A 110,373-nucleotide genomic window follows, 5' to 3' on the forward strand; every position below is an offset into this window, starting at 1 on the left:
CACTGGCGTTCGCGGCGACGCTGGCGGTGGTGCCGATGCTCGGCGCCGACCTGATCCCGCAATTGGCCCAGGACCGCTTCGAGATGACGGTGAAACTACCGGCCGGCACGCCGTTGCGGCAGACCGATGCGCTGGTGCGCGAACTGCAGGAAACCCACGGCAAGGACGCCGGCGTTCAGGCGCTGTACGGCGTCAGCGGCAGCGGCACGCGGCTCGATGCCAGCCCCACCGAAAGCGGCGAGAACATCGGCAAGCTGACCATCGCCATGGCCGGCGGCGGCAGCGCGCAGTTCGAGGCGCAGCAGAGCGACCGCATGCGCGCGACGATGCGCAGGCATCCGGGCGTGCAGGTCGGTTTCAGCCGCCCGGAGCTGTTCAGTTTCTCCACACCGCTGGAAATCGAGCTGCGCGGGCAGGACCTGGAGACGATCCAGCACGCCGGGCAGAAGCTGACCGCGATGTTGCGCGGCAATGGCCACTACGCCGACGTGAAATCGACGGTGGAAGAGGGCTTCCCGGAAATCCAGATCCGCTTCGACCAGGAACGTGCCGGTGCGCTGGGCCTGACCACGCGGCAGATCGCCGACGTGGTGGTGAAGAAGGTGCGCGGCGACGTCGCCACCCGCTACAGCTTCCGCGACCGCAAGATCGACGTGCTGGTGCGCGCGCAGCAGAGCGACCGCGCCAGCGTCGACAGCATCCGCCGGCTGATCGTCAATCCCGGCAGCAGCAAGCCGGTGACGCTGGATGCGGTCGCCGACGTGGTCGCCACCACCGGTCCCAGCGAGATCCACCGCGCCGACCAGATCCGCGTGGCGATCGTGTCGGCCAACCTGCGCGACATCGATCTGGGCGGCGCGGTGCGCGAGGTGCAGGACATGGTCGCGCGCGAGCCGCTCGGCGCCGGCGTCGGCATGCACATCGGCGGACAGGGCGAGGAACTGGCGCAGTCGGCCAAGTCGCTGCTGTTCGCGTTCGGCCTGGCGATCTTCCTGGTGTACCTGGTGATGGCCTCGCAGTTCGAATCGCTGCTGCACCCGTTCGTGATCCTGTTCACCATCCCGCTGGCGATGGTCGGCGCGGTGCTGGCTTTGCTGCTGAGCGGCAAGCCGGTGTCGGTGGTGGTGTTCATCGGCCTGATCCTGCTGGTCGGGCTGGTGACCAAGAACGCGATCATCCTGATCGACAAGGTCAACCAGCTGCGCGAGGAAGGCGTGGCCAAGCGCGAGGCGCTGATCGAAGGCGCACGCTCGCGCCTGCGCCCGATCATCATGACCACGCTGTGCACGCTGTTCGGCTTCCTGCCGCTGGCGGTGGCGTCGGGCGAGGGCGCCGAAGTGCGCGCGCCGATGGCGATCACCGTGATCGGCGGCCTGCTGGTGTCCACGCTGCTCACGCTGGTGGTGATCCCGGTGGTCTACGACCGCCTGGATCGCCGCGCCGACGGCTATTACGCCGAGCGCGGGCAGCGCGCGCGGCGGCGTCTTGAAGGGCTCGGCCGCGACACCGGCGCGGGTGAGCCGGCATGAGCGTCGCCGAGTTCAGCATCCGCCGTCCGATCACCACCATCATGTGCTTCGTGTCGCTGGTGGTGGTCGGCTTGATCGCGGCGTTCCGGCTGCCGCTGGAGGCGTTGCCGGACATCTCCGCGCCGTTCCTGTTCGTGCAGTTGCCGTACAGCGGCTCGACCCCCGACGAGGTCGAGCGCAACCTGGTGCGGCCGACCGAGGAAGCGCTGGCGACGATGACCGGGATCAAGCGCATGCGCTCGACCGCAACCGCCGACGGCGCCAACATCTTCATCGAGTTCTCCGATTGGGACCGCGACATCGCCATCGCCGCCTCCGACGCGCGCGAGCGCATCGACGCGATCCGCGCCGACCTGCCCGACGACCTGCAGCGCTACCACGTGTTCAAGTGGTCCAGCAGCGACGAGCCGGTGCTGAAGGTGCGCCTGGCCGGCGCGGCCGACCTGACCGGCGCTTACGACATGCTCGACCGCGAGTTCAAGCGGCGCCTGGAACGCATCCCCGGCGTGGCCAAGGTGGAGGTGTCCGGCGCGCCGCCGAACGAGGTCGAGATCGCGATCGCGCCGGACCGGCTCAGCGCGCACAACCTCAGCCTCAACGATCTCAGCGAGCGCCTGGGCAAGCTCAATTTCTCGCTGTCGGCCGGGCAGATCGACGACCACGGCCAGCGCCTGCGGGTGCAGCCGGTCGGCGAGCTGCGCGACCTGCAGGAACTGCGCGATCTTGTCATCGACGCCAAGGGCCTGCGCCTGGGTGACATCGCCGACATCCGCCTGAAGCCGACCCGGATGAACTACGGCCGGCGCCTGGACGGGCGTCCGGCGGTGGGCCTGGACGTGTACAAGGAACGCAGCGCCAATCTGGTCGAGGTGTCGCGCGCGGTCCTGGCCGAGGTGAAGCAGATCCGCACCCAGCCGGCGCTCAGCGACGTGCAGGTCAAGGTCATCGACAATCAGGGCAAGGCGGTGACCTCGTCGCTGACCGAACTGGCCGAAGCCGGCGGGGTCGGCCTGCTGCTGTCGGTGACGGTGCTGTTCTTCTTCCTGCGCCACTGGCCGTCGACGCTGATGGTGACCCTGGCGATCCCGATCTGCTTCACCATCACCCTGGGTTTCATGTACTTCGCCGGGGTCACCCTCAACATCCTGACCATGATGGGCTTGCTGCTGGCGGTGGGCATGCTGGTGGACAACGCGGTGGTGGTGGTGGAGAGCATCTACCAGGAACGCGAACGCATGCCGGACCAGCCACAGCTGGCGTCGATCATCGGCACCCGCAACGTGGCCATCGCGCTGTCGGCCGGCACCCTGTGCCACTGCATCGTGTTCGTGCCGAACCTGTTCGGCGAAACCAACAACATCAGCATCTTCATGGCGCAGATCGCGATCACCATCTCGGTGTCGCTGCTGGCCTCGTGGCTGGTGGCGGTGAGCCTGATTCCGATGCTGTCCGCGCGCATGCGCACGCCGGCGCTGGTCCGCTCCGAGCGCGGCCTGATCCCGCGCCTGCAGCGCCGCTACGCGCGCGTGCTGCGCTGGTCGCTGGCCCATCGCGGCTGGAGCGTCGCCGCGATCGCGCTGATCACCGCGCTCAGCGTGGTGCCGATGCTGCAGACCAAGAAGGACATGTTCGGCGGCGACGGCGGCGAACAGATCTTCATCGGCTACCAGTGGAAGGGCTCGTATACGCGCGAGCAGCTGTCCACCGAGGTCGCCAAGCTCGAACGCTTCATCGACGCGCGCCGCCAGCGCTACCACGTCACCCAGGTGTATTCGTGGTTCAGCGAAGTGGAAGGCAGCAGCACCACGCTGACCGTGGACCTCAAGCAGGTGCGCGACATGCAGGCGCTGATCGAACAGATCCGCAAGGAGCTGCCGCGTTCGGCTCTGGCCGACTACAGCGTCGGCAGCAATGGCAACGGCAACGGGCAGGGCAGCGGTGCGCAGAGCGTGCAGGTGCAACTGGTCGGCGATTCCACCCAGACCCTGCGCGCGATCGCCGACGACGTGGTGCCGCTGCTGGCGCGGCGCAAGGAATTGCGCGACGTGCGCGTGGACACCGGCGACCGCACCACCGAGTTGGCGGTGCGGGTGGATCGCGAGCGCGCATCGGCGTTCGGCTTCAATGCCGAGCAGGTCGCCAGCTTCGTCGGCCTGGCGCTGCGTGGCGCCTCGCTGCGCGAGTTCCGTCGCGGCGACAACGAGGTACCGGTGTGGGTCCGCTTCGCCGGCGCCGAGGAAACCACGCCCGAAGACCTGGACAGCTTCAACGTGCGCACCAAGGACGGGCGCAGCGTGCCGTTGCTGAGCTTGGTCGACGTGCAGACGCGGCCGGCGGCGACCCAGATCGGGCGCACCAACCGCCAGACCACGCTGACCATCACCGCAAACCTCGGGGTCAAGGTCACCCCGGCCGAGGCCAAGCAGGCAATGGAGGACACGCTGAAGGGCGTCAGCTTCCCGGCCGGCTATCACTACAGTTTCGACGGTGCCGATGGCCAGGACGACGACAAGGCCGGCCAGCAGATGATGTTCAACCTGCTGATCGCGCTGCTGATGATCTACGTGGTGATGGCCGCGGTATTCGAATCGCTGCTGTTCCCCGCGGCGATCATGAGCGGCGTGCTGTTCTCGATCTTCGGCGTGTTCTGGCTGTTCTGGATCACCGGCACCAACTTCGGGATCATGGCCTTCATCGGCATCCTGGTGCTGATGGGCGTGGTGGTGAACAACGGCATCGTGATGATCGAGCACATCAACAACCTGCGCCGGCGCGGCCTGGGCCGGACCGAAGCGTTGGTGGAAGGGTCGCGCGAGCGCTTGCGGCCGATCATGATGACCATGGGCACCGCGATCCTGGCGATGGTGCCGATTTCGCTGACCACCACGCAGATGTTCGGCGACGGCCCGGCCTACTACCCGATGGCGCGCGCGATCGCCGGCGGCCTGGCGTTCTCCACCGTGGTCAGCCTGCTGTTCCTGCCGACCATCTACGCGATCCTCGACGATCTCAGCGGCGGCGTGGCGCAGCTGGTGCGCCGCGCTCGCGGCGGCCGCGGTGTGCCGGCGCCGCAGGTGTCCTGACCAGGGGCGCGGTGTCGCGCGCCGAATGGCTGGCGCGCTTGTCGCTTGCTGCGTCGCGCGAAAACAGTTGTGGGAGGGGCTTCAGCCTCGACGCCTTACCGCGTCAGGGCTGAAGCCCCTCCCACACTGTTTAACGACACGGTGGTCATGCGATGGGGCAGGGCGCATGTGGCCCTGCCGCCGCGTTGCGCTCAACCGGCCAGCTTGCCGAAGATGCGGAATCCCGCCAGCCACACGCCGATCATGCTGCCGAGGTTGGTCAGCAGGAAGGTCAGCACCACCCGCGAGACGCGGTTGCGGTACCAGCCGCGCAGGTTCTGCGCGTCGTCGCGCAGCGCCAGGAAGTCGCCGTAGGCCGGCTTGCGCATGTGCACCTCGACCAGTGCGCTGAACGCACCGGCCGGCACGCCGGGCCGGAACGGCTTCAGCGGCGCGGCGATGGCGCCGGCGATGATGCTCAGCGGATGGCCGCCGGCCAGCAGGCAGCCCAACCCGGCCAGGCCGCCGGTGAACAGCACCCACTGCAGCAGCAGGTCGGTGCCCAGCGCGAAGCCGCCGCGCCAGTAGCCCCAGGCGACGCCGCCGAGCACCAGCGCGGTCAGGGTCAGGGTGATCCACGGCACCTTTTTCTTGGTCGGCACGTCTTCCAGCGTCTTGCGCAACGTGGCCGGATCGTCCTGATCGTCCTGCAGGTGCCTGGCCAGGCCGGCCAGATGGCCGGCACCGACCACCGCCAGCACGTCGCGGATGCCCTCGGCGCGTGCGCTATCCAGATAGTCCGGGGTCGCGATCGGGGTCTGGCTGGGCGCGGTCCGCTGCGCGTGTTCCTCGCGCAGGCGGGTGGCCATGTAGCGGTCGCGCTCGGCGATGATGGTGTCGTACAGCGCCGGGCTTTCGCTGGCGAAGTCGCCGAAGCTGGCCTCGAGCATGTCGCCCTGCTTGAGCTTCTCGATCTCCGCCTCGCCGACCTCGTCGGAGGCGAACAGCCCGCCGAGCAGGCCGCTGCCGAGTTTGAGCTTGCCGAAGAAGCCGAGCCGGCCGGAAGCGCGCTTGAAGGTCAGCCCGACCTCGCGGTCGATCAGGTACACCGGCAGCTGCCGCTCGCGCGCCAGCAGCACCGCGCGCTTGAGTTCGGCGCCGGGTTCGATGCCCAGTTGCTCGGCCAGGCGCCGCTGGTAGGCGGCCAGCGCCAGGTTCGCTGCGAACAACGCCACCCGGCCCTTGCGGATCACCTGCACCAGGTCCAGCTTGGTCAGCGCGTCCGGGTCGGTCAGCGCCTGCAGCCGTTGCGGGTCCAGCTCCACCGCGACCGCATCGAAGCGGCCGCTGTCGATCGCCCGTTCCACGGCGGCGACGCTGGCCAGCGACACATGCGCGGTGCCGAGCAGGGTGTAGCGCACGCCATCGCGCTCGACGATGCGGTACGGCTGGCCGGCGAACAGGGCGTCGTCGCCGGCCTGGGAAAGTTCGTTCATTCCATCACTCATCGAAGGGCGCCTGGTCGGCGCCGGGGTGCGGCAGGTCTTGGGCTTGCAGCTGCCGCAGGTGCGGCGCGTCAGTCGATATAGCGCTTCAGCAGATCGCCATAGGCATCGATGCGGCGGTCGCGCAGGAACGGCCAGATCCGCCGCACGTGCTCGCTGCGCTGCAGGTCCACGTCGCAGACCAGCACGGTCGGTTCGGCGCCGGCTTCGGCGACGAACTCGCCCTGCGGGCCGAGCACGTGGCTGTTGCCCCAGAACTGGATGCCGGCCGCGCCCACCACGCCATCGGCGGCCAGCGGCGAGGCTTCGTGGCCGACCCGGTTGCAGCTGAGCACCGGCACGCCGTTGGCCACGGCATGGCCGCGATGGCTGAGGATCCAGGCGTCGCGCTGGCGCTCCTGCTCGGCCTGCTCGTCGCTGGGATCCCAGCCGATCGCGGTCGGATACAGCAGCAGTTCGGCGCCGGCCAGCGCCATCAGCCGCGCCGCTTCCGGATACCACTGGTCCCAGCACACCAACACGCCGAGGCGGCCGACCGAGGTCTGGATCGGGGTGAAGCCGAGATCGCCCGGGGTGAAGTAGAACTTCTCGTAGAAGCCCGGATCGTCCGGAATATGCATCTTGCGGTACTTGCCGAGCAGGCTGCCGTCCTTCTCGAACACCACCGCGGTGTTGTGGTACAGGCCGGCGGCGCGGCGCTCGAACAGCGACGCGACCAGCACCACGCCGTGGCGCTTGGCCAGCGCGCCGAGGCGCTCGGTGCTGGGGCCGGGAATCGGCTCGGCCAGGTCGAATTCGTCAACCGACTCGTGCTGGCAGAAGTAGGCGCCGTTGTGCAATTCCTGCAGCAGCACCAGCTGCGCGCCCTGCGCCGCGGCCTCGGCCACGCGCGATTCGATGACCGCCAGATTCGCCGCGGCATCGCCATGGTTGCGCTCTTGGATCAGCGCGACGGAAAGAGTGTTTCGGCTCATTGCGGAAGGATGGTCGGCGAAAGCGCGCATGGTAACGCGGATGGCGCCGCGGCAGGTTCCCGGCAGATGAATGCCGCCCGGCGCGGCGTGGGCATGTTCCGGTGGCTCGGTGTTGAAGGCGCCAGCGCCGCGCGACGCCGAATGCGGTGCGCTGCCCGAGTTCCACAGAGGGATCGGAATCCCGGCGTTCTGCCGCCATCGCCGCCTCGGGAGCGGAGTTCTCCGGCGGCGCGTATGGCGATTCCTGCGGGGCGGTGCGACCCGGCGAAAGCCTGCAGTCGATCCTATGCTTATGCGCCTTCGATCAGCGAACGCGGATCAGGCGGCCAGTACGCCCTCGGGCAACTGCATGGTGATGCAGTGCAGGCTGCCGTTCTGCCAGATCAGCGCGCGGCACGGAATCGGCACGATTTCGTGCTGCGGGAACGCCTGCGCCATCACCGCCTGCGCCTGCATATCGGCCGCATCGCCATAGGCCGGCATCAGCACTGCGCCGTTGACGATCAGGAAGTTGGCATAGGACGCGGCCAGGCGCCGGCCGTGGTCGAGCACCGGCTGCGCCCACGGCAGCGGGAACAGCCGGTACGGGCGACCGTCGGCGGTGCGTAACGCGGCCAGTTCGGCGCCCATCGCCTGCAGCTCGGCGTAATGCGAATCGCCGGCGTCGTCGCAGGCCTGATAGACGATCGCGTCTTCGCTGGCGAAGCGGGCGAGGGTGTCGATATGCGCGTCGGTGTCGTCGCCTTCCAGGTAGCCGTGGTCCAGCCACAGCACGCGCTGTTGCGCCAGCCAGTCGGCCAGGTCATGGCTCAGCGATTCGCGCGAGCGCTGCGGATGGCGTTCGTGCAGGCACTGCCAGGTGGTCAGCAGGGTGCCGGCGCCATCGCTGTCGATCGCGCCACCTTCCAGCGCGAAATCGATGCTGCGCACGTCGCTGCCGGCGAACAGCTGCTGCGCCGCAAGCGCGCTCACCAACTGGTCGTCGCGGCTCGCCTGGAACTTGCCGCCCCAGCCGGTGAAGCGGAAGTCCAGCAACTGGAAACCGCCGCCGTCCCGGGCCAGGGTGATCGGACCGGAGTCGCGCAGCCAGGTGTCGTCGTACTCGGCCTCGACGAACCGCACGCGCTGCATGTCGACCCGCGCCGAGCGCAGCCGCGCCTCGGCGTAGATCTGCAGGTCGGCATCGGCGACGCAGATCAGCACGCGCTGGTAGCGCACGATCGCCGCGACCAGCGCGATATAGGTCTCCTCGACCTCGGCCAGGCGCTCGGCCCAGTCGATACCGGCATGCGGCCAGGCGATCAGGATGGCGGACTGGGGCTCCCATTCCGCGGGAAGGCGAAGGCGATCAGTCATTGCGACCACTACTCACGTCGTGCCCAAGCCGAAGCTCAGGCTTTTCATTTGATCCCCGCACATGGATGTGCGGGCTCTTGCGAAGGGACTCGCATAAAAACTCTTGCGAGGGACTCGCATACCAACTCGCATCACCGAATCGCAGGCTTGGGTCCAACCTCGTTGGCATCGGCCTTGTTGGCGACCACGTCCACCACCTTGTGCTTCTCGAAGTACACAGTGAAGGCCGGATACACCCAGCGGTTGATCGTCGGCCACTGCCGCTTCTGTCCGCCGCGCGGTTCCAGCTTCGACTGCGGGGCGCCGTAGCGCGCCTCGACCTCGCCCATGCTCAGCCCGCGCGCCGGCATCGCCGCCACGGGTTCCTGCTTGACCCGCTCGACCAGCAGGGTCTCGGCGTGGGCGCCCCCGGCCAGGCCCAGGACGACCAGCAGCGGCAGTACGGACAGACGGTGCTTCATCACGGTGTGCTCTCCAGAGGACGAACGGCGATTACAGCAAATTTCGGCAACAAAAAACCGCCCGAAGGCGGCTTTCGTCGATGACCCGCAACCGTGCGCGCGGTGCCGCAGGGCGGGCCGTCGTCGGATCAGCGCTGGCGAGCCTTGAAACGCGGGTTCGACTTGCAGATCACGAAAACCTTGCCGCGGCGGCGGACCACCTTGCAGTCGCGGTGACGGGTCTTCGCCGACTTCAGGGAGGACAGGACTTTCATGGCACACCTCGGCGTAAACTTGTGGATTAGAGAAGGGTACGGCGTGGCGAAACCACGTCGCTGGATCAGTAAGCCGGCGAGTATAGCCTGGTTTTCTTCATGGTTTCAACTGCTTGCGCCAGCCCGGCCGGCGCCGGGGCTACAATGCGCCGCCCCCCGTCCGAGGAACCGCATGAACGACCCCGCTCCCGTCCTGACCATCGATGGCCCTTCCGGGGCCGGCAAAGGCACCGTCAGCCGCATCGTCGCCGGCAAGCTGGGCTGGCATTACCTGGATTCGGGCGCACTGTACCGGGCGGTCGGCGTGGCCGCTAGCTGGGCCAACCTGGACATTTCCGACGCCGCGGCGCTGGTGCGCTGCACCTTCGATACCCATGTCACCTTCGAGGACGTGGCCGGCGGCGGCCTGCGGGTCAGGATCAACGAGGTCGACGCCACCGACGAGCTGCGGCTGGAAACCACCGGCGCGGTGGCCTCGGCGATCGCCGCGATTCCGGAGGTGCGCGCGGCGCTGAAGCAGCGCCAGCGCGCCTTCCGGCGCCTGCCGGGGCTGGTCGCCGACGGCCGCGACATGGGTACGGTGATTTTCCCGGATGCCCCGTACAAGGTGTTCCTGACCGCCAGTGCCGAGGAGCGCGCCATGCGCCGGCATAACCAGTTGAAGGAAAAAGGAGTTTCCGTTATATTCGACGACCTGCTGCGCGAGATCATGGCCCGCGACGCACGCGATGCCCAACGTTCGGTGGCGCCCCTGAAGCCGGCAGACGATGCCGTCCTCCTGGATACCACGGGCATGGACATCGAACAGGTGGTCGGCCGCGTCCTGGAATTGCTGCGCACCTGAGGGCCGCGCCGGGAGTAGGGCAGCAGCATGGCGCCGCTTCGGTGGCATCCAGGCGATGTATCCGCAATCCGCTTCACACGTAACGCCGCACTACCGTTGTTCCACGCTCCGCCGCGCAATGTCGCGCTGCGGTTTTTCCCATTTCACACCCGGCCGCGGTTTGGGCCGACTAACCAGGTGGGCAGTTCGCCGTTTCCAGAAGAAACGCACTGTCCGTGTGTCCACGAGAGTAATTTCAATGACCGAATCATTTGCCGAACTGTTCGAAGCCAGTCAAACCAATCTGGCCAAGCTGAAGCCGGGCTCCATCGTCACCGGTATCGTCGTGGAAGTCCGCGGCGACGTGGTGGTGATCAACGCCGGCCTGAAGTCCGAAGGCATCGTGCCGATCGAACAGTTCCGTAACGACGCTGGCGAGATCGACGTCGCCGAAGGCGACCTGGTCAAGGTCGCCCTCGACTCGCTCGAGAACGGCTTCGGCGAAACCGTGTTGTCGCGCGAGAAGGCCAAGCGCGCGATGGTGTGGGACGAGCTGGAAGAAGCGTTGGAAAAGAACGAGACCATCACCGGCCGCATCAGCGGCAAGGTCAAGGGTGGTTTCACCGTGGACATCAAGGATGTCCGCGCGTTCCTGCCGGGTTCGCTGGTCGATGTGCGCCCCGTGCGCGACCCGGCCTACCTGGAAGGCAAGGAGCTGGAGTTCAAGCTCATCAAGCTGGACCGCAAGCGCAACAACGTGGTGGTCTCGCGTCGTGCCGTGGTCGAGAGCGAGCACTCGGAAGAGCGCGAGCAGCTGATGGACAAGCTGCAGGAAGGCGCGATCCTGAAGGGCGTGGTCAAGAACCTGACCGATTACGGCGCGTTCGTGGACCTGGGCGGCATCGACGGCCTGCTGCACATCACCGACATGGCCTGGAAGCGGGTGCGCCATCCGTCCGAAGTCGTGAACGTCGGCGACGAGCTGGACGTGCGCGTGCTGAAGTTCGACCGCGAGCGCAACCGCGTTTCGCTGGGTCTGAAGCAGCTGGGCGAGGATCCGTGGGACAACATCGCGCGTCGTTACCCGGCCAACAGCCGCGTGTACGGCAAGGTCTCCAACGTCACCGATTACGGCGCGTTCGTCGAGATCGAGCCGGGCGTGGAAGGCCTGGTGCACGTGTCGGAAATGGATTGGACCAACAAGAACGTCAACCCGTCCAAGGTCGTGCAGGTCGGCGACGAGGTCGAGGTCATGGTCCTGGACGTGGACGAGGAGCGTCGCCGCATCTCGCTGGGCATGAAGCAGGTCGCCGCCAATCCGTGGGAAACCTTCGCGGCCACCCACAAGAAGAACGACAAGGTGTCCGGCCAGATCAAGTCGATCACCGACTTCGGCATCTTCATCGGCCTGGACGGCGGCATCGACGGCCTGGTGCACCTGTCGGACATCAGCTGGAACACCACCGGCGAAGACATCGTGCGCAACTTCAAGAAGGGCGACACGCTGGAAGCCGTGGTGTTGGCGGTGGATCCGGAGCGCGAGCGCATCAGCCTGGGCGTCAAGCAGCTGGAGCAGGATCCGTTCGGCCAGTACATGGCGGCCAATCCGAAGGGTTCGAAGGTCGAGGGCGTGGTGCGTGAAGTGGACGCCAAGGGCGCCACCATCGACCTGGCCGACGGCATCGAGGGCTACGTCGCCGCGCGCGACATCGCCAACGAGCGCGTCGACGATGCGACCCAGCACCTGAAGGTCGGCGACAAGATCGAAGCCAAGTTCGTGGGCATGGACCGCAAGGGCCGCACCCTGCAGCTGTCGATCAAGGCCAAGGACGATGCCGAAATGCGCGAAGTGCTGGAGGAATACCAGTCCGCGTCGGGCGGCACCACCCAGCTGGGCGCGCTGCTGCGTGCGCAGTTGAACGGCAACAAGTCCGAGTAATCCGCCACACGCAGCGTTTCTGGCACGGCCCGGTTGATCCGGGCCGTGCCGGGTTGCGACCCCACCGCACGAATCCGAATGACCAAGTCCGAACTGATCGAAATCCTGGCGCGCAAGCAGGCGCATCTGAAGGCGGACGACGTCGATCTGGCGGTGAAATCGCTGTTGGAAATGATGGGCAGCGCGCTGTCCGGCGGAGACCGCATCGAGATCCGCGGTTTCGGCAGTTTTTCCCTGCATTACCGGCCGCCGCGCCTGGGACGCAATCCCAAGACCGGCGAGTCCGTCGCGCTTCCCGGCAAGCACGTGCCGCATTTCAAGCCTGGCAAGGAATTGCGCGAACGCGTCAGCGGCGTCGTTCCGGTCGAGTCCGACACGCCCTGATCCGCTCCGAGCCTGCGCTTTCGCGACCCGGACTTTCCCGGAACCCGCGCCTGTTCGGCTAATCTAGTGTCTCCCGACGCTGGAGAGCTTCATGAAAATTGCCCGTCTGCTGATATTGCTGGTGTTCCTGCTGGCCGGTCTGGTCATCGGATCGCTGAATTCGCAGCAGATCGTCATCAATTTCGGTGTCGCCGGCATCAACACCACCTCCGGCATCGCCATCATCGTTTCGCTGTTCGCCGGCGTGGTGATCGGCGCGGCGCTGGTACTGGCCACGTTGGTGATCCCGCTGTACGCCAAGCTGCGCCGCGCCAACAAGGCCGCGATCGCCGCTGCCGCGCCGGTCGTCGCACCGGTACCGACCTATACCCCGCCTGTGGACGGACGCTGATCTTCGATGGACTTCCTGACCGAGTGGTTCTGGTTCTTCCTGTTCCTGCCGCTGGCGGCGCTGAGCGGATGGGTGATCGGCCGCCGCGGTGGCCAGCGCCACGGCGACACGCAGGTCAGCCGGCTTTCCAGCACGTATTTCCGCGGCCTGAACTACCTGCTCAACGAAGAGCCGGACAAGGCGATCGAGCTGTTCCTGCACATCGCCGAACTGGACAAGGAAACCTTCGAGACCCAGGTCGCGCTCGGTCACCTGTTCCGCCGCCGCGGTGAAGTCGACCGCGCGATCCGCCTGCACCAGGGCCTGGTGCAACGCGCCGATCTCAGCGATCCGCAGCGCGTGCAGGCCTTGCTGGCGCTGGGCGAGGACTACATGAAATCCGGCCTGCTGGACCGCGCCGAGACCGTGTTCACCGAGCTGGCGCAGATCGACCAGCGCGCGCCGCAGGCCCTCAAGCACCTGATCGGCATCTACCAGGCCGAGCGCGACTGGGAAAAAGCGATCGACAACGCCACCCGCTACGAAGACGTGACCGGCGAGCCGATGGGCAAGCTGATCGCGCAGTTCGAATGCGAACTGGCCGACCGCTACCGCGCATCCGGCAAGCCCGAGCTGGCGCGCTCGGCGATCGCGCGCGCCTACCAGGCCGACGCCACCTCGGTGCGCGCCGGCATCCTGGAAGGGCGCATCGATGTGGACGACGGCAACGACGAGGCCGCGATCCGTGCCTTCGAACGCGCCGCGCGCCACGACCCGGACTACCTGCCGGAGATCATGCCGGCGCTGATGGATTGCTATCGCCGCCGCGGCAACGATCTCAGCGGCGCGCGCGCCTTCCTGTCGGAAATGACCGAGCACTATCGCGGCATCGCCCCGGTGCTGGCGCTGACCCGGCTGATGGAGTCGCAGGAAGGCGTGTCTGCGGCGCGCGCCTACCTCGGGCGGCAGCTGAAGGATCGGCCGTCGGTGCGCGGCGAGTCGGCGTTGATCGACCTGACCCTGGCCGAGGGCGCCGATTCCACCGCGACCCTGCAGGACCTGAAGCACATCACCGACCAGTTGCTGGTGCGCAATCCCAGCTACCGCTGCACGCGCTGCGGCTTCGGCGCGCGCACCCATCACTGGCAATGCCCGAGTTGCAAGGAGTGGGGCACGGTCAAGCCCTTGCTCAACTACGCGGTGGTGTAGATGCAGGTGGCAGGGTGGGTGCTGCTCGCCGCGCTGGCGACGTTCAGCGCGGTCGGGACCTGGTTGTCGCGCCGCTATGCCCTCAAGCGCAAGCTGATGGACGCGCCCGGCGAGCGGCGCAGCCATGCGGTGGCGACGCCGCGCGGCGGCGGTGTGGCGATCGTCGCCGCGGTGCTGGCGGCCTGCGCGTATTCGGCGACGCTGTGGCCGCAGCAGGGCATGGCCATCGCGGCGTTCGCTGGCGGACTGGTGCTGGTCGCCGGCATCGGCTGGTGGGACGATCACCGCCCGCTGTCGGCCGCGCTGCGGCTGCTGGTGCATGCGCTGGCCGCCACGCTGCTGGCCGGGCTTGTCTACCGATTGCACCAGAATCCCTGGCTGGCCGCGCTGACCTGGCTGGCGACGATCTCGCTGATCAACATCTGGAACTTCATGGACGGCATCAACGGCTTGGCGACCAGCCAGGCGATGCTGGTGGCGCTGGGTTTCGCCGTCTTGCTGCCCGCGCCGCTGCGCTGGCCGTGTTGGGTGCTGATCGTGGCCTGCGCCGGCTTCCTGCCGTTCAACTATCCGCGGGCGCGCATCTTTCTCGGCGACGTCGGCAGTGGCGCGTTGGGGTATCTGGTCGCCGCGCTGTTCGCGCTGGGCAATGTTGCGACCGAGCTCACGCCATGGTTGCTGTTGATACCAATATCCGCGTTCGTCATCGACGCAGGCTTCACGCTGCTGTCGCGCATGCTCGCCGGCGAACGCTGGTGGCAACCGCATGCGCAACATTTTTACCAGCGTTGGGTACATACAGGCAGGAGCCACACGGTTGTGACCTTCGCCTATGCCCTGTTCAGCATTGTCGCGATTACAATCGCCTGGTTCGGTGGAACGTTGCGCACCGGGGGGCAGGTTGGGTTGGCGTTTGCCTGGTACCTATCGGCGAGCGCACTTTGGCTGACTTTGCGCAAGGGACTGCGCTGAACTCTCATGGATAACTGATGCTTTCGATCCGCGACCGCTTTACTGAGCTGTTCCCCAAGGCCTCCGTGGTCGTGCACGATCTGGTGATCGTCTGGATCTGCTGGCAGCTGCTGCATGCGGCGCGCTACACAATGCTGCCCGGCGAGCATCCGTTGCCGTTGTGGAATCTCAATACCGCCATCGTGCTGTTGGCCCAGGGCCTGGTGTTCTGGAAGGTTGGGTTGTATCGCGGACTATGGCGCTTCGCCAGCGTTCCGGACTTGTTGAACATCTTCAAGGCCAGCTTCTACGGGCTGGTCGCGATCGTTCTGGGGCTGGCGTACAGCCGTTTCGATTCCATCCCGCTGTCGGTGCTGATGGTGTATCCGTTCGCGCTGTCGGCGCTGCTCGGCGCGCCGCGGCTGCTGTACCGCGCATGGAAGGACTATCAGATCGCGCATTCGGATGAGACCGCGCGACGCGTGCTGATCGTCGGTGCCGGCCGTGCGGCCGAGGCGCTGGTACGCGACCTGCGCCGTTCCGGCGCTTACAACCCGGTCGGCTACCTCGACGACGCCGGCCATCTGCATGGCGCCAAGCTGCAGGGCCTGCCGATTCTGGGCCGGATCGACGAAGCCGGCGCGATCGCCAAGGAAACCGCGGCCAAGCTGCTGGTCATCGCGATCCCGTCGCTGGATGCGGCCGGCATGCAGCGGGTGGTGGCGATCTGCGAAAGCACCGGGTTGCCGTTCCGCACCGTGCCGCGCCTGCTCGACGTGCTCGAAGGCCACTTTCTGCCGGGCGAACTGAAGGAGGTCGCGATCGAGGACCTGCTCGGACGCAAGCCGGTGACCCCGGACTGGAAGCTGATCAAGGGCTGGTTGTCCGGGCGTACGGTGATGGTGACCGGTGCCGGCGGGTCGATCGGTTCGGAGTTGTGCCGGCAGTGCGCGCGCCATGGCGCGCGCAAGGTAGTGCTGCTGGAGATCGACGAACTGGCGCTGATCACCATCCATGCCGATCTGCATCGCACCTTCCCCGATCTGGAGATCGAGTGCGTGCTCGGCGACTGCGGCGATCCGGCGGTGACCCGCCATGCGATGCGCATCGCCGAGCCGGATGCGGTGTTCCACGCCGCAGCCTACAAGCAGGTGCCGCTATTGGAGCGCCAGTTCCGCGAGGCGGTGCGCAACAACGTGCTGGCCACCGAGAACGTGGCCCGCGCCTGCGTCGCCGCCAAGGTCTCGACCTTCGTGTTCATCTCCACCGACAAGGCGGTGAATCCGGTCAACGTGCTCGGCGCCTCCAAGCGCTATGCGGAGATGGTGTGCCAATCGCTGGACGACCAGACGGTGGGCACGCGCTTCGTCACCGTGCGCTTCGGCAATGTGCTGGATTCGGCCGGCAGCGTGGTGCCGTTGTTCCGCGAGCAGATCCGCCAGGGCGGCCCGGTCACCGTGACCGATCCGCAGGTGACCCGCTATTTCATGACCATCCCCGAGGCCTGCCAGTTGATCGTGCAGGCCGCCGCGTCGGCCTCGCACGGCGCGATCTACACGCTGGACATGGGCGAGCCGGTGCCGATCCGGCTGCTCGCCGAGCAGATGATCCGCCTGGCCGGCAAGCAGCCAGGGCGCGACATCGCGATCGTCTACACCGGGCTGCGCCCGGGCGAGAAGCTGCACGAGACCTTGTTCTATTCCGACGAGAACTATCGCCCCACCTCGCATCCGAAGATCCTGGAAGCCGGTGCGCGCAGTTTCTCGCGCGAGAACGTGTTGCAGGGTCTGCAGCAGCTGCGCGCGGCGGTGGCCGAATACGACAGCGACGCGATCGAGAAAGTGCTGCGCACCACCATGCCCGAATTCGCGCCGCTGCGACAACAAGCCGGTCAGGATAGCTCCGCTACAATCGTCCCATTCCCCGCACGCGAGGCCAGAAGGCTCTGATGAGCAAGAGAATCCGCAAAGCAGTTTTTCCGGTTGCAGGTCTGGGTACCCGCTTCCTTCCCGCCACCAAGACGGTGCCCAAGGAAATGCTGCCGATCATCGATCGGCCGTTGATCCAGTACGCCGTGGACGAGGCGATCGAGGCCGGTTGCGACACCCTGATCTTCGTCACCAACCGCTACAAGCACGCGGTTGCGGATTACTTCGACAAGGCCTACGAGCTGGAGCAGAAGCTCGAGCGCGCCGGCAAGCTGGAGCAACTGGAACTGGTGCGCCATGTGCTGCCCAACGGCGTGCGCGCGATTTTCGTGACCCAGGCCGAAGCGCTCGGCCTCGGCCATGCGGTGCTGTGCGCCAAGCCGATCATCGGTGACGAGCCGTTCGCGGTGCTGCTGCCCGACGATCTGATCTGGAACCGCGGTCCGGGCGCGCTGGCGCAGATGGCCGACGTGGCCGAGCGTTCCGGCGCCAGCGTGATCGCGGTGCAGGACGTGCCGCACGAGAGCACCGGCAGCTACGGCATCGTCGCGACCGAGGCGTTCGACGGCAGCGAAGGCAAGATCACCGCGATCGTCGAGAAGCCCAAGCCGGCCGATGCGCCGAGCGACCTGGCCGTGGTCGGCCGCTATGTGCTCAGCTCCAAGATCTTCGATCTGCTGGAAAAGACAGTGCCGGGCGCCGGCGGCGAGATCCAGCTGACCGATGCGATCGCCGCGCTGATCGAGAGCGATCCGGTGCATGCGTACCGTTTCGAGGGGACCCGCTTCGACTGCGGTACTCATATCGGCCTGATCGAGGCGACCATCCGCTATGCGCTGGACCACGAGAAGCTGAGCAAGCCGGCCCAGGACATGATGCGTCGCGCCTTGGCCGACGTGGACGCCGGCAGCAAGTAAAAACGCGGCAACGCTGCCGGAGCGCGCGGGTCCGCCGCGTCGCGTACGGGGTTCGGCAGCGCAAACCGCCGCGCACGAAAAAGGGCAGCCTAGGCTGCCCTTTTTCGTGGTCGAGGCTCGGTATTCAGAGCGCTTCGATGATGCCCGCCGCACCCATGCCGGTGCCGATGCACATGGTGACCATGCCGTACTTCTGCTGGCGGCGGCGCAGGCCGTGCACCAACGTGGCGGTGCGGATCGCGCCGGTGGCGCCGAGCGGATGGCCGAGCGCGATCGCGCCGCCGAGCGGATTGACCTTGGACGGATCCAGTCCGCTGTCGCGGATCACCGCCAGCGACTGCGCGGCGAAGGCTTCGTTGAGCTCGATCCAGTCGATCTGGTCCTTGCTCAGCCCGGCCTGCTTGAGCGCCTTCGGGATCGCCGCGATCGGGCCGATGCCCATCACTTCCGGGCGTACGCCGGCGACCGAGAAGCTGACGAAGCGGGCGAGGGGAGTCAACCCGTAGTCCTTGATCGCCTGCTCGGAGGCCAGCAGCACCGCGCCGGCGCCGTCGCTCATCTGCGAGGAGTTGCCGGCGGTGACGCTGCCGCCGAACTGGCCGTTGCGGAACACCGGGCGCAGCTTGGCCAGGCCTTCGATCGAGCTGTCCGGGCGCGGACCTTCGTCGGTGTCGACCAGGCGCTTGCGCAGCGCGATGACGTTGCCGGCCAGGTCGGGCTGGTGCGACAGGATCTCGTACGGGGTGATCTCGTCGCGGAACTCGCCGGCGGCGATCGCGGCGATGGCCTTCTGGTGCGAGGCGAGCGCGAACGCGTCCTGGTCCTCGCGCGACACCTTCCACTCTTCGGCCACTTTCTCGGCGGTGATGCCCATGCCGTAGGCGATGGCGACGTGGTCGTCGGCGAACACGCTCGGCGACAGCGCGACCTTGTTGCCCATCATCGGCACCATCGACATCGACTCGGTGCCGCCGGCCAGCATCAGGTCGGCGTTGCCCAGGCGGATCTGGTCCGCGGCCAATGCCACGGCCTGGATGCCGGAAGAGCAGAAGCGGTTGATGGTCTGCCCGGCGACCGAATTCGGCAACCCGGCCAGCAGCACGCCGATGCGCGCCACGTTCATGCCTTGCTCGCCCTCGGGCATCGCGCAACCGATGATCGCATCGTCGATGCGCGAGAGATCGATGCCCGGCGCCTGCGCGACCACCGCGCGCAGCACGTGCGCCAGCATGTCGTCCGGACGGGTATTGCGGAACACGCCCTTGGGCGCCTTGCCGACCGGGGTACGGGTGGCGGCGACGATGTAGGCTTCCTGGATCTGTTTGCTCATGGCTTTCTCCGAAAGCCGGGATTGGGGATTCGGGATTGGGGATTCGTCAAAGCGAATCCCGGTGCCCCGAATGTACTTATGCCCGGCGGATGAATTGTTGGAGGGAATCGTTGGAGGATGGGGAGCCGCGGTTGCGAATCCCCAATCCCCAATCCCGAATCTCAGTTCCTCAACGGCTTACCCGTCTTGAGCATGTGCCCAATCCGCGCCTGGGTCTTTTCCTGCTGGGCCAGTTCGACGAAGTGCTTGCGCTCGAGCTTGAGCAGCCATTCCTCGTCCACCAGCGCGCCGCGGTCGACTTCGCCGCCGCACAGCACGGTGGCGATGCGGGTGGCGATCTCGTAGTCGTACTCGCTGATGAAGCGGCCTTCCAGCATGTTGACCAGCAGCATCTTGAAGGTGGCGATGCCGACGTCGCCGGCGACCTGGATGCGGCGTGCCGGCAGCGGCGGGCGGTAGCCGCTCTCGGCCAGCGCGCGCGCTTCGGCCTTGGCGATGTAAAGCGCCTCGTAGCTGTTGAACACGACCTTGTCGGTGCCGCGCAGCAGGCCCAGTTCCTTGGCGTTGACCGCCGAGGTGGACACCTTGGCCATCGCCACGGTCTCGAAGGTCTTCTTCAGTTCGGCGAACACGTCGCCGCCGGGGCCGGCCGCCTGCGAGGCGCGCACCGCGATCTCCTTCAGGCCGCCGCCGGCCGGCAGCAGACCGACGCCGGCCTCGACCAGACCGATGTAGCTCTCAAGTGCCGCCACGGTCTTGGCGCTGTGCATCTGGAATTCGCAGCCGCCGCCCAGAGCCAGGCCGCGTACCGCCGCGACCACCGGCACCAGCGAGTACTTGATGCGCTGGCTGGTGGCCTGGAAATTGGCGACCATCGCTTCGAACGCATCGACCTTGCCGGCCTGCAGCAGGCCCAGCGCGCCGGCCAGGTCGGCGCCGGCGGAGAAGGGTTCCTTGTGCTGCCACAGCACCAGGCCCTTGAAGTCCTTCTCGGCGCGGCCGACCGCTTCCTGCAGGCCGTCCAGCACCTGGTCGGATACGGTGTTCATCTTGGTCTTGAAGCTGACCACGGCGATGTCGTCGCCGTCGTGCCACAGGCGCAGGCCGTCGTTCTCGAACACGGTCTCGCCCGGCGCGAACTTCTCGCCCAGCAGCGGATCGGGGAAGCGCTGGCGCTGGTACACCGGCAGCGCCGAGCGCGGCAGCTTGGCGTTGCGCGCCGGGCTGTAGCTGCCCTCGGCGGCATGCACGCCGTCGCGGCCGTCGAACACCCAGTCCGGCAGCGGCGCGCTGGACATGGCCTTGCCGGCCACGATGTCGTCGGCGATCCACTGCGCCACCTGCTTCCAGCCGGCGGCCTGCCAGGTCTCGAACGGACCCAGCGACCAGCCGTAGCCCCAGCGGATCGCCAGGTCCACGTCGCGCGCGGTCTCGGCGATATCGGCCAGGTGGTAGGCGCTGTAGTGGAACAGGTCGCGGAACGTCGCCCACAGGAACTGCGCCTGCGGGTGCTGGCTCTCGCGCAGCTTGGCGAACTTCTCCGCCGGGTTCTTGATCTTCAGGATCTCCACCACTTCCGGCGCCGCGCTGCGGTCGGCCGGGCGGTAATCCTGCTTCTGCAGGTCCAGCACCACGATGTCCTTGCCGACCTTGCGGAAGATGCCGGCGCCGACCTTCTGGCCGAGCGCGCCCTTGGCGATCAGCGCGTCCAGCCACTTCGGCGAGGCGAAGTACTGGTGCCACGGATCGTCGGGCAGGGTATCGGCCATGGTCTTGATGACGTGGGCCATGGTGTCAAGGCCGACCACGTCGGAGGTGCGGTAGGTCGCCGACTTCGGCCGCCCGACCAGCGGGCCGGTCAGCGCGTCCACTTCGTCGAAGCCCAGGCCGGACTGCGCGGTGTGGTGGATGGTGGACAGGATCGAGAACACGCCGATGCGGTTGCCGATGAAGTTCGGGGTGTCCTTGGCGTAGACCACGCCCTTGCCCAGGGTGGTGACCAGGAACGCTTCCAGGCCTTCCAGCACCGCCGCATCGGTGCCCTTGGCCGGGATCAGCTCGGCCAGGTGCATGTAGCGCGGCGGGTTGAAGAAATGCACGCCGCAGAAGCGGTGGCGCAGCTGCTCGGGCAGCACGTCGGACAGCGCATTGATGCCCAGCCCGGAGGTGTTGGAGGCCAGCACCGCGTGATCGGCCACGAACGGAGCGATCTTCTTGTACAGGTCCTGTTTCCAGTCCATGCGCTCGGCGATGGCTTCGATGATCAGGTCGCAGCCGCGCAGCTGCTCCAGGCCCGATTCGTAGTTGGCCGGGGTGATCGCCTCGGCCAGCGTGGCGCTGGCGAGCGGGGCGGGGCTCAGCTTGGTCAGGTTGGCGATGGCCTTGAGCACGATGCCGTCGGGATGGCCGTCCTTGGCGGGAAGGTCGAACAGGACGGTGTCGACGCCGGCGTTGGTCAGGTGCGCAGCGATCTGCGCGCCCATCACACCCGCGCCCAGGACGGCGGCACGGCGGACTAGCAGGGGGTTGGACATAGCGATCAGCCTCTGTGGGTCAACGATTGCGGGATATGGACAGAACGGTTCTTGCGCAATTACGGCGCGGAGCGGGCCAGGAAGCCCGCCTCGGCGAAACGGATGAGCTCGCGCGCGGCGTGGGCGCGATGCGCGCCTTCGCTGACGCCGGCGGGGCGCTTGATCAGGCCGAAGTCGGCCATGGCATAGGTCAGGGCGCCGGCCAGGAAGTCCAGGCGCCAATACAGTTCTTCCTTGCTCAGTTCGGGCACGCACACGGCGATGGCCTTGCCGAACTCGCGCAGCACATGGCCGTAGTGGTCGGACAGGAACTGGCGCAGGCTGTCGTTCTTCTCGGCGTAGGCGCGGGCGATCACGCGCACGAAGGCGCCGCCGCTCTGGCGGTCCTGGGCCATCGCCAGCGCCGGCTCCACGAACGCGGCCAGCACCGGGCCGAGCTGGCCGGGATGCAGGCGCTGCGCGGCTTCCAGCTGCGCCAGGCGCGCGGCGGTCATCTCGTCCATGCGCCGCCGGAACACCTCGTTGACCAGGTTTTCCTTGGAGCCGAAGTGGTAGTTCACCGCGGCGATGTTGACGTCGGCCTGGCTGGTGACCTGGCGCAGCGACGTGCCGGAAAAGCCATGCTGGGCGAACAGTTCCTCGGCCGCACTGAGGATGCGGTCCTTGGTCGAGAAGTGCGCTTGCTTTGCCATGCGGCCGCCAGAATCAATCAAACGATTGTTTGAGTCTAGGCCTGGCGCCCGGTCGCGTCATGTTGCGATGCAGCATGATTCAGCCGGCGGCCGTGCAAAGCCCGCTGCGATTGGATAGAATTGTCCATCGCAATTCTGGCTAAGCCCGCGTTTTGACGCGGGTTTTTTTCATGCTAACCTCGGGCCATCTAAGTCTAGTGGCCCGCCCAACGGAGAAATTCCCATGGCGCTGGAGCGCACCCTGTCCATCATCAAGCCCGATGCCGTCGCCAAGAACGTCATCGGCGAGATCTATTCGCGTTTCGAGAAGGCCGGCCTGAAGGTCGTGGCCGCCAAGTACAAGCAGCTGTCGCGCCGCGAGGCCGAGGGCTTCTACGCCGTGCACCGCGAGCGTCCGTTCTTCAACGCGCTGGTCGAGTTCATGATCTCCGGCCCGGTGATGATCCAGGCGCTGGAAGGCGAGAACGCCGTGGCCGCGCACCGCGACCTGCTCGGCGCCACCAACCCGAAGGACGCCGCGCCGGGCACCATCCGCGCCGATTTCGCCGACTCGATCGATGCCAACGCCGCGCACGGTTCCGACTCGGTCGAGAACGCCGCCAACGAAGTGGCGTATTTCTTCGCCGCCACCGAAGTGGTTTCGCGCTAAGAGGTCATCGTGAACGAGGTCGTCCACACTCCGTTGGCGCTCGCCGATCCGATCCGGACCGGCGGCGCGACCAAGCAGAATCTGCTCGACCTCGATCGCGAGGGCCTGGAGCGTTTCTTCGCCGACACGCTCGGCGAAGCGCGCTACCGCGCCCACCAGGTGATGAAGTGGATTCACCATCGCTACGTCACCGACTTCGACCTGATGACCGACCTCGGCAAGGCGCTGCGCGCCAAGCTGCAGCAGCATGCCGAGGTCGTCGTCCCCAACATCGTGTTCGACAAGCCTTCCACCGACGGCACCCACAAGTGGCTGCTGGCCATGGGCAGCGACGGCAAGAACGCGATCGAGACCGTGTACATCCCCGACAAGGGCCGCGGCACGCTGTGCGTGTCCTCGCAGGTCGGCTGCGCGCTCAATTGCACGTTCTGTTCCACTGCCACCCAGGGCTTCAACCGCAACCTGTCCACCGCCGAGATCATCGGCCAGGTGTGGGTGGCGGCGCGGCACCTGGGCAACGTGCCGCACCAGCAGCGCCGTCTCACCAACGTGGTGATGATGGGCATGGGCGAGCCGCTGATGAATTTCGACAACGTCGTGCGCGCGATGAGCGTGATGCGCGACGATCTGGGCTACGGCCTGGCCAACAAGCGGGTCACGCTGTCGACCTCCGGCCTGGTGCCGATGATCGATCGCCTGTCCACCGAGAGCGACGTATCGCTGGCGGTTTCGCTGCATGCGGCCGACGACGCGCTGCGCGAGACGCTGGTGCCGCTGAACAAGAAATACCCGGTCGCCGAGCTGATGGCCGCGTGCGCGCGCTACCTGCGCGCCAACAAGCGCCGCGAATCGGTGACCTTCGAATACACGCTGATGAAGGGCATCAACGACCAGCCCGAGCACGCGCGGCAGCTGGCGCGGCTGATGCGCCAGTTCGACAACGCGGTGCAGGCTTCGAACGCGGGCAAGGTCAACCTGATTCCGTTCAATCCGTTCCCGGGCACGCGCTACGAGCGTTCCGGCGAAACGGAAATCCGCGCGTTCCAGAAGATCCTGCTCGATGCGCAAGTGCTGACCATGGTGCGGCGCACGCGCGGCGACGACATCGACGCGGCCTGCGGCCAGCTCAAGGGCCAGGTGCTAGATCGCACCCGGCGCCAGGCCGACTTCCAGCGCCAGTTGCAGACCCAGGCGGACCGGGATGCGGCCGCCTAAGCATTTTCTGGCCATCGTTGCATTGGCCGCGGCGCTGCTGGTGTTGTCGGCGTGCGCCGGGCACGGCACCACGCCGGGCAAGCTGCGTAATGTCGAGCAGGTGGCACCGGAATACGACTTCCGCGACAGCGGCGAGGTCAAGGCGCGCTACGCGCTGCAGGAACAACTCGGCCTGGCCGGCAACCGGCTCAGCGGCGGCGATCTGGCCGGCGCCGAGGAGCATGCGCGCAAGGCGCTGGCGCTTGCTCCGGATTCGGTACAGGCGCACACGCTGCTGGCAGTAGCCGCTGGCCGCCGCGGCGATACGGCCACGGCCGGCGAGCATTACCGCAAGGCCGCCGAACTGGCGCCGAACCGCGGCGAGTCCTTGAACAACTACGGCGCCTGGCTGTGCGCGAACGGTGCCGCCGCCGACGCGCTGCAGTGGTTCGATCGCGCGCTGCAGGCGCCCGGCTACGCCACGCCGGCGTCGGCCCTGGCCAATGCCGGCGGTTGCGCGTTGCAGATCGGCCAGCGCGAGCGCGGCGTACGCGACCTGCGCAAGGCGCTGGCGCTGGAGCCGGGCAATGCCTACGCGCTGGAAGCGATGGCGCGCGACGAAGCGGCGCAGGCGCGCTTTTTCGAGGCGCGGGCCTTCTCGGAGCGGCGTCTGGCGGCTGCGCCGGCCACGGTATCCGTGTTACAACTTGCTATTCAGATTGAACAAGGGCTGGGCGACATGGCTGCTGCCGGCCGTTACCAACAGCGGTTGCGCAAGGAGTTTCCCGATGCCGCGACCACGACTCCCGGGGCTAGTGCATTGTGATCAGTGATTCCAATCCGAACGCTTTCGACGGCGCCAAAGGTTGCGGGCAACAGCTCCGCGAAGCGCGCGAAGCGGCGGGCCTGAGCATCGACGAGGTCGGTGGCCGCTTGCGCATGCCGGTGCGCGTGATCAGCGCGCTGGAAGCGGAACAGTGGCATAGCCTCGGCGCGCCGGTGTTCGTGCGCGGCCAGCTGCGCAGCTACGCGCGCCTGCTCGGGGTGGACCTGGGGCCGCTGCTGGAGAGCGCGCAGATCGCGCCGGTGCAGCCGGTGGAGCTGATCAGCCATACGCATACCCCGCCGCTGCGGCGCATGCTCGAGAGCGCGACCCGGCGCATGGTGTACGTGGTGATCACTGCCGGACTGGCAGTGCCGGTCTGGTACGCGACCCGCACCCATTTCGCCGACGACGGCCCGAGCACCGCGTCGCTGGACGTGGTGCCGGCGACTCCGGGCGATGCCGCGCAGCCCGCGACGGCCGGCGCCGGCGGCAACCCGGCCCCGGCCGCCGCGTCGGGCAATCGCCCCGCGCCGCCTGCGGCGCCGTACATCGCCTCGCTGACGCCGCTGCCGCGCGCCTCCAGCGAGGCGGAAAAGCCTGGCCTGAGCCTGTCGTTCCAGGGCGACAGCTGGGTGCAGATCATCGCCCCGGACGGCACGCCGCTGGAAAAGGCGCTGCTGAAAGCCGGCGAAAAGCGCGACTACGCGCCGGGTCAAGTGGGCCGCATCGTGCTTGGCAATGCGTCGGCGGTCCAGGTTCAGCAATCCGGTAGTACCGTGGATCTGACTCCGTACAAGCGCGCGAACGTGGCCCGCTTTGCGGTATCCTCTGACGGTTCCGTGGTGCCAGCGTCCGAGTGACGGCGGCGCGGTTCCTCAATCTCAACATTCCATGTCCCGTCGTTGCGGCGGGGCGAGAGTACGCATGGCGATCGACGACCTGCTCGACGAGCACGAACAAAGCGAACGCGTCCGCACTTGGCTCAGGAAAAACGGCGCCGGCCTGATCGGCGGCATTGCCCTGGGCATCGGCGCGATCATTGGCTGGCAGTGGTGGACCAAGCAGCATTCCAACGATCTGGCGCTGGCCAATTCCCACTACGACGCCGTGCTCAAGAGCATCCAGGCCAAGCAACTGGACAAGGCCAGCAAGGACATGGCGGCGCTGCAGCAGGGTCCGGCCAACATCTATGCCGAACTGGCCGCGCTGCGCCTGGCCAAGGCGCAAGCCGATGACGACAAGTACGACCAGGCCCTGGCGACGCTGCGCGGCCTCAAGGCCGAGGGCGAGCTGAAACTGCTGATCGACCAGCGCGTGGCGCGGTTGCTGATCCAGACCGGCAAGAGCGACGAAGCGCTGAAGCTGCTGGCCTCGGCCGACGACAACCAGAGCCTGGAGATCCGTGGCGATGCGCTGATCGCGCAGGGCAAGCGCGATGCGGCACGCGAAGCGTATGCCAAGTCGTTGACCACCCTGGACGTGGCGGCGCCGCAACGGCGACTGCTGGAAACGAAGTTGATGGATGCGGGCGGCACCGTGCCGAATCCTGCGGAGCCGATCTGATGAAGGTAGTCATGTTCAAGCGCATCGCGACCATCGCGCTGCTGGGTCTGGCGCTGTCCGGTTGCAGCACGGTCAAGGGCTGGTTCGCGGGCAAGGACGCGGCCGCCAAGAAGGCCGCCGAGCCGGCCGAGCTGGTCGATTTCAAGCCGTCGGTGAAGATCGTCAAGCTGTGGTCCACCGATGCCGGCAAGGGCGAGAAGCGGATCGGCGTGCGCCAGCATCCGGCCGTGGCCGACGGCAAGGTGTACCTGGCCGCGGCCTCCGGTTCGGTCTATGCGCTGGACCTGCAGACCGGCAAGACGCTGTGGGAATACGACGCCAAGAAGGCGCGCAAGGAGCGCCTGTCGCAGGTGCAGGAGCAGCCGGAGAGCCAGGTCGAGGGCGAGTCCAGCAAAGGCCTGTCCAAGGACGAGCGCGCCGCCTACAAGCAGCGCCTGCGCAACGAGAAGCAGCAGGCGAAGGAGCGCAAGCGGCTGGAGAAGAACCGTCCGTTGCCGCGCTTCGCCGGTGGTCCTGGCGTAGGCGAAGGCTTGGTCGTCGTCGGTGGCCTCAATGGCGAAGTGATCGCGCTCGATGCCGTCAGCGGCACCGAGAAGTGGCGTGCCAAGGTGCCCAACGAAGTGATCGCCGCGCCGGTGGTCTCGCAGAACATGGTGTTCGTGCGCAGCAACGACGGCCACGTCACCGCATTCGATGCGAGCACCGGGCAGCAGCGTTGGTTCCATGTGCAGGAACTGCCGACGCTGACCGTGCGCGGCAACGCGCCGGTGGTGGCCGGCCCGGGCGTGCTGTTCATCGGCAACGACGACGGCACCCTGGCGGCGCTGGCGATGCAGGACGGGCGCGTGCTGTGGGAGCAGACCATCGGCGTGCCGGAAGGCCGCACCGAACTGGAGCGCATGTCCGACGTGGACGGCGCACCGGTGCTCGACGGCACCACCGTGTACGCGACCAGCTTCAAGAATCAGACTGTGGCGCTGGAAGGCCCGAGCGGGCGTCCGCTGTGGACCCGCGATCATGGCGGCGCCGGCGGTGTCGCGGTCAATTCCGGCAGCGTGGTGGTGGCCGACAATGCCGGCTCGGTGTGGGCGCTGGACAAGGCCTCCGGCTCGGCGACCTGGTCGCAGCCGGCGCTGGCGCGGCGTTCGCTGACCGGCGTGGCGATCCAGGGCGACTACGCCGTGGTCGGCGACTACAAGGGTTATCTGCATTGGTTGAAGCTCGACAACGGCGAGATCGCCGCACGCGAGCGAGTGGGACGCAAGGCGCTGGTAGCGCAGCCGGTGGTAGCCGATGGCATCCTGCTGGTCCAGAACACGAAAGGCGACCTGACCGCGTTCCGGTTGGGTCAATAAAGGAAGGGAATTCGCGATGCTGCCGCTGGTCGCCCTGGTTGGACGGCCGAATGTCGGCAAGTCCACGCTATTCAACGCGCTCACGCGCAGCCGCGACGCGCTGGTCCATGACCAGCCCGGCGTCACCCGCGATCGCAACTACGGAGTCTGCCGGCTGGAGCCGGACACCCCGTTCGTGATCGTCGACACCGGCGGCATTTCCGGCGAGGAAGAAGGCCTGGCCGGCGCGACCGCCGACCAGGCGCGCTCCGCTGCCGGCGAAGCCGACCTGGTGCTGTTCGTGGTCGATGGCCGCGAGGGGTCCTCGTCGCTCGACGACGAGATCCTGGCCTGGCTGCGCAAGCTGGCGCGGCCGACGCTGCTGCTGATCAACAAGATCGACGGTACCGACGAAGACCAGGTGCGCGCCGAGTTCGCGCGCTATGGCCTGGGCGAGGCCATCGCGGTGTCCGCGGCGCATCGCCATGGCATCGACGATCTGCTCGAGGAAGTGCTGTCGCGCTTGCCGGAAGAGGGCGCCGGCGAGACGCTGGACACCGATCCCAAGCGCATGCGCATCGCCTTCGTCGGCCGGCCCAACGTCGGCAAGTCGACGCTGGTCAACCGCTTGCTCGGCGAGGAGCGGATGATCGCCTCCGAAGTGCCGGGCACCACCCGCGATTCGATCGCGGTCGATCTGCAGCGCGAAGACCGCCTGTACCGGCTGATCGACACTGCCGGCCTGCGCCGTCGCGGCCGGGTCGAGGAGGCGGTGGAGAAGTTCAGCGTGTTCAAGACGCTGCAGGCGATCGAGCAATGCGAGGTCGCGGTGCTGCTGCTCGACGCCACCGAAGGCGTCACCGACCAGGACGCCAGCGTGCTCGGCGCGATCCTGGACGCCGGCCGCGCGCTGGTGGTGGCGGTCAACAAGTGGGACGGGCTGACCGACTACCAGCGCGAGCAGGCCGAGGCGCTGCTGTCGCGCAAGCTCGGCTTCGTGCCCTGGGCCGAAGCGGTGCGGATCTCGGCCAAGCATGGCTCCGGCCTGCGCGAACTGTTCCGCTCGATCCACAGCGCGCATGCCTCGGCGATCCGCGAATTCAGTACCAGCGAAGTCAACCAGGCGCTGGAAGTGGCCTACGAGACCAATCCGCCGCCGAGCATCCGCGGCCATGTCTCCAAGCTGCGCTACGTGCATCCGGGCGGCAGCAATCCGCCGACCTTCATCGTCCACGGCACGCGCCTGAAGGTGCTGCCGGAATCGTACAAGCGCTATCTGGAGAACTTCTTCCGCAAGCGCTTCAAGCTGGTCGGCACGCCGGTGCGCTTCATGTTCCGCGAAGGCGCCAATCCGTACGAAGGCAAGAAGAACGTGCTGACCGAGCGCCAGATCGCCAAGAAGCGGCGCTTGATGAAGCACGTCCGCGGCAAGTAGCCGATGGATGCGCAGCGCGAGGTCACGCTGGGCATCCTCGCCGGCGGCCGCGCGCAACGCCTGGGCGGTTGCGACAAGGCCTGGCTGCAACGCGACGGGCAAGCGCTGGTGCAGCGCCTGGCGCAGGCCTTGGCGCCCGCGGTCGCGGCGGTGCTGGTCAGCGCCAACCGCGACCTGCCGCGCTACGCCGCCGCCGGACTGCGCGCGCTGCCCGACCGGATCGCCGCGCCGCCTGGCGCCGAACGCTCGCTGGGGCCGATCGCCGGCCTGGACGCGCTGGCCGCGGCCTGCGCCACGCCTTGGCTGCTGACCTTGCCGGTGGACCTGTGCCGGCTTCCGCCAGCGCTGCTGGACCGGTTGATCGACGCCAGGGGCGATGGGGATGGCGCCTATGCCGAGGACGACGACGGCCCGCAGCCGCTGGTGGCGCTGTACCGCGTCGCCAGCTTGCGTCCCGCGCTGGCCGCGGCGCTGGATGCCGGGCGCTACGCGCCGCGCGCCCTGCAGCAGCAGTTGGCGCTGGCCTGCGTGCCGCTGCCCGGGTTGACCCTGGGCAACCTCAACACGCCGCAGGACCTGCGCGCAGCGGGTATCCTGCCGGCGCCATGAACGACTATCCCTCCCGTATTGCCTATTCCGAGGCGCTGGCCATCGTCGCCGCCGTCGCCCTGTCGCGCCCGTTGCCGGCCGAACGCCTGGCGCTGCCGCGCGCCGACGGCCGCATCCTGCTCGAACCGCTGGACGCGCCGATCGACCTGCCGCCGTTCGCCAACAGCGCGATGGACGGCTTCGCGCTGCGCCATGCCGATCTGCATCCGGATGCGCCGACCGTGCTGCGCCTGGCCGGCGAGCAGTTCGCCGGCGAGGACCTGCGGCAGGCGATCGGCGTCGGCGAATGCCTGCGCATCACCACCGGCGCGCCCCTGCCGGCGGGTGCTGATACGGTGGTGATCAAGGAAAACGTGGTCGAGCGCGACGGCCAGGTACAGGTGCCGGCCGCGCCGGTCGCCGGCGCGCACGTGCGTACGCGCGGCGAGGACGTGCGCGCCGGCGAGCGCGTGCTCGAAGCGGGCGTGGCGTTGACGCCGTCGCGGATCGGCCTGGCCGCCGCGCTCGGCGTGGCGCAGGTGGCGGTGGCGTCGCGACCGACCGTGGCGGTGTTCGCCACCGGCGACGAGTTGGTCGAGCCGGGCATGCCGCTCAAGCCCGGGCAGGTCTACAACAGCAACCGCGACATGCTGATGGCGCAACTGCGTTTGCTCGGCCTGGAGCCGACCGCGTGGCCGACGCTGCCGGACGATCCGCTGCGGATCGACAGCATGCTCAGCGATGCGGCCTCGGCGTTCGACGTGGTGCTGACCTGCGGCGGCGTCTCCGCCGGCGAGAAGGACTACCTGCCGCGGCTGCTGGCCGAGCGCGGCCGCATCCATTTCTGGAAGGTGCGCATGCGCCCGGGCATGCCGCTGCTGTTCGGCGAACTGGATCGCGCCCTGTTCTTGGGCCTGCCAGGCAATCCCGTGTCGGTGCTGGCCACGTTCATGGCGATCGGGCGGCCGCTGCTGGACGCGCTGCAGCAGCGCGCCGAGCCGCGCCCGCAATGGCGCGCGCGGCTGGCCTCGGGTTGGGACAAGCGCCACGACCGCCTGGAATTCCTGCGCGGGCGCATGCGCTGCGACGCGCACGGACAGCTGTGGGTGGAGCCGAATCCGGCGGACGGTTCGCACCGCCTGCGCGGCGCCGCCGACAGCGACGTGCTGCTGCGCCTGGACGAGGGCGCGCGCCATTTCGACGCCGGCGAGGTGGTCGAGGTGTTTCCGTACTGAGCCGCGCGTGCGTGCGTTTCTTGGCGAAGGACGCACCGCAGGTTTGCGCCGATAATGCACGCATGAGCATCCTAGAACTGACTCCGCAGCAGGCCCGCGCGCGCATCGCTCAGGGCGCGCGGTTGATCGATGTGCGCGAGGAGCACGAGCGCGCCGCCGGCATGGCCGAGGGCGCGCTCGGCGTGGCCCGCGCGCAGCTGCAGGCCGATCCGGCCACGCATCTTGGCGCAGCCGATGCCGAGACGATCCTGATCTGCCAGAGCGGCAAGCGCTCGCACGAAGCGGCGCTGTTCCTGCAGCAGGCAGGGTATTCCGCCGTCGCCTCGGTACTGGGCGGCACCACGCGCTGGCAGCGCGACGGACTGCCGCTGCAGCAGCCGGCGCTGGCGCCGGAGCAGCAGGACTTCTTCGAGCGCTATTCGCGCCACCTGCGCCTGCCCGAGGTCGGCATCGACGGCCAGCGGCGCCTGCAGGCGTCGCGCGTGCTGCTGGTCGGTGCCGGCGGGCTGGGGTCGCCGGCGGGCTTCTACCTTGCCGCGGCGGGGGTCGGCCAGTTGCGCATCGCCGACGACGATGTGGTCGATCGCAGCAACCTGCAGCGGCAGATCCTGCATACCGAAGCGCGGGTCGGGCAGCCCAAGGTGGCGTCGGCGGCCGCGGCGCTGGCCGCGCTGAATCCGGGCGTGCAGGTCGAGCCGGTGCGCGAACGGGTGACCTCGGCCAATGTCGAACGCCTGCTGCAGGACGTGGACGTGGTGCTCGACGGTTCGGACAATTTCCCGGCGCGCTATCTGCTCAACGACGCCTGCGTGAAGCTGGGCAAGCCGCTGGTGTACGGCGCGGTGCAGCGTTTCGAGGGCCAGGTCAGCGTGTTCGACGCCGGCCGTCGGCGCGGGCAGGCGCCGTGCTACCGCTGCCTGTTCCCGGAGCCGCCGCCGCCGGAGTTCGCGCCCAGTTGCGCCGAGGCCGGCGTGCTCGGCGTGCTGCCCGGCATCGTCGGCCTGCTGCAGGCCAATGAAGTGCTGAAGCTGCTGCTGGAGATCGGCGAGCCGCTGTGCGGCCGCCTGCTGTATTTCGACGCGCTGGCGATGCGCTTCCGCGAAACCCGCCTGTCCGCCGACCCGCAGTGCCCGGTATGTGCGCCCGGGCTCGCGTTCCCTGGCTATATCGACTACGCAAAGTTCTGCGGCGCGGAGCCATAAGCCCCTCTCCCGTCGGGAGAGGGGTTGGGGTGAGGGTCCGGAGCGAAGCCCTCGCGCTGTTCGATCGCAGAGCTTCGCCCGTACCCTCATCCGCCCCTGCGGGGCACCTTCTCCCGCAGGGAGAAGGGAGAGTTGTCGGCATGCTGCAGGCCAATGAAGTGCTGAAACTGCTGCTGGAGATCGGTGAGCCGTTGCGCGGCCGCCTGCCGTATTTCGACTCACTGGCATCGACTACGCAAAGTTCTGCGGCGCAGAGCCATAAGCCCCTCTCCCCTCGGGGGAGGGGTTGGGGTGAGGGTCCGGAGCGAAGCCCTCGTGCCGTTCGATCGCAAGGCTTCGCCCGTACCCTCATCCGCCCCTGCGGGGCACCTTCCCCCGAAAAGGGGGCCATGGTCCCGGTGGGAGAAGGGAAGGGCGGTCGCCGCCGTCGTTGGCATCACGGTGCCCTCCATGGCCGTGATGCGTCACGCACTACGGCACGGCATGCACGCGCCGCAGTACTCCGCCCGCCATGCCGCATGCCAATGCATGGGGTCGCCGCGGCCTTGTGCGTAGAATCTGCGCATGACCAGTGCAGCCGACAGCAGTGAATTGATCAAGGTGGTGGCGTTGCTCGGCGCCGCGGTGGTGGCGGTGCCGGTGTTCCGCCGCCTGGGCCTGGGCTCGGTGCTCGGCTATCTGGCCGCGGGCCTGGCGATCGGGCCGTTCGGATTCGGCTGGTTCGCCGATCCGCAGGCGATCCTGCACGTGGCCGAGCTGGGCGTGGTGATGTTCCTGTTCGTGATCGGGCTGGAGATGCGGCCCTCGCACCTGTGGAGCCTGCGCAAGCAGATCTTCGGCCTGGGCACGGCGCAGATCGTGGTGTGCGCGACGGTGCTGACCGGAGTCGGACTGGCGCTGGGGCTGTCCTTGCCGGTGGCGTTCATCGCCGCGTCCGGCTTTGTGCTCACCTCCACCGCGGTGGTGATGCAACTGCTCGGCGAGCGCGGCGACATCGCCTTGCCGGCGGGGCAGAAGATCGTCGCGATCCTGTTGTTCGAGGACCTGCTGATCGTGCCGTTGCTGGCCGTGGTGGCGTGGATGGCGCCGGTGCCGGTCGCCGCCGATGCGCCTTCGCGCTGGATCGGCATCGGCGTCGGCGCCGCGGCCATTGTCGGCCTGCTGGTGGCCGGGCGCTGGCTGCTGAATCCGCTGTTCCGCCTGCTGGCCGCGGCCAAGGCGCGCGAAGTGATGACCGCCGCTGCGCTGCTGGTCGTGCTGGGCGCGGCATTGCTGATGCAGCTTGGTGGGCTGTCGATGGCGATGGGCGCGTTCCTGGCCGGGGTGCTGCTGTCCGAATCCACCTTCCGCCATCAGATCGAAGCCGACATCGAGCCGTTCCGCGGCATCCTGCTGGGGCTGTTCTTCCTCGGCGTGGGCATGGCCCTGAACCTGGCGGTGGTGGCGGCGAACTGGACGCTGATCCTCAGCGGCGTGCTCGCGTTCATGGCGGCCAAGGCCGCGTGCATCTACCTGGTCGCGCGGCTCACCGGCAGCGGCCACGCGCAGGCGCTGGACCGCGGCGTGCTGATGGCGCAGGGCGGCGAGTTCGCGTTCGTGCTGTTCGCCGCCGCGGGCGCGGCCGGGGTCATCGACGCGCAAGTCAATGCCAACCTGACCGCGATCGTGGTGCTGTCGATGGCGCTGACCCCGCTGTTCGTGCTGCTGTACCGTCGCTGGGCGCCGGTGGAGGCGCCGTCGCTGGACGGCGTGGAGGCGGCCGACGGGCTCACCGGCAGCGTGCTGATCATCGGCTTCGGCCGTTTCGGCCAGGTCGCCAGCCAGTCGCTGCTGGCGCGCGACGTGGACGTGACCATCATCGACAACGATATCGAGATGATCCAGAGCGCGGCCGAGTTCGGCTTCAAGATCTATTACGGCGACGGCACCCGCCTGGACGTGCTGCATGCCTCCGGCGCGCACAGCGTGCGCGCCATCGCGGTGTGCATCGACAACCGCGAGGCGGCCAACCGCATCGTCGAACTGGCCACGCAGGAATTCCCGCACGCCAAGCTGCTGGTGCGCTCCTACGACCGCGAGCATGCGCTGAAGCTGATCGCCGCCGGCGTGGACTACCAGATCCGCGAGACCTTCGAATCGGCAGTGGAATTCGGTCAGGCCGCGCTGATCGAGCTGGGCATGGCCGAGGACGAGGCCGCGAGCATCGCCCGCGAGATCCGCCGTCGCGACGCCGAGCGCCTGGAACTGGAGATTGCCGCGGGCGACGTGCGCGCCGGCAGCGGCCTGATGTACGGCAACATCGCCCCGGCGGTACCCAAGCCGACCCCGTTCACGCCGCCGCGGCGCGAGAGCCGCACGCTCAATCCGGAAGCGGTGCCGGCGGCGGAGGTGGTGGACGAGCGCCGTAGCGATTGAGGCGGCGCTGATCTGTAGGAGCGGCTTCAGCCGCGACCTGATCTCTCCGGAAACGCTCCTGTCGCGGCTGAAGCCGCTCCTACAGTGTCTGCGGACCGCGAATGCGCTTCAGCGCAAAAACGCCCGCAACGCCTGCGCATAGCGCGGATCGGCGTTGATGTCGTCGTGGCCGGCGCGTGGCATCGCGACCACGGTGGGCGTCTGCGCCAGGGAATCGAGCAGCCGTTGCGTGCTTGCCGCCGGCACCACCTGGTCGCGGCCGGCACGCAGCACCAGCAACGGTCCGCGATAAGCGCGCAGCGCGCGGGCCGAGTCGTAGCGGTCGCGCAGCAGCCAGCGCACCGGCGCCCACGGGTAATGCGCTTGCGCGGCCGAGGCCAGGCTGTCGAACGGGGTGACCAGCACCAGCCGCGCCAACGGCCGCCGCGCCGCCAACTGGCTGGCGACGCCACTGCCCAGGCTGCGCCCGAGCACGGCGATCTCGGCCTGCGGCTGCGTGGCACGGACATAGTCGTATAGCGCCAGCGCGTCGCCGATCAGCGCCGCCTCGTTCGGCGTGCCGTCGCTGGCGCCGTAGCCGCGGTAGGCCAGCAGGTACACGTTGTAGTCGGGCAGCAGCGGCGCCAGCTGCGCGCGCGCCTGGCGCAGGTCCTCGGCGTTGCCGCCGAAGTACAGCAACACCTTGTCGCGGCCCGGATTGACCCGCCAGCCGCGCAGGCGCAGCGCCGGGCTGCGCTGCAGGACGAAATCGGTCTGCGCCGCCGCCACCCGGGTCGCCTGCGGGAAATACAGCAACTCGCGCTGGCCCAGGTAGAGCAGGGCGCAGACCACCAGATAGGCGACGACCGCGATCGCCGCGACGATGCCCAGGTGACGCAGCATCTATCCGTGCCGGCGTTGCGCGTCGGCGAAGGCCGCCAGTTGTTCCGGCGTGGCGTCGGCCTGGAACTGCGCCTTCCAGTCGGCGAACGGCATGCCGTAGACGCGTTCGCGCGCCTGTTCCTTGCTCAGCGTTTCGCCTTCGCTCGCCGCGGCCTCGCGGTACCAGTCGGCCAGGCAGTTGCGGCAGAAGCCGGCCAGGATCATCAGATCGATGTTCTGCACGTCGCTGCGGTCCTGGTTGAGGTGCTGCAGCAGCCGGCGGAACGCGGCGGCCTCGATGCGGGTGGTGTCGGTCATGGCGGAATCGGGGACAATAGGGGTCCCCAGACTCTACACCCGCTCGCCTCGATGACCGATTCCGCGCCCGTCTCCCCCGTTCCGGCCCGCATCCTCGACGGGCGGCGCATCGCCGACGAACTGCTCGACCAACTCAAGCTGCGGGTCGATGCGCGGCTGGCGGCAGGGCAACCGCGGCCGGGCTTGGCGGTGGTGCTGGTCGGCGGCGATCCGGCGTCCACGGTCTACGTGCGCAACAAGCGCCGCGCGGCGGAAAAGGTCGGCATCGAGGCGTTCGACTACGACCTGCCGGCCGGTACCGGCGAAGCCGAGCTGCTGGCGCTGATCGACCGCCTCAATGCCGATCCCAAGGTGCACGGCATCCTGGTGCAACTGCCGCTGCCGGGCATTCCCGACGCCAGCCGGCTGATCCACCGCATCGACCCGCGCAAGGACGTGGACGGTTTTCATCCGGAGAACGTCGGCCACCTGGCGTTGCGCGAATTCGGCCTGCGCCCGTGCACCCCGCGCGGCATCGTCACCCTGCTCGGGCATACCGACCAGCCGGTGCGCGGTCGCAACGCGACTATCGTCGGGGTCAGCAACCACGTCGGCCGGCCGATGGCGCTGGAACTGCTGATCGCCGGCTGCACGGTCAGTTGCTGCCACAAGTTCACCCCGCCGGAGGTGCTGCAGGCGCGCGTGCGCGATGCCGACATCCTGGTGGTGGCGGTGGGCCGTCCCGGCCTGATTCCGGGCGAGTGGGTCAAGCCCGGCGCGGTGGTGATCGACGTGGGCATCAACCGCCTCGACGACGGCCGCCTGGTCGGTGACGTCGGCTTCGACGCGGCCGCGCAACGCGCCAGCTGGATCACCCCGGTCCCGGGCGGAGTCGGGCCGATGACCGTGGCCACCCTGATGCAGAACACGATCGAAGCCGCTGATGCGGCTGGGATTCGGGATTCGGAATTCGGGATTCGTTAAAGGCAACGGCAAAGCGCGTGCGTCGGTCGATCGCGGTTGCCTCCGAGGTCGGCCGGCCGTTGGCGTCCAGGCAACCATGCAAACGGCCGGCTGCGGAAGGCTTCGCCGTTGCGAATCCCGAATCCCAAATCTCCAATCCCGGCCCAAATGCGTTAAAATGCCGCGCTTCCCCACATTCGGGTCCGCCGATGCTGCGCATCCAGGCTGAAGCTTTAACCTACGACGACGTTTCGCTCGTCCCCGCCCATTCGATCGTCCTGCCGAAGGACGTCAGCCTGGAAACCCGGCTGACCCGCGACCTGCGCCTGAAACTGCCGCTCCTGTCGGCGGCGATGGACACGGTGACCGAACACCGCCTCGCGGTGGCCATGGCCCAGCTCGGCGGCATCGGCATCATCCACAAGAACCTGACCCCGGAGCAGCAAGCCGCGGAAGTAGCCAAGGTCAAGAAGTTCGAAGCCGGCGTGATCACCGAGCCGTTCACCGTCGGTCCGGAAACGACCATCGGCGAAGTGCTGAAACTGACCCGCGCGCGCAACATCTCCGGCGTGCCGGTGGTCGACGGCAGCGAGCTGGTCGGCATCGTCACCAGCCGCGACATGCGCTTCGAGAAAAAGCTCGACGATCCGGTCCGCCACATCATGACCAAGAAGGATCGCCTGATCACCGTGCGCGAAGGCGCCAGCGACGAGGAAGTGCTGCAGCTGCTGCATCGCAACCGCATCGAGAAGATCCTGGTGGTCAACGACAGCTTCGAGCTGCGCGGCCTGATCACGGTCAAGGACATCCAGAAGAAGACCGACAATCCCAACGCCGCCAAGGACGCTTCCACGCGCCTGCTGGTCGGCGCGGCGGTCGGCGTCGGCGGCGACACCGAGCAGCGCATCGAACTGCTGGCCGCGGCGGGCGTGGACGTGGTCATCGTCGATACCGCGCACGGCCACTCGCAGGGCGTGATCGACCGCGTGGCCTGGGTCAAGAAGACCTATCCGCAACTGCAGGTGATCGGCGGCAACATCGTCACCGGCGATGCCGCGCTGGCGCTGATGGACGCCGGCGCCGACGCGGTCAAGGTCGGCGTGGGTCCCGGCTCGATCTGCACCACGCGCGTGGTCGCCGGTGTCGGCGTACCGCAGATCACCGCGGTGGACATGGTCGCCGAGGCGCTGCAGGACCGCATCCCGCTGATCGCCGACGGCGGCATCCGCTATTCCGGCGACATCGGCAAGGCGCTGGTCGCCGGCGCCTCCACGGTGATGGTCGGCGGCCTGTTCGCCGGCACCGAGGAAGCCCCGGGCGAGGTCGAACTGTTCCAGGGCCGCAGCTACAAGAGCTACCGCGGCATGGGCAGCCTGGGCGCGATGGAGAAGGGCAGCAAGGACCGTTATTTCCAGGACGCCTCCGACGCCGACAAGCTGGTGCCGGAAGGCATCGAAGGCCGCGTGCCGTACCGCGGCCCGCTCAGCGGCATCATCCACCAGCTGATCGGCGGCCTGCGCGCCACGATGGGCTACGTGGGCTGCGCGACCATCGAGGAAATGCGCACCAAGCCCAAGTTCGTCACCATCACCGGTGCCGGCCAGCGCGAGAGCCACGTCCACGACGTGCAGATCACCAAGGAACCGCCGAACTACCGCATGGGCTGATGCCCATGCGCGGGAGTGGGGATTCGGGATTGGGGATTCGTAGTAGCCCGCCGCGTCTCCACCGGCAGTGCACATCGCCGCCATCCCGCTGTTGCGAATCCCCAATCCCGCATCCCCAATCCCGGCCCCAATGACCAACATCCACAGCGACAAGATCCTCATCCTCGATTTCGGCGCGCAGTACACGCAGCTGATCGCGCGCCGTATCCGCGAGCTGGGGGTCTACTGCGAGATCTGGGCCTGGGACCATGATCCGGCGCAGATCGCCGGCTTCGGCGCCAAGGGCATCATCCTGTCCGGCGGTCCCGAATCGACCACGCTGCCGGGCGCGCCGATCGCGCCGCAGGAAGTGTTCGACAGCGGCCTGCCGGTGTTCGGCATCTGCTACGGCATGCAGACCATGGCCGCGCAGCTGGGTGGCGCCACCGAGGCCGCCGACCAGCGCGAGTTCGGCCATGCCGAAGTGGATGTGGTGGCGGCCGATGCCTTGTTCTCCGGGCTGACCGACCATGCCGGCGCCGCGCGTTTGAACGTGTGGATGAGCCATGGCGACCATGTCTCGCAGGTGCCGCCGGGCTTCACCATCAGTGCCGTGACCGAGCGTATTCCGGTCGCGGCGATGGCCAACGAGGCCAAGCGCTGGTACGGCGTGCAGTTTCATCCGGAAGTCACCCACACGCTGCAGGGCCAGACCCTGTTGCGCCGCTTCGTGGTCGACGTCTGCGGCTGCGAGACCCTGTGGACCGCGGCCAACATCATCGACGACCAGATCGCGCGCGTTCGCGCCCAGGTCGGCGACGACGAGGTGATCCTGGGCCTGTCCGGCGGCGTCGATTCGTCGGTGGTCGCCGCGCTGCTGCACAAGGCGATTGGCGACAAGCTGACCTGCGTGTTCGTCGATACCGGCCTGCTGCGCTGGCAGGAAGGCGACCAGGTGATGGCGATGTTCGCCGAGCACATGGGCGTCAAGGTGATCCGGGTCAACGCCGCCGACCGCTATTTCGACGCGCTGGCCGGCGTGAGCGATCCGGAAGCCAAGCGCAAGATCATCGGCAACCTGTTCGTGGAGATCTTCGACGAAGAGTCGAACAAGCTGGCCAACGCCAAGTGGCTGGCGCAGGGCACGATCTATCCGGACGTGATCGAGTCGGCCGGCAGCAAGACCGGCAAGGCGCACGTGATCAAGAGCCATCACAACGTCGGCGGCCTGCCCGAGCACATGAAGCTGGGTCTGGTCGAGCCGCTGCGCGAGCTGTTCAAGGACGAAGTGCGGCGCCTGGGCGTGGAGCTCGGCCTGCCGCGCACGATGGTCTACCGCCATCCGTTCCCCGGTCCAGGCCTGGGCGTGCGCATCCTCGGCGAAGTGAAGCGCGAGTACGCCGAACTGCTGGCCAAGGCCGATGCGATCTTCATCGAAGAGCTACGCAAGGCCGATCTGTACGACAAGACCAGCCAGGCGTTCGCGGTGTTCCTGCCGGTCAAGTCGGTGGGCGTGGTCGGCGACGCGCGCGCCTACGAATGGGTGATCGCGCTGCGCGCGGTGGAGACCATCGACTTCATGACCGCGCACTGGGCGCACCTGCCGTACGACTTCCTCGGCACCGTGTCCAACCGCATCATCAACGAACTGCGCGGCGTCTCGCGCGTGGTCTACGACATCTCCGGCAAGCCGCCGGCGACGATCGAGTGGGAGTGAAATCAGGTCCTTCGGGGACTATCGCCAGCTATCGAAAAATCGCCGCAACGTGTTGCTCTGAAAGGAAAAAGGTCGCGGCTTCTATCGGTGGCTATCGCTGGCCAGCACGACAGGTTGGCGGTACCGCTGGCGGTACGAACCGGAGGTCGGATCAAGACCCTCCCGTTTACTATTGAGGCCGAAACGGTCTTTGACGGTAAAAACCTCTTGAGGAAAGCTTATTTCATGCGGCTTTCCGAGCATCAGCGGGTCTCCAAGTCCCTGACGGTAAAAGCCGTCACGAACAGGAGTGAAAACCTCGATGCTGACCGACACTGCACTGCGCAATCTCAAGCCTAAGCCCAAGATCTATAAGGCTTTTGATCGAGATGGAATGTACGTGACGGTATCGCCTACCGGTACCGTCACCTTCCGCTACGACTACCGTCTTCATGGGCGCCGGGAGACGCTCACGATCGGGCGCTGCGGGCCTGCCGGCCTCTCGTTGGCGATGGCCCGCGAAAAGCTCATCTGATCTTGCCCCCGTTTTCCCGGCCCCGTCCTATTCGCAATAAAGCGTCTGGTCCACCGATGGCTCCAGCCGCACCCGGGCGGCCTGCTGCCGCCTGAACTCACGAGGCGAACACATTTTCAGCGACGAGTGCGGATGCACCTCGTTGAAGTGCTCGAAGGCCGCCGGTAGCTGTGCCAGCACCGTCCGGGCATCACGCAGGTCCATGCGGGCCACGTAGTCTCGTTTGAAGGTGTTGACGAAGCTCTCGGCAATACCGTTGCTCTGTGGGCTGCATACGGGCGTGTTGATGGGCTTCAGGCCCAGCGCGCATGCCAGCGCCCTCGTTTCGGCGGCGATGTAGGCCCCGCCGTTGTCGCTCAGGAACTCCAGCGCCTGGCCTGCCGGCACCGCCTCCACCGCGCCGAAGCGGCGCTCGACAGCTTCGATGAGCATCTCGCGTACCGGCTCGCCGGGCAGACCCTTGCCTTCCCAGGCCCGCCAAGCCATGACCTCGCGGTCGCAGCAGTCTTTCGTGAAGGTGACCGTCACGGTCTGGCCGGAGTCGCACTGGATTTCCAGACCGTCGGAGCACCACCGCACGTCGCTGCGCGAGACCGCCACACGGCCCTCGTGGAGGCGTGCGGACTGGCGTCGGCGTGGGGCTTGGGCAGCAGCAGGCCAGCGCCTGCCATCACCCGATAGACGCGCTTGGCATTGACCCTGGGCGCGCCCCGCGCAGCGCGCTGGCGATTGACCAGGGCACAGGCACGCCGGTAGCCATAGCTGGGCAACTGCGCAATCTCCTGGCGCAGCTCTGCGAGCAGTTGGGCATCACCGCAGGGCGTGCGGTGCCTGCGGCCATCGGTCCATGCGTCATCGCGCACCAGCAGGTCACGCACATGTGAACGCGCCATCCCCATCGTCCGGCAGACCGTCTTCACTAATCGTCCCCGGGCAACAAGGGCGAGCGCGCAATCCACTTTTTTCGGCGGCGTACTCCACGGCTTCCTTGAGGATTTCATTCTCCAGGGTCTTCTTGCCGAGCACGCGCTGGAGCTTGCGATCTCCGCGCGGGCGGCAGCCAGCTCGGATGCCGGCACCACCGCCTCACCTGCAGACACGGCCGTCAACGCTCCCTGGCGTTCGAGCTTGCGCCATTGGAACAGCAGTCCCGCCGAGACACCTTCCTGGCGGGCCACCAGCGACACGCTCATGCCCGGCTCGTAGGTGCGCCGCACCAGGGCCGCTTTCTCAGCCAGGGACCAGCGCCTGCGGCGCTGGTCCTTCACCACTACCTCTACTGACTCCGTATGCCTACTCATATGTACAGTCCTGTTCCTATCTCAAAAGATAAGCGACAGGACGGGGCCAGGGAATCAGGGGGCTATCTCAGTACCACTGGTCCATGGAGTAGCGCCACGCCAGCAGAAAGGAGGCGCAGTAGGCCGCGCTCAGCAGAGCGCCTTTGGCGATGTCTCTCCGCGCGGCCATCCCGACCATCCGTGGCGTGTCAGGGCTACTGCACAAGCCGGCTTCAACTTGGGCGTAGACAGCTGGAAAGCCCCTCGGGCGCACCTTGCCGAGCGAACCCACGTGGCGGGTACTTTAGGCGCAAAGCGCTTGGTGCGTGTGGGGGGCGAGGCCGTCGCAGGAAAGTCGCAGGCAGATAAGGGCAGGCAAGCGCGCGGCCCATGCCCCAGAAGCCGCGCATGCCTGGGTAGTACCTATATTGGGGCGCGACTGCGTCACGCCATGGCCTACTTCACGTCGGAGCAGGCCGACTGGTCCGGCGATCTCTGGATCGAAGCGTGTCAAGTCGAACTCATCGGTACGCGCAAAGAACACGGATAGATGTGCTTCGTCGATCAGCATCGGCGTTACGGGATTCAGGCGCTGCAAGTGATGCCAGTGTCGGTCGAGCCATTTTGAATGGTCGACATCATTTGCGCGCCGGCCATCGAATGCTCACTCCTTCCGGCAACTCAAGTTCAAGCTTCGGGTCCAATTTGCGGTCCGACTCAATTTTGAGCAAGTCGGGCGGAATACTCCATTCATTGGCGAGTTGTGCCTTCAGTTCCTTGACCGTGAAGCCACGGAATGAAAGTCGCCATACCCGCCCTTCTGGGCTATCGCTGTCCTCGTTTTTACTCAGCAGATTGCGGTCCCCGATCGTCAGTGATTTGACGATGGGTGGGGCACTTCGCTTAACGATCATCTCCACGACCACCTCCTGCGGTGCAGTGGAAGGTACAAACGGAAGCTCGTCTCGATATGGTTCAAGCGCTCGCTGGATGAACAGCATTGCGGACTCGTACTTCTTCACCGTTTGGATAGCCAGGAGCTTCTCTAAACACCGTCCCTTGATTTTTCCGGAACGAAAATCACCAGCAGCACTGAAGTAGACCTCGAAGAACATCCCGTTCAACAGGTCGAGCGCCCGCTCGATCGGAATGGACGCCAACTCCTGGCGCAGCTTGTCCAAGAACGCGACTGCCCGATTCTCATTTCCACAAGCGCATTGATATAGATTGCGGCCAAGCACAAAGGCTTCGTCAGCGCTGACCTTGCTCCAATCGAGTTCAAGTACGGCTACAACGGCCGGGTTCTGCTGGTACCAGTTGTAGGTCTTCATCGCCTTAATGATATCGGCGATTTTGTTTCCGTTCTTTAGCGGGAAGTCCACATCCGCCTTGGCCTCGTCCGAGTACGAAAAGGCCTGCTTCAGGCGTACACCGGCCTTTCTCAGTTTCTTGATGATGAGTTCGGCTAGGGCAGCAGGCGAACGATCTGTAAGAGCAATGTGTCCTGTCGTCTTCAAGAGACCAGGCACTTCGACAGTCTCATCAAAAAAGGCTGGCAAGATGTATTCGTGGCTTTCGGTAAATGCGCGGGCTTGGGCGCTCTTGCGCTCGTGGTTCGTCCACAATTTCTTCCTGTATGCCTCGGAAACGAACATGACAGTGAAGACGGCTCGGTTCTGGTAGACATCGCTCAAATGTGTGTAGAGATCCTTGCCCCACAAATCGACTTCCTCGAACTTGTCGTAGAAGACATCGACACCTTCGGCTTGCAACGCCTTGGCCACGGCGTCGACATACACACGATCTTCGCCAGCAAAAGACAAGGCAACATGAAATTTTTTTTGCACTTCGGTAGTCTCCATTAGGAGTCGGTAGACCCAGATGGGAGAGGGTGACTACTCTTCGCTCCATCATTAGGTTCGAGTAGGGCACGCAGATTCGCTCGCATCGTCGCGGCAATCAAGGAAGCAGGCATTCCATGTAGCCGACTGAGCGCTTCTACTGCTACTGCAACATTGGCAGGTTTAGATGGTCGATCATCCGTCTTTGTGAAGGGGCCATCAGTTTCCGTCAGCATCCGATCCAAGGGAATCGCTTGTACCATCGGTGCGTGCCTCTCATTGCCCAGCATCCCGGCATTGATGGAGAAGTAGCAGCCCAACTCCAACGCGCGCTTCGCTTCGCTCTTGCTTCCCGTGAACCAGTGGAGAACGATTTTTCCACGTTCGGGCGGCAGATTCGCTTCGACGAGATCGAGTACCGCTTTGGCCGACCTGATGCTGTGGACCGTAATGATCTTGTCACCCGCCTGCGCGCAACGCTGCAACACATGTTGGAATACACGCTTCTGCGCATCGAGCGACTTGAAGAACCGGGGGCCGGCGTCCAATCCGACTTCGCCAATGTAGCGCGTCTCCGCGAAGTACCGATCCCACAGCTCGATCTCGCTTTCACGCTCCGCGACCAGTTGGGGGTGCAGCCCCAGCGCTGCGCGCACATGCTTCGTGCGCTGCGCGAGTTCGTGATTGCGGGGCCACGCGCGAGGTGTCGTCGTTACGGCCAGCGTGAACACGCCGGACGCCTCCGCATCCTGGACCGCTGCTGCATGATCCGGGTAGAGGTCAAGATGGCAGTGGAAGTCCACGAGGCCCGCAGTGGCGATCATGCGCGTACCCTCATCTTGGTTTTGCCTCAGCACCATCGATGAGTCGTGCGACTTCGCCCAGGCCGCGACGGTAGACATCGGCAAGCTGGTCCAAGTGTGCGGCTTCATCCGCAAGTGAGCCAGGCTTGTGGATCAAGAGGTTCGCGAGCTGGGGCTTGCCCTTCAAGCGCTCGATAGCGTACTGGAACGACCTGACCTGCACTCCTGTCGCCTGGCGTGTGTCCAAAGGCTGCGCATGAAGATCGGGTACCGTGTACGTTGTCGGGTCGTTCCCGCTCCCCCATGCTGCTGTCAGCGCTGCGCGACGGATGAGGCATGGTAGGCAATAGCCACATTGCTCGATACCATGTCCTAGCCATCTAGCCTTGGCGGGTGACGCGCACGACAACGAATCTGTCGCCAGCTTTTTCAGGAGGTCTGAGTTGCGGCAGGATGTCGTCATCTCGCCCTTTGTCTTGTCCCAGTATGGGTTCCGGATCTCGCCGTCTATGCCGAGTGCAACGAGTAGCTCATTCCACCTCGCCATGTAATACGGATGCGTGGTGCGGGTGCTGTTTGATCCCAACCGCAGGGGGTCCAAAGGCACATTCAACGCGATCAGTCCATTCTCGGGGACTTGCAGGACGAAACGGCGCCCAAGTCCAGTACCCGCGAACACCCCGAGAGCGAAGAACAGGAACGACCTGCCGCGTGTGCTGTTCTCGCTGCCGACGCCTTCCACAAGACCATCCACGAAGGTCATGCCAACCCGCAAACGCTCGAAAGTTGACTTGACGTAGTGCTTCTTCAAACCTGCGAACAGCTTGCCTTGAGCATCGCTCGTCGCGCCCTCGCCGAAGTGGCTGACCAGTAGGGGCGTGGCGCCGTCCTCCAGTAGATCGATCGCCCCGATCAAGCTGTCCAATCCACCTGAGAACAGGCTGACGGAATCAAAGGGAGGAGCGATCAAACTCGGAGGCGCTGCTTGGGTGATCGTCGCGAATCGATCTGGACGTGCCCTGAACCCGATCGTCCAGCGATCGCCCGTCAGGAAATCCAGAGATTTCTTGATAGTCGGTGCCGCAGTGGTCCAGCGAGATGGATCGCTTACCGGCACAACCAGTCGTATCTCGCGCGTCCATGAGTCCTGCGATTGCTCGGTGCGAGAGATGCGTGTGTCCGCCGCATGGACATGGGCGGCCAAGACCAGCAGGTCAATGCCGATCTCCGAGGGAAACGCACCGATTTTCTTCAAGCTAGTTAGCGCGCCACCGATGCCATGATCCAAAGACTTCTCGCCGGCAACGAGTTGCAGGTAGGTCCTTTGTTCATCGGCGCCCGCCGTCACATCGAAGCTGTCGTCAGGACCGAAGCGGCCCGCCAGGAGTTGTCGCTTCATTGGTCCGCCTCCGCATCGCCCAGGGTTTGCAAGATTGCAAATGCCGACTCGTACAGCGCATCGACGAAACCCTGAATTCGCTCGGGCGTGAGATTCGACGTTTCCGCACGGGCCCGCGTCAGCGCGTCGCTCACCCCACCCCGGATGAAGTCGCGCAACTGCTGTTCGACGCGGTGCGCAGCTTGTGTGTCCGCTGGCATGGTCACGGCCTTCGTGCCAATGTCGTTGCAGATGCGGGCTTCTATCGCGTGTGTGGCGTACAGCTCGAAGACTGTCTGCATCTGATCTGGCGTGAAGGTGGTCAGATCGGTAAGCCCCTCACTTGCCAGTTCGACAATGGTTTCAATATACGCTTCGCGGGCGATGCCTTCATCGACGGTACCCGCGCCGGGGCAGACGTAGTCGGCTAGGCCGACGAAGATTTCCGTGAGCGGCCGTCCGGCCAACGACTCTAGGTCCAGCGCCCGTAGTGCCTCGCGCACACCCCTTGCTTGTGCATCGGCCAGAAAACCAAGCAGCCGTGCACCCGCTCCACGCGAGGCACCCATACGTTGGGCAGCCTGGCGCGCGCCGCCGGCCGATGTTGAGACATATCTTGACACTGCACGGCCCAGGTTGGCACGGTCGCTGCCGCCAGAACCGGCAAATCGCGTGAAGCTGTTTCGAGCACCGGAGAAACGCTGCGGGTCTGCCGTTTTGGGGATGGGGGGGCGGTTCGGCGGCACCGGAGGCGCGGTGCCGTCCGTCGGCGGCTGGCCATCCGGGACAGCGCCGTCGCCGGGAAGGGCTGCAGGGGCGCCCGCGCCATCGGCGTCACCCAACCATGACGGAACAAGCGGTGTTCCGCCGCCAGGGCCGCCGTAAGCCGTCGAGGTCCCCATCAACGTCCTCCCTTCAAATCCTTGAGCGCCGCTTCGGCGCTGGCCTTGAGGCCGGGGTTATTGGTGACCTTGCTCCAGTCTCCCAGCAGCTTCGTCAGGCGAGCAGAGCATTCGCTGTCCTTGATGACGCCTTGCCAGCCGCTGACAGCCCAAGGTCCACACTTGCCACTTGGCAGTGCCTCCAGGAAATCCACCAACCGGCTCTGGAGTCCCGGCTGCGCCTTCACAAGGACAGCGAGACCATCGATGCCTGCAGGCCTGGTATCAAAGGTGCCCGTGCTCATAATCTTGCTGCGCACTGCCTCGAACACCTTTTCGGCTTCGGGCTGCACGAGCTGCTTCAACTCGGCTTCGTAGCCTTGGACGGTCATCTTGCCGCCAAACAGTTTCTCGACCACGCCAGCTAGGTGGCCGAGCACCGACACCGGACCGAAGTAGTCCTTCTTGTCCTTTGTGACGAACAAGTAGGGGCGCAGATCGACTCCTGTTAGCTTCGGGGAGAGGTGTGCCCAGTCGCGGACCGTCTCCGACGATTTCCACTCGTTCAACACGGCGTTTTCGGAGGCGGGCACCGCTTCGGCGGCCTTTTTCCCCTTCGACTCGCTATCCTTGCCGTCAGCCTGGCTCTTCTCAAGCGTTTCGAGGTCCTCACACAGCCCTTGTGGGTGGACCGCTGCGACGAACGCGATTTGCTCGAACAACCTTGGGATGAATCGTTCTGCGAGCATGAGCTTTGCGAGCACAGGGAGCTTGATGTCGTCGCCAAAACCGCGTGCAGTCGCAGTGCGCTCGCGCAACAACAGCGTGTTGAGAAAGCGCTTGATTTGGCGAGGGTTGCCCTTCGCGCCGCTTGCCAGGATGGGGCCGATCTGGTCGCTAAGTGCCAGCGCATTGTTTGCCTTCTCGGCCTGCTGGCCGAGCGCTGTCTTAACCGTCGCGGCGTCCAGACCGCCGCTGGTCCACGGTCGCTTCAGCTTCTCTCGCGCTACAGATATCAGCTTCCCATAATTCTCGTCGTTCTCGCCGACTTCGGCGCCAGCGAGCAGCAACGTCACGTAGATACGCGTCTCGGTCTCACCCAGGGCCGGGATGCGGAACGGAACCTGTATGAGCTTTTCGAGGTAATTGCGGGCATAGTCTCGCGGCCCGGTACTGTCGGGCAGATCGGGAAAGTGCTTACGCACAGCGTATTCGATCATCGCCTCGTCCGCCGCGACGACGAAGGCCGTTCGCGCGGTGAACACGAACAGCCGAATGGCTTCAAGCGTTTCAATAGCGGTGTCGGGCAGGCATCGGTCAAGGTCGTCGATCAGGACAACAAGCTGTTTTATGCCTGCATCTTTCAGGAGCTGGTCGAATGCCTTGCGGAATGCCTCCACTTCCTCCGGCACGTTCTTGGACTCGCCCGGTTTCAGGACCGCCTTCGCCTCATCAATGGCTGTCGAAAGGTTTTCTTTCGTGAGGAGCTTGGCGGGGTCTGCCACTAGTGCTTCGAGTGAGCCGACGATGGCTCCGATTTGCCCGGGCGTCGGGATACCGGTGAATGCGGTCAGGGCTAGGCCCCCGGCCCGCTTGGCGACCTTCAGCCAGTCGATGCGACTGAAAACATCTTTGACGGCCGTTGCCGCCTTTTTTAGTGCTGGACGTTTTTCGACCAAGCCTGTGACGATCCCCTCGATCAGCGCGATTTTCGCGTCTTCGAAGCCTTGGAAGCGCCATCCATTGAACTTGAGGCACAGGACATCTTTCTGGTCGGCAAAGCCAGCGTCGATCATTTCGAGCACGCTGGACTTTCCCGCACCCCAGTCGCCATGCACGCCGATCGTCACCGGATGGTCGGGCTTCGCGCGAAGCAGTCCGATGATCGTGGTAGCGATGGCCTCATTATTTAGCAGATCAACTTTGGTTTCGTTATCGGTCAGGATCATTCGTCTCTTCCTTGCTTTTCTGGTAATTCCTATTCCACTCGTAAACTTCTCTTACGAAGTTTAGATATCAATGAAGTCATCCGGCCCGAGATAACTGAGGTCGAGCCGGCCAATGTCGTGAGCCACTTGGGCGAGGAGCAAACCGGCTCTCCTGGGATTCAAGGCATGCAGCAGCGTGCCCACCCGAGTACCGTCCACTGCAAGCACGCTGAACTGGCCATTCCAATGGTGAATTTGAACGGGAGTACTTGGCGGTAGTGGCACGCCAAGCCACTGCACACCTGCCCAGTACCGACGATCGGCCCAGACACGATTCGCTTGAGGGATGAAGCTCTGCGCGAACTCCATCCACATTTCCCTCGTTTCTGGGGTCGGCCAGTCAGATCTTTTGCGCCACGCCGCCAGTGCTTCCGAGTCGAGCCAACGCCGGAGTTCGTGGGCCGTCTGGAAAGTCGCTCCGGTGTCTGTCGCGACCTTGATGGCAGCGAGTCTGGAGTTGAAGCCGGCTTGAATGAGGATCGTGGCCGAACGGTTCAGAGTACCGGTTTCCACTGAGGCCACCGCCAAGCGGAGCTCGTACACGTCCAGTGGCAAATCGCCTACCGTGTCTCCATTCGCTTCCGCTCTGACACGTATTGCTTCCATCGCCCAAGGAAGACGATAAACCAATCCTCCCTCGATGAATTGGAGTGTGTCGGATTCCTGGCCTGCGGCGATGCCGGCAAGAGGCTCGCCGAGCAGCCATGCACGCAGGATGTCCCGCCAGTTTGCTGGCATGGGGTCGGGCGTGAAAGGATAGAACGTGAAGATGTGTTCCGCCAGCGCGGTAACGGCAGCGATCGCTGCCTCGGCGTCGCCTTGCAGGATGCCAACATTGGCTTCGACCAGAAGGCGATTGGCATCCGCGGCGATCGCATCGAGTGCATGACCCGTCGTCAGTCCGACCCCTGCAAGGAAATAGCCTCGACGGCGCGCTGCTGTCGATTGAGTCCAGATAAGCAGGCTTCGAGAAAGAAGCCCAGCCCTGAGAGCCTGCTGAGTTTGCTTGTTCTGGCGTAAGAGCCGGCGGTGCCACAAAGAGGACTGAAGTACATCATCGAGTGCCGCCTCAACGCCTTCGTCGGGGATGTCGTTGTTGCCGATCAAGCTGAGGATGGCGGTGTCAAGTGTTGCGATGTGCCGCTCCCAGTCGGCAAGGGCGCGCTGGCGGGCCTCGGGCGCTTCGTTTGCGATTTCCGGGAACGTCCAGGCGGCGGCATTGTTGACGACGTACTCGGTCAGTCGATTGTGGTCGCCGCCAATACGTGCGTGCATGCGCATCAGCAAAGCCGCGACTAGCCTCACCAGGCCGCTCTCCATTTCTCTTGCACCGAGATCGGTAATGAGCGCTTCCCAGTTGTATCGCTTTTTGGGGATCTCATCGAACATGGGGAAAAGCACAATGCCCTCAACATCGACATAGGCGCGCCCAGCTCGGCCGATGACGTTCTTGAACTCGGAAATTTCGATCCTCTCGCCGTTTCGGTGCAGAGAGTGCATGACGACGGCCGTGGCGGATAGATTGAGTCCCTGTGCAAGGGTTGGCGACGAAATCGTCACCTTGAGTACGTTGTCGCGCAGCAGGCGCTCGACCTCCTTTCGATAGGCGGTCGGGAGAGCTCCGTGATGAAGTGCGACGCCTATGCGCAGGCATTTGAGGATTGCGCTGTCTGGCCCGAGCCATTCCTCGCCAAGTGCGATCGCGGTGTTGAGAATCGCAGGATCGGCTTGGAGCAGCGAGCGCAGAGCGCCGCGCTCGTGAAGATCGACGATCACGTCGGCGAAGGGTTCGACGCTGCGCCGCTCCGGGCAGAAGATAAGTACGGTCTGGCCGTCCTCGATCAGCCGCCAGGCTGTTGCAAGGCAGAGTTCGCGCTGATCTTTGGGAAACAAGGTCGTACGACGGCGCTTCGGCGGAATCCAATTCGGAGGCGTCTCCCCTGTGAGGAAGCGTTGCACCCAGGGGCGTTCGTCGCCGACACGAAGGTTCAATCGGGCTGTGGGCGACGTCCACACCACTTCGCCGAACCGCAGGCGGGTCGGTCGCCAATCGTTTTTGATAAGTCCACCAGGATGGTCTCGTCTCAACCAGCCCGCGAAGTCGTCGAGTTGATCGCCATCTGGCAGGATCGCTGAGAGACAAACGATCCGCCGCTGATGCGCGTCCGGACGGCGAAGAAGCCGCTGGATCTGCACCTCGTAGCGAACCTCGCGCTCGTTGAGCCCGATCATGTGCCCTTCGTCGAAGACGAGAAGACCGACGTCATCGAGAAGGGCAGGATTGTTCCGTAGCGCAAAGTCGAGCTTCTCCGGGGTGGCAACCACGATGTCCCTCTCGCCGATCGCATCTTCATCGAAGCTGCTGACGCCGATGCTGCCGTAGAGCGCCGAGATGGTTTTGCCAAGAGGGCCAAACGTCCGTTGAAGGTTCGCTTCGGTTTGCGCAGACAGCGCTCTCAGCGGAGTGATGAAGACCACTCGCTTCTTGCCGGCGAGGCATCGCAGTATGCACAGTTCGGCGATACGGGTCTTGCCTGCGCTGGTCGGCAAAGAGACAACCAGATCATCTGACTGGTCAACAGCGCGGTTGGCGGCTTCTATCTGGGAAGGCCAGAGATCTACTTCGGCCTTTGGGCGGCTTTGCAACAGCGCGATGAACAACGCGCGAAGCGCGGGCCAGTCGGCCGCTTCGCCGCCTGAAGGCTGGAACGGGACCCTCTCATGAAAGGTGCTTGACCACAGGTCAGAAAGCAGATGAATCGCGATTCGATTCACCCACCATTGTGGAAGCATGTTCATTTCGCTGCAGACGGAGAGGTTCGTGCGAAGCCGCTCCAGCGCCTGGTCAAGCAACGCCCGCTCGCCTCGTTCGAGAGCCGCCAGGAATAGCGACATCCCTGCCATGAATGTATCCGTCAGAGCTTTGTCCAGCCCTTCGAACAGGATGTCTTCCCCGTCGCCGCCCATGTTAATCCACGCCCCGACCCTGTCGAGCCTAGTCCGCATCCGTGCGGCTATCTCGGTGTCACTGCCTTCGCCGGAAGCTCGGAAATCGAGAATACTAGTCCGCAGCGTGCGGAAGTCCCGCCTCATCAGCAAGGTCAGGAGCCGTTCTGTGGGGGCGAAATTCGCGTCTGCCGCGACGATCGCCAGCAAAGAGTAGGCGCGCGCGGAAAGGTGTGCTAGGTGGTAGCTCGCCGCCGCTATCACAAAGTGAAAATCGCGATCAGCCTCATCCGGATTACCTTTGGCAACCACCGCCTCAAGGGCCGTCGCGGCTTGCTCGAATGCGATCCGCGCCTGCGCATCCGAGCCGCCTAGCTCGCGCAGCCGAAGGCCAAGCCCGAGAAGGACGTAGCCATAAGAATGCAGGTCGTAGCTGAGCTGTGCTGCGAAGGCCGGAGCGTCGGGGGGAAGCACACCGCCGCGCCAGATGATTGCTCTCGCTTGGCCTCGCGCAATGAGACTTCCACGGAAGCCGGCAGTTGCTGCTTCCGAGATGTCTGCCGCAATTGCCTCAGGTGTTGTTGGCATCAGCGATCACTCGGTCATAGACCGCTCCGATGAAATATGCATGGTGTTGGACGCGCAGCCCAACACCCCACTGGTTGATCGCTCCTGGGTATGCTTGAAGAGCGGCAGTCAACAGAGCATCCGGCGGACTGCCTGAGAACGTGAAGAGAAGATGCCGGACATTTTGAGCCGGAATCCCATACTTGAGTAATGCATCGTCGATGGCGTCGGCAAGCGATAGATTGCCCAGTTCGAGCAATCGCGCGGAAATGAACGTAAGCGCATGTGCAGAAGGCAACCCACCGTCCTTGTCGAGAGCCATCCTCGCATCCTTAAGGACTTGAGCCGTCAAGGCTGCACGGCTCTTAGCTTCCGTCTTCAGAAAATGCAGCCGTTGAGTCTGAGCATCCTGGAGGATGCCGATTACGTCATCGCCGCGCATCGCCATGTTGCGGTGGTCTTTCCAGCGCAATCGCTTGATTGGCGCGCGATACGGGGTGTGCGAGTCGATCCATTCGGTCGCATAGATCTCCCCAAGGTCTCCGGATCGGATCGCTTTGGTGGTCGGCAACTTGCCTTGAATCAGCGCAGACGCCGCTGACTTGCCTAGGCGCGCAAGCGCGCGTGCGACCTGTTCTTCCGATGCATAGTGCGCCGGCACAATGGCCGCGGTAGCTTGGATGCCCGCCGTAAGGCGCTCCGGCTGTCCCGTCATAACTCTGATGAAGTGGTTGCCTACTGGCGTATCGACTGCTGAGCACCAATCGTTGAATTGCGCCATGGCCACCGTCCCTATAATTTTTTCTCGATGCCAGAGATCGGATGGACATAGATCAGCCCTCTGGTTTGAGCCGCCTTGACCTTCCGGTCGATTATTTCCCGAAGACTCAAATGGCCCTCTAGGACAAGGATCAGATCTTCTCCGTCAACGAAGAGAGTCTGGATCTCTTTGCCCATCACGAGACCGCGGATGACTCCAGGGCTGAGGTCATTCACAGATATAAACAGGCCGCGCCCGTACGGCTTCCCGGCGACCTTGCCAGCAAACTGATACACGGGTTCATTGCTCGCCGAACGTTCCTGCCACTTCGCTTCGATCAGATAGTGCTCTCCCTCGAACTTGACAGCCCCATCAATCTGTTCCCCGTGACCTGCCCCCAGTAGCCGTACCAACCAGTGGGAGAGAGGTCCAGGGTTTTGCAGGTTAACTGATCCTGCATCGATGGTGGATGGTTCGCGGTGCCTGGCTGCAAATGCGGCAGGTGGTATCCGGCCAATGCTCCCGTGGGGCCGCACTTCGTTGTAGTCCTGGCGCCACAGGGCGATGACCTCCCTGGCCTGGGCCAAGGTCTCGAAACAGTTCTCGTTGAGGCATTCGTCCCTGAACCGGCCATTGAAGCTCTCGATATAGGCGTTCTGGGTGGGCTTTCCCGGCTGGATCAGGATGTGCTTGATGCCCCGCGCCTGCAGCCAGGCCATGAAGGCCCGGCAGGTGAATTCCGGGCCGTTGTCGGTTCGCTGGCCCGCCACTTGTAGAACGTTGGCTCGCTGAAGCCGCCCTGCCGGCAGACCTTCTTGACCGCCAGGCCCGCTTCGGCCTGCTCCAGGGAACCGATGATCTGCTGCTGCCGTGAATCGATCTTCCTAATGTCCGTCATTCTCCGAGTTGACGGACCTCACTTCCATTCGGGTGGTACGGCTATCGGGGAGCACGTCACGCCTTCCCTCCGTGAGGATCGACATGTCAGGCCCCATGCTGATCCTTGCGGGGCTGCTGGTTGGGGTTGGCACGCGGATCGGCTCTGACTGTACCTCCGGCAACGGAATCATCGGCATCGCCCTTGGCTCGCGCCGCTCGCTGGCCGCGACCGCCACCTTTCTGATGGTCGGCGTAATCACGGCCACGCTGATCGGAGGCTGGCGATGAAGACGTCGGCCTACGTGCGCCCTGCGGTCGTGTCGTAGTCGGGGATGGTCTTCGGTTTCAGCCTTTCGCTGTCGGGCATGATAGGTCCGACCCGTGTGCTCCGCTTCCTAGATATCGGAGCGACCATTGGGATCCGAGTCTGATGTTCGTGCTGGTCGGTGCACTCCTCGTGGCAGCGCCCGGTGTGTGGGTTCAGCGCAGCATCGCACGGCCCGCCTTCGATGACCGCTTCCATCTTCCGCAGAAGGCAGTGATCGATCTGCCACTGATCGGCGGGCGGCGCTTTTCGGAGTCGGCTGGTGTCTGGCCGGCCGGTGCCAAGCGCTGGTCGAGGTGGACTTGTCTACGCTATCCTAGAGGCTGATTGACTATAGGTTTCCAATGCCGCCGCGTCCTAAGGCCCTCCATCCTCCGCGCCAGACAAAGCGCTTGTCGGATGACGGTAAAGGCGACGGTAATGCCCTATGTCGATCATCGGAAATCCATTTAGCCACGTGGACTTACGGGCTCTGTTGATGATCGAGTGGGAGTGACCTCGGGTTTTTTGCGGGGAAGGCCGGATCATTTTCGACGCGGCGCCAGCAGCGTCCGCAGTCGATCCGGCCGCCCGGCGATCCGCTGCAGACGCGGGTAGCGCAGCGTTCCGCGGTAATCGAGGATGCGCGTGACGGTGCGGCCGTCCTGCTCGAACGTCATGCCGATCGGCGTTTCTGCTGCATGGCGCACCGCTTCGATCAGCGCCTCGCGCGTAAACGGCACGCCGCCGACCGATACGATCTTCGTCCTCGGGCCGATCCCCGCACGGTAGGCCGGGCCATTCCATGCGATCGCACGGACCAGCCCGCTGTCGGCCACCGTCAATCCGATCGAATAGGAAATATCGGTCGCTTCGAGTTCCTTCTCATTCTGGCGGTACGTCGCAGTCGCGGTGTCGGTGTAGACCAGCCGCCATCCCTGTTGCGCGAGACCCTCGGACACGTCGAGTTCCTCGTGGCCATCGATCCAACGTCGCAGGAAGCCGGCCCAGTCATACGGCGCGACCGCGTTCAGCGCCTTGGCCACATCGTCGAAGACGTAGGTCCGGGTCGGCGCATCGGGCGAGGCGCCTGCGAAAAAGACTCTCGCAAAATCATCGATCCCGCGCCGTCCGCCGCTCTGCTTGCGCAATAGGGCATCGACGTCGAGCCACAACAGAACGCCTTCCAGATAATAGTCTCGGCGGCGTTGCCAGTCGCGCCACGGCACCGCCTTGCGCAGCATGAACGAAGGATAGTTGACGTCGTCCGACAGGGATCGCCAGGCACGGCCCGGCCGGTTGACGATTTCGGCCGCATCGAGCGCCAGCTTGTCGAGGGTCTCCTCGCGCGTGCGCAGCCCCGATCGCGCGGCAAGCACGCGGCCCCAGAACTCCGTCTGTCCTTCGTAAACCCAGAGCAGGCTGCCGCCCTGCGGCGCGTTCGGCGTCGGCGCCCACAGATCGGCGGGCGTCCGATACAGGCCGTTCCAGGCATGAACGAATTCGTGCGCGAGGATATCGCGGTTGTTTAGCTGCCCCTCCCAGTCGGAAAAATAGTTCGAAGGCAGGGAAATCTCGCTAGACTTTCGGTGCTCGGTTCCCCCCGCAGATCCGTCGTCCTCCATCCGGGCGAGGAAGGTGTAGCGCTCGAACGGCGCTGCGCCGAACACGGCGGCTGCCTGCTCCACCATGCGGTTAAGTGCCTCGATGCGCTCCGGCGCCACGACCAAATCGTCTGGCCGGCGCGCGATCAGGTCGACCGAAACCGGCGCCGGCCCCAGCGCGGACAACGGCAGCTGCCGAGTGTGGCGCGCAGCGTAGACCGGCGCGTCGAGCAGGGTTTCGAGCGAGACCGGCGCGAACCGCGATCTGCCGTCGCCGGTGTCGAGCACCGCGAGCGAGGTGATCGGGTGCAGTCCCGCCGGGAGGGTCACCGTCGGGGCAATGCTCAAGTTGCGCGCGTACCAGCCGGCCGGGTAGAGGATCAGCCGCTGCCAGGGCACGACCACCAGATCCGGCGAGAGCGCATCGTCGGCGCCCACAATCTGAAACCGCACCTCGATCGTCCGCGCGCCAACGGGCAGCTCCAAGTCGAAGGCGTGCGGATCGAGCTGGTTGCGGCGCCATGCCAGCGGCCGGCCGTCGGCCTCCACCTTCAGCCCGGCGAGATCGACCACCGACAGGCTCGGTCCATGGCTCGCCGCCTCCCAGCGCGGATAGAGCAGGGTCATGGCGCCCGTCTGCTGTACCGGGATGCGCTCACGAACGACGAACAGCTTGTGCGCGACATCGGCCTGTTCGACCTCGAGTTCGATCGTGCCGGAAAAGAGGTGGTCGACTGGCTGCGCAATCGATGGACTCTCCAGCGTCTGCACCGGGAGCGTCGCCGTTTCCCCGGCGGCCGTGGAAACGCCGGCAAGACACGTGGTTGCCGCGACGATCAGCCCCCAAGCGCGTCGCCAAGCGAACGCTGCTGCACTCATGTCATAACTCCTTCGATGATGTACGCCGGCTCGGGTAGGGAAGCCAAGTGCGGTTTCGAATCCGCCGATCTCGCGCTCGCAGCGCCCGACCTTCCTGGAGCGCGTCCGAGATCAGCGGCTCCAGCCGCAGCGAATTTGCGGCGAACGTTACCGGCAATGCCTTCGGCTTGGGTCGCTGCGGATCGGGACATGCAAACCCCCACGGCCAAGACGTCGAATACCGTGCGGTAGCGCGTGCGGGTTTTCGGATCTTCGTCGATCACGGACGAAGATCGCGCGGACCATCCGCAAGCCGACCGGACCCACGAGGGATCCGAGCGCCGATCCGATCAGCGCGCTGGCGTGTCGACACCGTCGCTCGACCGATTCGTCAGGAGGGTGCCGGCGATCATGTCGAAGAGATGGTCGGCCCGCGGCGCGAATCCGGGTTGGCCGACCAGCCAGGCGAGCGCCGACATGAGCGCGAACAGGTCGGTCCCGTCCATGTCGGCACGCGCCGTTCCCTCGGCCTGAGCGCGTAGCAACAGGCGCGCGCCTGCCGCGTGCACCGCCGCGCATGTCGCGTAGAGCGCAGACTCCGGATCCGCGTGGGCGCTCGGCTTTCAGGATCGCCATGCAGTTCCGTCGCTCTCTGCGCCAGCGTGACGGCCGGCTGCGCGGTCGGCCCTGACTGCCGCCGACCCGAGGCGCCGCTGCCCAGCCATTACATAGGACAAGCGCAGCCTGGACGGGGCAGTGGCCTGTCGGCCGTCGACCTGGCGGCATGGTGGCAGCGCTTCGACGATCCGCTGCTGACGCGCCTGGTGGCGTCGGCGCTCGAGCAGAACCTGGACCTGGCGCAGGCGGCCGCGCGCGTCGCCCAGGCACGCGCCGCGCTTGGCGCGGCCAACGCGGCCCTGCTCCCGTCGGCAGCCGTCAGCGGTTCGGCGGCGCGCGCGCGCCAGTCGCTGGAAACCCCGTTGGGGCAGGTGCTCGATGCCGCGCCCGGATACGACAGATTGGGAAGCGCCTACGAGTTGGACCTGGAGGGCAGGCTGGGAGGCGGACGTGTTCGGCGGCCTGCGGCGCGGCCATGAGGCGGCATTGGCCGACTATCAAGCTTCGCAAGCCGGTGCCGGGGCAGTGCGGCTGGCGGTAGCCGCGCAGACCGCCGACATCTACATCACCATCCGCGGCCTGCAGACGCGCCTCGACATCGCCCGGCGCCAGGTCAGGACCCAGCAGGACCTGCTGGCGAAAGTCGGCCTGCTCTACAAAAAGGGACTGGCCGCCGAGTACGAAGTGCGGCAGACCGAAGGCGCGCTGTCGCAAGTGCAGGCGACGGTTCCCGGCCTGCAGACGGGCCTGGATGTGGCGATGAACGCCTTGGATGTGATGCTGGGTGTCCCGCCTGGGACGCATCGCGCCGAACTGGAAGCCGCCGCGCCAATTCCGGCGACGCCAGCAATCGCCGGGATGGGGTCCCCGGCCGACCTGCTGCAACGTTGCCCCGACCTCGTCGTCGCAGAACTCCGGCTCGCGGCGGCCAATGCCCGCATCGGTGAGGCGGTCGCGGAGTATTACCCGAAGTTCTCGTTGAGCGGCTTGCTGGGAAGCGCCACCGCGGTATCCAGCGGCAACCTGTTCACCAGCGGCGCGAGCCAAACGGCAGGTGTGTTGGGACTGCGCTGGCGGCTTTTCGATTTCGGCCGCATCAATGCGCAGATCGACCTGGCCAAGGGACAGGATGCCGAGGCCTTGGCCGCCTATCGCCAAGCGGTTCTGCGCGCGACCGAGGATGTCGAGAACGCCTTTTCGGCATTGGTCAACCGTCGGGACCAGACCACGATATTGAAGCAAGGCGAGGCATCGCTGACCCGTGCCAGGGGATTGGCGTTTACCGCGTACCAGCGCGGGACCGCGAGCCTGATCGACGTGCTGCATGTCGACGCATCGCTGTTGAACGCGGCCGACGCGAGAGCGCAGGCGCAGACCGAATCGGCGCGAGCCGCCGTCGCCGCGTTCCGCGCGCTCGGTGGCGGCTGGCAACCGATGTCTTCCGACGCGGTAGCGGCTCGTGGACCGTGAGGCACGAATGGCTGCTTGACGGTCATGCCATCAAGGCCGATCGCAGGCATGCTGCCGCCGCGGGCCGATGCGATGCCATGGGCCGGGACCGCATGGATGCAGTTGCAACCTTCGGTTGATCACGCGAGCGCATCGCGTACACTTTTTTCGGAAAGCGAACGCCATGCGCCCACGATGGGCGACGAGGGAGTGGCACATGCGGATAGAGCGACACAGGTTTCTGGCGGCGGCGTTTCTGGCCTTCGGGCTTGCGGTATCCATTCCGGCATCGTTCGCTGCCGGTACGAAGCAGGCTGCAGGCGCGACGGAAACCGGCCTGGATGCGCGCGGACATCTGCGCGCTGTCGCGACCGGACGCGGCGAGTCGTTCACGTATACGCGGCTGCAGCAAGGGGTCCAGGTCCGCATCGGCCAGATCGCCAAGAACGTGATCTTCTACGGGCCGCAGACCGTTCGCGTGAATGCGAACCTGGGAGAGAATTACTGGACCGCTCCCAGCCTGGCGGTGATCGGCAAGCCGCACCCCATTCCCTTCGCCACCAGCGAGACTGCGGACACGCTGACGCTCAAGAGCGCCGCGCTGCGCGTTGAAATCAGCAAGAAGACCGGCGCGGTGCGTTTCCTCGACGCTGCGGGCAAGCTCTATACCGAAGAAAACAGCGACGCGCCGCAGACCTTGAACAAGGTCGTGGTGTCGGGCGCGCCGACGTTCGAGGCGGCCAACCGCTTCACCTTGCGCCCGGACGAGGCGATCTACGGCCTGGGTTTCCTCGGCGAGCAGAGCAGCAATCGGCGCGGCAAGGAACTGCTGCTGGTGCAGACCAACGTGGGCATCGTCATCCCCGTGCTGATGTCCTCGCGCCGCTACGGGATCCTGTGGGACACCTACTCGCAGATGCGCTTCAAGGACGATGCGGACGGCGCATCGATGTGGGCCGAAAGCGCGCCCGGCGGCGTCGATTACTACTTCATGGGCGGCGACACCCCGGATGCGGTGGTCGCGGCCTACCGGGCGCTGACCGGCCAGGCGCCGATGTATCCCAAGCAGGCGTTCGGCCTGTTCATGAGCAAGGAGCGCTACAAGACCCAGGAGCAGCTGCTCGACGTCGCCCGCAGCTTCCGCAACGACGGATTCCCGCTCGACTACATCGTGCAGGACTGGCAGTACTGGGGATCGGACAAGGACGGCAGCTGGAGCGGCATGACCTGGGATCCGGTCCGCTATCCGGATCCTGCCGGCATGGCGCGCCAGGTGCACGACATGCACCTGAAGCTGATGGTGTCGATCTGGCCCTCGGTCGGCGACGATACCGCGCTGGCCCACGAACTGGACCAGCACCAGTTGCGTTTCGCGCCGCTGCACTGGATCTCCAAGCACGCGCGCGTCTACGACGCCTACAGTCCGCTGGGACGGCAGATCTACTTCAAGCACATCAAGTCGGGCCTGCTCGACAAGGGCGTCGATGCGCTGTGGATGGATGGGACCGAGATCGAAGTCAGCAGCGCCATGTGGAACGCGCAGGACAATATCCGCGACACCAAGGCGCTGGGCTCCAACGCCCTGGGCGACTTCACCCGTTACCTCAATCCCTATTCGCTGCTCACCACGCAGGGCACCTACGACGGCCAGCGCGCCACCAGCGACAAGCGCGTGTTCACGCTGACCCGCTCGGCGTGGGCGGGCGCGCAGCGCACCGCGGCGGCGTCCTGGAGCGGCGACATCTACGCCAGTTGGAAGACGCTGCAGCAGCAGGTCGCCGAAGGCGTCAATGTGACCGTGACCGGCAATCCCTACTGGACGCAGGACACGGGCGGCTTCTTCGTCGCCGATTTCCCCGGCGGCGAAGGCAACCCGGCCTGGCGCGAACTCTATGCGCGCTGGCTGCAGTTCTCGGCGTTCAATCCGCTCATGCGGATCCACGGCACCAACGTCGAGCGCGAGCCGTACCGGTTCAAGTCGACGGACCCGGCGGTCTATGCCTCGCTGCTCAAGAGCACGCAGCTGCGCTATCGCATGCTGCCCTATATCTACAGCCTCAGCTGGAAGGTGACCGCGGACGGCTACACGCTGATGCGGCCGCTGATGATGGATTTCCCCGACGATCGCGCCACCGACGCCATCGACGATACCTTCATGTTCGGCAACGCCTTCCTGGTCCATCCGGTGACGCGGGCGATGTACCACGTCGAACCGCCGCCGGCGACGACCATCCCGGGCGAGGTGCTGCGCACGCCGGACGGGAAGCCGGGCCTGGCTGGCCAGTATTTCGAAGGCGAGAATTTCCAGACGCCCAAGAGCAGCTTCGTCGATCCGAAGGTGGACCACACCTGGCCCGATCCGCCGCTGGCCGAGGTGCCGGCCGGCCTTTCCGGCCTGAAGCACTTCTCCGCACGTTGGCAGGGCACGCTGACCGCGCCTGAAGAAGGGGAATACGAGATCGGGGTCGAAGGCGACGACGGTTTCCGGCTGATGCTCGACGGCAAGACCGTGGTGCAGGATTGGGACGCCGGCGCCGCGCGCTACAAGGCAACGACGGTCGCGCTGCGCAAGGGCCAGGTGGTCAAGCTCGGGCTCGAGTATTACCAGGGCGATGCCGAGCGCACGCTGCGCCTGGCGTGGAGAACGCCGAGCGAGCGGCAGGCGCTGAACGCGCCGCGCGCCGCCCTCGACGACAACGTCGACACCTATCTGCCCAAGGGCGCGGACTGGTACGACTTCTGGACCAACCAACGCTTCGATGGCGGCCGCCACGTCTCACGGCGCACGCCGCTGGATCTGTTGCCGCTCTACGTGCGGGCCGGATCGATCGTGCCGATGGGGCCGCAGGTGCAATACGCCACGCAAGCGCCGGGGGCGCCGTACGAGGTACGGATCTATCCGGGCGCGAACGCACGCTTCACCCTGTACGAGGACGACAACGAGACCTATGCCTATGAAAAGGGCGCCCATGCCACCTACGATCTGGTCTGGAACGATGCGGCCAGAACGCTGAGCATCGGCGCGCGGCGAGGCGGCTTTCCCGGCATGACCGCGCAGCGCGAACTCGACGTTGTGCTGGTGGACCGCGCCGCCAAAGGCGGCATGGAGCCGGCAGCGGCCACCAAGCGCATTTCCTACACCGGCGACCCCATCACCGTCCGGTTCTGACATCTCCCTGCGTCGTTGCCCGGAGGAGTCCGCCGTTGTCGAAACCCGCCATTTTCGCCGCGCTGGTCCTCGCCATCGGCCTGCCGCTGGCGACGGCGCGCGCCGACAACCCCATCGTGCAGACCCGGTTCACGGCGGACCCGGCGCCGCTGGTCCACGACGGCGTCCTGTATCTGTACACCAGCCATGACGAGGACGATGCCGCCGGCTTCAAGATGCTCGACTGGCGGCTGTACCGTTCCACCGACCTGGTCAACTGGACCGACCGCGGCGTGGTCGCCTCGCTCAAGACCTTTCCGTGGGCGGTGCAGAGCAACGATGCCTGGGCGCCGCAGGTGGTCGCGCGCGGCGGCAGGTTCTATCTCTATGTGCCGATCAGCGTGGCCGGTTCGCCCAAGAACGTCATCGCGGTCGCCGTGGCCGACACGCCCGACGGGCCATTCCGCGATGCGCTGGGCAAGCCGCTGATCGCGCCGGCCGAGGGCTTCTTCGACCCGACCGTGTGGATCGACGACGACGGCCAGGCGTACCTGTACTGGGGCAACCCGGAGCTGTGGTACGTCAGGCTCAACCCGGACATGGTGTCCTATTCCGGCCCGATCACCAAAGTGCAGAGCAAGCCGGCGGACTATCAGGAGGGGCCGTGGTTCTACATGCGCGGCGGCCGCTACTACATGGCCTACGCGTCGACCTGTTGCCCGGAAGGGATCGGCTATGCGATGAGCGACGGCCCGACCGGTCCATGGGTGCACAAGGGCAAGATCATGGACCCGAACCAGGGCTCTACCGGCAACCATCCCGGCATCGTCGACTACAAGGGCGGCTCCTATCTGTTCGGCTTCAACTACTGGCTTAACTTCGAAACGACGCCGATCCATCACGAACGCCGCTCGGTCACCGTCACCAGGTTCCAGTACCAGCCCGATGGCACCATTCCCAAACAGCCGTGGTGGGACCGCAAAGGGGTGGCGCAGCTCGGCACCGTCGATCCGTACACGCGGGTGGAGGCCGAGACGATCGCCTGGACGTCGCGGCTCAAGCGCGACCGCGACCGGCCGTACGACTGGGCGCCGGGCGTGGACACCGCCGGCGACGCGCGTACCGGTATGTACGTCACGCGCATCGCCGACCGCAGCTACATCAAGGTTGCCGGTGTCGACTTCGGCACGCCGGGCGCCAGGCGTTTTGTCGCCAGCGTGGCCAACGCGGTTGCGCAATCGTCGATCGAACTGCGGCTCGATGGCGTGGACGGTCCGCTGATCGGCACGCTGCAGATCGGCGCCAGCGATGCTGCGGGGCGCTGGCAGGAACGCACGGCGTCGGTGTCCGGCGCTGCCGGCACGCACGATCTGTACATGCTGTTCAAAGGCGGCGCGGAGCCATCGCTGTTCGATTTCGACTATTGGCGTTTCGCGCGTTGAAGCCTCTGCCAGGGCGGCACGGGCATTCGTGTTGCGGCGTCATTCGACTGGACGCTTGCGCAGCAATTGCGGCCGCCTGTGGTCGCAGGGTGCAGGCATCCGAGCCCGGCGTCACCGGAGCCACGCGATGCGGGTCCCGCAACGACGGACTGTGGGCCGCAGCGAATGCGCGGCGTTACGAGGCGGGAGAGTGGCTGGTTCCACAAAAAACTAACAAATGGCTCGCTATTTTGGGGTCGACTTCACCGCATCATCTGGCTTGAATGCGCACTCCGCTCGCAACCGAAGCAGACCGTCTGCTCTTGCAGAGCGTGACCGACTACGCGATCTACATGCTCGACCTGGAAGGCTTCATCCTCAGCTGGAACACCGGCGGCCGCCATATCAAGGGCTACGAAGAGGCCGAGATCGTCGGCCAGCACTTTTCCAGGTTCTACACGCCGCAGGACACCGCCGCCGGCTTGCCGCGCAAGGGGCTGGACGCGGCCAGGCGCGAAGGCCGCTACGAGGCCGAAGGCTGGCGGGTGCGCAAGGACGGTACGCAGTTCCGTGCCAGCGTGGTCATCGATCCGGTCTGGAAGGACGGCATGCTGGTCGGCTATGCCAAGGTCACCCGCGACGTCACCGAGAAGTTCAACGCCGCCGAAGACCTGCGCAAGGCCGAACGCGCCCTGGCGCAGGCGCAGAAGGTGCAGGCCATCGGCCGCCTGACGCTGGGCATCGCCCACGATTTCAACAATCTGCTGGCGGTCATCGTCGGCAGCCTGGACCTGCTGGCCAAGACCCAGCACGATGCGCGCAGTCAAGTGCTGATCGGAGCGGCGACCGCTGCGGCGGAGCGGGGCAGCAGGTTGTCGCAGCAGATGCTGGCCTTCGCCCGCGGGCAGGACCTGGTCCCCGAGCCCAACGACGTCAACGCGCTGATCGTCGAGGCTGCCGAGCTGTACCGACGCGTGGCCGGCGACGCCATTACCTGCGAGTTCGAGTTCGCCGATGCGTTGCCGACGGTGGTGGTCGACGCCAGCCAGTTCGAAGCGGCACTGATGAATCTGGTCGCAAACGCGCGCGACGCGGTGCTGCAGGGCCGGATCGTGATCTCCACGCGGTTATGCCGCTCCGACCTGTCCTTGCACGCCGAAGCCAGGCCCGATCAGGACTACGTGTGCGTGGCGGTGCAGGACGATGGCCCTGGCATGTCCGAGGAGGTGCGGCTGCGCGCCATGGAGCCGTTCTTCACCACCAAGGATGTCGGCAATGGCAGCGGCCTGGGACTGAGCCAGGTGTTTGGATTCGCCGGCCAGTCCGGCGGGTTCGCCACCATCGAAAGCGGGCAGGGGCAGGGCGCCCTGGTCACCATGTACATTCCGGTTGCGATGACGCCATGACCACGAGAAGGATCCTCTATGTCGAGGACGATGCGCTGCTGCGGATGGTCACGGTCCTCGCCCTGAAGGATGCCGGGTTCGACGTCCTCGAAGCGGTCAACGGCATCCAGGCGCAGGCGGAACTGGCCAGTGGGCGGTTCGACTGCGTGATCAGCGACATCAGCATGCCTGGCGGCGTCAGCGGCATCGAGGTCGTGCGCACCGCGCAGGCGATGAATCCGGCCTGCGTGGCGATCCTGCTGTCCGGCTATGCGCTGTCGCAGTTGCCGCCCTTGCCGCCCACGGCGCGTTTCCTGTCCAAGCCGTATCGCATGCACGAACTGCTGGGGACGCTGGATCCAGAAGGCCACGCATGAGCGCCGCCAGCCCGGGACCGCGCTCGCCGGGCTTCCCGGGTCTTGGCGAACCGCCAACCGGCTCGGGCGGGGCGGTTTCGGGACCCGGCGAGGCATTTGTGGTATTGGGCCTGGCCGTTGCTCGACGATGTTCGCGACCCGTTTTTCCGCCCTGCAGGACGCAGGCTGTGCCTACACAACAACATCACTTTGCCGAACGTAGTGTGTTTTGGCGTCACTGAACCGTGAGCGTTGCGGCACGCCCAGGTGAGCGGGCGCCGGTCGCGGCATCCATGCAAGGCGTGTTGGCGAAAGGGAGACTGCTGATGCGAGTTGCTGCGCGCGGTCCTTAGCAAGACAGCTGCAACACATTACGTTCGATCCACACGCAACCTTCAAGGACCCCTATGACCCCCCACCGGCAACCCGATCACGCGAACGGCGACGACCTGCCGCGCATCTCGACCGGCAGTGCGGGTCTGGACAATATCCTCGGCGGCGGCGTCGACCCCAACCGCCTCTATCTTTACGAAGGCCGCCCTGGCACCGGCAAGACCACGATCGCCCTGCAGTTCCTGCTGGAAGGCGCGCGGCATGGCGAACGGGCGCTCTACATCACCTTGTCCGAGACCCAGCGCGAGCTGAGCCTGGTGGCCGCCCGCCACGGCTGGAGCATGAACCAGATCGATGTGTTCGAACTGGTACCGCCGGAGATCGTGCTGGATCCGGAGCGCGAGCTCACCGTGTTCCATCCGGCGGAAATGGAGCTGACCGAGACCACCAAGCTGATCTTCGACAAGGTCGAGCAGCTCAACCCGGCGCGGGTGGTGCTGGACAGCCTGTCCGAGCTGCGCCTGCTCGCGCAGAGTCCGTTGCGCTATCGCCGCCAGGTGTTGGCGCTGAAGCATTTCTTCGCCAGCCGGCAGTGCACGGTGATCCTGCTCGACGACCTGTCCTCGCAGCAGAACGACCTGCAGTTGCACTCCATCACCCATGGCGTGGTGTTGCTGGAACAACTCGCCATCGACTACGGCGCCGAACGCCGGCGCCTGCGCGTGGTCAAGATGCGCGGCATCCAGTTCCGCGGCGGTTTCCACGACTTCACCATCGAGAAGGGCGGCCTGGAAATCTATCCGCGCCTGATCGCGAGCGATTACAAGCACCACCATATCGAGGAGGTCGTCCCCAGCGGCAATGCCGAACTGGACCGGCTGCTCGGCGGCGGGCTGGAGCGCGGCACCAATGCCTTGCTGTTGGGCGCGGCCGGCGTGGGCAAGTCCTCGCTGGCGCTGACCTATGCCATCGCCGCGGCCGAACGTGGCGAACACAGCGTGTTCTTCGCCTTCGACGAGGGGCGCAGCACCGTGGAGGCGCGCTCGCGCACGCTGGGCTTGCCGCTCGACGAAAAGCTCGACAACGGCCTGATCCGTTTTCAGCAGATCGATCCGGCGGAGATGTCGCCGGGCCAGTTCGCCGCCAACGTGCGCCGCAGCGTGGAGGTCGACCACGCGCGGGTGATCGTCATCGACAGCCTCAACGGCTATCTCAATGCGATGCCGGACGAGCGCTTCCTGATCCTGCAGATGCACGAATTGCTCAGCTACCTGGGCCAGCAAGGCGTGCTGACCATCCTGGTCCTGGCGCAGCACGGCTTGGTCGGGCCGATGGAAACCCCGCTGGATCTCAGTTATCTCAGCGATTCGGTGCTGATGTTGCGCTATTTCGAGGTGGACGGCACGGTGCGCCGGGCGCTGTCGGTGGTGAAGAAACGCAGCGGCAGTCACGAGAACACCATCCGCGAGTTCCGGCTCAGCAGCAAGGGCCTGGACATCGGTCCGCCGATCACCCAGTTCAGCGCCATCTTCTCCGGAACGCCGCGCTACAGCGGAAACGATCTGCCGTTCACGAGCTCCGTCGCGCATGAGCAGCAGTGACGCCAGCGAAAGCCGGGTCCTCGTCTACGCGCCGATCGGGCGCGACGGCGGGGCCTCGGTGGAACTGCTGCGGCGTGGCGGTGTGGTGGCCTGCAACTGCGTAGATCTGGACAGCGTGGTACGCGAACTGAACATCGGTGCCGCGGCGGTGTTCATCGCCGAAGAAGGCCTGTTCGGCAAGGATGCGAGCGCGCTGTTCGCCTGGGCCGACGCGCAGCCGACCTGGTCCGATCTGCCGTTCGTGGTGCTGACCAGCCATCAGGAACAACCGTCCGTGGTGACCTGGCGGCGCAAGTTGGTGGCCTCGCTGCGCAACGTCGCCTTGCTCGAGCGGCCGGTGCAGGCCATCACCTTGACCAGCACCATCAAGGCCGCGCTGCGCGCCCGCACCCGTCAGTACGAAGTGCGCTCGCTGTTGCGCGAACAGGCCTCGGCGGCGCAGAAGCTGGAGGCGCAGGTGGTGGCGCGCACGCGCGAACTGGAGCAGGCCAATCGCCTGCTGCGCACGCAGATGGACGAGCGCGCGCGGGTCGAGGAAACCCTGCGCCACGCGCAGAAGATCGAGGCCATCGGGCAATTGACCGGTGGCGTCGCGCACGATTTCAACAATTTGCTGATGGTGATCTCCGGCGGCCTGGCGATGCTCGACACCCAGGCCGATCCAGGCGTGCGCAAGCGGCTGATGGATGGCATGCAGAAGGCCGCGCAGCGCGGCGCCGGGCTGACCCGGCAGCTACTGGCGTTCTCGCGGCGGCAGGAGCTCAAGCCGGAGCCGGTCGACCTGACCCGGCAGATCGGCGGCATGCGCGAGCTGCTGGACCGCAGCCTGCGCGGCGACGTGCACGTGGATTTCGATTTCGCCGACGGCCTGTGGCCGATCGAAGTGGATCCGGGCGAGCTGGAGCTGGTGGTGCTAAATCTGGCGGTCAATGCGCGCGATGCGATGCCCAATGGCGGCACCATCGTGGTGCGGGCGCAGAACATGGCGGGCGCGGGCAAGACCGATCCGGACTTCATCCGCCTGTCGATCATCGACACCGGCGTCGGCATGGCGCCGGAAGTGAAGGCGCGGGTGTTCGAACCGTTCTACACCACCAAGGACATCGGCAAGGGCTCGGGGCTGGGCCTGGCCCAGGTACACGGGTTCGTGCAGCAATCCGGCGGCTCCATCCACATCGACAGCGAACTCGGGCAGGGCACCGCGATCCATCTGCTGCTGCCGCGCTCGTTCCGCGCGCCGGCGCCGGACGAGCGGCATCTGGTGGACCTGCAACAGGTGGCGCGCCGCGCCCCGGGCGAGGCCGGCTACGTGCTGCTGGTCGAGGACGACGACGAAGTCGCCGCCCTGGTAGGCGAAATGCTGCGCCAGCTGGGCTACCAGGTGACCCGCGTGGCCAGCGCGGCCGCGGCGCTGGGCGCGTTGGCCAACGAGCGCGTGGTGGACATCGTGTTCTCCGACATCATGATGCCCGGCGGCATGAATGGCCTGGAGCTGGTCCACGAGATCCGCATGCGGCGCCAGGAACTGCCGATCCTGCTCACCAGCGGCTACGCGGAAGCGGCGAAATCCGCGGCCGAGGCGGAAGGCGTGCAGATCCTGTCCAAGCCATACCGGCTGGACGAACTGGCCACGGCGTTGCAGCAGGTGCGCGCCAATCCCGGCGCCCAGGACAAACCGGAAGCGGCGCCGCTGTATTCGTGAGCGCAGGCGCCGCTGGCGCCGGACAACGCCTGCGCCGGATCGCCTCGGGCAGACGCGTCAGCGCGGTGCCTGATGCTTTGCGTCGGCTCAGTGCAGCAAGGTATCGCCGAGCAGCTTCACGTTCAGCGCCACGATCAGCGCGGCGATGACCCACGACAGCCCGATCAGCCAGCGCGGCGCGACCAGCGCGCCCATCTTGCGTTTGTCGGCGACGAAGCGCACCAGCGGGATCACCGCGAACGGCAGCTGCATCGACAGCAGCACCTGGCTCAGCACCAGCAGCTTGGCGGTGCCTTGCTCGCCGTACAGCCAGGTCACCACCACCACCGGCACGATCGCCAGGCCGCGGGTCAGCAGGCGCCGCGCCCAGGCCGGGATGCGCAGGTGCAGGAAGCCTTCCATCACGATCTGCCCGGCCAGCGTCGCGGTCACCGTGGAGTTGATGCCCGAGGCCAGCAGCGCCACCGCGAACAGGGTCGAGGCCAGGCCGACGCCGAGCATCGGCGCCAGCAGCTCGTAGGCCTGCTCGATCTCCTCCACGTCGGTCCGGCCGTGTGCATGGAACACCGCCGCGGCCAGCACCAGGATCGCGGCGTTGACGAACAGCGCCAGGCTCAGTGCGATGGTGCTGTCGGCTAGCGCCCAGCGCAGCGCCGAGCGGCGGCCGTCGTCGCTGCGTTCGTAGGCGCGGGTCTGCACGATCGACGAATGCAGGTACAGGTTGTGCGGCATCACCGTCGCGCCGATGATGCCGATCGCCAGGTACAGCGCGGCCGGATTGGTCACCACTTCGGCGCGCGGAATGAAGCCGGCCAGCACCTCGCGCAGCGGCGGCGCAGCCAGCAGGATCTGCACCATGAAGCAGGCGAAGATCACCAGCAGCAGCGCGATCACGAACGCCTCCAGGGTGCGGAAGCCGCGCCGCATCAGGTACAGCACCAGCAGCGCGTCGATCGCGGTGATGATCGCGCCCAGGGTCAGCGGGATGCCGAACAGCAGCTTCAGCGCGATCGCGGTGCCGATCACCTCGGCCAGGTCGCAGGCCACGATCGCCGCCTCGCAGGCCAGCCACAGCAGGAAGTTGACCGGCTTGGAATAGTGCTCGCGGCAGGCCTGCGCCAGGTCGCGGCCGGTGGCGATGCCCAGCCGCGCCGCCAGCCCCTGCAGCACGATCGCCATCAGGTTCGACAGCAGGATCACCGACAGCAGCAGATAGCCGAAGTGCGAGCCGCCGGCGATGTCGGTGGCCCAGTTGCCTGGATCCATGTAGCCCACCGAGACCATGTAGCCCGGCCCCAGGAAGGCCAGGAAGCGGCGCCAGCCGAGCCCGCCGCTGGGCACGGCGACGCTGCCGTTCATGCGCCCCAGGCTGCGCCGCGGCGGCTCGCTGGCCTGCGGCCAGGCGGCGTTGGACTCGGGCAGGGGCAGGGGATCGGCCATGGCGGAAACGTGCGTGGGAGGAGCGCGATCGAGTATATAGCACTTGCTATTCTAGTTAGCATTGGCAAATCGAATCGCTGCGATAGGCGCGATTTCGGCCAGAATAGGCAGCGGCCGGCGTTCGCCGGCACCGGACAAGGGCGTTGCGATGCAGAAAAGCGGGAAGTTGACGGCACCGGGGGCGGTGCTGCTCGACGCCGAAGTGCAGGTCGAGAGCTTCCGCCAGGTGCGCGAGGCGCACCGCCTGGAGCTGATCGAGGACTATGTGGAGCTGATTTCCGACCTGCTGGCCGACGGCGGCGAGGCGCGGCAGGTGGACATCGCCGCGCGCCTGGGTGTGGCCCAGCCGACCGTGGCGAAGATGCTCAAGCGGCTGGTCAAGGGCGGCTGGGTGATCCAGCGGCCGTATCGCGGCGTGTTCCTGACCCCCGACGGCGAAGCGCTGGCGGCGGCCAGCCGGCAGCGGCACCAGACCGTGGAGCAGTTCCTGCTGGCGCTGGGCATCGACGAGGACATCGCGCGGCGCGATGCGGAGGGCATCGAGCACCATGTCAGCGAAGCCACGCTGGCGGTGTTCGCCGAGTTCGTGCGCAAGCACGCCGCGGCGCGATGAACGCCGACAGCGACACCGCCGCGCGCGACGAGCGCTGGATGCTGCACGCGCTGGCCCTGGCCGATCGCGCCGAGCGCGAGTTCGACGAGATCCCGGTCGGCGCGGTGCTGGTCTCGGCGCAGGACGAGGTGCTGGGCGAGGGCTGGAACCTCAACATCGCCGAGCACGATCCCAGCGCGCACGCCGAGATCGTGGCGCTGCGCCAGGCCGGGCGCCGGCTCGGCAATCACCGCCTGGTCGGCAGCACGCTGTACGTAACCCTGGAGCCGTGCGCGATGTGCGCGATGGCGGTGGTGCATGCGCGCGTGGCGCAGCTGGTGTTCGCGGCAGCCGATCCGAAGACCGGCGCCTGCGGCAGCGTGTTCGACCTGGTTGCCGATCCGCGCCACAACCACCGCGTGCAGGTGCGCGGCGGGGTGCTGGCGGCGCCGGCCGGGCTGCGCCTGACCAACTATTTCCGCGCCAAACGCGGCAAGCCGCTGCTCGGCGGTTGAACGCCGCGGCGCTGGCCAATGTGAAGCCGCCGGGTCACGCGCGGTATCATGCACGACCGATACGAAACCCCCGCGCCGGCAGCGCCGCCGCGAACGACTGGATGGTGATATGGCGGAACCGCACGTGGACAACGATCGTCTGATCTGGATCGATCTGGAAATGACCGGATTGGATACCGACAAGGATTCGATCATCGAGATCGCCACGGTGGTCACCGACAGCCAGCTCAACGTGCTGGCCGAGGGCCCGGAGTTCGCCATCGCGCATCCGCTGCAGACCCTGCAGGCGATGGACGAGTGGAACCGCAACCAGCATCGCCATTCCGGGCTGTGGCAGCGCGTGCTCGACAGCAAGACCACCCTGGGCCAGGCCGAGGCGCAGACCGTTTCATTCCTGGCGCAGTGGTGCAAGCCGGGCGCGTCGCCGATGTGCGGCAACTCGATCTGCCAGGACCGGCGCTTCCTGCACCGGCAGATGCCGCGGCTGGAGCGCTTCTTCCACTACCGCAACCTGGACGTGTCCACGCTGAAGGAACTGGCGCGGCGCTGGGCGCCATCGGTCGCCTCGGGACTGAACAAGACCTCCTCGCACACCGCGCTCAGCGACGTGCACGACTCGATCGACGAGCTGCGCTACTACCGCCCGTTCATGGGCGCATTGAGCGGGCAGGGCAACGGCGCACGCTGAGTCGCGCTGCGCGACACGCAGGCCGCGCCTGTCCGGCGCGGCCTCGCGCAATGATCTGCGTCAACGGGCCAGCGGCGGCCCTTGCTTGGTCTCGCCGTCGTCGGTCACGCCCTTCAGCAACAGCTCGGCGATCGGCCGCCCATCGGCGTCGTGGTGGTACACGTGCAGATCGCGCTGCGGGTAGGGAATGCTGAGCCCGTTCTCCAGCAACTGGTTGCGGATGTTCTCCAGCGTGCTGCTCTTGGCCGCGCCGAAGTCGCCGTTCCTGGCGTAGGCGAACAGCATCAGGTCCACCGTGCTCTCGCCCAGGTTGGTGACCTGCACGAACGGCGCCGGCGTCTCCAGGATGTTCGGATTGTCCTGCGCGATCTGCAGCAGCAAATGCTGCGCCTTCTTCAGGTCGTCGCCATAGCCCACGCCCACCGTGATCTCCAGGCGCCGGTTGGGCAGGGTGCTGTAATTGACGATCGGCGCGGTGGTGATGGTGCTGTTGGGCAGGGTGATCATGCGCTCGTCGAAGCTGCGGATGCGGGTCTGGAAGATCCGGATCTCGTCGACGATGCCTTCCTGGCCGGCCACCACAACGTGGTCGCCGTCGCGCATCGGCCGCAGCACGATCAGCATCACCCCCGAGGCGATGTTGGACAGCGAATCCTTCAGCGCCAGGCCGACCGCCAGGCCGGCCGCGCCGAGCACCGCGAACAGCGAGGTCGGCGGCACGCCGATCTTCTGCAGCGCGGTGACGAACACCAGCACCAGCAGCAAGGCATAGGCGACGTTGCGCAGGAAGTTGCTGAGCGTGGTCTCCACCCGCGCGCGGACCAGCGCGCGGTGCAGCCACTGGCTCAAGCGCTTGGCGATCCACATCCCGAGCACCAGGATGACCAGCGCCACGCCCCAGTTGAGCGCGTACTGCGCCCAATCGAGGTCTCGCCAGTTGAACGGTCGCTGCGTCTGCGCCGACGGTGCGGTGGCGGTCGCCGCCGCGACCGCCGCCAGCAACGTTGCTGCCGTGCCCATCAGCCGGCGGCTTTCAGCTTGGCCAGGCGCAGCCAGGTATCGACCACGGTGTCGGGATTCAGCGACACCGACTCGATGCCTTCCTGCATTAGCCACTCGGCCAGATCAGGATGGTCCGACGGGCCCTGGCCGCAGATGCCGACGTACTTGCCCTTGGCGCGCGCGGCCTTGATCGCCATCGACAGCAGCTTCTTGACCGCGGCGTTGCGCTCGTCGAACAGGTGCGCCACGATCGAGGAATCGCGATCCAGGCCCAGGGTCAGCTGGGTCAGGTCGTTGGAACCGATCGAGAAGCCGTCGAAGATCTCCAGGAATTCGTCGGCCAGCAGCGCATTGGACGGCAGCTCGCACATCATGATGATCTTCAGGCCGTTCTCGCCCTGCTTGAGCCCGTTCTTCTCCAGCACCTCGATGACCTTGTGGCCTTCTTCCAGGGTGCGCACGAACGGGATCATCACCCACATGTTGTCCAGGCCCATCTCGTTGCGGACCTTGAGCACCGCCTTGCATTCCAGCGCGAACGCGGCCGAGAAGCTCGGATCGACGTAGCGGCTGGCGCCGCGGAAACCGATCATCGGGTTCTCTTCGTGCGGCTCGTAGTTGCTGCCGCCGATCAGGTTGGCGTATTCGTTGGACTTGAAGTCCGACAGGCGCACGATCACCGGGTTCGGCGCCACCGACGCGGTCAGCGTGGCGATGCCTTCGGCCAGGCGGTTGATGTAGAAGCTGACCGGGTCGGCGTAGCCGGCGATCTTCTCGTCGATCTTCTTCTTGGTCGCCGCGTCCTGCTTGGCGTATTCCAGCAGCGCATTGGGATGGATGCCGATGTGCGCGGCGATGATCATTTCCAGCCGCGCCAGGCCGATGCCGGCGTTGGGCAGCTGGCCGAAGTCGAACGCGCGCTCCGGGTTGGCCACGTTCATCATGATCTTCAGCGGTGCCGGCGGCATGTTGCCCAGATCGGTGGTGGTGCGGTCGAACGGCAGCAGGTCGGCGTAGATGAAGCCGGTGTCGCCTTCGGCGCAGCTCACCGTCACCTCGCGGCCGTCCTCGATCAGCTCCATCGCGTTGCCGGTGCCGACCACTGCCGGCACGCCCAGTTCGCGGGCGATGATCGCCGCGTGGCAGGTGCGGCCGCCGCGGTTGGTGACGATCGCCGAGGCGCGCTTCATCACCGGCTCCCAATCCGGATCGGTCATGTCCGCGACCAGCACGTCGCCGGGCTGCACCCGGCTCATGTCGTCCAGGCTGCGCACCACGCGGGCGACGCCGGCGCCGATCTTCTGGCCGATGGCGCGGCCTTCTGCGATCACCGTGCCGCGCTGCTCCAGCGCGAAACGCTCGATCTGGGTGGCATGGCCGCGCGACTTCACCGTCTCCGGGCGCGCCTGCACGATGAACAGCTTGCCGCTGACGCCGTCCTTCGCCCACTCGATGTCCATCGGCCGCTGGTAGTGCTTTTCGATCACCAGCGCCTGCTTGGACAGTTCCTGCACGTCCTCGTCGCTGATCGAGAAGGTGTTGCGCAGCTCGGCGGGGGTGTCTTCGATGCGCACGCGCTCGCCGGGCACGTCCGAATACACCATGCGGATCATCTTGCTGCCCAGCGAGCGGCGCAGGATCGCCGGCTTGCCGGCGGCGAGGGTGGGCTTGTAGACGTAGAACTCGTCGGGATTGACCGCGCCCTGCACGACCATTTCGCCGAGGCCGAAGCTTGAGGTAACGAACACCACGTCGCGGAAACCGGACTCGGTGTCGAGCGTGAACAGCACGCCGGCGGCGCCGACGCCCGAGCGCACCATCAGCTGCACACCGGCCGACAGGAACACGTCCTCGTGCTTGAAGCCGTGGTGCACGCGATAGGCGATGGCGCGGTCGTTGTACAGGCTGGCGAAGACTTCCTTGACCTTGTGCAGCACGTCGTCGGCGCCGGTCACGTTGAGGAAGGTCTCCTGCTGGCCGGCGAAGCTGGCGTCGGGCAGGTCTTCTGCCGTTGCAGACGAGCGCACTGCCACCGCGACGTCGCCGCCGCCGTTCTCTGCACACAGTTGGGCGTAAGCCTCGCGGATCGCCTGGTCCAGCTCGGGCTGCAGCGGCGCATCGGTGACCCAGCCGCGGATTTCCTTGCCGGCCACGGTCAGCGCGCCGACGTCTTCCACGTCCAGCGTTGCCAGCTTGTCGAAAATGCGCTGATAGAGATTGTTGTGGGCGACGAACGCCTTGAACGCTTCGGCGGTGGTGGCGAAGCCGCCGGGTACCGAGACTCCCAAACCCGCCAGGTTGCCGATCATTTCGCCGAGGGAGGAGTTCTTGCCGCCGACGCGGGCCAAGTCGGTCAGGCGCAACTCGTGCAACCAAAGGATGTTCTCGTTCAAGCGCGATGCTCCGTTGGGCCATCGCCCGAGGCGGGCAGAGTGGCCGCGTCCGTGGGGGAAGAAGCCGATATCATGCAGTGCGCACCCGAGTCGGCACAAGCGCGGCCGGGGGCATCCGTTGGGTTTCAGCAAGGAGAATCCAGGCAATGTCGACGATCCGACCGGTGTTCTACGTGTCCGATGGAACCGGTATCACCGCTGAAACCATTGGGCATAGCCTGCTCACCCAGTTCAGCGGTTTCAGCTTCGTCACCGACCGCATGTCGTTCGTAGACGATCCGGAAAAAGCGCGCGAGGCGGCGCAGCGCATCCATGCCGCAGGCGAGCGCTATCAGGTGCGGCCGATCGTGGTCAATTCCTGCGTCGATCCGCAGCTGAGCATGCTGCTGTCGGAAAGCGGGGCCTTGATGCTCGACGTGTTCGCGCCGTTCATCGAGCCGCTGGAGCGCGAGTTGAACGCGCCGCGGCATTCGCGGGTGGGGCAGGCGCACGGCCTGGTCGATTTCGAGACCTACCATCGCCGTATCAACGCGATGAACTTCGCGCTGACCCACGACGACGGCATCGCGATCAACTACGACGAGGCCGACCTGATCCTGGTCGCCGTCTCGCGCGCCGGCAAGACGCCGACCTGCATCTACCTGGCGCTGCACTACGGCGTGCGTGCGGCCAACTATCCGCTGACCGAGGAGGATCTGGAGCACGACCGGCTGCCGCCGCGCTTGCGTCCGTATCGCAGCAAGCTGTTCGGGCTGACCATCGATCCGGATCGGCTGCAGCAGATCCGCCAGGAACGGCGGCCAAATTCGCGCTATTCCAACCTGGAGACGTGTCGGCGCGAGGTGTCCGCGGCCGAGACCATGTTCAGGATGGAGCGGATCCCGACGCTGAGCACCACGCATACCTCGATCGAGGAGATTTCCAGCAAGGTGCTGGCGACGCTGGGGCTGCAGCGCGAGATGTTCTGAGCGCGGCAGCGTGGATCGTGGCGCCTGCGTGAAATCGGCCCATCTGTGAGGCGATCGCGCCTCGGTGCCGAGACTTCCAAGGTAGGCCGGCGCGGGCGATCCGTCAATGCTGCCGCGGCGGCGTCGCAGCGTGTAGCATCGGTTCCATGCAGCACGCCCTGACCCGCAGCGAACGCATCCCCCGGCTGAGCCGATTCGGCTGGCTGATGGGGCTGTACGCCGAGAACTTCGTGCACCTGAACCGGCTGTTCGTGCCGTCCGACCTGGCCGTGGGCAGCTACCTGTCCTCGATCGGCGACGGCCTGGACCTGCGCCTGGACGTGATCGAACACCACCGCTACACGGTGGAACTGCGCATCACCTACGACCTGTGCGACCCGCTCACCGGCGAGCCGGATCCGTCGGCCTACGTGCGCCTGTACCGCGACGCGCGCCAGGCCGAGACCACGCATTGCTACGTCGGCCGCCGCTGGCAGGACGTGATGGGGCTGTATCCGCCGCCGGCGGAACTGATCAGTCACCGCATGCGCATGAACACCTTCCTCAGCAAGTGGCTGGAATACCTGGCCGAGCGCGGCCATGGCGTGGCCACGCTGAAGCCTGCCGGGCCGCTGCGGCGCCGGGCCGAGGACGCGGCGGCGCCCGCGCCCTGATCGTCGGCCGTGGCGGATGCGGCATACTGCGCGCCCGCCGACTCGCCCGCCTGCCGCATGCCTTACACCCCGATCGTCGCCACGCTGGGCTACGTGCTGTCGCCCGACCGCTCCAAGGTGTTGCTGATCCATCGCAACGCGCGGCCCGGCGACCACCACCTGGGCAAGTACAACGGCCTGGGTGGCAAGGTCGAGGCGGACGAGGACGTACTGGACGGCATGCGCCGCGAGATCCGCGAAGAGGCCGGCATCGAATGCGACGCGCTGCAACTGCGCGGCACGATCAGTTGGCCCGGTTTCGGCAAGCATGGCGAAGACTGGCTGGGCTTCTTGTTCCTGATCAGCGCCTACAGCGGTGAACCGTTTACCGAGAACGCCGAGGGCACATTGGCCTGGGTGCCGGTGGCGGAGATGGACGCGCTGCCGCTGTGGGAGGGCGACCGCCACTTCCTGCCGCTGGTGTTCGACGGCGATCCGCGCCCGTTCCACGGAGTGATGCCGTACCGCGACGGGCGCATGCTGTCGTGGCGCTATTCGCGGGTCTGAGCGGCATCGCGCCTGCGCCGCGCTTGTCCACAGCGGCTGTGGATCGATCCTGCACAAGCCTGTGGGCAAGCGTGGCAAGTCGCTGAGACTGCTGTCCGATTTTTGTGTGTGGCGAAAATTTCGCCAGTACCGGCTGCGTTTCTCCACAGCGGGTGTGGATGGAATCGGCCAAACGCTGTGGATAAGACTTCGAGCGCGTTGCAGCGCAACGGCTGTCGCCAGGCTGGCGAAAAATTCGCCAGCATCGATTGCGGTTCCTGCCGGCGCCCGTCTTGCCGGAACGCGGCGCGCCGCTACTGCGCGGTCCAGCCGCCGTCGATGGCGATGGTCTGCGCGGTGATGTTGCGCGCCGCCGGCGAGGCCAGGAACGCGACGCAGCCGGCCAGTTCGTCGTAGTCGATGAACACGCCCTTGGGCATCGGTTTGAGCATCACCTGCGCGATCACGTCGGCTTCGGAAATGCCGCGGGTGCGCGCCTGGTCGGCGATCTGCTTGTCCACCAGCGGGGTTTTCACGTAGCTCGGGCATAGCGTGTTGATGGTGATGTCGGTGTCGGCGGTTTCCAGCGCCACGGCCTTGGAGAACCCGACCAGGCCATGCTTGGCGGCGACGTAGGCGCTCTTGTACGGGCTGGCGACCAGCGAATGGATGCTGCCGATGTTGACGATGCGGCCGAAGCCGCGCGCACGCATGCCCGGCAGCACGGCCTGGGTCAGGCGCGCCACGCCGGTCAGCATCACCTCGATCAACAAGCTCCACTTGGCCATCGGGAAGTCCTGCAGCGGCGCCACGTGCTGCAGCCCGGCGTTGTTGACCAGCACGTCCAGCGGCCGCGAGATCGCCGCCAGCGCCGCGCCGATGCTGGCCTCGCTGGCCACGTCCAGCGCCACCGCCTCGGCCGAGCCGCCGGCCTCGCGCAGTTGCGCGGCCACGGCGGCGGCCGCGTCCGCATCCAGGTCGCTGACGACGAGGTGGCGGCCGCCGGCGGCCAGTTCGCGGGCGATGCCGGCGCCGATGCCGCTGGCGGCGCCGGTGATCAGGACGGTCTGCATGGGAAGCACCTGTCGGGAGGGAAGGTGCGGAGCGTAGCAGCGCCGGGCGAGGGCGCCATGGCGCCGGTCCTCGCCAGTGCGGTGGCGCCACGCTACCCTGTGCCGGTCGCACCCTTCTCACGCCGGATCCGCCACGCTATGCCGATGAAACGCCACTTTTCGATGCTGCGCGAATTCCAGTTGGCCGACTGGTTCACCCTGGCCAATGCCTTCTGCGGCACCGGCGCGGTGTTCGCCTCGATGCGCTTCCTACAGGAGGGCCGGCGCAGCGACCTTCTGATCGGCATGGCGCTGATTCCGCTGGCGTTCGTGTTCGATGCGCTGGACGGGCGCGTGGCGCGCTGGCGCAAGTCCTCGTCCACGCTCGGCCGCGAACTGGATTCGCTGGCCGACGTGATCTCCTTCGGCGTCGCCCCGGCGGCGCTGGCCTATGCATGCGGCATGCAGGGCGGCTGGGACTGGCTGGTGCTGAGTTTCTTCGTGTGCTGCGGGGTCAGCCGCCTGGCGCGCTACAACGTCACCGCCGAGCAGCTGGCTGGCGACGGCGACAAGGTGCCGTATTTCGAAGGCACGCCGATCCCGAGCAGCCTGGCGCTGGTGATCGTGCTCGCGGTCGCCGCGCACCTGGGCCATCTCGGCGATGCGCTGTGGTGGGGCCAATGGCGGCTGGGACCGTGGCTGCTGCACCCGCTGGTGCTGCTGTTCGCGCTGTCCGGATCGCTGATGATCAGCAAGACCCTGCGCATTCCCAAGCCTTGAGCGGCGGCAGGTTGCTATCATCCCCGTCTGACCTGGGAGGGTGGCGATGAAGGCTAGCGGCGGCAGCGGTGCCGGCGATTTCGAAGCGTTGGCGCGGCAGTACTGGGGCGCGTGGAGCGACGCGTTGCGCCAGGGCGGCGGCGCGGCCGCGCAAGCGCCCGCCGACGGTGCCGGCCACGGTTCGTGGCGCGAGGCGATCGACGCCTGGGCGCAGTGGTTGCCGCGCGGTACCGGCGCGCAGGCCGAGGACGCGGTGTCGCAGTTGCAGCAGCAGGCCGGCGAGTGGTTCGGCGCGATGCAGCAGGTGGCGGCACAGTTCGCCGGGCGCGATGCCAGCAGTGCCGACGTGGCCGACGCCTGGAAACAGCAGGTGCAGGGCCAGCGCGAGCAGATGCTGCAATGGCTGCTCGGCACCGCGCGCGGTGCCGGCCAGGCCGGCGTGGATCCCTGGCTGCAGCAGGCGGCGCAATGGCTGCAGGGCTGGCAGCGCGACAGCGGGCCGTGGCTGCAGATGCCGGGCTTCGGCCCGGGTCGCAACCACCACGCGCGCTGGCGCGCGCTGGCCAAGGCGCAGCAGGACTACCAGGCGCAGTTGCAGGCTTACATGGGCCAGTTGCAGGGTGCGATCGATCGCGCCTTCGGCGTGTTCGAGGCCAAGCTGCGCGAGCACGAGGATCCAGGCCGCCAGCTGACCAACGCGCGGGCGATGTTCGACCTGTGGATCGATGCCGCCGAAGAGGCCTACGCCGCGTCCGCGCTGTCGGAAGAATTCCGCGAGGTCTACGCCGGCTTCGCCAATGCGCAGATGCGCCTGCGTGCGCTGCTGCAACGCGAGACCGAGCAGCTGTGCGAACAGTTGGGCCTGCCCACCCGCACCGAGCTGGATGCGGCGCATCGGCATATCGCCGATCTGGAGCGGCGGCTGCGCCGGTTGGAGCGGGGCGCTGCGCCTGTGGCGGCGCCTTCCGAACCGACCGCGAGCGGCAAGGGCGCGCCGCGGCCGCCGTCGCGATCCAGGCCTGCGGCCGCTGCGCCGTCCAAGGCGGCTGGCGCGAGGACCAAAGCCGCTACCAAGCAGTCCGCTGCGCGTGCTGCTTCCACGTCCAAGCCGCCGGCCAAGTCCAAGCCCGTCGCGAAATCAAAGTCCAAAGCTGGTGCGAAGCCCAGCCCGGCCGCGAAAGCCAGGCCCGCTGCGGCCAAGCCGGCGCGTGGCAAGTCGGCTGCGGCGCCGCGTAGGAGCCGCGCATGAAAGGGCCGTTGAGCTTCAGCAGCGACGACCTGCTGCAGGAAACGCTGGAGCTGCAGCGCAAGCTCATGGAAGGGCTGCGCGTGCTGCCGGGACTGGACGAAGTGCAGTACGGCGTCACCGAGCGGCAGGAAGTGTGGCGCGACGGCAAGGTGGTGCTGTACCGCTTCGTCGGCGAGCGGCCGCCCACCGCGAAGGTGCCGCTGCTGATCGTGTATGCGCTGGTCAACCGCCCGTACATGGTCGACCTGCAGGCCGACCGCTCGCTGGTCAAGGGCCTGCTGGCGCTGGGCGAGGACGTCTACGTGCTGGACTGGGGCTATCCCGACCGTTCCGAGCGCTACCTGACCCTGGAAGACTATCTGCTGCGCTACATCGACGGCGCGGTCGATCACCTGCGCGCCGCCGCTGGCGGTGCGCCGATCAACGTGCTTGGCATCTGCCAGGGCGGTACCTTCTCGCTGTGCTATGCGGCGCTGCAGCCGCATAAGGTCCGCAACCTGGTGACGATGGTGACGCCGGTGGATTTCCATACCCCGGACAACATGCTGTCCAACTGGGCGCGGCAGGTGGACGTGGACCTGTTCGTGGACACGCTGGGCAACGTGCCGGCGGACCTGATGAACGCCAGTTACCTGATGCTCAAGCCGTTCCGGCTGAACCTGCAGAAATACGTGGGGCTGCTGGACATCCTCGACGATCCGCGCGCGCTGGAAGATTTCCTGCGTATGGAAAAATGGATCTTCGATTCGCCCGACCTGGCCGGCGAGACCTTCCGCGAATTCGTCAAGCAGTTCTACCAGGACAACGCGCTGATGCATGGCCGCGCGCGCATCGGCGAGCACGCGGTGGACTTGGCCAAGGTCGCCATGCCGGTGCTGAACATCTACGCCGAACAGGACCACCTGGTACCGCCGGACGCTTCGCGCGCGCTGCGCGGCCTGGTCGGCAGCGACGACTATGCCGAACTCAGTTTTCGCGGCGGCCACATCGGCATCTACGTGTCCGGCCGTGCGCAGCGCGAAGTGCCGGCGGCGCTGCACCGCTGGCTGGCCGAGCGCGATGGCGGCGAGTGAACGCGTGATGCGGCGCGCTGCGCGATTCCCGCGCGGGCTAGGTGTGCGCTTGCTGGCGTTCGGCCTGGCCTGCGTCTGCACGGTCGCCGCCGCGGCGGCGCCATCGCCGGTCGCCGAACGCGAAATCGCCGCGCTGCTGGCGGCCTTGCAGGCTTCGCCGTGCCGGTTTCAGCGCAACGGCAGCTGGTACCCGGCGGCGGAGGCCAAGGCGCATCTGCAACGCAAGTACGACTACCTGCGCAAGCGCGACCTGGCCGCCAGCGCGGAGCAGTTCATCGAGCGCGGCGCCAGCCGCAGCAGTAGCAGCGGGAAGGCCTACCGGGTCGCTTGTCCGGGCCAGCCCGAGCAGGACGCGGCGACCTGGTTCGCGCAGCAACTGGCCGCGCTGCGCCGTCACGCCGTGTCCGCGGCGCCGCGCCCAGACTGAGCGCGCCTTCGCCGCAGGAGCCGCCGCCATGTCCCAGTCCACCCCTACGCTGTCGCGCTCGCTCAACGACCGCATGCTCGCCGGCGTGATCGGCGGCATCGCGCACCGCTTCGGCTGGAGCGCGACGCTGTTGCGCGTGGTCTACGTGGTCGGTTCGATCGCCTCGGCCGCGTTTCCCGGCATCCTGGTCTATCTGATCCTGTGGCTGCTGATTCCCAACGAAGCCGATTGACCCGGCCGGCGCTGGACGCGCTGCGCCTGGCCGGTTTCGCGCTCGGCGCGCTGTGGACCTCGCCCAATACGCTAATCGGTTTGATCGCCGGATGCGCCGGCATGCCGTTCGGCGCACGCGCGCGGATCAGCCGGCGCGAGCTGGCGCTGGTGTTCGACCGCTTCCCCTGGGGACCGCGCGGGGCGTTGACGCTCGGCAACGTGATCCTGGTCAGTGCCGACCACCTGGACGTGGCGTGCGCGACCTACGAACATGCCGCCGGCCGCTGCCAGCATCCCAATGTGCGCTTGGGCGACCACGAACGCGCCCACGTGCTGCAATACCTGCTGCTCGGTCCCTTGTTTCTGCCGGTGTACTTCGTTTGCGGCGGGGTCGACGTGCGCAATCCGCTGGAGCGCGCCGCCGACCGCTATGCCTTGCACGGCCACGGCTGGTGGCCGTGGCGGCGCTGACGCTCAGTCCAGCCGCGCGAAACCGAACAGTTGCTTCAATGGATGCGCGCGGCGCTCGATCTGCGCGCGCAGCAGGCCGGCGCCGAGCATGCTGTAGGTGATGCCGTTGCCGCCGTAGGCCATCGCGAACTGCATGCGCGGCCCGTGCTGCGGGCGCGGGCCGAAGAACGGCAGGCCGTCGGCGGTCTCGGCGAAGGTGCCGGCCCAGGCGAAGGTCGGCTGCAACTGCAGGCCCGGCATCGCCTTGGCGATCTTGCGGCACAGCTTGCGCGCCTTGCTGTCCACGCGCGCGTCGCGGCGCATCGGGATGTCGACGCTGTCGTCCTCGCCGCCGGCGACGATGCGGCCGTTGCCGGTGCTGCGCAGGTACAGATAGGGGCGCGCGCTTTCCCACACCATGGTGTCCTTCAGTACGCCGAGCTGGGCGTCGTCCAGCGGATCGCTGACGAAGGCGTAGCTGCTGCGGTTCCTGGCCACGCGCTGGTCCAGCCAACCCTGGCTGGCATAGCCGGCCGCCATCACCACGTGGCCGGCGCGCACCTGCACGCCCTGGTCGGTGCGCAGGGTGGCGCCGCGGCCGTTGACCTGGATGTCGGCGATGCGGGTGCGGTCGTAGACGCCGGCGCCGCGCTTGTGCGCGCGGCCGAGCAGGCGGTAGGTGAGGCGATACGGATCGACCCGCGCGGCCTGGTGGCTGAGGATCGCGCCGTGCGCTTCGACGCCATACCCGGCGCGCAACGCCTGCGCGTCCAGCCATTCCACGTCCAGGCCGTGGCGCGCGCGCAGCTGCAGTTCCTGCTGCAGCACGCGCACGTGGCGACGGCGGCTGGCGTAGTACAGGCTGTCGTTCCAGCCGAAGTCGACGTCGCGCAGCGGCCGCGCCAGCGCACGCAACTGCTCCAGCGCCTGCGCGCAGGAACTGTAGGCGAGGGCGGCGGCGTCTTCGCCATAGCGCTTGGCCAGGTCGAGCATGTGCGTGTCGATCTCGTATTGCAGCAGCGCGGTGCTGGCCGCGGTGCTGCCCCAGCCGATGTCGCGTTGCTCCAGCACCGCGACATCATGGCCATGCGCGACCAGTTCGTCGGCGATCAAGGCCGCGGTGATGCCGCCGCCGACGATCGCCACGTCGCAGCGCAGGTCGCTATGCAACTGCGGGAAGCTCTGCATCAGGCCATTGCGCACCGACCAGAAGGGATAGCCGCTCTTGAGATCCATACATGCCGGTCGCCGTGGAGGTGCGCGACTAATGCCCAGATCCGGTTAAGCCGGCGTGAGGCAGGCGTAAGTCATTTGCGGGCAAACAGCCGCGATTAACCTGCGTGGAGAGCACCCTCACGACGCGCTGTGTAGGCTGCGCGCCAGTTCCACGAATTCCCAGCAGAGGAAGCGTCATGTCGGTCGTTCTGTATATCGGTGGCAGCAAGGATGGCCAGAAGGGCGTGATGCCCTATGGCTTCAGCAAATCGATGAAAGAGACCGACCAGGGGCCGGAGATCTACGTCGAGCGCGTGCTCGCGCTGAGCGATCGCCGGGTCCGGATCATGGCGCTGGAATCGCTGCAGGACGAGATCGTCGTGGAACGCTTGCACCAGTATTATTCGCGTTGACACCGGCATGCGAACCCCGGTGTGGTCGCCCGCCTAGCCGGGCCAGCAGCGGTTCGCATCGATCTCTCCTCGACCATGCCCGCACCCGACTCCAGCAATTCGCGCGTCACCGTCCACGAAAGCACCACCGCCGATCTGTCCGAGCACCGCAGCGATATCTTCTTCGCCGCGGTGGAAACCACGCGGATGCCGATGATCGTGACCGATCCGCGACAGGCGGACAATCCCATCGTGTTCGTCAACCGCGCATTCCTGGAAATGACCGGCTACAGCAGCGAAGAACTGCTCGGCAACAACTGCCGCTTCCTGCAGGGACCTGACACCGATCGCGACACCGTGGACAGCGTGCGCGAGGCGATCGCCGCGCGCAACGAAGTGGCGGTGGAAATCCTCAACTACCGCAAGGACGGTTCCAGTTTCTGGAACGCGCTGTTCATCTCGCCGGTCTACAACGAGCACGGCGAGCTGGTCTATTACTTCGGCTCGCAGCTGGATGTCAGCCGCCGCCGTGATACCGAAGACGCATTGCGCCAGGCGCAGAAGATGGAGGCGCTGGGCCAGCTGACCGGCGGCATCGCGCACGACTTCAACAACCTGCTGCAGGTCATGTCCGGCTACCTGGAACTGATCGAGCACGGCCTGGAACGCGAGCCGCTGGATCCGGCGCGGCTGCGCAAGAGCGTGGAGCGCGCGCGCGACGCGTCCGGCCAGGCCGCGCGGCTGACCCAGCAGCTGCTGGCCTTCGCGCGCAAGCAGAAGCTGGAGGGGCGCGTGCTCAACCTCAACACGTTGGTCGCCGGCATGAGCGACGTGGCCGAGCGCACCTTGGGCGACGGCATCGTGTTCTCGCTGGACCTGGCGCCGGACCTGCGCAACTGCCGGATCGATCCGACCCAGGCAGAAGTGGCGCTGCTGAACATCCTGATCAACGCGCGCGATGCGATGGCCGAGCAGCCCGCACGGCGCCTGGTGATCCAGACCCGCAACGTCTCGATCCGCGCCGACGAACCGACCACCTACGACAATCTGCTGCCCGGCCACTACGTCTGCGTGTCGGTCACCGACAACGGCAGTGGCATGTCCGCGGACGTGCTGGCGCACGTGCTGGATCCGTTCTTCACCACCAAGGAGGAGGGCAAGGGCACCGGCCTGGGCCTGTCGATGGTCTACGGCTTCGCCAAGCAGTCCGGCGGCGCGGTGCGGCTGTATTCGGAAGAAGGCCACGGCACCACGGTGCGCCTGTACTTCCCAATCGACGACAACGTCGAGAACCCGGCGCCGCGCGACGCGCGCGCGCGCCGCGCCTCCGACCGGCAGGGCAGCGAGACGATCCTGATCGTGGAGGACCGGCCGGACATCGCCGAACTGGCGCGGCTGTTCCTGGAGGACCAGGGCTACGCCACCCATGTCGTGCACAATGCGCGCGAAGCGCTGGAACTGCTCGACAAGGGCGTGCAGGTGGACCTGCTGTATTCGGACCTGATCATGCCCGGCGGCCTCAACGGGGTGATGCTGGCGCGCGAAGTACGGCGGCGGCGGCCGAAGATCAAGGTGCTGCTGACCACCGGCTATGCCGAGACCTCGATCGAACGTACCGACGCCGGCGGCACCGAATTCGACGTGCTGTCCAAGCCGTACAACCGCCAGGAGCTGGTCCGCAAGGTGCGCATCGTGCTGGACGGCCCCACTGGCGTGAGCTGATGCCGACAAGTCGGCCTGCGGCGTGAGCCGACGCCGACAGGTCGGCGCGCCCGTGTCAACGGGTTCCCGGACGGCGCCGGCGCTGCGAAAATGGGGTTTTCCGCAAGGCGGCTTCGGCCGGATGCAATGCACGACACTCAGCTCGCCCAGCAGATCGCCAATACCATCGCCGCCGAGATCGGCGCGCAGCCGGCCCAGGCCCGCGCCGCCATCGCCCTGCTCGACGAAGGCGCCAGCGTTCCGTTCATCGCGCGCTACCGCAAGGAAGTCACCGGCGGCCTCGACGACACCCAGCTGCGCAACCTGGAAACCCGCCTGACCTATCTGCGCGAGCTGGAAGACCGCCGCGCCGCGGTGCTGGCCAGCATCGACGAGCAGGGCAAGCTCAGCGCCGAATTGCGCGCGGAGATCGTCGCCGCCGATACCAAGTCGCGGCTGGAAGATCTGTACCTGCCGTACAAGCCCAAGCGCCGCACCCGTGCGCAGATCGCGCGCGAAGCCGGCCTGGAGCCGCTGGCCGACGGCCTGCTGGCCGATCCGTCGCTGACCCCGGACAGTGTCGCTGCCGGCTTCGTCGATGCCGACAAGGGCGTGGCCGACGTCAAGGCGGCGCTGGAAGGCGCGCGCGCGATCCTGATGGAGCGCTGGGGCGAGGACGCGGCGCTGGTCGGCGAACTGCGCGGCTGGCTCGCCGACGTCGGCGTGATCCGCGCGCGCGTTGCCGAAGGCAAGGAGCAGGAAGGCGCCAAGTACCGCGACTACTTCGACCACGCCGAGGCGCTGGCCAAGATTCCCTCGCACCGGCTGCTGGCGCTGTTCCGCGCACGCCGCGAGGAAATCGTCTATCTGGAACTGGACCCGGGCAGCGATGCCGAGGCCGGCCACCAGTACGCCGAAGGCCGCGTCGCGGTGCGCGCCGGCATCGCCAACCAGGGCCGTCCCGGCGATCGCTGGCTGCTCGACGCGTGCCGCCTGACCTGGCGCGCCAAGCTGCACATGCACCTGCTGCTGGACCTGTTCAACCAGGCGCGCGAGAAGGCCGAGGCCGAGGCGATCGCGGTGTTCGGCGACAACCTGCAGGACCTGATGCTGGCCGCGCCGGCCGGCGCGCGGGTGACCCTGGGCCTGGATCCGGGCATCCGTACCGGCTGCAAGATCGCGGTGGTCGATGCCACCGGCAAGCTGCTCGCCACCGATACCATCTATCCGCACGAGCCGCGCAAGCAGTGGGACCAGTCGCTGCACACGCTCCGGCAGCTGTGCACGCAGCATGGCGTGGAGTTGATCGCGATCGGCAACGGCACCGCCAGCCGCGAGACCGACAAGCTCGCGGCCGACCTGATCAAGCAGAACCCGCAGCTGACGCTGGAGAAGATCGTGGTCAGCGAGGCCGGCGCGTCGGTGTACTCGGCGTCCGAATTCGCGGCCAAGGAATTCCCGCAACTGGACGTGTCCTTGCGCGGCGCGGTGTCGATCGCGCGGCGCCTGCAGGATCCGCTGGCCGAACTGGTCAAGATCGAGCCCAAGGCGATCGGCGTGGGCCAGTACCAGCACGACGTGGACCAGTACCGCCTGGCGCGGGCGCTGGATGCGCGGGTAGAGGACTGCGTCAACGCGGTCGGCGTGCACGTCAACACCGCCTCGGCGGCGCTGCTGTCGCGCGTGTCCGGGCTGTCGGCCAGCGTGGCCGAGAACATCGTCCGCCACCGCGACGACAACGGCCCGTTCAAGCGCCGCAAGGACCTGCTGAAGGTGCCGCGGCTGGGCGACAAGACCTTTGAGCAATGCGCCGGCTTCCTGCGCATCGCCGATGGCGACGAGCCGCTGGACGCCTCGTCGGTGCATCCGGAAGCGTATCCGGTGGTGGAGCGCATCGTCGGCGCCACCGGCAAGCCGATCAAGGCGCTGATCGGCGACGGCGGTTTCCTGCGCGCGCTCAAGCCGGACCAGTTCACCGACGAAAAGTTCGGCGTGCCGACCGTGCGCGACATCCTCAAGGAACTGGAGAAGCCGGGCCGCGATCCGCGTCCGGAGTTCAAGGCCGCGCGCTTCGCCGACGGCGTGGAGGACATCAAGGACCTCAAGCCGGGCATGGTGCTCGAAGGCGTGGTCAGCAACGTGGCCGCGTTCGGCGCCTTCGTCGATATCGGCGTGCACCAGGACGGCCTGGTGCACATCTCCGCGTTGTCCGACAGCTACGTCAAGGATCCGCGCGATGTGGTCAAGGCCGGCGATATCGTCAAGGTCAAGGTGCTGGAAGTGGATGTGGCGCGCAAGCGCATCGCGCTGACCCGGCGCCTGGACGATGCGCCTGCACCGGCGTCGGCGCGTAGCGGCGAGCGCGACGGTGGCGCGCGTCCGGCGCCGGGCGCGCCGCGGCGCGAGCGCGATGCGCGCGGCGGCAATGGTGGCAATGGCAACGGCAAGCCGCGCGCACCGGCTGCGCCGCCATTGAACAGCGCCTTGGCCGACGCGTTCGCCCGCGCCAAGCGCAACTGAGCGGCCACGCGCCGCGGCGGCCTCGGCACGCGTTCGGCGCCGTGGCGCCGCGCCGGCTCAGGCCGGTTCGGCTTGCGCGTTCGGGTCCTGTTCGGTGGCGCTGTGCGGCTGAGCCAGCGAGGCGGCCAGCGCGATCAGTTTGACCGGATCCACCGGCTTGCCCAGATGCGCGTTGAAGCCGGCCTCCAGCGCCAGCGAACGATCCTCGCCGCGCACGTATGCGGTCAGCGCGATTGCCGGAATGCGGCTGACCGCGCCGGCGCCGCGCGCGCGCACGCTGCGGATCAGGCTGTGGCCGTCGCGGCGCGGCATGCCCACGTCGCTGACCAGCAGATCGTACGGACGCTCGCGCAGCAGCGACTCGGCGTCGTCGGCGGACACCGCGGCGTCGACCACCGCACCGGCTTCCTGCAGAAAACGCTGGGTGACGCCGCGCGAATCCATGTCGTCGTCGACCACCAGCACGCGCATGCCGTTCAAGCGGATCCCGCCGCGCTGCAACGCGGCGGCGGCGTTCGCCGCGCCGTCGTTGCGTCGCGCCGGATGCAGGCTTTGCGGATCGTTGCGCGGCAGCAGCAGGGTGAAGGTGGCGCCCAGGCCGACGCCTTCGCTGCTCACCGACAGCTGGCCGTGGTGCATTTCGGTCAATTGCTTGGCGATCGCCAGGCCCAGGCCCAGGCCGCCGGCACTGCGCGTGCTGCTGGCGTCGGCCTGGCGGAAGCGGTCGAACACATGCGGCAGGAACAGCGGATCGATGCCGACGCCGCTGTCGCTGACGCTGATCCGCAGGTGGGTGGCGCTGTTGTCGAGCGTCACCGCGATCTTGCCCGTGCTGGGGGTGAACTTGATCGCATTGCCGATCAGGTTGGTCAGCACCTGCTGCAGGCGCACCGCATCGCCGAGGTAGGGCAGGACCGGGGCGTCGCTGCACGGGGTGAGGGCGATGTCGATGCCTTTGCTCTCGGCGCCGGGCCGCGCCGCATCGATCGCTTCGCCGACCAGCGCGCACAGATCCAGTTCGGTGGCTTCCAGCCGCACCTTGCCGGACAGGATGGCGCTCATGTCCAGCAGGTCGTCGATGATCTGCGCCTGCGCATGGGCGCTGCGCTCGATCACTTCCAGGCCCCGGCTCAGGTCCTTTTCGCGCACCGCCTCGCCCTGCATCAGCCGCGACCAGCCCAGGATCGCGTTGAGCGGGGTGCGCAGTTCGTGGCTCAGCGTGGCCAGGAATTCGTCCTTCATGCGGCTGGCGCGCTCGGCCTCGCCGCGCGCGCTCTGCTCGGCGGCGAGCAACTGTTGCAGGCGCTGATCGGTTTCGCGGCGTTCGATGATGATGCCGGCCAGATGCGAGGCCGAGCGCGCCAGGTCCTGCTCGTGCACGGTGGGGTAGTGCACGAACGGGTGGTACAGCGCGACCACGCCCAGCACCTGGCCGTCGCTGGCCAGGATCGGCGTGGAGCAGCAGGCCACGATGTCGGCTTCGGTGGCCGCGACCAGATATTCCTGCCAGTTCGGGTCCACGCGCACGTCGCTGCACAGCACCTGCCGGCGCAGGAACGCGGCGCGCCCGCAACAGCCGCTGCGCTCGCCGATCGGCAGGCGGTGGACCATCTTGCGGAACGCCACGGGCATGCTCGGCGCGGCGCCTTCCAGCAGGCACTGGCGGTGTTCGTCGACCAGCATGATGGTGCAGCGCAGGCCCGCGTCGCTCTGCGCCTCGATGCCGCGCGCGATCGATTCGAGCACCGCGCCCAGCGGCTTGCCGGTGGTGATCATCTCCAACGCCGCACGCTCGGCGGCGGTGGCGTTCTCGATGCGCTTGCGCTCGGCGATGTCCAGCAGCGAGCCGATGAAGCCGAGGAACTGGCCCGACGAGCTGAAGCGCGGCGAGGCGGTATCCACGCACCAGCGGTACTCGCCGTCGTGGCGGCGCAGGCGGTATTCGATGCTGAAGGCGCGGCGATCGGCGGCGGCGCGGGCCAGCGTGCGTCCGACCGCCGCGGCGTCGTCGGGGTGGATCTTCTCCATCCAGCCCGAGCCCATCGCCTCCTGTTCGGTCTGTCCGGTGAACAGGTACCACTGGCGGCTGACGTATTCGCAATCGCCATCGGCGTTGGCCATCCAGATCAGCACCGGCGCGTTGTCGCACAGGTTGCGGAAGCGCAGTTCGCTTTCCTGCAGGCGCTGCTCGACCACACGACGATCGTGGATGTCGGTATTGGTGCCGATCCAGCGCACGATCCGGCCGCCGTCGTCGCGGATCGGAAGCGCGCGGCCCAGGTGCCAGCGATAGCTGCCGTCGTGGCGGCGCAGCGGGTATTCGATTTCGTAGGGCAGGCCGCTGCGCACGGCGTCCGGCCAGGCCTGCAGCGCCCGCGCCAGGCCATCCTCGGTATGCACCTTGCGCCAGCTGTCGTAGCTGGCTTCGCCGACCGGCAGGCCGGTGTATTCGTACCAGCGGCGGTTGAAATAGTCGACGTCGCCGTCGGGCGTGGCGGTGAACACGATCTGCGGCATCGCATCGGCCAACTCGCGCAGGCGCGCTTCGCTGCGCGCCAGGTCCGACTGCGCGCTGGCGCGCTCCATCGATTCCCAGCAGCGCGCCGCGACCAGCCGCACCAGTTCGATTTCCGCCGAGGTCCAGACCCGCGGCCGCAATTGGTGCACGCCGACCACGGCGACCAGGCGCCCGGCCTTGTGCAGGGGCGCGCTCAGCAACGCGCGCATGCCCAGGCGCCGGTAGCCGGCATTGTCGAAGTGCGGCGGCGGCGAATAGGTTTCGCTGTCCTGCACCACCCATGGCCGGTTCTCGCGCATGCATTCCAGCAGGTCGCTGCCGAAATCGCTGAGGCGCGAGCGCCCGGTCAGATGCGCGGTGCCGTCGGCATAGTCGGCGCGTACGTCGAAGGTATCTTCGTCGGCATCGACGATCGCGTACGCGCAGCGGTTCGCCTGCAGGTGCCGGCCGAGCAGCGCGGCGCCGGTCTCGCAGATGGCCTCGGCGCTGTCGAGGTTCTGCAGCGCATCCTCGAGCATCAACAGGAAGCTGTCGTGGGCCTGCGCGCGCGTCTGCTCGGTGCGGTCGATGCCGTGGACCAGCACCCCGGTGACCTTGCCTTCGGCGTCGCGCATCGGCTGATACACGCATTCCAGCGTGGTTTCCGAGACGGTTTCGTGCGGTGTGCGGCGCAGGTTGAAGGTCATCGACTCGCCGGTGAAGGGCAGGCCGCTGGCGCGCACGTTGTCGAGCAGGCGGATGAAGCCTTGCTGCTGGATCTCCGGGATCGCCTCGGCCAGCGGCTTGCCGACCACTTCGCGCGGCCCGACCAGTTGCTGGTAGCGGCGGTTGACGCTTTCGACCACATAGTCCGGGCCGCGCAGGATCGCCAGCGCCGCCGGCGACTGCTCGAACGCGTCGGCCATCTGCGTGCGCTGCGCATCCAGTGCCTTCAGCAACGCGTCGCGCTCGCGTTCCAGCTTGATCCGGGCGGTGTCCTCGGTGCACACGCACAGCACGCCGCCGATGCCGCCGTGGTCGTCGAACAGCGGGCTGTAGGAAAAGGTGAAATACACCTCTTCGCTGTAGCCGTTGCGCATCATCACGAATGGGACGTGCTCGTTCCAGGTCGACTCGCCGCTGGCCATCACCTGTTCGGCCTGCGCGCCCACCGTCGGCCACACGTCGGGCCATACCTCGGCCGCCGCGCGCCCGAAGGCGAAGGGATGGCGCATCCCCAGGATCGGGATATAGGCGTCGTTGTAGAGATTGATCATCCGCGTGCCCCAGCGGATCACCATCGGGAAGCGCGAGCTCAGGCAGATCGACAGTGCCGAACGCAGACTCTGCGGCCATTCCTGCATCGGTCCCAGCTCATGACTGGACCAATCGATGGCGCATAGCAAGTCTCCCGTGACGCTGTTGGCAGGTAGCCAGACAGGAGGGGGCGATCGGTTGTGAGCGTTGATGGCGAAATCCCTCGAATCGATCCCTGCGGGGCAGGCTCCCGATCCGGGATTCTCAAGGGCGAGCGGTCATTTTCGCGTGAGCATCGCCCAGCGCCTTGATCAGCTGTTCCGACAGATAGGGCTTGGTCAGCACCACTCCAGCGGCGAAGCCGGCAGGAAGCGATTCGGCCGCGACGCCGGTGGCCAGCACATACGGGATCGCACGCTCGGTCAGCATCCGCGCGACCGCCTCGCTGGTCTCGCCGGCGGCCAGGCGGAAATCGAGCACCGCCCGATCCGGCCGCTCCTGGTCGATCAGTACAAGCGCTTCCCGCACCGATTCGGCCGGGCCGATCACGTCGGCGCCGGCTTGGGCAAGCTGCAATTCCAGCAGCGTGGCGTTCATTTCGTCGTTCTCGACCACCAGGATACGCAGGCCCCGCAATGCCGACATCGCTTGCTCGTTAAGGTTTGGGAACGGAAATTATAGCGGCAGCCGCGCTGACCCTGGTTGGATCGCGATCCCAACGAAGATGAAGGATTTACCCCTGTCGCAGCCGGTTGCGGTCGGCTATACTTCGCGGCCGCGCCGAAGTGGCGGAATCGGTAGACGCAGCGGACTCAAAATCCGCCGCCCTTAAAAGCGTGTGGGTTCGAGTCCCACCTTCGGCACCAAAGATCCTTGCGGCACAAGCCTTAGCGGCTCGTCTGGCGTAATCCTGGCGGGCCGTTATCGTTTCCGGCCCTTCGGCAGGCCTGCACGATTCCGGTCGCGCCACTCGACGACCTCGCCGGCAACCCACGTCGCCGGCCGCATCGTCAGCCTGATCGGGAAGTCAGGTCGGCAGGCCACCGTCTCGAGCACGGTCCGCGGCGCCAGGCCCAGGATCTGGCCGACTTCCTCGGCGCCGATGGCGCGGTGTTCCCACGGGATGTTCTGCGCTGCGCTCATCGTGCTGCTCCCTGCGGATAGCGCCAGTGCGTCGGCGTGTAGTAGACGTACATGCTGTCGTCGGGGAACCACCAGAGGTTCCCGCGGCGCTTCAGCGGCTGCTCGTTGCGCGGGCCGTGCTGGTCGTCGATCTTGGTCGCGACGGTGACGCCCTCGGGTGCGGTGCTGATCGGCTGCCAGCTATCCACTCGTCACCTCCGGCGCGGTCGCGGCTTCCCTGCGCTCCAGCGCATTCGCGTAGCACGATTCGTCATCGCACCAGCAGCTTTGCGTTATGTGCCTATCGCCCCATCCCGGATGGTTATCGCACCGGCTTGGCGTTTGTTCCGCCACCTCTTGCGCATCGGCCGGTCGCTTGTGCGCTACGGCGCGTTCCCATCTGGCTTTGTGCCGGCGCATTTCCTCGGCCTCTTCTTCCGTTCCGACGAACAGGAAGGAGCCATAGCCGGCCACACGGATGACCCAGTTCGTGCTCACCGCGATACCTCCGGCGCCGGCGCGGCGGCCATTGCTGCGATCCGGTCGGATAGAGCGCGATTGCCCAACTGGCGTGCCAGTTTCCCCGCCAGCTCCATGAAGTACTCGGGCATGTCGTTCTCACCTCGCAGCACCAGTCCTGCCGAGTGGCCGATCAGCGTGTACACGTCCTGCTCGGCCACCTCCGGCACAGCAGCAGCCTCACCGGCGACGGGGGCGGCGACAGCGGCGTTCAGCATGAGGCGGATACGCGGCCGATCCGGTGGTTGCAGACCAGCTCTGGCCAGTGCCTCAATCACGCGTTCGACCATCGCATCATCCGGTTCCAGATCGCCCGCGCTGCTCGCCGGCTGCGCTGCCAGAGCCGACTCCAGCACCTCCAGGCAGTTCAGCGCGGACCAGTGATCGACGGAGTTGGAGAACGAAGCCTTGTCCAGGAACTGCCGCAGGTTGCGCCGCGCAATTCCCACGATGGTGCTTTCCTGCGGCTGCGCTGCCAGTAGCTCGGGGAGGGCGGCAAGGATGGCCGTCGCGATTTCGTGCGGCGTGTCGGACTCATCGACGCGGGCGAAATCAGCCTCGCTCATCGTGCCGACGCGCCAAGCGTCCCACACGCGATTGCAGTGATACGTGCCAGCCAGCATCGGAGCGATCAGCTCGGCCAGCGCCTCGGGGGTGATGTTCGGGGTCATGGTTAGAACTCCGTCGTAGCGAACATGCGGGGGAAATTGCCGCCCTGGGCGACCTCGATCGCCAGTTGCTGGCGGAAGGTGCGCGGGTCGCCGATGGTGCGCTCGCCCTCATCGGTGTCCACGAACTTCAGGCGGTCCATGTCGTCATCGCTGATCTCATGGAAGTCCTCCAGGTCTTCGGCTTCCATGCCGGTCTCGTCCTTTACCGCGGCCAGCACGCTCTCGGCGTCCTCACCGATCCACCAGTCGCAATCGTCGATTCTGAAAATCTTCACGCGATGTCCTTCGGCGCGCGGCGCCGGCTCAGGGTGATGCGGCGCCACCACGGCGCGCGCAGGCGTTCGTTTTCGGCGCGCAGCCGCTCGATCTCGCTGGCGGCCTGGGCCAGCTGGTCGCGAAGCTGCGACTTCCGGGGCTGCAACATGCGGCGCGGCTGGCGGGGGAATAGCTGGTCGGTCATGCGGCCCGGTCCATGTCGGTACCGGTGCCCTCGATCGCATCGAACAGGCCCGGCATGGAAATCTCGCGCTCCGCCGCCTGCAGGTACCGGATGCCGTCCATGAAGTAGGGCGTGCTCAGCTCCGCGGCGCGGCCCCTGCGGCCGAGCTTGAGCGCGCGATAGGGCACGGTGAACAGGCCTCCGAACGGGTCGAACACCAGCTCGCCCGGATTGCTGAAGCGCTGGATGAGCCGATCGACGATGTCGAACTGCAGCGGGCAGATGTGATTCTCCAAGCCGCGGCGCGTCTGCTCGCCGTTGAGCGTCAGCATGCGGTTCACGTCATGCCAGACATCCGGGTCGTGGCTGCCAGGCGCCAAGGACATGAAGGTCGACGGCAGCGCGCCGCGCGCTTCCAGCTCCTCGCCGATGCGCACATGGGTTTCGTAGTCGTAGACCTCGCGCAAGCTGTACTCGGTGAACAGCTTCGCCAGCTTGTCCGGCCCGAGCTGCGCCAGATCCTCGGCCGTGAGCTGGCGGTTGCCGCTGGACCGCCAGAATGCATGCGCATCGACCTGCCAGCGCGCCCGGGTGTAGTTGGCCTTTTCCTTGCGCACCGGAACGTCGGCGTAGCCGCGGGAGCGATCCGTCTGCGGCTTGTGCAGCAGCACGATGTATTCGGGCGAGCCGACGCCCATCTTGGTCGCGTCCTTGCACTGCTCCGACCAGCCCAGGCGATACGTCTGGTTGTTCTCCCGGACCACGTCGGTCACCACCGTGATCAGCCCCATGTAGTCGAAGCCGTGCGAGCGGTAGTGGAAGATCGCCTCCGCGTGGAAGGGGCTGACGGTGGGCACGCCGGTACCGGTGACCGCACCGAACTGGATGCGGTCCTTCACGTGGATTGCGGCGATGCGGCCGGGCTTGAGGATCCGCCGCAGCTCCGGCGTCAGGTGGTCCATCTGCGCCCAGAAGTGCGCGTTGTCGTCGGTGTGGCCGAAGTCGTTGTAGCTGGGGCTGTACTCGTAGTGGTTGGCGAACGGGATCGACGTGACCACCAGGTCGACGCTGTCCTCGTCCATGCGCTTGGTCTCGTCCACGCAGTCATTGTTCGCCACCAGCCAGCCGGCGCCGCTGGCCTCGATCCGCTCCACGCCGATCGAGCGCTGCAGTACCTGCGCCATGGCGGCCTCGCTGAGGCCGTATTCCTTGATGATGTCGCTCATGCGTGCTCGCATCTCCGTGTCTCGGGTCCACTTCTCCTGCAGGCTGGCCAGCGTCTCGCGCTCCGATTCGGCGTAGACGATCCAGATCTCGACGGCGTGCTCTTGCAGAAACCGCTGGATGCGGTAGATGGACTGAATGAAGTCGTTGAACTTGTGGCCGATGCCGGCGAACACCGCGCGGTGGCAATGCCGCTGGAAGTTGCAGCCGCTGCCGGCGATGACCGGCTTCGCCGACAGCTTCTTGATGCGGCCCTCGCTGAAGGCGATCACCGCCTGCTCGCGCAGGTCCAGGTCCATGTCGCCGTAGATGCTCACCGCATCCGGGATGGCCGCCTGCAGCGCGTGGCGCTCGGCTTCGAGGTCGTGCCAGATCAGCCAGTGCCCGTCCGGGTGCTGGTCGACGATGCCGCGCACAGCGGCGACGCGGGCGCCGATCGTGTCGCGCTTCTCGCGCGCGGCGTCCACAACGCCCAGCGCCGCGTCCCGGAACAGCTTGTGCTGGCCGTCGCGCTCGGCGCCGGCCGTGGAATGGTCGACCGGCACCTCGACGTAGTGCACCTTGAGCGGTGGCAGGTCGTAGCCTTCGTCGCTGTAGCCGAGGTCAGAGGGCTTCTGCAGGAACAGCGCCCAGCTGGCGACCCACAGCCAGAACTCGCGTTCCTTGTGCGGGTAGAGCTGCAGGTTGCCGGCCTTGCTGCTGTCGCGCTTGAACCAGCGGGTGAGGGCCTGGCCGGTGTCCATCACGCCCAGGTAGCCGGCGTAGTGGATCAGCTCCTTGTAGCGGTTCGGGCTTGGCGTGGCCGTGGCGACGAACCGGTACCGGACGGACTGGAACAGCGGCAGGAACTCTTGGTAGGTCTTCGATCCGAAGCTGCGCAGCACCGACGCCTCGTCCAGGCTGGTCGCGGTGAACGCCGCGGGGTCGATCTTGCCGTCCCGCACCGATTCGTAGTTCGTCATGTGGATGCCGTCGAACGTCGGATCGATCTCCGCCGTCGTGCGCACGAACCGCACGTCCGGCGCGCGCCGCGGATCCTGCTCGATCCATTCGGCAAGCTGGCGCCGCTGCTCGTCGCTGACGCGCGAGTGGTCGCCGGTCCGCAGTAGGCGCGCGTCCGCGGCGAACTCCTGACGCACGCCCAGCGGCAGGACCAGGCCCACGGCGCCGCCGGCATGCGCGCGCGCGAGGCGCAGGATCTCGATCTGCTGCACCGACTTGCCCAGGCCGAAGGCCTCGAACAGGGCGCGGCGGCCGCCAGCGCATGCCCAGCGCACGGCATCGGGCTGGTGCCGCGTCAGGATCGGGTTCACGTCCTCCGCGGCCACGTCGAAGCCCAGCGACGGCGCGACGCGCACCTTGCGCTCCAGGAAATCGCGGTAGGGGTCAGCCACCGCGGGCCTCCCGCTGCGCATCGTCGCGCAGCTGCTGCAGCGCCGGCAGGATGTTGAGGCGTACCAGCTCGTCGCTGGCGGCGGCCTGGCGCGCTTGCTCGACGGCCCATTGGATCGCTGCCAGCTTGTCGTTCGGGTGGATGTTCATGCGGTGACTCCCATGGCGGCCAGGTCGATCTCGTCGACCTTGTCGCGCAGCTTGTGGCGCGCGCGGCGCAGTTCGTTGGCGATCAAGCGGCGAGGGGTGGCGGCGTCGAACTCCAGCGGCCAGAAGTGGCAGTGGCCGCTGTGGTCGCGCCGGAACAGGCGGTAGGTGACCGTCGTGTCGCTGAGCAGCACGCGGCCCCAGCTGAAGCCGCCGTTGCGCTGCGGCTTGCGGCGGGAGAGGTGGCGGGTCATGCGGGGATCCTCGCGGTGGCGGCGCGGCCGATCTGGCGGATGGCGCGCTTCGCTGAGCCGAAGGCCTTGCGCGCGATCTTGCGCTCCTGCACCAGGCGCCACGCTTCGAGGCAGTGCGGACAATCGGCCTCGGTCAAGAACTCTTCCTGCTCGTGCTCGACGAGCCTGCGCTCTGGCGGGTACGGGTAATCGGCGTCGGTCGTCTCGTGGTAGGCCTGCCACAGGTGCGTCTTGACCCGGGAGCCGTCCCATAGCTTCATCGTGTCGGGTCCGGGATAATCGGACTCCTGCGCCAAGCCGGTGATGTCGCACCGGTTGAGGGCTTCGCCGATGCGCTTCGACAACTCGCGGACCTGGCGAGCGGCGCGGTCGTATTCAATGCAGGCGGCCATAGGATCGCGGCGGCTCATGCGGTCACCCGCTTGAACTCGATCACCCAGACCCACGGATTGGCATCCCAGCTCGCTTTTCCGTTGATCGAACTCCAGAGCACGCCGAAGCACTCTGGGATCGTCAAAGATCCCCAGCGGTCGTGCGGGGCCGTGAAAATGTCCGGCGCCAGTTCCCATGGATAGCCGCCAGCGAAACCCTCTGCGTCTGCATCCGCCTCGCTGATCGCCTGCAGCCGCTCCACGCGCACGTCGGTGATCTCCAGCACTAGGCGGCAGGCCCAGCGCGGCATGTGGATGCTGGGAATGGGGCCAAACGACCGCCAGTGCTCTGCGGTGCCCTCGCTGTTGTGCACCTCGCGGGCATTGCGCGGCGGCTCCCATTCAAGCGGCACGACGCCGTAGCGTCCGTGTTCGCCGTCGGCTTGATAGATCGGGAAGCGGTTGCCCACATCCATCCCGTCCTCCCAGTCCTCGCCAAGGTCCTCCCCGATGCGGAAGCTCTCCCGCACCCACAGCCGGTCGCCGGGCTTGCCGAAGGGGCACCCGACTGGAATGGGGACGAGGCCGAGCGCTGATGTCTCCCACAGGCCGTGCGGCATCTTCATTGCCCGCCGCGTCTGCGTCTTCTGGCCGGCCAGGATGGCGCGCACCATCGGCGCGTTGAACAGCATGGGGGTCTCTTTCACGCGGCGTTCCTCGGGGTTTCGCGGCGCGCCGGGCCGAACCACAGGCACGCCAAATTATTGAGACGGACCTGCACCGCATCCACGCGCACCGGAGCCAGCGGCGCGCGCGTGCGCTGCACGTCGTTGTCGCAGAGCCGGCAGGCACCGCGGCGCTTGCCGCCGGCCAGTGGAAACTGATCCTCGGGCAGGCGCCGCTGGCAGTGGGTGCAGGTCCGGCGCATTACGCGGCCGCCTTCGCCACGGCCAGGGCCAGCCGGCGCTGCATCGCGTCGACCATCGCCGGCAGCCGCGCCGCGTCGTACAGCTTCGACGCGCGCTCCGCGGCGACCGGCTGGAAGCCCAGCTCGGCCAAGCCATTGGCGCTGATCGACAGCGGTGCGATGAGGGCCTGGATCTCGCTAAGCTTCAGCCTGCGCATCGGCGTGCTGGCGCCGACCAGCTGGGCCACGGCCGCCGAATAGGTTGCGGCGGGCTTCTGTCCCAGCCCCGGCGATGCGGGTGCTACCGGCTCAGGCACCGCCTGCGGTTCCGGTTCCGGCTGCGGGACGGCGACCGCCTGCAGCTTGGCCAGCTCTTCCTGGCGGATTTCCTCGCGCTTCTTCTCCTCGTTGGCCTCGTGCTCGGTAATGCGCGTGGTGACCAGGTTTCGCAGATCCTCGATGTCCTTGCTGGCGCACAGTTGCACTCGATCGGGGAACAAGCTGGCGTGGGCCGCATGCTTGTCGAGGAGCGCCATGTTCGTGCGCACGCGCTCGGCGGCCTGGCTGGCGGCGATCTTGGCGTTCGCCGCGGCGGTGCCGACGGCGTCCTGCATGCTCGCCAGCGACTTCTTGCCCTTGATCGCCAGGCCGATATCCATCGACAGCGACTGCGGCGGCTGGATCCTGTGCTGGCCCAAGGTGGCGTTGATCGCGTCGTAGTGATCGCGCACGGCCTTCACGCCGTTGTCGACGATCTGCGCGCGGCGGTTGTCCTTCTCGGCCTTGACCGCCTTTTCCAACGCCAGGCGCGCGGCGCGGATCGCCTCGCTGATCGAGCCGGCAGTGCGCAGCAGCGTGTCCACGTCCTCCATGTCGGCCAGCGCGGCCTCCTGCGCTGCCTTGATGCGCGCTTCGGCCTCCGAGCACGCCCTCACCGCAGCGTCGGCGTCCGCGAAGTCCTGATCGGTCTGCAGGTCCTGCGGCTTCGGCAGCTGCTTGAGGAATGCATCGGCGTTGGCCTTGAAGGCGTCCAGGTTGGAAGCCAGCACGCGGCCCTCGACGCGCACGGACAGCGCGCCGAACCCGGCGATCGGGGTGGCGACGGCCGCGGCCTTGGCCGGCTCCGGCTCGTAGGCGGCCACGTCGGCCTCGAACTGCTCCCAGCCAGCGACGATGCGCGCGCGCAGTTCCGGGTTCGGCGTGTACCAGCAGTGCCGCTCCTCGACCAGCTCGTCGCCGCTCCACTTCGACGCCATGAACAGGACGCGGGACGCGCCAGATACCATGGCCTGGTGTTCCATCTGGGCCTGGTACTGCAGCGGCAGGTCGGCGCCGGTGCAGCCTTCGACCATCGCCGCGCGCAGGGCGTCATTGAGGGCTTTGTGCTCGAACGCCTCGTCCTCCAGCAGCTTCAGGCCGTCGAAGCTGGCCGAGTACTTGCCCTCTACGCCGACGCACGGATAAAGCTCCTCGCCGATGATCTGCTCGGCCAAGGGGCGCGCCAGGTCCTCGGCCCGGTGGCCTTCGGCGAAGCGCTGCAGCGTCGCGGCGTCGTGCTCCTCGCCGATGCCGGTGGCGAACTCGCGCACCAGCTGCGCGCGGGTCTTGTAGGGGCTGCAGCCGAGCATCGCCGGCGCGTCGCTGGCGTTGAAGTGTTGGGCGCGGTGCTGGTGCCACGCATTGGTTCCTTGCTGGATGTTGATGGTCTTCATGCTGCCCTCGCGAAGTCTTGGTAGTAGTGGCGCGCGGCGTCGGCATAGGCCTGCTGCGCTTGCTCGGCCGTATCGAAGGAGCCGAGGTGGTGGACTTGTTTGTCCACGGTGATCCGCGCTTGATACCGGCCGCTGGGTAGGGACCGCACCCCTTTCTGGGTTTCCTTGCCACGGTCTCTGCGCCGATTTGCCTGGTTCTGTGGGTTCGTGGCGATGCGGAGGTTCGAGATACGGTTGTCCAGCGGGCAGCCGTTGATATGGTCAAGGTCGCCGGCCGGCCATTCGCCATGGACGTATAGCCACGCCAGACGGTGGGCTTTGTACTTGCGGCCATCGATCTTGATCGTCACGTAGCCGGTGGTGATCCCGCCTGCGATGTAGGTCTTCAACCTCGGGTGATACTTCGGAGGATTGGCCCACTCGAAGAGACCACTCACCTCGTCGTAGGTGAGCACTTCCTTCAGTCGCTGGAAGGTCAGCTCACTCACCGTTGGCCGTCCGCCGCAGCGGCATCGCTCTGCGGTTCGCCTTCGCCCTCATCCTTCGGGGGATTGCGGATGTCCTTCAGCTGCTCGGCGGTGAAGCGCACCTTCGTCTGCAGCGTGGCGATCAGGTCGTCGGCCGTCTTCTTGCCGTTGGCGATGATGTCCCACCACTTCGGCAGGTTCGCCGCGAAGTCGGCTTCCGAGTACAGCGGCAGCTGCTTGTCTGCCTGGCCCTCGATCGCCGCGCGGCCCTGGTCACCACCGGCAGCGCCAGCGGGCTGGATGTCCATGACCTCTTCGGCGATGGCCATGCCGCGCAGCACGTCAGTGAACTTGTCGCGCAGAGCGAAGGCGCGTGCGCGCATCTGGCGCATGCGCTTCGGATACTGGGTCCAGGGGCCGGCCTTGCCGAGCAGGCCTGCGGTCTTCGCGTCGGCCATGCTGAAGGTGCGCTCTTCTTCGGCCTCGCCCCGGCGCTTCACCTTGCACGTGGCGGTGTCCCCGTTGTCGGACTCGGTGACGTACTCGCACAGCGGCGACGCGCGCACGATCGCCAGCACGGAATCGCCCCACAACGCTGGCCTTCCGTTGATGATCGCGATGTTCTGGATAGCCTGGAGCGGCTTCAGGCCAAGCTCCGCACCCCACTGCATGGCGATCAGGCAATTCGCAGGCTTTCCCTTGAAGTCCTTCGGGACCAGATCGCTGTCGGCGAGGTGGTCGGCGAAGATCAGCGCCTGCTCGAACGTCTGCGGGCTGAGGTCGAACTGCTGGCGCGGCGGCGCGACGAGCGCACCCTGATTGTTCGGCGGAATCACGGCTACGTTGCTCACTGCGTTCTCCAGCCGGCTGCGCCGGCGTTGTGGGAATAGGTGCCGGCACAGGGCGCCGCCGGCTGGCGTTGGGATAGGTGCCGGGTACGTCTCCGGCGCGGGGCTCTCACCGCCGTGTTGCCCAGTTCGGGCACGGCCATGTGCCGTTCCCTCTGCTGTCCTCTGCTTTGCTTTCACGCCCAACTGTCTTGCCAGAGGCTTCCAGGCGGCCGGTCTTTCCCGACTGCATAGGCTTGTGGCCTTCCGCTCCTTCTTGCGCACGTATCGGCGGTGCGGGCGGCTCCCTTCCTGCCTTTAACGTCTGGCCTTCAAGGGCCAATGCGGAGTGCGCTTCCGTGCGTGGACACCTGCCACGCATCAGGGTTCGGCTCAGGCCGCCTGCTGCTCCTCGGCGACCTTGTGGTAGGGGAATTTCAGCGGGAACGGCCTGATGTAGTTCTTGAAGTGCTTGCCCAGCGAGTCGGCCGCCTTGAACGCCTTGAACTCGGCGGCGCTGAAGTTGGCGTAGTGGTAGAGCGAGCCGGGGCCGCGCTGCGCGCCGTATCCCTTCGTGAAGCGGATGGCCAGCGTGTTCGTTTCGGGGCAGTGGCCGATGCTGTGGATCTGCGAGGACTCGACGTCGTCAAGGCGGATGCGCGGGTGCGATTGGTTGGCGGTGTTCATGCGGCGCTCCTTGGATGCTTCGCGATGTTCCGGCGCTTGCGCGCGGCACGCTTCGCCGATGCGACGCCGGACCGCTTGCCGCCGTTGTGGTGGTGGCGTGCGCCGCCTGCCATGCTCAGGTTCACCGGTGCGCGTTCAGCTGCAGCGCCCAGCAAACTAGCAAGCCCGAGCGCGCGCGCCAGCCTGGTGGAGATGCTCATGCCGCTCATGCCGCGGCACTCATCGGCGCGGCCTTCTTGCCGGCTTCGATCAGGGTCGCCGCTTCCGCGGCCGCATCGGCGGCTTCCTGCGCGTCCAGCGTGTCGCCGCCGCTGAGGTCGTCCTGCTGGGGCTTCGCGGTCGGCGGGGTGAGCGTCAGGCGCGCGGTGCCGCGGCGCCAGGCCGCCAGCAGCGGGGCGTCGTCGTCCTCTTCGATCAGCAACGAGATCGTCAGCTTCATGGTGACGCTGCCGCCCTCCAGCGCCTTCCAGCTGATCGACTTGACCTTGGCGTCGGCGAAGAACAGCGGGTCGATGTGCTCCAGCAGCGAGCCGACCATGGCCTCGTAGCCTTCGAACTTCGCGGCGATCTTCTGCTCGCCCAGGAACGGCAGGTTCAGCGCCGTCAGGTCGTTGCCGTCAATCGGCAGCGCCTGCTGCTCGCCCTTCGAGGGCTTGCGAAAGAACGCCGGCACCAGCGCCGGATCGATCAACGCCAGCACGGTGTTCGCCGCCTGGAAGTCGAACGTGAGATCGGCAGCGGGCACTTTGTCTTCGCCGTGGTTCTCCTTCCTCAGATTGAGGTTGGAGAACGCGACGTCGTGCTTGTCGAGTTGGAACATGGGAACCTCGTCGGTAGTGCCGGCCGCGCCGGCGTGGGTTAAACCTGCTCGGATGCAGCGGCTTCGGCTTCGGCGAGACGGCGCATGTCTTCCAGCGCATCGTCGTTGCCGCAGTAGAAGTCGGGCATGCGCTCCAGCTTCGGATCGCTGGACATGTAGATCAGCGCTGCGGCAGCGGACGTGCCGAACGCGTACTCCAGGGCGCGGCCGCCATCGCCGGCCAGCGTCACCACCCAACCGGCCCGGCAATGCGTGGTGTTGCAGGTGTGCCACGAGCCCATGTCCAGCGCCGCCGGCTTGGATGCGGCGGCGTAGACGGCCTGGTGGATGTTCTTGATCACGACCGGGCAGGCGTGGCCATCGGCACCGCGCAGGACGGCACCGCGCAGGTCGGCACCGCGCAGGTCGGCACCGCTCAGGTCGGCATCGCGCAGGACGGCACCGCGCAGGTCGGCACCGCTCAGGTCGGCACCGCGCAGGTCGGCACCGCGCAGGTCGGCATCGCTCAGGTCGGCATCGCGCAGGACGGCACCGCGCAGGTCGGCACCGCTCAGGTCGGCACCGCGCAGGTCGGCACCGCGCAGGTCGGCATCGCGCAGGACGGCACCGCTGGCCACCGCCGACTTGACGGCAAAGCCCAGCTGCAGGCCATAGGATTTCCCGGCGATCTCGGCGGACAGTTCGCAGGTGTACTGGACGTTGCCGGTCCAACGGTTCTTGATTTCGAATTTCATGACGCTTCCTTGTTGGGCTGGGATCAGCGGATATCGCGCTTGGGCTGCGCGGGGAATTCGGGGGCGATCGCGTCGGGCGCAGCGGGATCGGCCGGCGCCCAGGTCCGGCGTGCAGCGCGCCACGACCAGCGCGTGGCGATCAGCGCCAGCACCAGCGCGGCGGCCACGAACGGCACCAGCGTCCAGGCCTCGACGACGAAGCAGCGGCGGAGCATGTCGCCGAGGAAGCTGACGGCGGCGCCGCACAGCAGCAGGCGGAGCAGGGTGAGCGCCTTCATGCCTCGCCCCTGGCCTTGGCCATCGCGCGCAGGGCGTAGTCCCACGTCGCATCGGTGTGGCCGAACTGATCCAGGCGCTGCAATGCCTCGTAGAGGTCCGGCGCGGCGGCGATGAGCTGCGCGTTCGCGACGCCACATACCATCGTTGCTACCGGCTCCGACTGCCCGTCTTCCTGCTCACGATCGTTCTCGGAAGGCCATATTTCACACGCCTCCCAAGCCGGGTCATCAGGGTCAAGTTCATAGGCCTGCCATGGCCCCTGCGTCCACTTCGTCTCGGCGGCCATCACAGCACCGCCATGACGAACAGCGAGAACACAGCGCCGCAGCAGAACGAAATCGCGTAGACGACCGCATGACTTACCGGCGCGCAGTCGATCGGGGGCAGTTCTTCGTAGTCGTTGGTCTTCATGCGGCCTCCGGTGGACCGTCGTTGTCGGGGTTGTGCATGCGGGCGCGGCGCGCGCGCTCCGCCAGTTCGTTGCGCTGCTGCTGCTGGCAGCCCGCGGCGATGAAGTCGCGCTCGGCCTGCTTGGGGTCATGGCCGAGTTCGGCGGCGAGGCGGCGCACGTGCGACACCTGTTGCTTGTCGTAGCTGTCCTGGATCGGGAACCGCAGGATCTGCGCGCTCATTCCGACTTCTCCTGAGGCTTGAACTGGAAGCACTTGTCGCAAGGCTTCACGAACACGCGGCGGTCGCATCGCTCGTAGGGATTGTCGCGATCGAAGACACTTGTGGTCCGCTTCGCCTCCGTCGTGTACGCCTCGCACTCAGCTCCGCAGGCAGGGCACAGAGCGGTGAACGTGACCTTTATTTCGTAGGCGCTCATGGCGTCGCTCCGCAGCGGGCGAGGGCGGCGCGTGAAGTCTTGGCTGGCGCGCTATCGGGCCACGTCTTCGCGATGTACCTGTGCGCCTTGATCGCCTCGGCGAACGCCTCGCGCGCTTCCAGCAGGTTCTCCACGTTCCCGGTGTCGCCGCTGGCGCGAAGCTCCGCGATCTGCGAATCCAGCACGGCGATGGGATCGACCGGCGCGCCGATGCGGGCCAGGGCTTTGCTCCGCGCCGCGTTGCCGGCCTGCTCGGCCTCCTTCTTCGAGGCGAAGCCCGTCCCACTGCGTGGGCCGGCGACAAATCCCCACTGCCCATGACCGACCGGGTGGACGCGCACCGGCCACTGCACATCCACGCCCTTGGTCTGCGCGGTCATACGGCACCGCCATCGCGCAGTGCGCGCAGGACCAGCGTGGGATTCAGGCCGGCTTCCGACCGTAGGCGCTTGCGCACGCTGCGGGCCTGGCACTTCAGCCTCAGCGCCCACCGGGCGACGTGTTCGTCGGTCATCCGCTCGATCAGCGCCAGCGCCTCAGCGCGTGCAGCTGCGTGCGCGTTCCGGAGCCCACGCATCACCGCCTCGGTCTCGCGCTGCTGCTGTGCCTTGTAGCGGTCGATGGCCGTATCGATGTTGCCCCGCTTGCTCAGCGGGACGTTCAGTACGCCGTGGTCGATGCTCATGCCGATGCTCCGGTGGCGAGCGCGCCCAGCTCGCGCGTCAGGCGCTGCTCGTCGTGGTGTGCGGTAAAAGCCAGCAGGACACGCAGCGTCTCGCGGTCGATGCCGAGCGAGTTCACCGGCTCGTACTGCGACAGAAGACGTGCGCGCGCGGCCTTCGCTTGGGCAAGCTCAAGGCGGGCCGTGGCGTTCTCGCGCTCCGCCCTCCAGCGGCGGACCTCGCAATCAGCCAGGAAGAGGGAACCCAGGTCATCGGCGCTCATGCCGCGCGCCTCCACGGCATGGCCGGCGCCGGCGACCACTGCGGCAGCCGCACGTCGCTGAAGGCCGCCGCGAACGCCGCGCCGTAGCGCTGGGACTGCACGGGGTTACGGCGTAGGTGCCCGGCACGCGCTGCGGCCAGCTGCTCCAGCGGATCGATCGCCGCCCAGCGGACCCAGCCGTCGCAGCAGGTCGGCTCGGTGCAGGCCACGGTGTACTCGCGCTGCGGGTCGCGGTTGAAGCTGTCGTTGCGGATCAGCTCCCCAGCGCCCAGGCACGTCGGGCACTGGCGCTCGGTCGGCGTGTTGCGGATGTAGAGTCGGGCCATGGCTCAGGCCTCCAGCGTCGCGAAGGTGGCGCGCTCGACGGCTACGGCCAGCTGGCGGGCCAGCTCAGCGGCGTCCGCCGCCGGCATCCGGATGTAGACGCAGCCGGAGACGACCTCGATCTCTCCGGTGCTCTCCAGCAGCCCGGCGGTGACCGGTTCTGCGAACTGCCTGATTCCTGCGTGTGCCATGTCCTGGTCCCGTCTGCTGCCCTTGCTGGGCTGACGGTTCCTATCCTATGGGATGCCATAACTCGATGTCAATGGAATCCCATAGATTTCTTTGTAGACAAGATTTCAGCCCAGCTGGACGGCCCTTTGGTTCGGGTCGGCGACTGCTACCATCGATGCGACGATGGGGACATCGATCAGGGTTGCGAGGGTTGCGTGCAATGCGCAGCCGGTGGCGGCTCGGCAGCGAAGCTACGCAAACAGGGGGAAGGATATGAAAAAGGCGTTTGTCGGATTGAGTGTCGCTGTGCTTTTGCTGGCCGGGTGTACCAGCTATCAGGTGGTGCCTACGACCAACAGCGCGCCCGGTGCGCGTAGTGGACAAGTGGATATTCTCTATTCGACCCCGCAGCGACCATTCCAGTCCGTGGGAATGGTGTCCGCCAAGAAATACAAGCCCGGCTTCACTGATCCAACTATCAGCGACGCCCTTGAGCAGTTGCGAGCCGCTGGCAGCCAGGTGCGGGCTGATGCCGTGATTGTTCGCCACACGCAGGCTAACGATGGTCGGCGACTTATTACCGTTGAAGGTGAGGCTATCCGCTACACCGACATCGCGACAGCGGGAAGCATGGAAGCAGTTGGTAATGCCGCGGCTGCTAAGGGGTTCGCTAGCGCACGAGGATGCGAAGCTCCCGTGTCGTTGGGCGAGTCATCCGGGGCGATGCTTTATCAGGCAAAGTGTGCAGCGGGCTCAACGTTAATCATCGAGTGCCGCGGCGAGACGTGCAACGCTAGAAACTGATTTAGCGGTTTCTCTTACCGACACTTACGGAGCGATCAATGACTGGAATACTGCATTACTATCGAGTACCGAAGCTGCTGATGGGGGCTATTTTGATCGGCTCTCCGGTTGCTGCGATGGCCTGCTGCCCTTCGGGTGGAAGCGGCACGCCGGCGGCAAAGGGATTGGGTGAAAGCTCGCCGCAAACCACCAATCTCTCTGCGGACCCGGAGTGGGGCGTCTACGAGTTTCTGCGTGACGGCATCAGCTATTTGCAAATCAACGATAACCACGGCGTGGTGCGCGCCGCCGTCGGCCGCATCGACTCCACAGCCTGGGTGATGCCGATGGGTTCAGACGTCGAGTCCGTGACCATCGCACCGAGCAGCACGGTCGGTACGATCGTCTACAGCTCGGATCACTTCGTCGTGAGGGCGCTGAAGGGCAGCAATGGCGTCGCGTGGGTGATCGTGCCGGTTTCCAAGAACTGATCGACGTCTTCGGTTAGCGTGAAAACCACTCGCATACGGCGGCGTTTGAACGCGCCGCCGTATGCCTGCACCTTGGCCTGCAGCTGCGTCTCTGCAAGCCGCAAGCGCTGCGCATCAGGCTGAGTCGAAGTCTTCGACTCGGATCGTAGCGTCACCGATATGCCACGCCGGCGGCGCAGGGTCCACGCGCGAACCTGGAGCCGACTCTCCCCATGGGGCAAAAGCTCGATCGCGTGCGCGATGCTGCGATGAGCGACGAGCTGTAGCGTTGAGCTGTGCTGGTCGATGCTGCCGCGCAGAGACACCCTCGTGACGCTGCCATAGGCGACAGCGAGAAACTCATCCGACTGCAGCACCTCGAACAACCCAAGGCTATCCAGATCCAGCGGATAGAGCGCCGTAACCTGCTCGAACAGCATGCGGCTGTTCTGGAACCCCTGGGTATTGACCTGCAGCGCGAGCGAGTAACGGCCCTCCGCCTTCAGTTGCTTGGCCGTCTTGTGGTAGCCCGCGTCGAACTCGGCTTGGGCATCGGCGATTGCCTGAGCACAATCGCGCAGCAGCATCTCCGCCGACAGGTGGTTGCACCGGGCCAGCCATAGGGCATCGGTCTTTGCGCGCTGCAGCCGCGAGGTCTTGTCGTACTCGCTGGACACGGCGGAGCCCAGCACCATCAGTACAGTGCCGACAACCGCCAACGATTGCTGCGCGACGAAAACCGCGAGATCCTTGTTGCCCAGCAGGCCCGTATCCGGCATAGCAAGGCCGAGCGCCAAGGTCGTCACCACGATCCCGATAGCCGCGCCTCTCCACCCGTGCAGAAAGGCGAGGGTGACAGGCGGCAGGAGCATTGCTCCGAGGAGTGCCAGCTTTTCCCAGTGCTGGTTGGAGACGGGCAGGGCCGCATACGCAATGCCCAGCACCACCACCGCAATGAACGCATCACGCGGAAGGTGTGGCGGCGCATGCGTCGTAGCATTTCTGCGAACCCACAGCAGCACCGGGAGCACGGCCACCATGATCGCCAGGTATTGGCCGATGCTGAAACGGTAGATGTAGGCGACGAGATCGCTATCCACCGGCCCGCCCAGCAGTGCGTTCAGCAGCGTGCTGACCGAGACGCCCCAAATCGCTACCACCAGCAGCGCGACGGGTAGCCAGCGCTCGTTCGAAATCGCCCGCGTGAAACGCTTCCTGATTGCCAGCGGAGCAAGAGAAACCAGTGGGCTTAGCAATATCGAACTGGCGTAGGGCCAGATCGCTGAGGCATTCAGATCGGCAGCGATCGGCACGCGGATGGCCATCATCGCGACAGCGTCGCCGATCAAGATGCTCGGCCAGAACCTGTAGGGGAGGAACAGCAGCGCGGCGATGCGCAACCCGGCAGGTAGATAGAATTGATCTTCGGAGTGCTGCCAAGCGATGCGAAAAGCGACCGCATAAATTGCTGCATACAACAGGGCTAGCCCTATCTGTTTCGTCCTATAGCCCATGTGTCGACCCCAATCCCTGGGGGTCAAGCTACAGCCATATCGCTGCTACTTTGTAGACAACTTCGCGCTCTTTGCTGGATCCTGGCTTAGCTCTCGATCCGTGTCCGCATATTCAGAAAGCCTGTTCCGCCAGCGGCTCATCGTGCCGCTGCCCTTTGGCTGATCGCCGGCCGGGGCCGTGGGCGCCGTGAGGTTCCGCATTGCCGCCCAGCGCAAGAACTTGTTGAACGCCTGCGGTGTGTCGCTGGCTTCGTCCTGCTGCGCGAGCCAATCGTATGCGCTGGCGAACAAGGCGGCGTCGCCATGGTCTGCCAGGTCGTACGGATGGTCCGCCGCCAAGAAAGCATGAGTGCGCGACAGTAGGCGAAGATCAAGGCCTGCGGGAGTTCCCAGTTCGGCGGGAT

The 110,373-nt window shown here is 66.6% G+C and carries 108 protein-coding genes, 1 tRNA gene and 5 pseudogenes (2 of these 114 only partly in view); 53 read left to right on the top strand and 61 right to left on the bottom strand.

Annotation, left to right across the window (positions count from 1 at the left end; all coding sequences use genetic code 11):
• Both HEP73_RS10290 and HEP73_RS10295 read left to right on the top strand, forming a co-directional pair.
• Positions 1-1,529 carry the end of an efflux RND transporter permease subunit gene (locus tag HEP73_RS10290; RefSeq protein ID WP_185823088.1) on the top strand. The gene continues 1,984 nt to the left of window position 1, outside the view, so the window shows 1,529 of its 3,513 coding nt (coding positions 1,985-3,513); its start codon lies off the left edge, out of view; it ends in the stop codon at positions 1,527-1,529.
• Entirely contained in the window at positions 1,526-4,612 is a 3,087-nt protein-coding gene (locus HEP73_RS10295) for an efflux RND transporter permease subunit (protein ID WP_185823089.1), read from the top strand. Before HEP73_RS10290 ends, HEP73_RS10295 begins: the two co-directional genes overlap by 4 nt.
• Before the next feature lie 191 nt (positions 4,613-4,803).
• Here HEP73_RS10295 and HEP73_RS10300 read toward each other — a convergent pair whose 3' ends face one another.
• From HEP73_RS10300 to ykgO, 5 genes are all read right to left on the bottom strand, one after another.
• Complete coding sequence (locus HEP73_RS10300) at positions 4,804-6,099, bottom strand: TraB/GumN family protein (RefSeq protein ID WP_458309664.1); 1,296 nt, start codon at positions 6,097-6,099, stop codon at positions 4,804-4,806.
• Between the two features lie 68 nt (positions 6,100-6,167).
• A complete protein-coding gene (locus HEP73_RS10305; RefSeq protein ID WP_185816292.1) occupies positions 6,168-7,070 on the bottom strand; it encodes a carbon-nitrogen hydrolase in 903 nt (300 codons plus the stop codon).
• 318 nt (positions 7,071-7,388) lie between these two features.
• Complete coding sequence (locus HEP73_RS10310; protein WP_185823091.1) at positions 7,389-8,426, bottom strand: agmatine deiminase family protein; 1,038 nt, start codon at positions 8,424-8,426, stop codon at positions 7,389-7,391.
• A 131-nt stretch (positions 8,427-8,557) separates the two neighbouring features.
• Positions 8,558-8,887 (bottom strand): hypothetical protein, encoded by a 330-nt coding sequence (locus HEP73_RS10315; protein ID WP_185816294.1) that lies wholly within the window; start codon positions 8,885-8,887, stop codon positions 8,558-8,560.
• Between the two features lie 128 nt (positions 8,888-9,015).
• Complete coding sequence (gene ykgO, locus HEP73_RS10320; protein ID WP_005913193.1) at positions 9,016-9,141, bottom strand: type B 50S ribosomal protein L36; 126 nt, start codon at positions 9,139-9,141, stop codon at positions 9,016-9,018.
• Positions 9,142-9,313: 172 nt separating this feature from the next.
• Between ykgO and cmk the strand changes: the two genes are divergently transcribed.
• From cmk to galU, 8 genes are all read left to right on the top strand, one after another.
• On the top strand, positions 9,314-9,985 hold the full coding sequence (gene cmk / locus HEP73_RS10325; protein WP_185823092.1) for a (d)CMP kinase: 672 nt from the start codon (positions 9,314-9,316) through the stop codon (positions 9,983-9,985).
• Positions 9,986-10,223: 238 nt separating this feature from the next.
• Positions 10,224-11,903 carry a 30S ribosomal protein S1 gene (gene rpsA / locus HEP73_RS10330; protein ID WP_185816296.1) on the top strand — a complete coding sequence of 560 codons (1,680 nt, stop codon included), beginning with the start codon at positions 10,224-10,226 and terminating at the stop codon, positions 11,901-11,903.
• Positions 11,904-11,981: 78 nt separating this feature from the next.
• Positions 11,982-12,287 (top strand): integration host factor subunit beta, encoded by a 306-nt coding sequence (locus HEP73_RS10335; protein ID WP_179564946.1) that lies wholly within the window; start codon positions 11,982-11,984, stop codon positions 12,285-12,287.
• A 91-nt stretch (positions 12,288-12,378) separates the two neighbouring features.
• A complete protein-coding gene (locus HEP73_RS10340) occupies positions 12,379-12,678 on the top strand; it encodes a LapA family protein (protein WP_185816297.1) in 300 nt (99 codons plus the stop codon).
• Between the two features lie 6 nt (positions 12,679-12,684).
• Complete coding sequence (gene lapB / locus HEP73_RS10345) at positions 12,685-13,866, top strand: lipopolysaccharide assembly protein LapB (RefSeq protein WP_179564944.1); 1,182 nt, start codon at positions 12,685-12,687, stop codon at positions 13,864-13,866.
• A complete protein-coding gene (locus tag HEP73_RS10350) occupies positions 13,867-14,838 on the top strand; it encodes an MraY family glycosyltransferase (RefSeq protein WP_185823093.1) in 972 nt (323 codons plus the stop codon).
• 17 nt (positions 14,839-14,855) lie between these two features.
• Positions 14,856-16,766: a polysaccharide biosynthesis protein gene (locus HEP73_RS10355; protein WP_185823094.1), complete on the top strand. Its 1,911-nt coding sequence runs from the start codon at positions 14,856-14,858 to the stop codon at positions 16,764-16,766.
• Positions 16,766-17,662: a UTP--glucose-1-phosphate uridylyltransferase GalU gene (gene galU, locus HEP73_RS10360; RefSeq protein WP_185816300.1), complete on the top strand. Its 897-nt coding sequence runs from the start codon at positions 16,766-16,768 to the stop codon at positions 17,660-17,662. Before HEP73_RS10355 ends, galU begins: the two co-directional genes overlap by 1 nt.
• Before the next feature lie 124 nt (positions 17,663-17,786).
• Here galU and HEP73_RS10365 read toward each other — a convergent pair whose 3' ends face one another.
• The 3 genes from HEP73_RS10365 to HEP73_RS10375 all read right to left on the bottom strand — a co-directional run bounded on the left by HEP73_RS10365 (position 17,787) and on the right by HEP73_RS10375 (position 22,218).
• Positions 17,787-18,992 (bottom strand): acetyl-CoA C-acyltransferase, encoded by a 1,206-nt coding sequence (locus HEP73_RS10365; protein ID WP_185816301.1) that lies wholly within the window; start codon positions 18,990-18,992, stop codon positions 17,787-17,789.
• Between the two features lie 161 nt (positions 18,993-19,153).
• A complete protein-coding gene (locus HEP73_RS10370) occupies positions 19,154-21,526 on the bottom strand; it encodes a 3-hydroxyacyl-CoA dehydrogenase/enoyl-CoA hydratase family protein (protein WP_185823095.1) in 2,373 nt (790 codons plus the stop codon).
• A 59-nt stretch (positions 21,527-21,585) separates the two neighbouring features.
• Positions 21,586-22,218, bottom strand: coding sequence for a TetR/AcrR family transcriptional regulator (locus HEP73_RS10375; RefSeq protein ID WP_185823096.1), 633 nt, complete (start codon positions 22,216-22,218; stop codon positions 21,586-21,588).
• Positions 22,219-22,441: 223 nt separating this feature from the next.
• Here HEP73_RS10375 and ndk point away from each other — a divergent pair, with 223 nt between their 5' ends.
• The 12 genes and pseudogenes from ndk to HEP73_RS10430 all read left to right on the top strand — a co-directional run bounded on the left by ndk (position 22,442) and on the right by HEP73_RS10430 (position 34,659).
• Entirely contained in the window at positions 22,442-22,867 is a 426-nt protein-coding gene (gene ndk, locus HEP73_RS10380; protein WP_002812972.1) for a nucleoside-diphosphate kinase, read from the top strand.
• 9 nt (positions 22,868-22,876) lie between these two features.
• Positions 22,877-24,082 (top strand): 23S rRNA (adenine(2503)-C(2))-methyltransferase RlmN, encoded by a 1,206-nt coding sequence (gene rlmN / locus HEP73_RS10385; RefSeq protein WP_458309665.1) that lies wholly within the window; start codon positions 22,877-22,879, stop codon positions 24,080-24,082.
• Positions 24,083-24,104: 22 nt separating this feature from the next.
• A complete protein-coding gene (locus HEP73_RS10390; protein ID WP_185823374.1) occupies positions 24,105-24,887 on the top strand; it encodes a tetratricopeptide repeat protein in 783 nt (260 codons plus the stop codon).
• Entirely contained in the window at positions 24,884-25,747 is an 864-nt protein-coding gene (locus HEP73_RS10395; RefSeq protein ID WP_185816304.1) for a helix-turn-helix domain-containing protein, read from the top strand. Before HEP73_RS10390 ends, HEP73_RS10395 begins: the two co-directional genes overlap by 4 nt.
• 64 nt (positions 25,748-25,811) lie before the next feature.
• Positions 25,812-26,450: a YfgM family protein gene (locus HEP73_RS10400; protein ID WP_185816305.1), complete on the top strand. Its 639-nt coding sequence runs from the start codon at positions 25,812-25,814 to the stop codon at positions 26,448-26,450.
• The gene (gene bamB / locus HEP73_RS10405; protein WP_458309666.1) at positions 26,450-27,805 is read left to right on the top strand and encodes an outer membrane protein assembly factor BamB; all 1,356 of its coding nucleotides are present in this window, start codon (positions 26,450-26,452) and stop codon (positions 27,803-27,805) included. The genes HEP73_RS10400 and bamB overlap by 1 nt, the downstream gene beginning before the upstream one ends.
• Before the next feature lie 16 nt (positions 27,806-27,821).
• A complete protein-coding gene (gene der, locus HEP73_RS10410; RefSeq protein ID WP_185816306.1) occupies positions 27,822-29,219 on the top strand; it encodes a ribosome biogenesis GTPase Der in 1,398 nt (465 codons plus the stop codon).
• A gap of 3 nt (positions 29,220-29,222) precedes the next feature.
• A complete protein-coding gene (mobA, locus tag HEP73_RS10415; protein ID WP_185823097.1) occupies positions 29,223-29,828 on the top strand; it encodes a molybdenum cofactor guanylyltransferase in 606 nt (201 codons plus the stop codon).
• The gene (locus HEP73_RS10420) at positions 29,825-31,042 is read left to right on the top strand and encodes a molybdopterin molybdotransferase MoeA (RefSeq protein ID WP_185823098.1); all 1,218 of its coding nucleotides are present in this window, start codon (positions 29,825-29,827) and stop codon (positions 31,040-31,042) included. The genes mobA and HEP73_RS10420 overlap by 4 nt, the downstream gene beginning before the upstream one ends.
• A 62-nt stretch (positions 31,043-31,104) precedes the next feature.
• A complete protein-coding gene (gene moeB, locus HEP73_RS10425; protein WP_185823099.1) occupies positions 31,105-32,244 on the top strand; it encodes a molybdopterin-synthase adenylyltransferase MoeB in 1,140 nt (379 codons plus the stop codon).
• A gap of 83 nt (positions 32,245-32,327) precedes the next feature.
• Positions 32,328-32,471: pseudogene (locus HEP73_RS22835) on the top strand (molybdopterin-synthase adenylyltransferase MoeB); the annotation flags it as partial.
• A gap of 337 nt (positions 32,472-32,808) precedes the next feature.
• Entirely contained in the window at positions 32,809-34,659 is a 1,851-nt protein-coding gene (locus HEP73_RS10430; RefSeq protein WP_185823100.1) for a monovalent cation:proton antiporter-2 (CPA2) family protein, read from the top strand.
• Between the two features lie 108 nt (positions 34,660-34,767).
• On the opposite strand, the gene HEP73_RS10435 is transcribed toward HEP73_RS10430, so the two are convergent.
• Entirely contained in the window at positions 34,768-35,541 is a 774-nt protein-coding gene (locus HEP73_RS10435; protein ID WP_185823101.1) for an alpha/beta hydrolase, read from the bottom strand.
• The gene (locus tag HEP73_RS10440) at positions 35,542-35,838 is read right to left on the bottom strand and encodes a DUF1244 domain-containing protein (protein WP_185823102.1); all 297 of its coding nucleotides are present in this window, start codon (positions 35,836-35,838) and stop codon (positions 35,542-35,544) included.
• 51 nt (positions 35,839-35,889) lie between these two features.
• Between HEP73_RS10440 and folD the strand changes: the two genes are divergently transcribed.
• The 4 genes and pseudogenes from folD to HEP73_RS10460 form a co-directional block, all read left to right on the top strand.
• Positions 35,890-36,801: a bifunctional methylenetetrahydrofolate dehydrogenase/methenyltetrahydrofolate cyclohydrolase FolD gene (gene folD, locus HEP73_RS10445; protein WP_185823103.1), complete on the top strand. Its 912-nt coding sequence runs from the start codon at positions 35,890-35,892 to the stop codon at positions 36,799-36,801.
• A 188-nt stretch (positions 36,802-36,989) separates the two neighbouring features.
• The gene (gene guaB / locus HEP73_RS10450; RefSeq protein ID WP_185823104.1) at positions 36,990-38,447 is read left to right on the top strand and encodes an IMP dehydrogenase; all 1,458 of its coding nucleotides are present in this window, start codon (positions 36,990-36,992) and stop codon (positions 38,445-38,447) included.
• Positions 38,448-38,577: 130 nt separating this feature from the next.
• The gene (gene guaA / locus HEP73_RS10455) at positions 38,578-40,143 is read left to right on the top strand and encodes a glutamine-hydrolyzing GMP synthase (protein WP_185823105.1); all 1,566 of its coding nucleotides are present in this window, start codon (positions 38,578-38,580) and stop codon (positions 40,141-40,143) included.
• Positions 40,144-40,444: 301 nt separating this feature from the next.
• A pseudogene (locus HEP73_RS10460) lies at positions 40,445-40,654 on the top strand (Arm DNA-binding domain-containing protein); the annotation flags it as partial.
• A gap of 30 nt (positions 40,655-40,684) precedes the next feature.
• On the opposite strand, the pseudogene HEP73_RS10465 reads toward HEP73_RS10460, so the two are convergent.
• From HEP73_RS10465 to HEP73_RS22840, 11 genes and pseudogenes are all read right to left on the bottom strand, one after another.
• Positions 40,685-41,958: pseudogene (locus tag HEP73_RS10465) on the bottom strand (IS3 family transposase).
• 617 nt (positions 41,959-42,575) lie between these two features.
• The gene (locus tag HEP73_RS10470) at positions 42,576-43,799 is read right to left on the bottom strand and encodes a TIR domain-containing protein (protein WP_221899395.1); all 1,224 of its coding nucleotides are present in this window, start codon (positions 43,797-43,799) and stop codon (positions 42,576-42,578) included.
• On the bottom strand, positions 43,799-44,602 hold the full coding sequence (gene qatD, locus HEP73_RS10475) for a Qat anti-phage system TatD family nuclease QatD (protein ID WP_185823106.1): 804 nt from the start codon (positions 44,600-44,602) through the stop codon (positions 43,799-43,801). The genes HEP73_RS10470 and qatD overlap by 1 nt, the downstream gene beginning before the upstream one ends.
• 10 nt (positions 44,603-44,612) lie before the next feature.
• Positions 44,613-45,980 carry a Qat anti-phage system QueC-like protein QatC gene (qatC, locus tag HEP73_RS10480; RefSeq protein ID WP_185823107.1) on the bottom strand — a complete coding sequence of 456 codons (1,368 nt, stop codon included), beginning with the start codon at positions 45,978-45,980 and terminating at the stop codon, positions 44,613-44,615.
• Positions 45,977-46,861 (bottom strand): Qat anti-phage system associated protein QatB, encoded by an 885-nt coding sequence (qatB, locus tag HEP73_RS10485; RefSeq protein WP_185823108.1) that lies wholly within the window; start codon positions 46,859-46,861, stop codon positions 45,977-45,979. The genes qatC and qatB overlap by 4 nt, the downstream gene beginning before the upstream one ends.
• On the bottom strand, positions 46,861-48,789 hold the full coding sequence (gene qatA / locus HEP73_RS10490; protein ID WP_185823109.1) for a Qat anti-phage system ATPase QatA: 1,929 nt from the start codon (positions 48,787-48,789) through the stop codon (positions 46,861-46,863). Before qatA ends, qatB begins: the two co-directional genes overlap by 1 nt.
• 60 nt (positions 48,790-48,849) lie before the next feature.
• The gene (locus tag HEP73_RS10495) at positions 48,850-52,362 is read right to left on the bottom strand and encodes a DEAD/DEAH box helicase (RefSeq protein ID WP_185823110.1); all 3,513 of its coding nucleotides are present in this window, start codon (positions 52,360-52,362) and stop codon (positions 48,850-48,852) included.
• Positions 52,346-53,122: a Hachiman antiphage defense system protein HamA gene (locus tag HEP73_RS10500; RefSeq protein WP_185823111.1), complete on the bottom strand. Its 777-nt coding sequence runs from the start codon at positions 53,120-53,122 to the stop codon at positions 52,346-52,348. Before HEP73_RS10500 ends, HEP73_RS10495 begins: the two co-directional genes overlap by 17 nt.
• A gap of 11 nt (positions 53,123-53,133) precedes the next feature.
• Positions 53,134-53,514, bottom strand: a complete 381-nt coding sequence (locus tag HEP73_RS22605) for a restriction endonuclease (protein ID WP_255423787.1) — start codon at positions 53,512-53,514, stop codon at positions 53,134-53,136.
• A 63-nt stretch (positions 53,515-53,577) separates the two neighbouring features.
• Positions 53,578-53,859, bottom strand: a pseudogene (locus tag HEP73_RS22610) (integrase core domain-containing protein); the annotation flags it as partial.
• Positions 53,781-53,999 (bottom strand): transposase, encoded by a 219-nt coding sequence (locus tag HEP73_RS22840; protein ID WP_185823112.1) that lies wholly within the window; start codon positions 53,997-53,999, stop codon positions 53,781-53,783. The pseudogene HEP73_RS22610 and the gene HEP73_RS22840, both read right to left, overlap by 79 nt.
• A 95-nt stretch (positions 54,000-54,094) precedes the next feature.
• Between HEP73_RS22840 and HEP73_RS10515 the strand changes: the two genes are divergently transcribed.
• Together HEP73_RS10515 and HEP73_RS22435 are read left to right on the top strand one after the other, a co-directional pair.
• Entirely contained in the window at positions 54,095-54,268 is a 174-nt protein-coding gene (locus tag HEP73_RS10515; protein WP_185823113.1) for a YeeE/YedE family protein, read from the top strand.
• 142 nt (positions 54,269-54,410) lie between these two features.
• Complete coding sequence (locus HEP73_RS22435; RefSeq protein WP_221899397.1) at positions 54,411-54,632, top strand: hypothetical protein; 222 nt, start codon at positions 54,411-54,413, stop codon at positions 54,630-54,632.
• A gap of 197 nt (positions 54,633-54,829) precedes the next feature.
• Here the strand turns inward: HEP73_RS22435 and HEP73_RS10525 are convergent, their stop codons facing one another.
• Positions 54,830-56,767, bottom strand: a complete 1,938-nt coding sequence (locus HEP73_RS10525) for a M61 family metallopeptidase (RefSeq protein WP_185823114.1) — start codon at positions 56,765-56,767, stop codon at positions 54,830-54,832.
• Positions 56,768-57,096: 329 nt separating this feature from the next.
• The gene (locus tag HEP73_RS22440; protein WP_345776848.1) at positions 57,097-57,315 is read right to left on the bottom strand and encodes an SbtR family transcriptional regulator; all 219 of its coding nucleotides are present in this window, start codon (positions 57,313-57,315) and stop codon (positions 57,097-57,099) included.
• A gap of 39 nt (positions 57,316-57,354) precedes the next feature.
• On the opposite strand from HEP73_RS22440, the pseudogene HEP73_RS10535 reads away from it, so the two are divergent.
• The 7 genes and pseudogenes from HEP73_RS10535 to HEP73_RS10565 all read left to right on the top strand — a co-directional run bounded on the left by HEP73_RS10535 (position 57,355) and on the right by HEP73_RS10565 (position 68,759).
• Positions 57,355-58,834: pseudogene (locus tag HEP73_RS10535) on the top strand (efflux transporter outer membrane subunit).
• Positions 58,835-59,291: 457 nt separating this feature from the next.
• Positions 59,292-61,982 carry a glycoside hydrolase family 31 protein gene (locus HEP73_RS10540; RefSeq protein WP_345776849.1) on the top strand — a complete coding sequence of 897 codons (2,691 nt, stop codon included), beginning with the start codon at positions 59,292-59,294 and terminating at the stop codon, positions 61,980-61,982.
• A gap of 35 nt (positions 61,983-62,017) precedes the next feature.
• Positions 62,018-63,403: a glycoside hydrolase family 43 protein gene (locus HEP73_RS10545; RefSeq protein WP_221899399.1), complete on the top strand. Its 1,386-nt coding sequence runs from the start codon at positions 62,018-62,020 to the stop codon at positions 63,401-63,403.
• Positions 63,404-63,666: 263 nt separating this feature from the next.
• Positions 63,667-64,788 carry a PAS domain-containing sensor histidine kinase gene (locus tag HEP73_RS10550; protein ID WP_185823116.1) on the top strand — a complete coding sequence of 374 codons (1,122 nt, stop codon included), beginning with the start codon at positions 63,667-63,669 and terminating at the stop codon, positions 64,786-64,788.
• The gene (locus tag HEP73_RS10555; protein WP_185823117.1) at positions 64,785-65,144 is read left to right on the top strand and encodes a response regulator; all 360 of its coding nucleotides are present in this window, start codon (positions 64,785-64,787) and stop codon (positions 65,142-65,144) included. Before HEP73_RS10550 ends, HEP73_RS10555 begins: the two co-directional genes overlap by 4 nt.
• A gap of 386 nt (positions 65,145-65,530) precedes the next feature.
• Positions 65,531-67,057 carry an ATPase domain-containing protein gene (locus tag HEP73_RS10560; RefSeq protein ID WP_185823118.1) on the top strand — a complete coding sequence of 509 codons (1,527 nt, stop codon included), beginning with the start codon at positions 65,531-65,533 and terminating at the stop codon, positions 67,055-67,057.
• Positions 67,044-68,759: a response regulator gene (locus tag HEP73_RS10565; protein ID WP_185823119.1), complete on the top strand. Its 1,716-nt coding sequence runs from the start codon at positions 67,044-67,046 to the stop codon at positions 68,757-68,759. The genes HEP73_RS10560 and HEP73_RS10565 overlap by 14 nt, the downstream gene beginning before the upstream one ends.
• Before the next feature lie 87 nt (positions 68,760-68,846).
• Here the strand turns inward: HEP73_RS10565 and HEP73_RS10570 are convergent, their stop codons facing one another.
• Positions 68,847-70,199, bottom strand: a complete 1,353-nt coding sequence (locus tag HEP73_RS10570; RefSeq protein ID WP_276568900.1) for an Nramp family divalent metal transporter — start codon at positions 70,197-70,199, stop codon at positions 68,847-68,849.
• 148 nt (positions 70,200-70,347) lie between these two features.
• Between HEP73_RS10570 and mntR the strand changes: the two genes are divergently transcribed.
• The 3 genes from mntR (at position 70,348) to orn (ending at position 71,994) form a co-directional block, all read left to right on the top strand.
• Entirely contained in the window at positions 70,348-70,812 is a 465-nt protein-coding gene (mntR, locus tag HEP73_RS10575) for a manganese-binding transcriptional regulator MntR (protein WP_179564890.1), read from the top strand.
• Entirely contained in the window at positions 70,809-71,306 is a 498-nt protein-coding gene (gene tadA, locus HEP73_RS10580) for a tRNA adenosine(34) deaminase TadA (protein WP_185816331.1), read from the top strand. Before mntR ends, tadA begins: the two co-directional genes overlap by 4 nt.
• Before the next feature lie 109 nt (positions 71,307-71,415).
• A complete protein-coding gene (gene orn, locus HEP73_RS10585; protein WP_185816332.1) occupies positions 71,416-71,994 on the top strand; it encodes an oligoribonuclease in 579 nt (192 codons plus the stop codon).
• 60 nt (positions 71,995-72,054) lie between these two features.
• On the opposite strand, the gene HEP73_RS10590 is transcribed toward orn, so the two are convergent.
• On the bottom strand, positions 72,055-73,014 hold the full coding sequence (locus tag HEP73_RS10590) for a mechanosensitive ion channel family protein (RefSeq protein WP_185823120.1): 960 nt from the start codon (positions 73,012-73,014) through the stop codon (positions 72,055-72,057).
• Positions 73,014-75,389 carry a phosphoenolpyruvate synthase gene (gene ppsA / locus HEP73_RS10595; protein WP_185823121.1) on the bottom strand — a complete coding sequence of 792 codons (2,376 nt, stop codon included), beginning with the start codon at positions 75,387-75,389 and terminating at the stop codon, positions 73,014-73,016. The genes HEP73_RS10590 and ppsA overlap by 1 nt, the downstream gene beginning before the upstream one ends.
• 146 nt (positions 75,390-75,535) lie before the next feature.
• Between ppsA and ppsR the strand changes: the two genes are divergently transcribed.
• The 3 genes from ppsR to HEP73_RS10610 all read left to right on the top strand — a co-directional run bounded on the left by ppsR (position 75,536) and on the right by HEP73_RS10610 (position 77,556).
• Entirely contained in the window at positions 75,536-76,357 is an 822-nt protein-coding gene (gene ppsR / locus HEP73_RS10600) for a posphoenolpyruvate synthetase regulatory kinase/phosphorylase PpsR (RefSeq protein WP_039009881.1), read from the top strand.
• Between the two features lie 146 nt (positions 76,358-76,503).
• Positions 76,504-77,010, top strand: a complete 507-nt coding sequence (locus tag HEP73_RS10605) for a DUF1249 domain-containing protein (protein ID WP_185823122.1) — start codon at positions 76,504-76,506, stop codon at positions 77,008-77,010.
• Positions 77,011-77,067: 57 nt separating this feature from the next.
• Entirely contained in the window at positions 77,068-77,556 is a 489-nt protein-coding gene (locus tag HEP73_RS10610) for an NUDIX hydrolase (RefSeq protein WP_185816336.1), read from the top strand.
• A gap of 293 nt (positions 77,557-77,849) precedes the next feature.
• Here the strand turns inward: HEP73_RS10610 and HEP73_RS10615 are convergent, their stop codons facing one another.
• A complete protein-coding gene (locus HEP73_RS10615; protein ID WP_185823123.1) occupies positions 77,850-78,608 on the bottom strand; it encodes a 3-hydroxybutyrate dehydrogenase in 759 nt (252 codons plus the stop codon).
• Between the two features lie 144 nt (positions 78,609-78,752).
• On the opposite strand from HEP73_RS10615, the gene HEP73_RS10620 reads away from it, so the two are divergent.
• The 6 genes from HEP73_RS10620 to HEP73_RS10645 are packed head-to-tail and all read left to right on the top strand — an operon-like array spanning position 78,753 to position 82,800.
• Positions 78,753-79,367, top strand: coding sequence for a CDP-alcohol phosphatidyltransferase family protein (locus HEP73_RS10620; RefSeq protein WP_185816338.1), 615 nt, complete (start codon positions 78,753-78,755; stop codon positions 79,365-79,367).
• A 46-nt stretch (positions 79,368-79,413) separates the two neighbouring features.
• The gene (gene phaE / locus HEP73_RS10625; protein ID WP_185823124.1) at positions 79,414-80,616 is read left to right on the top strand and encodes a class III poly(R)-hydroxyalkanoic acid synthase subunit PhaE; all 1,203 of its coding nucleotides are present in this window, start codon (positions 79,414-79,416) and stop codon (positions 80,614-80,616) included.
• A complete protein-coding gene (locus HEP73_RS10630) occupies positions 80,613-81,689 on the top strand; it encodes a class III poly(R)-hydroxyalkanoic acid synthase subunit PhaC (protein WP_185823125.1) in 1,077 nt (358 codons plus the stop codon). The genes phaE and HEP73_RS10630 overlap by 4 nt, the downstream gene beginning before the upstream one ends.
• 49 nt (positions 81,690-81,738) lie before the next feature.
• On the top strand, positions 81,739-82,116 hold the full coding sequence (locus tag HEP73_RS10635) for a DUF5329 family protein (RefSeq protein ID WP_255423738.1): 378 nt from the start codon (positions 81,739-81,741) through the stop codon (positions 82,114-82,116).
• A gap of 28 nt (positions 82,117-82,144) precedes the next feature.
• Positions 82,145-82,348 (top strand): PspC domain-containing protein, encoded by a 204-nt coding sequence (locus HEP73_RS10640; protein ID WP_179564868.1) that lies wholly within the window; start codon positions 82,145-82,147, stop codon positions 82,346-82,348.
• Positions 82,345-82,800 (top strand): hypothetical protein, encoded by a 456-nt coding sequence (locus tag HEP73_RS10645; protein WP_185823126.1) that lies wholly within the window; start codon positions 82,345-82,347, stop codon positions 82,798-82,800. The genes HEP73_RS10640 and HEP73_RS10645 overlap by 4 nt, the downstream gene beginning before the upstream one ends.
• 3 nt (positions 82,801-82,803) lie before the next feature.
• On the opposite strand, the gene HEP73_RS10650 is transcribed toward HEP73_RS10645, so the two are convergent.
• Positions 82,804-84,015 (bottom strand): NAD(P)/FAD-dependent oxidoreductase, encoded by a 1,212-nt coding sequence (locus HEP73_RS10650; protein WP_185823127.1) that lies wholly within the window; start codon positions 84,013-84,015, stop codon positions 82,804-82,806.
• A 176-nt stretch (positions 84,016-84,191) separates the two neighbouring features.
• Here HEP73_RS10650 and HEP73_RS10655 point away from each other — a divergent pair, with 176 nt between their 5' ends.
• The 3 genes from HEP73_RS10655 to HEP73_RS10665 all read left to right on the top strand — a co-directional run bounded on the left by HEP73_RS10655 (position 84,192) and on the right by HEP73_RS10665 (position 88,607).
• On the top strand, positions 84,192-84,407 hold the full coding sequence (locus HEP73_RS10655) for a hypothetical protein (RefSeq protein ID WP_185823128.1): 216 nt from the start codon (positions 84,192-84,194) through the stop codon (positions 84,405-84,407).
• Positions 84,408-84,482: 75 nt separating this feature from the next.
• Positions 84,483-86,108: a hybrid sensor histidine kinase/response regulator gene (locus HEP73_RS10660; protein WP_185823129.1), complete on the top strand. Its 1,626-nt coding sequence runs from the start codon at positions 84,483-84,485 to the stop codon at positions 86,106-86,108.
• Positions 86,109-86,234: 126 nt separating this feature from the next.
• Positions 86,235-88,607, top strand: a complete 2,373-nt coding sequence (locus HEP73_RS10665) for a Tex family protein (protein ID WP_185823130.1) — start codon at positions 86,235-86,237, stop codon at positions 88,605-88,607.
• 57 nt (positions 88,608-88,664) lie between these two features.
• Here the strand turns inward: HEP73_RS10665 and HEP73_RS10670 are convergent, their stop codons facing one another.
• On the bottom strand, positions 88,665-92,468 hold the full coding sequence (locus HEP73_RS10670; protein WP_255423741.1) for a PAS domain-containing protein: 3,804 nt from the start codon (positions 92,466-92,468) through the stop codon (positions 88,665-88,667).
• A gap of 157 nt (positions 92,469-92,625) precedes the next feature.
• Positions 92,626-93,006 (bottom strand): response regulator, encoded by a 381-nt coding sequence (locus HEP73_RS10675; RefSeq protein WP_185816347.1) that lies wholly within the window; start codon positions 93,004-93,006, stop codon positions 92,626-92,628.
• 134 nt (positions 93,007-93,140) lie between these two features.
• Here HEP73_RS10675 and HEP73_RS10680 point away from each other — a divergent pair.
• Positions 93,141-93,227 (top strand) — tRNA-Leu (locus HEP73_RS10680).
• 55 nt (positions 93,228-93,282) lie between these two features.
• On the opposite strand, the gene HEP73_RS10685 is transcribed toward HEP73_RS10680, so the two are convergent.
• The 29 genes from HEP73_RS10685 to HEP73_RS10820 form a co-directional block, all read right to left on the bottom strand.
• Positions 93,283-93,504 (bottom strand): hypothetical protein, encoded by a 222-nt coding sequence (locus HEP73_RS10685; protein WP_185823132.1) that lies wholly within the window; start codon positions 93,502-93,504, stop codon positions 93,283-93,285.
• On the bottom strand, positions 93,501-93,692 hold the full coding sequence (locus tag HEP73_RS10690) for a hypothetical protein (RefSeq protein ID WP_185823133.1): 192 nt from the start codon (positions 93,690-93,692) through the stop codon (positions 93,501-93,503). The genes HEP73_RS10685 and HEP73_RS10690 overlap by 4 nt, the downstream gene beginning before the upstream one ends.
• Positions 93,685-93,981 (bottom strand): hypothetical protein, encoded by a 297-nt coding sequence (locus tag HEP73_RS10695; protein WP_185823134.1) that lies wholly within the window; start codon positions 93,979-93,981, stop codon positions 93,685-93,687. Before HEP73_RS10695 ends, HEP73_RS10690 begins: the two co-directional genes overlap by 8 nt.
• Positions 93,978-94,673: a hypothetical protein gene (locus HEP73_RS10700; protein ID WP_185823135.1), complete on the bottom strand. Its 696-nt coding sequence runs from the start codon at positions 94,671-94,673 to the stop codon at positions 93,978-93,980. The genes HEP73_RS10695 and HEP73_RS10700 overlap by 4 nt, the downstream gene beginning before the upstream one ends.
• A 2-nt stretch (positions 94,674-94,675) precedes the next feature.
• Entirely contained in the window at positions 94,676-94,948 is a 273-nt protein-coding gene (locus tag HEP73_RS10705; protein ID WP_185823136.1) for a hypothetical protein, read from the bottom strand.
• The gene (locus HEP73_RS10710) at positions 94,945-95,097 is read right to left on the bottom strand and encodes a hypothetical protein (protein WP_185823137.1); all 153 of its coding nucleotides are present in this window, start codon (positions 95,095-95,097) and stop codon (positions 94,945-94,947) included. Before HEP73_RS10710 ends, HEP73_RS10705 begins: the two co-directional genes overlap by 4 nt.
• 32 nt (positions 95,098-95,129) lie before the next feature.
• Positions 95,130-97,730: a DNA methyltransferase gene (locus HEP73_RS10715; RefSeq protein ID WP_221899400.1), complete on the bottom strand. Its 2,601-nt coding sequence runs from the start codon at positions 97,728-97,730 to the stop codon at positions 95,130-95,132.
• Positions 97,723-97,878, bottom strand: a complete 156-nt coding sequence (locus tag HEP73_RS10720; RefSeq protein WP_185823139.1) for a hypothetical protein — start codon at positions 97,876-97,878, stop codon at positions 97,723-97,725. The genes HEP73_RS10715 and HEP73_RS10720 overlap by 8 nt, the downstream gene beginning before the upstream one ends.
• On the bottom strand, positions 97,875-98,129 hold the full coding sequence (locus HEP73_RS10725) for a hypothetical protein (RefSeq protein WP_185823140.1): 255 nt from the start codon (positions 98,127-98,129) through the stop codon (positions 97,875-97,877). Before HEP73_RS10725 ends, HEP73_RS10720 begins: the two co-directional genes overlap by 4 nt.
• The gene (locus HEP73_RS10730; RefSeq protein WP_185823141.1) at positions 98,126-98,539 is read right to left on the bottom strand and encodes a hypothetical protein; all 414 of its coding nucleotides are present in this window, start codon (positions 98,537-98,539) and stop codon (positions 98,126-98,128) included. Before HEP73_RS10730 ends, HEP73_RS10725 begins: the two co-directional genes overlap by 4 nt.
• Positions 98,536-99,207, bottom strand: coding sequence for a hypothetical protein (locus tag HEP73_RS10735; RefSeq protein ID WP_221899401.1), 672 nt, complete (start codon positions 99,205-99,207; stop codon positions 98,536-98,538). The genes HEP73_RS10730 and HEP73_RS10735 overlap by 4 nt, the downstream gene beginning before the upstream one ends.
• Positions 99,204-99,428 carry a hypothetical protein gene (locus HEP73_RS10740; protein WP_185823142.1) on the bottom strand — a complete coding sequence of 75 codons (225 nt, stop codon included), beginning with the start codon at positions 99,426-99,428 and terminating at the stop codon, positions 99,204-99,206. Before HEP73_RS10740 ends, HEP73_RS10735 begins: the two co-directional genes overlap by 4 nt.
• On the bottom strand, positions 99,428-101,119 hold the full coding sequence (locus HEP73_RS10745; RefSeq protein WP_185823143.1) for a lambda-exonuclease family protein: 1,692 nt from the start codon (positions 101,117-101,119) through the stop codon (positions 99,428-99,430). The genes HEP73_RS10740 and HEP73_RS10745 overlap by 1 nt, the downstream gene beginning before the upstream one ends.
• Positions 101,116-101,607: an HNH endonuclease signature motif containing protein gene (locus HEP73_RS10750; RefSeq protein ID WP_185823144.1), complete on the bottom strand. Its 492-nt coding sequence runs from the start codon at positions 101,605-101,607 to the stop codon at positions 101,116-101,118. The genes HEP73_RS10745 and HEP73_RS10750 overlap by 4 nt, the downstream gene beginning before the upstream one ends.
• Entirely contained in the window at positions 101,604-102,437 is an 834-nt protein-coding gene (locus HEP73_RS10755; protein WP_255423742.1) for a hypothetical protein, read from the bottom strand. The genes HEP73_RS10750 and HEP73_RS10755 overlap by 4 nt, the downstream gene beginning before the upstream one ends.
• Positions 102,438-102,806: 369 nt before the next feature.
• On the bottom strand, positions 102,807-103,100 hold the full coding sequence (locus tag HEP73_RS10760; RefSeq protein ID WP_185823145.1) for a KTSC domain-containing protein: 294 nt from the start codon (positions 103,098-103,100) through the stop codon (positions 102,807-102,809).
• Positions 103,097-103,300 carry a hypothetical protein gene (locus tag HEP73_RS10765; RefSeq protein ID WP_185823146.1) on the bottom strand — a complete coding sequence of 68 codons (204 nt, stop codon included), beginning with the start codon at positions 103,298-103,300 and terminating at the stop codon, positions 103,097-103,099. The genes HEP73_RS10760 and HEP73_RS10765 overlap by 4 nt, the downstream gene beginning before the upstream one ends.
• A 5-nt stretch (positions 103,301-103,305) precedes the next feature.
• On the bottom strand, positions 103,306-103,920 hold the full coding sequence (locus HEP73_RS10770) for a hypothetical protein (protein ID WP_185823147.1): 615 nt from the start codon (positions 103,918-103,920) through the stop codon (positions 103,306-103,308).
• A gap of 38 nt (positions 103,921-103,958) precedes the next feature.
• Positions 103,959-104,654, bottom strand: coding sequence for a pentapeptide repeat-containing protein (locus tag HEP73_RS10775; RefSeq protein WP_185823148.1), 696 nt, complete (start codon positions 104,652-104,654; stop codon positions 103,959-103,961).
• Positions 104,655-104,677: 23 nt separating this feature from the next.
• On the bottom strand, positions 104,678-104,932 hold the full coding sequence (locus HEP73_RS10780; RefSeq protein ID WP_185823149.1) for a hypothetical protein: 255 nt from the start codon (positions 104,930-104,932) through the stop codon (positions 104,678-104,680).
• Positions 104,929-105,219: a hypothetical protein gene (locus HEP73_RS10785; protein WP_185823150.1), complete on the bottom strand. Its 291-nt coding sequence runs from the start codon at positions 105,217-105,219 to the stop codon at positions 104,929-104,931. Before HEP73_RS10785 ends, HEP73_RS10780 begins: the two co-directional genes overlap by 4 nt.
• Positions 105,219-105,344, bottom strand: coding sequence for a hypothetical protein (locus HEP73_RS22615; protein WP_255423743.1), 126 nt, complete (start codon positions 105,342-105,344; stop codon positions 105,219-105,221). Before HEP73_RS22615 ends, HEP73_RS10785 begins: the two co-directional genes overlap by 1 nt.
• Positions 105,341-105,565, bottom strand: a complete 225-nt coding sequence (locus HEP73_RS10790) for a hypothetical protein (protein WP_185823151.1) — start codon at positions 105,563-105,565, stop codon at positions 105,341-105,343. Before HEP73_RS10790 ends, HEP73_RS22615 begins: the two co-directional genes overlap by 4 nt.
• Entirely contained in the window at positions 105,562-105,762 is a 201-nt protein-coding gene (locus tag HEP73_RS10795; protein ID WP_185823152.1) for a hypothetical protein, read from the bottom strand. Before HEP73_RS10795 ends, HEP73_RS10790 begins: the two co-directional genes overlap by 4 nt.
• The gene (locus HEP73_RS10800; RefSeq protein ID WP_185823153.1) at positions 105,759-106,142 is read right to left on the bottom strand and encodes a hypothetical protein; all 384 of its coding nucleotides are present in this window, start codon (positions 106,140-106,142) and stop codon (positions 105,759-105,761) included. The genes HEP73_RS10795 and HEP73_RS10800 overlap by 4 nt, the downstream gene beginning before the upstream one ends.
• A complete protein-coding gene (locus tag HEP73_RS10805) occupies positions 106,139-106,447 on the bottom strand; it encodes a hypothetical protein (protein WP_185823154.1) in 309 nt (102 codons plus the stop codon). The genes HEP73_RS10800 and HEP73_RS10805 overlap by 4 nt, the downstream gene beginning before the upstream one ends.
• Positions 106,444-106,707 (bottom strand): hypothetical protein, encoded by a 264-nt coding sequence (locus HEP73_RS10810; protein WP_185823155.1) that lies wholly within the window; start codon positions 106,705-106,707, stop codon positions 106,444-106,446. The genes HEP73_RS10805 and HEP73_RS10810 overlap by 4 nt, the downstream gene beginning before the upstream one ends.
• Positions 106,704-107,033: a hypothetical protein gene (locus tag HEP73_RS10815; RefSeq protein ID WP_185823156.1), complete on the bottom strand. Its 330-nt coding sequence runs from the start codon at positions 107,031-107,033 to the stop codon at positions 106,704-106,706. Before HEP73_RS10815 ends, HEP73_RS10810 begins: the two co-directional genes overlap by 4 nt.
• 3 nt (positions 107,034-107,036) lie before the next feature.
• Positions 107,037-107,222: a hypothetical protein gene (locus HEP73_RS10820; RefSeq protein ID WP_185823157.1), complete on the bottom strand. Its 186-nt coding sequence runs from the start codon at positions 107,220-107,222 to the stop codon at positions 107,037-107,039.
• A gap of 253 nt (positions 107,223-107,475) precedes the next feature.
• Between HEP73_RS10820 and HEP73_RS10825 the strand changes: the two genes are divergently transcribed.
• Positions 107,476-108,006 carry a hypothetical protein gene (locus tag HEP73_RS10825; RefSeq protein ID WP_185823158.1) on the top strand — a complete coding sequence of 177 codons (531 nt, stop codon included), beginning with the start codon at positions 107,476-107,478 and terminating at the stop codon, positions 108,004-108,006.
• A 38-nt stretch (positions 108,007-108,044) separates the two neighbouring features.
• Positions 108,045-108,476 carry a hypothetical protein gene (locus tag HEP73_RS10830; RefSeq protein ID WP_255423744.1) on the top strand — a complete coding sequence of 144 codons (432 nt, stop codon included), beginning with the start codon at positions 108,045-108,047 and terminating at the stop codon, positions 108,474-108,476.
• Here HEP73_RS10830 and HEP73_RS10835 read toward each other — a convergent pair.
• Together HEP73_RS10835 and HEP73_RS10840 are read right to left on the bottom strand one after the other, a co-directional pair.
• Positions 108,404-109,933, bottom strand: coding sequence for an MASE1 domain-containing protein (locus HEP73_RS10835; RefSeq protein ID WP_185823159.1), 1,530 nt, complete (start codon positions 109,931-109,933; stop codon positions 108,404-108,406). The genes HEP73_RS10830 and HEP73_RS10835 overlap by 73 nt on opposite strands.
• Positions 109,934-110,014: 81 nt before the next feature.
• Positions 110,015-110,373, bottom strand: the 3' portion of a protein-coding gene (locus tag HEP73_RS10840) for a helix-turn-helix domain-containing protein (RefSeq protein WP_255423745.1). The gene runs 235 nt beyond the window's last position; 359 of the gene's 594 nt are visible here — the last part of the coding sequence; its start codon lies off the right edge, out of view — the gene reads right to left on this strand; its stop codon occupies positions 110,015-110,017.

The organism is Xanthomonas sp. GW, from assembly GCF_014236815.1.
GTDB lineage: Bacteria > Pseudomonadota > Gammaproteobacteria > Xanthomonadales > Xanthomonadaceae > Xanthomonas_A.

What these genes read in the sequence shown, in the direction of transcription:
- HEP73_RS10740 (WP_185823142.1), bottom strand. Translation starts at nt 99,428, where the DNA reads ATGCGCCGGACCTGCACCCACTGCCAGCGGCGCCTGCCCGAGGATCAG.
- HEP73_RS10800 (WP_185823153.1), bottom strand. Translation starts at nt 106,142, where the DNA reads ATGACCGCGCAGACCAAGGGCGTGGATGTGCAGTGGCCGGTGCGCGTC.
- der (WP_185816306.1), top strand. Translation starts at nt 27,822, where the DNA reads ATGCTGCCGCTGGTCGCCCTGGTTGGACGGCCGAATGTCGGCAAGTCC.
- HEP73_RS10420 (WP_185823098.1), top strand. Translation starts at nt 29,825, where the DNA reads ATGAACGACTATCCCTCCCGTATTGCCTATTCCGAGGCGCTGGCCATC.
- cmk (WP_185823092.1), top strand. Translation starts at nt 9,314, where the DNA reads ATGAACGACCCCGCTCCCGTCCTGACCATCGATGGCCCTTCCGGGGCC.
- HEP73_RS10650 (WP_185823127.1), bottom strand. Translation starts at nt 84,015, where the DNA reads ATGGATCTCAAGAGCGGCTATCCCTTCTGGTCGGTGCGCAATGGCCTG.
- HEP73_RS10400 (WP_185816305.1), top strand. Translation starts at nt 25,812, where the DNA reads ATGGCGATCGACGACCTGCTCGACGAGCACGAACAAAGCGAACGCGTC.
- ykgO (WP_005913193.1), bottom strand. Translation starts at nt 9,141, where the DNA reads ATGAAAGTCCTGTCCTCCCTGAAGTCGGCGAAGACCCGTCACCGCGAC.
- HEP73_RS10765 (WP_185823146.1), bottom strand. Translation starts at nt 103,300, where the DNA reads ATGAGCATCTCCACCAGGCTGGCGCGCGCGCTCGGGCTTGCTAGTTTG.
- guaB (WP_185823104.1), top strand. Translation starts at nt 36,990, where the DNA reads ATGCTGCGCATCCAGGCTGAAGCTTTAACCTACGACGACGTTTCGCTC.
- HEP73_RS10470 (WP_221899395.1), bottom strand. Translation starts at nt 43,799, where the DNA reads ATGGAGACTACCGAAGTGCAAAAAAAATTTCATGTTGCCTTGTCTTTT.
- qatC (WP_185823107.1), bottom strand. Translation starts at nt 45,980, where the DNA reads ATGAAGCGACAACTCCTGGCGGGCCGCTTCGGTCCTGACGACAGCTTC.
- HEP73_RS10300 (WP_458309664.1), bottom strand. Translation starts at nt 6,099, where the DNA reads ATGAGTGATGGAATGAACGAACTTTCCCAGGCCGGCGACGACGCCCTG.
- HEP73_RS10365 (WP_185816301.1), bottom strand. Translation starts at nt 18,992, where the DNA reads ATGAGCAAACAGATCCAGGAAGCCTACATCGTCGCCGCCACCCGTACC.
- HEP73_RS10795 (WP_185823152.1), bottom strand. Translation starts at nt 105,762, where the DNA reads ATGAGCGCCTACGAAATAAAGGTCACGTTCACCGCTCTGTGCCCTGCC.
- HEP73_RS10745 (WP_185823143.1), bottom strand. Translation starts at nt 101,119, where the DNA reads ATGAAGACCATCAACATCCAGCAAGGAACCAATGCGTGGCACCAGCAC.
- bamB (WP_458309666.1), top strand. Translation starts at nt 26,450, where the DNA reads ATGAAGGTAGTCATGTTCAAGCGCATCGCGACCATCGCGCTGCTGGGT.
- HEP73_RS10315 (WP_185816294.1), bottom strand. Translation starts at nt 8,887, where the DNA reads ATGAAGCACCGTCTGTCCGTACTGCCGCTGCTGGTCGTCCTGGGCCTG.
- tadA (WP_185816331.1), top strand. Translation starts at nt 70,809, where the DNA reads ATGAACGCCGACAGCGACACCGCCGCGCGCGACGAGCGCTGGATGCTG.
- HEP73_RS10375 (WP_185823096.1), bottom strand. Translation starts at nt 22,218, where the DNA reads ATGGCAAAGCAAGCGCACTTCTCGACCAAGGACCGCATCCTCAGTGCG.
- HEP73_RS10370 (WP_185823095.1), bottom strand. Translation starts at nt 21,526, where the DNA reads ATGTCCAACCCCCTGCTAGTCCGCCGTGCCGCCGTCCTGGGCGCGGGT.
- HEP73_RS10710 (WP_185823137.1), bottom strand. Translation starts at nt 95,097, where the DNA reads ATGTTGCAGCCCCGGAAGTCGCAGCTTCGCGACCAGCTGGCCCAGGCC.
- HEP73_RS10495 (WP_185823110.1), bottom strand. Translation starts at nt 52,362, where the DNA reads ATGCCAACAACACCTGAGGCAATTGCGGCAGACATCTCGGAAGCAGCA.
- orn (WP_185816332.1), top strand. Translation starts at nt 71,416, where the DNA reads ATGGCGGAACCGCACGTGGACAACGATCGTCTGATCTGGATCGATCTG.
- lapB (WP_179564944.1), top strand. Translation starts at nt 12,685, where the DNA reads ATGGACTTCCTGACCGAGTGGTTCTGGTTCTTCCTGTTCCTGCCGCTG.
- HEP73_RS10550 (WP_185823116.1), top strand. Translation starts at nt 63,667, where the DNA reads ATGCGCACTCCGCTCGCAACCGAAGCAGACCGTCTGCTCTTGCAGAGC.
- HEP73_RS10565 (WP_185823119.1), top strand. Translation starts at nt 67,044, where the DNA reads ATGAGCAGCAGTGACGCCAGCGAAAGCCGGGTCCTCGTCTACGCGCCG.
- guaA (WP_185823105.1), top strand. Translation starts at nt 38,578, where the DNA reads ATGACCAACATCCACAGCGACAAGATCCTCATCCTCGATTTCGGCGCG.
- folD (WP_185823103.1), top strand. Translation starts at nt 35,890, where the DNA reads ATGACCGATTCCGCGCCCGTCTCCCCCGTTCCGGCCCGCATCCTCGAC.
- HEP73_RS22435 (WP_221899397.1), top strand. Translation starts at nt 54,411, where the DNA reads ATGTTCGTGCTGGTCGGTGCACTCCTCGTGGCAGCGCCCGGTGTGTGG.
- HEP73_RS10570 (WP_276568900.1), bottom strand. Translation starts at nt 70,199, where the DNA reads ATGGCCGATCCCCTGCCCCTGCCCGAGTCCAACGCCGCCTGGCCGCAG.
- HEP73_RS10515 (WP_185823113.1), top strand. Translation starts at nt 54,095, where the DNA reads ATGCTGATCCTTGCGGGGCTGCTGGTTGGGGTTGGCACGCGGATCGGC.
- HEP73_RS10500 (WP_185823111.1), bottom strand. Translation starts at nt 53,122, where the DNA reads ATGGCGCAATTCAACGATTGGTGCTCAGCAGTCGATACGCCAGTAGGC.
- HEP73_RS10340 (WP_185816297.1), top strand. Translation starts at nt 12,379, where the DNA reads ATGAAAATTGCCCGTCTGCTGATATTGCTGGTGTTCCTGCTGGCCGGT.
- HEP73_RS10335 (WP_179564946.1), top strand. Translation starts at nt 11,982, where the DNA reads ATGACCAAGTCCGAACTGATCGAAATCCTGGCGCGCAAGCAGGCGCAT.
- mobA (WP_185823097.1), top strand. Translation starts at nt 29,223, where the DNA reads ATGGATGCGCAGCGCGAGGTCACGCTGGGCATCCTCGCCGGCGGCCGC.
- HEP73_RS10630 (WP_185823125.1), top strand. Translation starts at nt 80,613, where the DNA reads ATGAAAGGGCCGTTGAGCTTCAGCAGCGACGACCTGCTGCAGGAAACG.
- moeB (WP_185823099.1), top strand. Translation starts at nt 31,105, where the DNA reads ATGAGCATCCTAGAACTGACTCCGCAGCAGGCCCGCGCGCGCATCGCT.
- HEP73_RS10660 (WP_185823129.1), top strand. Translation starts at nt 84,483, where the DNA reads ATGCCCGCACCCGACTCCAGCAATTCGCGCGTCACCGTCCACGAAAGC.
- HEP73_RS10820 (WP_185823157.1), bottom strand. Translation starts at nt 107,222, where the DNA reads ATGGCACACGCAGGAATCAGGCAGTTCGCAGAACCGGTCACCGCCGGG.
- HEP73_RS10590 (WP_185823120.1), bottom strand. Translation starts at nt 73,014, where the DNA reads ATGGGCACGGCAGCAACGTTGCTGGCGGCGGTCGCGGCGGCGACCGCC.
- HEP73_RS10620 (WP_185816338.1), top strand. Translation starts at nt 78,753, where the DNA reads ATGAAACGCCACTTTTCGATGCTGCGCGAATTCCAGTTGGCCGACTGG.
- qatA (WP_185823109.1), bottom strand. Translation starts at nt 48,789, where the DNA reads ATGATCCTGACCGATAACGAAACCAAAGTTGATCTGCTAAATAATGAG.
- HEP73_RS10655 (WP_185823128.1), top strand. Translation starts at nt 84,192, where the DNA reads ATGTCGGTCGTTCTGTATATCGGTGGCAGCAAGGATGGCCAGAAGGGC.
- HEP73_RS10780 (WP_185823149.1), bottom strand. Translation starts at nt 104,932, where the DNA reads ATGAAGGCGCTCACCCTGCTCCGCCTGCTGCTGTGCGGCGCCGCCGTC.
- HEP73_RS10790 (WP_185823151.1), bottom strand. Translation starts at nt 105,565, where the DNA reads ATGAGCGCGCAGATCCTGCGGTTCCCGATCCAGGACAGCTACGACAAG.
- HEP73_RS10825 (WP_185823158.1), top strand. Translation starts at nt 107,476, where the DNA reads ATGAAAAAGGCGTTTGTCGGATTGAGTGTCGCTGTGCTTTTGCTGGCC.
- HEP73_RS10605 (WP_185823122.1), top strand. Translation starts at nt 76,504, where the DNA reads ATGCAGCACGCCCTGACCCGCAGCGAACGCATCCCCCGGCTGAGCCGA.
- HEP73_RS10555 (WP_185823117.1), top strand. Translation starts at nt 64,785, where the DNA reads ATGACCACGAGAAGGATCCTCTATGTCGAGGACGATGCGCTGCTGCGG.
- rpsA (WP_185816296.1), top strand. Translation starts at nt 10,224, where the DNA reads ATGACCGAATCATTTGCCGAACTGTTCGAAGCCAGTCAAACCAATCTG.
- HEP73_RS10785 (WP_185823150.1), bottom strand. Translation starts at nt 105,219, where the DNA reads ATGGCCGCCGAGACGAAGTGGACGCAGGGGCCATGGCAGGCCTATGAA.
- qatB (WP_185823108.1), bottom strand. Translation starts at nt 46,861, where the DNA reads ATGGGGACCTCGACGGCTTACGGCGGCCCTGGCGGCGGAACACCGCTT.
- HEP73_RS10670 (WP_255423741.1), bottom strand. Translation starts at nt 92,468, where the DNA reads ATGCAGGAATGGCCGCAGAGTCTGCGTTCGGCACTGTCGATCTGCCTG.
- HEP73_RS10725 (WP_185823140.1), bottom strand. Translation starts at nt 98,129, where the DNA reads ATGACCCGCCACCTCTCCCGCCGCAAGCCGCAGCGCAACGGCGGCTTC.
- HEP73_RS10560 (WP_185823118.1), top strand. Translation starts at nt 65,531, where the DNA reads ATGACCCCCCACCGGCAACCCGATCACGCGAACGGCGACGACCTGCCG.
- HEP73_RS10310 (WP_185823091.1), bottom strand. Translation starts at nt 8,426, where the DNA reads ATGACTGATCGCCTTCGCCTTCCCGCGGAATGGGAGCCCCAGTCCGCC.
- HEP73_RS10435 (WP_185823101.1), bottom strand. Translation starts at nt 35,541, where the DNA reads ATGCTGCGTCACCTGGGCATCGTCGCGGCGATCGCGGTCGTCGCCTAT.
- HEP73_RS10805 (WP_185823154.1), bottom strand. Translation starts at nt 106,447, where the DNA reads ATGAGCATCGACCACGGCGTACTGAACGTCCCGCTGAGCAAGCGGGGC.
- mntR (WP_179564890.1), top strand. Translation starts at nt 70,348, where the DNA reads ATGCAGAAAAGCGGGAAGTTGACGGCACCGGGGGCGGTGCTGCTCGAC.
- HEP73_RS10615 (WP_185823123.1), bottom strand. Translation starts at nt 78,608, where the DNA reads ATGCAGACCGTCCTGATCACCGGCGCCGCCAGCGGCATCGGCGCCGGC.
- HEP73_RS10355 (WP_185823094.1), top strand. Translation starts at nt 14,856, where the DNA reads ATGCTTTCGATCCGCGACCGCTTTACTGAGCTGTTCCCCAAGGCCTCC.
- HEP73_RS10720 (WP_185823139.1), bottom strand. Translation starts at nt 97,878, where the DNA reads ATGAACATCCACCCGAACGACAAGCTGGCAGCGATCCAATGGGCCGTC.
- phaE (WP_185823124.1), top strand. Translation starts at nt 79,414, where the DNA reads ATGAAGGCTAGCGGCGGCAGCGGTGCCGGCGATTTCGAAGCGTTGGCG.
- HEP73_RS10760 (WP_185823145.1), bottom strand. Translation starts at nt 103,100, where the DNA reads ATGAACACCGCCAACCAATCGCACCCGCGCATCCGCCTTGACGACGTC.
- HEP73_RS10430 (WP_185823100.1), top strand. Translation starts at nt 32,809, where the DNA reads ATGACCAGTGCAGCCGACAGCAGTGAATTGATCAAGGTGGTGGCGTTG.
- HEP73_RS10305 (WP_185816292.1), bottom strand. Translation starts at nt 7,070, where the DNA reads ATGAGCCGAAACACTCTTTCCGTCGCGCTGATCCAAGAGCGCAACCAT.
- HEP73_RS10730 (WP_185823141.1), bottom strand. Translation starts at nt 98,539, where the DNA reads ATGAGCCGCCGCGATCCTATGGCCGCCTGCATTGAATACGACCGCGCC.
- HEP73_RS10640 (WP_179564868.1), top strand. Translation starts at nt 82,145, where the DNA reads ATGTCCCAGTCCACCCCTACGCTGTCGCGCTCGCTCAACGACCGCATG.
- qatD (WP_185823106.1), bottom strand. Translation starts at nt 44,602, where the DNA reads ATGATCGCCACTGCGGGCCTCGTGGACTTCCACTGCCATCTTGACCTC.
- HEP73_RS10685 (WP_185823132.1), bottom strand. Translation starts at nt 93,504, where the DNA reads ATGAGCGCAGCGCAGAACATCCCGTGGGAACACCGCGCCATCGGCGCC.
- HEP73_RS10675 (WP_185816347.1), bottom strand. Translation starts at nt 93,006, where the DNA reads ATGTCGGCATTGCGGGGCCTGCGTATCCTGGTGGTCGAGAACGACGAA.
- HEP73_RS10610 (WP_185816336.1), top strand. Translation starts at nt 77,068, where the DNA reads ATGCCTTACACCCCGATCGTCGCCACGCTGGGCTACGTGCTGTCGCCC.
- HEP73_RS10525 (WP_185823114.1), bottom strand. Translation starts at nt 56,767, where the DNA reads ATGAGTGCAGCAGCGTTCGCTTGGCGACGCGCTTGGGGGCTGATCGTC.
- ppsR (WP_039009881.1), top strand. Translation starts at nt 75,536, where the DNA reads ATGTCGACGATCCGACCGGTGTTCTACGTGTCCGATGGAACCGGTATC.
- HEP73_RS10665 (WP_185823130.1), top strand. Translation starts at nt 86,235, where the DNA reads ATGCACGACACTCAGCTCGCCCAGCAGATCGCCAATACCATCGCCGCC.
- HEP73_RS22615 (WP_255423743.1), bottom strand. Translation starts at nt 105,344, where the DNA reads ATGAAGACCAACGACTACGAAGAACTGCCCCCGATCGACTGCGCGCCG.
- HEP73_RS10700 (WP_185823135.1), bottom strand. Translation starts at nt 94,673, where the DNA reads ATGACCCCGAACATCACCCCCGAGGCGCTGGCCGAGCTGATCGCTCCG.
- HEP73_RS10810 (WP_185823155.1), bottom strand. Translation starts at nt 106,707, where the DNA reads ATGAGCGCCGATGACCTGGGTTCCCTCTTCCTGGCTGATTGCGAGGTC.
- HEP73_RS10830 (WP_255423744.1), top strand. Translation starts at nt 108,045, where the DNA reads ATGACTGGAATACTGCATTACTATCGAGTACCGAAGCTGCTGATGGGG.
- HEP73_RS22840 (WP_185823112.1), bottom strand. Translation starts at nt 53,999, where the DNA reads ATGACGGACATTAGGAAGATCGATTCACGGCAGCAGCAGATCATCGGT.
- HEP73_RS10770 (WP_185823147.1), bottom strand. Translation starts at nt 103,920, where the DNA reads ATGTTCCAACTCGACAAGCACGACGTCGCGTTCTCCAACCTCAATCTG.
- HEP73_RS10295 (WP_185823089.1), top strand. Translation starts at nt 1,526, where the DNA reads ATGAGCGTCGCCGAGTTCAGCATCCGCCGTCCGATCACCACCATCATG.
- ndk (WP_002812972.1), top strand. Translation starts at nt 22,442, where the DNA reads ATGGCGCTGGAGCGCACCCTGTCCATCATCAAGCCCGATGCCGTCGCC.
- HEP73_RS10815 (WP_185823156.1), bottom strand. Translation starts at nt 107,033, where the DNA reads ATGGCCCGACTCTACATCCGCAACACGCCGACCGAGCGCCAGTGCCCG.
- HEP73_RS10350 (WP_185823093.1), top strand. Translation starts at nt 13,867, where the DNA reads ATGCAGGTGGCAGGGTGGGTGCTGCTCGCCGCGCTGGCGACGTTCAGC.
- HEP73_RS10440 (WP_185823102.1), bottom strand. Translation starts at nt 35,838, where the DNA reads ATGACCGACACCACCCGCATCGAGGCCGCCGCGTTCCGCCGGCTGCTG.
- HEP73_RS10775 (WP_185823148.1), bottom strand. Translation starts at nt 104,654, where the DNA reads ATGAAATTCGAAATCAAGAACCGTTGGACCGGCAACGTCCAGTACACC.
- galU (WP_185816300.1), top strand. Translation starts at nt 16,766, where the DNA reads ATGAGCAAGAGAATCCGCAAAGCAGTTTTTCCGGTTGCAGGTCTGGGT.